The sequence below is a fragment of the Burkholderia latens genome, assembly GCF_902499045.1.
In the GTDB taxonomy this organism is placed as follows: domain Bacteria; phylum Pseudomonadota; class Gammaproteobacteria; order Burkholderiales; family Burkholderiaceae; genus Burkholderia; species Burkholderia latens.
Window position 1 is genome coordinate 55,059 of sequence record NZ_CABVPL010000011.1, and the last position, 83,167, is coordinate 138,225.

General features: G+C 63.9%; 75 protein-coding genes, 1 tRNA gene and 4 pseudogenes. 36 read left to right on the plus strand and 44 right to left on the minus strand.

Annotated elements, in window-relative coordinates:
• Positions 1-184 precede the first annotated feature (184 nt).
• A complete protein-coding gene (locus BSE24067_RS10790) occupies positions 185-1,114 on the plus strand; it encodes a Rossmann-like and DUF2520 domain-containing protein (protein WP_151063324.1) in 930 nt (309 codons plus the stop codon).
• Between the two features lie 76 nt (positions 1,115-1,190).
• Positions 1,191-1,754 (plus strand): YggT family protein, encoded by a 564-nt coding sequence (locus BSE24067_RS10795; protein ID WP_151063323.1) that lies wholly within the window; start codon positions 1,191-1,193, stop codon positions 1,752-1,754.
• 12 nt (positions 1,755-1,766) lie between these two features.
• Here BSE24067_RS10795 and BSE24067_RS10800 read toward each other — a convergent pair whose 3' ends face one another.
• The 3 genes from BSE24067_RS10800 to BSE24067_RS10810 form a co-directional block, all read right to left on the minus strand.
• Entirely contained in the window at positions 1,767-2,117 is a 351-nt protein-coding gene (locus BSE24067_RS10800; RefSeq protein WP_151063322.1) for a DUF190 domain-containing protein, read from the minus strand.
• A gap of 24 nt (positions 2,118-2,141) precedes the next feature.
• A complete protein-coding gene (gene crcB / locus BSE24067_RS10805; protein WP_151063321.1) occupies positions 2,142-2,528 on the minus strand; it encodes a fluoride efflux transporter CrcB in 387 nt (128 codons plus the stop codon).
• A gap of 104 nt (positions 2,529-2,632) precedes the next feature.
• Positions 2,633-3,517, minus strand: a complete 885-nt coding sequence (locus BSE24067_RS10810; RefSeq protein ID WP_151063320.1) for an SIR2 family NAD-dependent protein deacylase — start codon at positions 3,515-3,517, stop codon at positions 2,633-2,635.
• A gap of 247 nt (positions 3,518-3,764) precedes the next feature.
• On the opposite strand from BSE24067_RS10810, the gene BSE24067_RS10815 reads away from it, so the two are divergent.
• Together BSE24067_RS10815 and BSE24067_RS10820 are read left to right on the plus strand one after the other, a co-directional pair.
• Positions 3,765-4,373 carry a chromate transporter gene (locus BSE24067_RS10815; RefSeq protein ID WP_151063319.1) on the plus strand — a complete coding sequence of 203 codons (609 nt, stop codon included), beginning with the start codon at positions 3,765-3,767 and terminating at the stop codon, positions 4,371-4,373.
• On the plus strand, positions 4,370-4,906 hold the full coding sequence (locus tag BSE24067_RS10820; RefSeq protein ID WP_151063318.1) for a chromate transporter: 537 nt from the start codon (positions 4,370-4,372) through the stop codon (positions 4,904-4,906). The genes BSE24067_RS10815 and BSE24067_RS10820 overlap by 4 nt, the downstream gene beginning before the upstream one ends.
• Positions 4,907-4,940: 34 nt before the next feature.
• On the opposite strand, the gene BSE24067_RS10825 is transcribed toward BSE24067_RS10820, so the two are convergent.
• Positions 4,941-6,101 carry an enolase C-terminal domain-like protein gene (locus BSE24067_RS10825; protein WP_151063317.1) on the minus strand — a complete coding sequence of 387 codons (1,161 nt, stop codon included), beginning with the start codon at positions 6,099-6,101 and terminating at the stop codon, positions 4,941-4,943.
• 463 nt (positions 6,102-6,564) lie between these two features.
• On the opposite strand from BSE24067_RS10825, the gene BSE24067_RS10830 reads away from it, so the two are divergent.
• Genes BSE24067_RS10830 through BSE24067_RS10845 form a run of 4 tightly spaced genes read left to right on the plus strand, consistent with a single transcriptional unit; the run spans position 6,565 to position 7,570 of the window.
• Positions 6,565-6,849 carry a hypothetical protein gene (locus tag BSE24067_RS10830; RefSeq protein ID WP_151063316.1) on the plus strand — a complete coding sequence of 95 codons (285 nt, stop codon included), beginning with the start codon at positions 6,565-6,567 and terminating at the stop codon, positions 6,847-6,849.
• A 48-nt stretch (positions 6,850-6,897) separates the two neighbouring features.
• Positions 6,898-7,107 carry a hypothetical protein gene (locus tag BSE24067_RS32965; protein ID WP_151063315.1) on the plus strand — a complete coding sequence of 70 codons (210 nt, stop codon included), beginning with the start codon at positions 6,898-6,900 and terminating at the stop codon, positions 7,105-7,107.
• Between the two features lie 34 nt (positions 7,108-7,141).
• On the plus strand, positions 7,142-7,354 hold the full coding sequence (gene rpsU, locus BSE24067_RS10840) for a 30S ribosomal protein S21 (protein WP_151063314.1): 213 nt from the start codon (positions 7,142-7,144) through the stop codon (positions 7,352-7,354).
• A 9-nt stretch (positions 7,355-7,363) separates the two neighbouring features.
• Complete coding sequence (locus tag BSE24067_RS10845; RefSeq protein WP_151063313.1) at positions 7,364-7,570, plus strand: hypothetical protein; 207 nt, start codon at positions 7,364-7,366, stop codon at positions 7,568-7,570.
• A gap of 46 nt (positions 7,571-7,616) precedes the next feature.
• Here the strand turns inward: BSE24067_RS10845 and BSE24067_RS10850 are convergent, their stop codons facing one another.
• Both BSE24067_RS10850 and BSE24067_RS10855 read right to left on the minus strand, forming a co-directional pair.
• Positions 7,617-7,961 (minus strand): cupin domain-containing protein, encoded by a 345-nt coding sequence (locus BSE24067_RS10850; protein ID WP_059466993.1) that lies wholly within the window; start codon positions 7,959-7,961, stop codon positions 7,617-7,619.
• A gap of 261 nt (positions 7,962-8,222) precedes the next feature.
• On the minus strand, positions 8,223-9,335 hold the full coding sequence (locus tag BSE24067_RS10855) for an Imm71 family immunity protein (protein WP_244130428.1): 1,113 nt from the start codon (positions 9,333-9,335) through the stop codon (positions 8,223-8,225).
• 136 nt (positions 9,336-9,471) lie between these two features.
• Between BSE24067_RS10855 and BSE24067_RS10860 the strand changes: the two genes are divergently transcribed.
• Together BSE24067_RS10860 and BSE24067_RS10865 are read left to right on the plus strand one after the other, a co-directional pair.
• Positions 9,472-10,311, plus strand: a complete 840-nt coding sequence (locus tag BSE24067_RS10860; protein WP_151063311.1) for a hypothetical protein — start codon at positions 9,472-9,474, stop codon at positions 10,309-10,311.
• The gene (locus BSE24067_RS10865; protein ID WP_151063310.1) at positions 10,301-11,785 is read left to right on the plus strand and encodes a helix-hairpin-helix domain-containing protein; all 1,485 of its coding nucleotides are present in this window, start codon (positions 10,301-10,303) and stop codon (positions 11,783-11,785) included. Before BSE24067_RS10860 ends, BSE24067_RS10865 begins: the two co-directional genes overlap by 11 nt.
• Positions 11,786-11,888: 103 nt before the next feature.
• Here BSE24067_RS10865 and BSE24067_RS32485 read toward each other — a convergent pair.
• Positions 11,889-12,071, minus strand: a pseudogene (locus BSE24067_RS32485) (hypothetical protein); the annotation flags it as partial.
• Between the two features lie 34 nt (positions 12,072-12,105).
• On the opposite strand from BSE24067_RS32485, the pseudogene BSE24067_RS10870 reads away from it, so the two are divergent.
• A pseudogene (locus BSE24067_RS10870) lies at positions 12,106-12,705 on the plus strand (site-specific integrase); the annotation flags it as partial.
• A 196-nt stretch (positions 12,706-12,901) separates the two neighbouring features.
• On the opposite strand, the gene BSE24067_RS10875 reads toward BSE24067_RS10870, so the two are convergent.
• Both BSE24067_RS10875 and BSE24067_RS10880 read right to left on the minus strand, forming a co-directional pair.
• Complete coding sequence (locus tag BSE24067_RS10875; RefSeq protein ID WP_151063308.1) at positions 12,902-13,525, minus strand: hypothetical protein; 624 nt, start codon at positions 13,523-13,525, stop codon at positions 12,902-12,904.
• Between the two features lie 484 nt (positions 13,526-14,009).
• Positions 14,010-14,297 carry a hypothetical protein gene (locus tag BSE24067_RS10880; protein ID WP_244130429.1) on the minus strand — a complete coding sequence of 96 codons (288 nt, stop codon included), beginning with the start codon at positions 14,295-14,297 and terminating at the stop codon, positions 14,010-14,012.
• A 35-nt stretch (positions 14,298-14,332) separates the two neighbouring features.
• Here BSE24067_RS10880 and BSE24067_RS10885 point away from each other — a divergent pair.
• Positions 14,333-14,934 (plus strand): annotated as a pseudogene (locus tag BSE24067_RS10885) (IS3 family transposase); the annotation flags it as partial.
• Between the two features lie 139 nt (positions 14,935-15,073).
• Here the strand turns inward: BSE24067_RS10885 and BSE24067_RS10890 are convergent.
• On the minus strand, positions 15,074-17,347 hold the full coding sequence (locus BSE24067_RS10890) for an NACHT domain-containing protein (protein ID WP_151063306.1): 2,274 nt from the start codon (positions 17,345-17,347) through the stop codon (positions 15,074-15,076).
• Positions 17,348-18,347: 1,000 nt separating this feature from the next.
• On the opposite strand from BSE24067_RS10890, the gene BSE24067_RS10895 reads away from it, so the two are divergent.
• Both BSE24067_RS10895 and trmB read left to right on the plus strand, forming a co-directional pair.
• Positions 18,348-18,422, plus strand: a tRNA-Gly gene (locus BSE24067_RS10895).
• 130 nt (positions 18,423-18,552) lie between these two features.
• Positions 18,553-19,320, plus strand: coding sequence for a tRNA (guanosine(46)-N7)-methyltransferase TrmB (gene trmB / locus BSE24067_RS10900; protein ID WP_151063305.1), 768 nt, complete (start codon positions 18,553-18,555; stop codon positions 19,318-19,320).
• 93 nt (positions 19,321-19,413) lie between these two features.
• Here the strand turns inward: trmB and BSE24067_RS10905 are convergent, their stop codons facing one another.
• The 3 genes from BSE24067_RS10905 to BSE24067_RS10915 all read right to left on the minus strand — a co-directional run bounded on the left by BSE24067_RS10905 (position 19,414) and on the right by BSE24067_RS10915 (position 21,363).
• On the minus strand, positions 19,414-20,244 hold the full coding sequence (locus BSE24067_RS10905) for an undecaprenyl-diphosphate phosphatase (RefSeq protein WP_151063304.1): 831 nt from the start codon (positions 20,242-20,244) through the stop codon (positions 19,414-19,416).
• A gap of 78 nt (positions 20,245-20,322) precedes the next feature.
• Positions 20,323-20,904: a DUF1439 domain-containing protein gene (locus BSE24067_RS10910; protein ID WP_151063303.1), complete on the minus strand. Its 582-nt coding sequence runs from the start codon at positions 20,902-20,904 to the stop codon at positions 20,323-20,325.
• Positions 20,905-21,039: 135 nt separating this feature from the next.
• Positions 21,040-21,363 (minus strand): YkgJ family cysteine cluster protein, encoded by a 324-nt coding sequence (locus BSE24067_RS10915; protein ID WP_151063353.1) that lies wholly within the window; start codon positions 21,361-21,363, stop codon positions 21,040-21,042.
• Between the two features lie 174 nt (positions 21,364-21,537).
• Here BSE24067_RS10915 and hemN point away from each other — a divergent pair, with 174 nt between their 5' ends.
• The 16 genes from hemN to ureG all read left to right on the plus strand — a co-directional run bounded on the left by hemN (position 21,538) and on the right by ureG (position 36,307).
• Entirely contained in the window at positions 21,538-22,929 is a 1,392-nt protein-coding gene (gene hemN / locus BSE24067_RS10920; protein ID WP_151063302.1) for an oxygen-independent coproporphyrinogen III oxidase, read from the plus strand.
• 72 nt (positions 22,930-23,001) lie between these two features.
• Positions 23,002-23,259: a hypothetical protein gene (locus tag BSE24067_RS10925; protein WP_151063301.1), complete on the plus strand. Its 258-nt coding sequence runs from the start codon at positions 23,002-23,004 to the stop codon at positions 23,257-23,259.
• Positions 23,260-23,363: 104 nt separating this feature from the next.
• Complete coding sequence (locus BSE24067_RS10930; RefSeq protein ID WP_151063300.1) at positions 23,364-24,020, plus strand: protein-L-isoaspartate O-methyltransferase family protein; 657 nt, start codon at positions 23,364-23,366, stop codon at positions 24,018-24,020.
• An 11-nt stretch (positions 24,021-24,031) separates the two neighbouring features.
• A complete protein-coding gene (locus tag BSE24067_RS10935) occupies positions 24,032-24,355 on the plus strand; it encodes a rhodanese-like domain-containing protein (RefSeq protein WP_006758748.1) in 324 nt (107 codons plus the stop codon).
• Positions 24,356-24,788: 433 nt separating this feature from the next.
• Positions 24,789-26,096 (plus strand): urea ABC transporter substrate-binding protein, encoded by a 1,308-nt coding sequence (gene urtA, locus BSE24067_RS10940; protein ID WP_151063299.1) that lies wholly within the window; start codon positions 24,789-24,791, stop codon positions 26,094-26,096.
• 169 nt (positions 26,097-26,265) lie between these two features.
• Positions 26,266-27,885: an urea ABC transporter permease subunit UrtB gene (urtB, locus tag BSE24067_RS10945; RefSeq protein WP_151063298.1), complete on the plus strand. Its 1,620-nt coding sequence runs from the start codon at positions 26,266-26,268 to the stop codon at positions 27,883-27,885.
• 1 nt (position 27,886) lies between these two features.
• Positions 27,887-29,077, plus strand: coding sequence for an urea ABC transporter permease subunit UrtC (gene urtC / locus BSE24067_RS10950; protein WP_151063297.1), 1,191 nt, complete (start codon positions 27,887-27,889; stop codon positions 29,075-29,077).
• Complete coding sequence (gene urtD, locus BSE24067_RS10955; RefSeq protein ID WP_151063296.1) at positions 29,074-29,931, plus strand: urea ABC transporter ATP-binding protein UrtD; 858 nt, start codon at positions 29,074-29,076, stop codon at positions 29,929-29,931. Before urtC ends, urtD begins: the two co-directional genes overlap by 4 nt.
• A 4-nt stretch (positions 29,932-29,935) precedes the next feature.
• Positions 29,936-30,628, plus strand: coding sequence for an urea ABC transporter ATP-binding subunit UrtE (gene urtE / locus BSE24067_RS10960; protein ID WP_151063295.1), 693 nt, complete (start codon positions 29,936-29,938; stop codon positions 30,626-30,628).
• A gap of 222 nt (positions 30,629-30,850) precedes the next feature.
• Positions 30,851-31,726 (plus strand): urease accessory protein UreD, encoded by an 876-nt coding sequence (locus BSE24067_RS10965; RefSeq protein WP_151063294.1) that lies wholly within the window; start codon positions 30,851-30,853, stop codon positions 31,724-31,726.
• Positions 31,727-31,963: 237 nt separating this feature from the next.
• Positions 31,964-32,266 (plus strand): urease subunit gamma, encoded by a 303-nt coding sequence (gene ureA, locus BSE24067_RS10970; protein WP_006406310.1) that lies wholly within the window; start codon positions 31,964-31,966, stop codon positions 32,264-32,266.
• Positions 32,267-32,280: 14 nt separating this feature from the next.
• Positions 32,281-32,586, plus strand: a complete 306-nt coding sequence (locus tag BSE24067_RS10975) for an urease subunit beta (RefSeq protein WP_059499866.1) — start codon at positions 32,281-32,283, stop codon at positions 32,584-32,586.
• 28 nt (positions 32,587-32,614) lie between these two features.
• Positions 32,615-34,321: an urease subunit alpha gene (gene ureC, locus BSE24067_RS10980; RefSeq protein ID WP_151063293.1), complete on the plus strand. Its 1,707-nt coding sequence runs from the start codon at positions 32,615-32,617 to the stop codon at positions 34,319-34,321.
• Between the two features lie 18 nt (positions 34,322-34,339).
• On the plus strand, positions 34,340-34,978 hold the full coding sequence (gene ureE, locus BSE24067_RS10985; RefSeq protein ID WP_151063292.1) for an urease accessory protein UreE: 639 nt from the start codon (positions 34,340-34,342) through the stop codon (positions 34,976-34,978).
• On the plus strand, positions 34,965-35,645 hold the full coding sequence (locus BSE24067_RS10990; RefSeq protein ID WP_151063291.1) for an urease accessory protein UreF: 681 nt from the start codon (positions 34,965-34,967) through the stop codon (positions 35,643-35,645). The genes ureE and BSE24067_RS10990 overlap by 14 nt, the downstream gene beginning before the upstream one ends.
• A 14-nt stretch (positions 35,646-35,659) precedes the next feature.
• Complete coding sequence (ureG, locus tag BSE24067_RS10995) at positions 35,660-36,307, plus strand: urease accessory protein UreG (protein WP_151063290.1); 648 nt, start codon at positions 35,660-35,662, stop codon at positions 36,305-36,307.
• 64 nt (positions 36,308-36,371) lie between these two features.
• On the opposite strand, the gene waaA is transcribed toward ureG, so the two are convergent.
• The 4 genes from waaA to BSE24067_RS11015 form a co-directional block, all read right to left on the minus strand.
• Positions 36,372-37,721, minus strand: a complete 1,350-nt coding sequence (waaA, locus tag BSE24067_RS11000; protein ID WP_151063289.1) for a lipid IV(A) 3-deoxy-D-manno-octulosonic acid transferase — start codon at positions 37,719-37,721, stop codon at positions 36,372-36,374.
• A 37-nt stretch (positions 37,722-37,758) separates the two neighbouring features.
• Positions 37,759-38,643: a Kdo hydroxylase KdoO gene (locus tag BSE24067_RS11005; RefSeq protein ID WP_151063288.1), complete on the minus strand. Its 885-nt coding sequence runs from the start codon at positions 38,641-38,643 to the stop codon at positions 37,759-37,761.
• 61 nt (positions 38,644-38,704) lie between these two features.
• Complete coding sequence (gene waaC / locus BSE24067_RS11010; RefSeq protein ID WP_151063287.1) at positions 38,705-39,700, minus strand: lipopolysaccharide heptosyltransferase I; 996 nt, start codon at positions 39,698-39,700, stop codon at positions 38,705-38,707.
• Positions 39,701-39,875: 175 nt separating this feature from the next.
• Positions 39,876-41,270, minus strand: a complete 1,395-nt coding sequence (locus BSE24067_RS11015; RefSeq protein ID WP_151063286.1) for a phosphomannomutase/phosphoglucomutase — start codon at positions 41,268-41,270, stop codon at positions 39,876-39,878.
• Between the two features lie 240 nt (positions 41,271-41,510).
• Here BSE24067_RS11015 and BSE24067_RS11020 point away from each other — a divergent pair, with 240 nt between their 5' ends.
• The 5 genes from BSE24067_RS11020 to BSE24067_RS11040 are packed head-to-tail and all read left to right on the plus strand — an operon-like array spanning position 41,511 to position 46,939.
• Positions 41,511-42,767, plus strand: coding sequence for a lipopolysaccharide biosynthesis protein (locus BSE24067_RS11020; RefSeq protein ID WP_151063285.1), 1,257 nt, complete (start codon positions 41,511-41,513; stop codon positions 42,765-42,767).
• On the plus strand, positions 42,764-43,588 hold the full coding sequence (locus tag BSE24067_RS11025; protein ID WP_151063284.1) for a glycosyltransferase: 825 nt from the start codon (positions 42,764-42,766) through the stop codon (positions 43,586-43,588). Before BSE24067_RS11020 ends, BSE24067_RS11025 begins: the two co-directional genes overlap by 4 nt.
• A gap of 43 nt (positions 43,589-43,631) precedes the next feature.
• The gene (locus tag BSE24067_RS11030) at positions 43,632-44,768 is read left to right on the plus strand and encodes a glycosyltransferase family 4 protein (RefSeq protein ID WP_151063283.1); all 1,137 of its coding nucleotides are present in this window, start codon (positions 43,632-43,634) and stop codon (positions 44,766-44,768) included.
• A 14-nt stretch (positions 44,769-44,782) separates the two neighbouring features.
• The gene (galE, locus tag BSE24067_RS11035) at positions 44,783-45,805 is read left to right on the plus strand and encodes a UDP-glucose 4-epimerase GalE (RefSeq protein ID WP_151063282.1); all 1,023 of its coding nucleotides are present in this window, start codon (positions 44,783-44,785) and stop codon (positions 45,803-45,805) included.
• Between the two features lie 27 nt (positions 45,806-45,832).
• The gene (locus tag BSE24067_RS11040; protein ID WP_151063281.1) at positions 45,833-46,939 is read left to right on the plus strand and encodes an MraY family glycosyltransferase; all 1,107 of its coding nucleotides are present in this window, start codon (positions 45,833-45,835) and stop codon (positions 46,937-46,939) included.
• 93 nt (positions 46,940-47,032) lie between these two features.
• Here BSE24067_RS11040 and BSE24067_RS11045 read toward each other — a convergent pair whose 3' ends face one another.
• From BSE24067_RS11045 to rfbB, 20 genes and pseudogenes are all read right to left on the minus strand, one after another.
• Complete coding sequence (locus tag BSE24067_RS11045; protein ID WP_151063280.1) at positions 47,033-49,405, minus strand: protease pro-enzyme activation domain-containing protein; 2,373 nt, start codon at positions 49,403-49,405, stop codon at positions 47,033-47,035.
• A gap of 509 nt (positions 49,406-49,914) precedes the next feature.
• On the minus strand, positions 49,915-51,936 hold the full coding sequence (locus BSE24067_RS11050; protein WP_151063279.1) for a tail fiber domain-containing protein: 2,022 nt from the start codon (positions 51,934-51,936) through the stop codon (positions 49,915-49,917).
• 273 nt (positions 51,937-52,209) lie between these two features.
• A pseudogene (locus tag BSE24067_RS11055) lies at positions 52,210-54,093 on the minus strand (polysaccharide biosynthesis protein).
• Between the two features lie 12 nt (positions 54,094-54,105).
• Positions 54,106-55,122, minus strand: a complete 1,017-nt coding sequence (locus BSE24067_RS11060; RefSeq protein ID WP_244130430.1) for an MraY family glycosyltransferase — start codon at positions 55,120-55,122, stop codon at positions 54,106-54,108.
• Between the two features lie 5 nt (positions 55,123-55,127).
• Positions 55,128-56,096 carry a UDP-glucose 4-epimerase family protein gene (locus tag BSE24067_RS11065; protein ID WP_151063277.1) on the minus strand — a complete coding sequence of 323 codons (969 nt, stop codon included), beginning with the start codon at positions 56,094-56,096 and terminating at the stop codon, positions 55,128-55,130.
• A 440-nt stretch (positions 56,097-56,536) separates the two neighbouring features.
• A complete protein-coding gene (locus tag BSE24067_RS11070; RefSeq protein WP_151063276.1) occupies positions 56,537-57,727 on the minus strand; it encodes a glycosyltransferase in 1,191 nt (396 codons plus the stop codon).
• Complete coding sequence (locus BSE24067_RS11075; RefSeq protein ID WP_244130431.1) at positions 57,724-58,788, minus strand: glycosyltransferase family 4 protein; 1,065 nt, start codon at positions 58,786-58,788, stop codon at positions 57,724-57,726. Before BSE24067_RS11075 ends, BSE24067_RS11070 begins: the two co-directional genes overlap by 4 nt.
• Before the next feature lie 37 nt (positions 58,789-58,825).
• A complete protein-coding gene (locus BSE24067_RS11080) occupies positions 58,826-59,977 on the minus strand; it encodes a glycosyltransferase family 4 protein (RefSeq protein WP_151063274.1) in 1,152 nt (383 codons plus the stop codon).
• Complete coding sequence (locus BSE24067_RS11085) at positions 59,974-60,891, minus strand: NAD-dependent epimerase/dehydratase family protein (RefSeq protein WP_151063273.1); 918 nt, start codon at positions 60,889-60,891, stop codon at positions 59,974-59,976. Before BSE24067_RS11085 ends, BSE24067_RS11080 begins: the two co-directional genes overlap by 4 nt.
• Positions 60,869-61,903, minus strand: coding sequence for a GDP-mannose 4,6-dehydratase (gene gmd, locus BSE24067_RS11090; protein ID WP_151063352.1), 1,035 nt, complete (start codon positions 61,901-61,903; stop codon positions 60,869-60,871). Before gmd ends, BSE24067_RS11085 begins: the two co-directional genes overlap by 23 nt.
• Positions 61,904-61,963: 60 nt before the next feature.
• A complete protein-coding gene (locus BSE24067_RS11095; protein WP_151063272.1) occupies positions 61,964-65,620 on the minus strand; it encodes a glycosyltransferase in 3,657 nt (1,218 codons plus the stop codon).
• Positions 65,621-65,839: 219 nt separating this feature from the next.
• Positions 65,840-67,276, minus strand: a complete 1,437-nt coding sequence (locus tag BSE24067_RS11100) for a PfkB family carbohydrate kinase (protein WP_151063271.1) — start codon at positions 67,274-67,276, stop codon at positions 65,840-65,842.
• A 94-nt stretch (positions 67,277-67,370) separates the two neighbouring features.
• Positions 67,371-68,795: a class I SAM-dependent methyltransferase gene (locus BSE24067_RS11105; protein ID WP_244130433.1), complete on the minus strand. Its 1,425-nt coding sequence runs from the start codon at positions 68,793-68,795 to the stop codon at positions 67,371-67,373.
• Positions 68,762-69,982, minus strand: coding sequence for an ABC transporter ATP-binding protein (locus BSE24067_RS11110; protein WP_151063270.1), 1,221 nt, complete (start codon positions 69,980-69,982; stop codon positions 68,762-68,764). The genes BSE24067_RS11105 and BSE24067_RS11110 overlap by 34 nt, the downstream gene beginning before the upstream one ends.
• On the minus strand, positions 69,982-70,776 hold the full coding sequence (locus tag BSE24067_RS11115) for an ABC transporter permease (protein ID WP_151063269.1): 795 nt from the start codon (positions 70,774-70,776) through the stop codon (positions 69,982-69,984). The genes BSE24067_RS11110 and BSE24067_RS11115 overlap by 1 nt, the downstream gene beginning before the upstream one ends.
• Positions 70,776-72,221 carry a mannose-1-phosphate guanylyltransferase/mannose-6-phosphate isomerase gene (locus tag BSE24067_RS11120; protein WP_151063350.1) on the minus strand — a complete coding sequence of 482 codons (1,446 nt, stop codon included), beginning with the start codon at positions 72,219-72,221 and terminating at the stop codon, positions 70,776-70,778. Before BSE24067_RS11120 ends, BSE24067_RS11115 begins: the two co-directional genes overlap by 1 nt.
• 142 nt (positions 72,222-72,363) lie before the next feature.
• Positions 72,364-73,266 carry a dTDP-4-dehydrorhamnose reductase gene (rfbD, locus tag BSE24067_RS11125; RefSeq protein WP_151063268.1) on the minus strand — a complete coding sequence of 301 codons (903 nt, stop codon included), beginning with the start codon at positions 73,264-73,266 and terminating at the stop codon, positions 72,364-72,366.
• Positions 73,259-73,810, minus strand: a complete 552-nt coding sequence (gene rfbC, locus BSE24067_RS11130; RefSeq protein ID WP_151063267.1) for a dTDP-4-dehydrorhamnose 3,5-epimerase — start codon at positions 73,808-73,810, stop codon at positions 73,259-73,261. The genes rfbD and rfbC overlap by 8 nt, the downstream gene beginning before the upstream one ends.
• The gene (rfbA, locus tag BSE24067_RS11135) at positions 73,795-74,688 is read right to left on the minus strand and encodes a glucose-1-phosphate thymidylyltransferase RfbA (protein WP_151063349.1); all 894 of its coding nucleotides are present in this window, start codon (positions 74,686-74,688) and stop codon (positions 73,795-73,797) included. The genes rfbC and rfbA overlap by 16 nt, the downstream gene beginning before the upstream one ends.
• Before the next feature lie 11 nt (positions 74,689-74,699).
• Positions 74,700-75,761: a dTDP-glucose 4,6-dehydratase gene (gene rfbB / locus BSE24067_RS11140; RefSeq protein ID WP_151063266.1), complete on the minus strand. Its 1,062-nt coding sequence runs from the start codon at positions 75,759-75,761 to the stop codon at positions 74,700-74,702.
• 340 nt (positions 75,762-76,101) lie between these two features.
• On the opposite strand from rfbB, the gene BSE24067_RS11145 reads away from it, so the two are divergent.
• On the plus strand, positions 76,102-76,941 hold the full coding sequence (locus BSE24067_RS11145; protein ID WP_151063265.1) for a symmetrical bis(5'-nucleosyl)-tetraphosphatase: 840 nt from the start codon (positions 76,102-76,104) through the stop codon (positions 76,939-76,941).
• A 33-nt stretch (positions 76,942-76,974) separates the two neighbouring features.
• Here the strand turns inward: BSE24067_RS11145 and BSE24067_RS11150 are convergent, their stop codons facing one another.
• The 7 genes from BSE24067_RS11150 to BSE24067_RS11180 all read right to left on the minus strand — a co-directional run.
• Positions 76,975-77,832 (minus strand): lysophospholipid acyltransferase family protein, encoded by an 858-nt coding sequence (locus BSE24067_RS11150; protein WP_151063264.1) that lies wholly within the window; start codon positions 77,830-77,832, stop codon positions 76,975-76,977.
• A 19-nt stretch (positions 77,833-77,851) separates the two neighbouring features.
• On the minus strand, positions 77,852-79,138 hold the full coding sequence (locus tag BSE24067_RS11155; protein WP_151063263.1) for a dihydroorotase: 1,287 nt from the start codon (positions 79,136-79,138) through the stop codon (positions 77,852-77,854).
• Positions 79,139-79,211: 73 nt separating this feature from the next.
• Complete coding sequence (locus tag BSE24067_RS11160) at positions 79,212-80,243, minus strand: aspartate carbamoyltransferase catalytic subunit (protein ID WP_006751103.1); 1,032 nt, start codon at positions 80,241-80,243, stop codon at positions 79,212-79,214.
• Positions 80,244-80,317: 74 nt separating this feature from the next.
• Complete coding sequence (gene pyrR / locus BSE24067_RS11165) at positions 80,318-80,833, minus strand: bifunctional pyr operon transcriptional regulator/uracil phosphoribosyltransferase PyrR (RefSeq protein ID WP_151063262.1); 516 nt, start codon at positions 80,831-80,833, stop codon at positions 80,318-80,320.
• Positions 80,820-81,269 (minus strand): Holliday junction resolvase RuvX, encoded by a 450-nt coding sequence (ruvX, locus tag BSE24067_RS11170; protein WP_151063261.1) that lies wholly within the window; start codon positions 81,267-81,269, stop codon positions 80,820-80,822. The genes pyrR and ruvX overlap by 14 nt, the downstream gene beginning before the upstream one ends.
• A complete protein-coding gene (locus BSE24067_RS11175; RefSeq protein WP_151063260.1) occupies positions 81,266-81,844 on the minus strand; it encodes a YqgE/AlgH family protein in 579 nt (192 codons plus the stop codon). Before BSE24067_RS11175 ends, ruvX begins: the two co-directional genes overlap by 4 nt.
• A 182-nt stretch (positions 81,845-82,026) precedes the next feature.
• Positions 82,027-83,167, minus strand: a 1,141-nt coding sequence (locus tag BSE24067_RS11180) for a FimL-related protein (protein WP_174904749.1), incomplete at its 5' end; no start/stop codon positions are given.

Sequence of the window (83,167 nt, forward strand, 5' to 3'; positions counted from 1 at the left end):
ATTCAACGGCGCCCGAGGTGATCTGCCGGCGCGCGCCGCGTTCGGGACACACGCCGCAGCCGCTCGTACCCGTGGCGCGCCCCGTCAGCCGCCGCCGTCCGCGCCGGGATCGAAACAACCTTTCGCGACCGCCGCGTCATTCCTGCGATACTGGCGACTGCCCTTTCTCGCGTGATCCCCGATCATGGCCCTTCCCGCCACTCCCCGCCTCGGCTTCATCGGCGCCGGCCGCCTCGCGCGCTGCGTCGCGCAGCGTTTTGCGACCGCCGGCTTTCCGGTCGTCGCGATCGCGAGCCGCACCGACGCATCGGCCGCGGCACTCGCCGCGCGCATCGACGGCTGCCGCGTGGTCGGCACGCCGCAGGAGGTCGTCGATGCCGCCGACCTCATCTTCGTGACCGTGCCCGACGATCACCTGGCGTCGACGGCCGCCGCGCTGCGGTTCGATCCGTCGCGCGCGGCGGACCAGGCGCTCGTCCACTGCAGCGGCGCGTCGGCGGTCGCGCTGCTGGACCCGGCCAAACGGCAGGGCGCGGCCACCGGCGGCTTCCATCCGCTCTACCTGTTCGGCGGCACGGACGCGGATCTCGCGCGCATCGACGGCTGCTCGGTCACGCTCGAGGCCGACGGCGCGCTGCACGCGACGCTGCTGCGGCTGACTGCCGCACTCGGCTGCCATCCGCTGTCGATTCCGGCCGGCGGCCGGATGCTCTATCACGCGGCCGCGCATTACGCGGCGAGCTTCGCGCTGTGCGGTCTGTCGGAAGCGGTCGAGCTGTGGCGCGGCCTCGGCTTCGACGAGGAAGCGGCGCTGCGCGCGCTGCTGCCGATGCTTGCCGGCACGATCGAGACCGCGCGCGACAAGGGCCTCGCGAACGCGCTTGCGGGCCCGGTGTCGCGCGGCGACACCGGCATCGTCGAACGCCAGCTCGCACTGCTCGAAGCGCGCGGCGGCGATCACGCGACGCTGTATGCGTTGATGACACGCCGCGCCGTCGCGCTCGCGGCGAAGCGCGCCGCACCGCCGGCCGCGCTGCCGGCGCTCGCGCAGGCCGTCGAAACGTCGCTCGCGCGCACCGCCGGGTCGGCCTCCCCGTCGCGAGACGAGGCGTGATAAGGTGTCGGCCGATGCGCCGCCATCCGGCGTTGGCGGCCGCACGCTACCCGACTGTATAAAAAGGATGCCAACGATGTTCGGCGAGATCGCCCGTTTTCTGCTCAATACCGTCTTTACCCTGTTCGGCGCCGCGCTGATTTTGCGCGTCTGGATGCAAGCCGTCCGCGTGCCGCCGTACAACCCCGTCACGCAGGCCGTGCTGCAGGCGACCAACTGGCTCGTGCTGCCGCTGCGCCGCGTGATCGCGGGCGTGCGCGGCATCGACTGGGCGAGCGTCGTCGCGGCGCTCCTGACCGCACTCGTCTATGTGGTGCTGATGGTGCTGATGGCCGGCTTCGACCCGGCCGCGGTGATCGCGACGCTCGTCGTGGTCGCGCTGCTCACCGTCGTGAAGTGGGCGCTCAATCTCGTGATCTGGATGACGATCCTGATGGCGCTGCTGTCGTGGCTCAATCCGCGCTCGCCGGCGATGCCGATCCTCTACCAGCTCACCGCGCCGTTCCTGAACCCGCTGCGCCGCGTGATCCCGAATCTCGGCGGCATCGACCTGTCGCCGATCCTGCTGTTCGTGATCGTGCAGGTGCTGCTGATGGTCGTCACGCGTGCGGCCGTCGCGCTGACGATGTTCGGCATCTGACGCGTCGCCGCGCTACGCTGCCGGCCCCTGCGCCGGCGGCGCGCCGAGCGTGTCGATCACGCCGAAGCGGGCCGGAATCATCGCGTAGCACACGCGCACCTTTTCCTGCGACAACCGCTCGAGCAACTGCTGCGCCTCGTCCTCGGTGACGACGAATTCGACCTCGATCGCGAGCGAGCCCTGCAGTTCGAAGAAACGGTCTTCGTGCAGCACGCGATGCCGGCCGAAGCCCGCGATCGCGCGGAACGCGGAGCCGCCCGCGACGCCCATCCGGTTCCCTTCCTCCATCAACCACTCCCACAGCGGCTTCCAGTGCAGCCGGTGCTGCTCGTGCACGTAGAAGCGCAAGAAGACCCTGTCCATCGCGCCCTCCCGGTGTCGGCGCGCTCAGGCCGCCGCGAACCACGCGCGCGCGGTCCACATGCCGAGCGCCGTCAGCGTGAACGATCCAGTCAAGTGTAGGGCAGCCACCGCAAACGCCCATCCCAATTCGCCCTGCATCGCGTGCGTCATTACTTCGACCGAATACGTCGAGAACGTCGTGAGACCGCCGAGGAAGCCCGTGATCACGAACAGCCGCCACTCGGGCGGCAGCCCGACGCGGGTGGTGAATACGACGGCGGCGACGCCGATCACGTAGCCGCCGATCAGGTTCGCGGCGAGCGTGCCGAGCGGCACCGCCGGAAAGAATGCGTTGAGCGCGAGGCTCAGGAACCAGCGCAGCAGCGCGCCGAGCCCGGCGCCGACGAAAATCGCGACGATCGAATAGAACAAGGAAACTCCTCGCTGGCGACGCCGCGTGGCGGATGCGGCCTACGCCGAACTGTATGCGCAATCGCGCCGCGGCCGCAATGGCGCCGGGCGACATCCCGCCGCGCTCAACCGCCGTGCCATGCGCGGTCGAGCGCGACGAGCGTCGCGAGCGCGCCGCCTTTCAGCCCGATCACGTCAGCACGCCGCGCGTGCGCTTCGCGCGCGTTGATGCGGATCACATGCGCGCCGAGCTTTTCGCTCAGCAGCCGCACGGTCGGAATCGCGGTGCCCGCGCCGATCTCGACGACCGTCACCCGGCCGGCCTGCGCGAGCCATGCGTCGAGTGCCCGCTGCTGCGCGTCGTAGCGGTCGCCGAGCCAGCCGCGGTCGCCGAACATCAGGATGTTCGGCCGCGCGAGGCCGCCGCAACGCGGACAACGCGGCAACGCGCCGATCAGCCGGCACGCGGCCGGGTCGACATCCGGTATGAACGGCGCGGCATCCCACGTGTCGTCGGAGCACGGCCGCAGGCACTGCATCGCATGAATCGAACCGTGGATCTCGGCGATTCGCGCCGGATCGAAGCCGGCCTTCTGGAACTGGCCGTCGACGTTGCTCGTCAGCACGAAACCGCCGTTCGGCATCGCGTCCATCCAGCGCCGCAGGATCGCGAAGCCCGCGTGCGGCGCCGTCCGCCGGTAGAGTTCGAGCCGATGCCCGTAGAAGCCCCACGCGAGTTGCGGATGCGCACGGAACGCCTGCGGCGATGCGATCTCGTGAAATTCGAAACGCTCGTGACGCAGTGCGGGATACGCACGCCAGAAACCGTCCGTGCCGCGGAAATCGGGCAGGCCCGAATCGACGCCGATACCGGCGCCGGCCGTCACGAGCAGCGCATCGGCGCGCGCGAGCGCGTCGACGGCCGATGCGACCCGTTCGGCCGGCAGCGGCGCACCGGCGGCATCGGAATCGAGGGAGTCGGGCGAGTCGGGCGAGTCGGAAAGCGGCATGATGGAGCAGCGGTAACGTCTAACGGTGCGCGAGTCGCGTCGCGCGATGATACGCCGGTTCCAGCGCCGCGCCACCGCGTGGTGCGGCCGCGGCTTGCCCGCGCGCGGGTTCGTGCAGCGCGACGTCAACTTCCGCGCGACGGTCTTCGTCGTCGCACCGACCACATCGCCCGCCCGATGTCAGCGTGCCGACAGGCCGGGCTTGCTACCATGGCCGGCCGCCCACCCGCCGTGTCGAGTTCCGCCGATGTCTTCCGCCTCCCCGATCGAACGCGTGCCACCCAATGGCGACGCGCCGCCGCCCGGCGTCCTCGCGCTGTTCATCGCGTTCGCGCAAATCGGCCTGACCAGTTTCGGCGGCGGGTTGAGCGGGCGCATGCTGCGCGACTTCGTGCACGAGCGGCGCTGGCTCGACGAAGAGGCATTCCTCAACGGCCTTGCGCTGTCGCAGGCGCTGCCCGGCGTCAACGTGAAGAACCTCGCGATCTGGATCGGCTACCGGCTCGCCGGATGGCGCGGCGCAGTAGCCGGCTTCACCGGCATCATCGCGCCGCCGGCCGTGCTGATCGTGCTGTTCGGCGTCGCGTTCTCGACGCTCACGCGGTTCACGCTCACGCACGTCGCGCTCGCGGGTGCGGCCGCCGCGGCGATCGGATTGTCGGTCTCGATGGCGATTACCGCGGTGCGGCGCTTGCCGCGCCGTGCGCTGCCGTTCGCAACGATGGCGCTCACGTTCGTATCGGTGGCGGTGCTGCACTGGCCACTCGTGCGGACCGTGCTGATCGGCGGCGCGCTGAGCGTCGCGCTCGAATACCGCCGCGCGGGCGCCTCGACCGACGGGAGCGACGACCGATGACCGCTTCATCGCGTTACGCCGCGCTGTTCGGCTTGTTCGCGCCGCTGTCGATCGCGACGATCGGCGGCGGTCAGACGATCATCGCCGACATCCAGCGGCAGGTCGTCGACGTACATCACTGGATGACGGCCACGCAGTTCGTGAACGACTTCGCGATCGCGCGGATGGCGCCCGGCCCCGGCTCGCTGCTCGCGACGCTGATCGGCTGGCAGGTGGCGGGCTTCTGGGGCGCGGTGATCGCGACGCTCGCGCTGTTCGGGCCCACCGCATTCCTGATCTACGGCGTCGCGCATCTGTGGCGCCGGCATCAGCGCGCACGCTGGCAGATCGCGCTCGAGGCGGGCCTGCGGCCGGTCGCGGCCGGCATGATCGTCGCGTCGGTGTGGGTGCTGCTGCAGGCGCTCGACGGCGGCTGGCCCGCGCGCGCGATCGCCGTTGTATCGACCGTGTTCGTGATGACGACGCGCATTCATGCGCTGCTGCTGATCGTCGTCGGGGCGTTGGTGCTGGTCGGCGTGCACGCGATCGGCTGAAGGCGGCACGGCATGCTGACGTGGGCCCCGGCGTTCAGCGATCTGCCAAAGCGCGAAACGCGCGATACGCATCGGCATGCAGCTCGAAGCCGATGCCCGGCGCCTGCGGCACGGCCGCGTAACCGGCGTCGATCGACTGACCGTCGGCGAGCCCGCTGAACGGCTGGAACGCGAACGGACTGACTTCCGCACCGCCGAGCCCGAGCGCAGCCACGACGTGCAGCGAAAACAGATGACCGCCGTGCGGCCAGAACGCGTCGCGCCGCCAGCCGCTCGACACGAAATGGTCGACGATCTGCAGGTAGCCCGGCAGACCGTAGCAATGCACCGGGTCGAACACGAGGACGTCGCGATCGGCCCGCAGGCCGCCGTAGCGATCCAGCAGCTTCGCTTCCGCGAGCGAGAACAGCGCTTCGCCCGCCGCCACCGGCGGCGCGTACTGCGCGGTCAGATCCGCATGCAGCGGCAGGTCGAGCGGATCGCACAGATCCTCGAACCACCAGAGCCCGAACGGCGCCAGCATCGCCGCGGCGGCGCGGCCGCTCGTCGCGTCGTACGTGTTCATCGCATCGACCGCGAGATGCGAGCTGCCGGCGAGCCGCGCGGCGGCCACTTCGATGCGCCTTTTGTCCTGGTCGAGATCCGGCCCGCCGATCTTGATCTTCGCATGCGTGTAGCCGAGCTCGACGATCCGGCGCATCTCGTCCGACAGACGCGCGAGATCGTCGTGCGGATAGCGGTAGCCGCCGCCCGCGTACACGCGCACACGCGGCGCCGCACTGCGCGCGGGCCGGCCGGCGATGAAGCAATGGAGCGGCAGGCCCGCGATCTTCGCGGCGGCATCCCAGATCGCCATGTCGAGCACGCCGACCGCCACGCAGCGTTCGCCATGCCCGCCAGGCTTCTCGCCCGCCATCATCGCGCGCCATGCGCGAAGCGGATCGAGATTCGTGCCGGCGTCGTCGGCGATCGCGTCAGCAGCCGCCAGCAGCCGAGGCGCGAATCGTTCGCGAATCAGCCCGCCTTGCGCATAACGGCCGACCGACGCGTAGCCGTAACCCGTCACCGGGCGCCCATCGCGCACGGCGTCGGTGATCACCGCGACGATGCTCGTCGTCAGCCCGCCCGATGGGATGGCCGGATCGGCGTAGCGGGAAACCGGGATCGCTTGCTCGCGGATGTCGGTGATGCGCATGGTCGGGTTCCGGGAAGGCGTTCGATGTTCGCGCCCATGCACGCATGCGTGGTGCGGCGCGGTTGACGGATCGCTGCATCATAGGCGCTTGCGCGATGTCTTGCAGGCCGCGACGACGCGGCGGCGTCCGCATCGTTCCGTACTGCCGAAGCGCGCGCCGGTATCAGCGTGCGATCGGCTGTTGCGTGATACGCGGTGCGCGTCGTATACGTTGAAGCCGCGCATTACGCACCGTCGGCCCCGCCGAGAATTAGATGGACATCCGGCATGAAGCGCGTATGATGAATTTGTCCGAGCACGCGTCTTTGTCTAATTGCTCGCCCCGCCGTCCGCCCTCTTGCGTCGCGCCTTCATCCGCACGCATTGCTGCCCTTTTCACCCCACCCGTCGCGCCGCATCGCGGTGATACCGGTCGGATGCGTTCGTCCGCGCGCTTTGTCGCGACCGAACCGAGGAGTTCGTCATGAGCATGCATCTCTATCGCGGGTTCGAAATCTACCCGCTGATTTATCCGCACATTCCGTCGCGGAACGGCAATCCGCACAACTACGACGGCGGCTTCGACGCGGCCGTGAAGATTTGCCTGCGCGGCACCGCCGACACGCTGACCCGCAGCGAAACGTTCCGGCTGCTCGAACATGCACCGTTCGAATCGGCGGGCGAAGCGCGTCGGGCATCCGTTCGCTATGCAGAGGAAATCATCGACGGCGATCGCGGCGAGCAGCCGCTCTTCGCCGACGTGCATTGATGCGCGCTGTCGCGGCGGCGACGCTCACCGTTCGATTCGGAGCACGAAATGATCATTGACGAATTCATCGACCTGATCGCGCGGCGCGAGGTATCCCGGATCGACGCCGTGCCGCACGACGGCCTCGCCAGTTCCGCGTTGCGCCATCAACCGGAGCTGCAGATGTTCGCAGCCGTCCGCGCACTGTCGCTCAGCGCCGGCTATTCCGAATTCGAGTCCGACAAGATAGCGAGCGCCGTCATGACGCGGCTCGGCTAGTTTTCCCTCACGTAATTTTTCAAACAGGATCTGCATGACGACGATCATCCTCAAGCCCGACGAACCCGTTGATGTCGCGCTCCGGCGCTTCCGGCGAAACATCGAGAAGACGGGCCTGATCCGCGAGTTGCGCAGTCGCACCGGCTATGAAAAGCCGACGACCGAGCGCAAGCGCAAGAAGGCCAGCGCGGTTGCGAGACAGCGGTTGCGCGCGAAACGCATGCTGCCGCCTCGCAAGCTGTACTAGGAGAACGCCGTGTACCAGCCGCCCGTCGAAGGCCCTGCATTCTTTCCGTTGACGAAATGTAAAGTCGATTTCGATCGACAGAACGATGCGATCACGCTTCTGCCGAGCTTCTACGCGTTCGGCTGCGAGTACACCAGCCGCGGCCTGTTGATCGGCCGCGACGATGCGTTCAAATTGATTGCCGCGATCGAGAAGGCGCTCAGCGTCGAGACGTGACGTTCTTCGTGAAGCGGTCGGCGTGCGTGCGCTGTTCTTGACCTGGTCAGGCGAACACGAAGTACTTGCGCACCGTCTCCACGACTTCCCACGTGCCTTTCATGCCCGGTTCGATCACGAACACGTCGCCGGCCTTCAGGTGCACCGGCTCCTCGCCCTCCGGCGTGATGATGCAGTAGCCGTCGAGGAAGTGGCAGTATTCCCACTTCTCGTAGTTCACCTCGAACTTGCCGGGCGTGCAGATCCACGTGCCCATGATCTTGCTGCCATCCTTCGACAGGTACGCGTTGAGGTTCACGGTGTGCGGATCGCCGCCGATGCGCTTCCACTTGGTCGCATCCACGACGGGCGTCGGGCAGGTCTTGCGCAGAACGGTGATGAAATCGGACATGTCGGCTCCAGACTAACGATCGGATAAGAGGTCTGTCACGTTAGAGCGAAAGCTTCGTCGCGGCTTGTTTCGTTCCGACACCGACTCGTCTAATTTCGACACTGGGGTGCAGGTGGAGGCGGCGCGAGCGCGTTTCGTGCAGCCATTTCCCATGAACAACGGACAGTGACCCTCGTGGCGATGGAGGGAGAGGGAAACAGCCCGGCAGCCGCTTCGTGGCCGAGTCGCGAAGCGCCGTCACCTCATTGGCTCAGCAGCTATTCAATTGTCCGGTTGAGGATCTGCGTAATGCCAAATGACCATCCCCCATGCTGTGCGCTGCGGCCCCGGCATAGCCGCTCCGGCCTCGACATACACCGAATCTTTCACGGCCGGGCTTTGCCAGTAACCGGCGCACGGACAAGGCTCTCCGAGCAGGGCGCGTAGCCTCGGTTGCGCAATAGGCTTGGGTAAGTAAGTTTGTTCCTCGGCCGGAATGCTGCCATCCCTGTAACGCTCGTCTTCCCACAACAACCGCCAGCGCACCACATATTCGTCGTTGGTACACTCCAGCAGATACTTGTGGGCAATACTGTCTTTAAGGAAGCAGCTCGGACAACCGACCTTGCCGCCCGGAAACCACGGCTCCCAGATTCCCTCAACAGGGATCTCTTGATCGCTGTAAATCTCGCCGCTTCCCGATTCGTTTTTAGGCGGACAGGAAGGAAGCGATGCAGGATAGGTACGACCGGGCGGCCAATACCGCCACGCAGGAAGGGGGGCATCTTCGAACATAGATTCATAGGTCCAGTGCTCGAAAACACGAATTCCTCCATCCGCGCGTGTTCCGTACGCAAGCATCCCGGTAAAACCGAATCCGACCGTGCACTTGAGCGCGTAGCAAATCAATCTCTCGATCCACACTCCCTCCGCGAACCCAGTGGCGTACACCGGATCCGCGAAGTTGGTATCTCTCAGTCCCAGCGAATGAAAGAAGGGATCGTACTTACGACCGATTTCCAGCGCGCTCCGCCCAAACAACAGATCGCCACCTTGCTGGCTTCCTACAATCAGCGCGTCGTATGCCGCTCTTTTGTCCAGCCCTCGGCGCAATGCATCGATGCCCGAATCCATTTGTACAAGCGCACCCAAGAAATCATGTACGTAAGCTTCCTCGAGCTCCACCTGATTTGGGCTCGGTGTGTCGAGTTGTTTTGCGTACGCGCCGAGAAAGTCGCGGTACAGTCCAACGGCGTAGTCCAGGAACGTGAAACTCGTCCATTTCTTGAGCAGATAAAACGCCTTCGCTCGTGCTTCGTGTTCCTGCTCGGGGGGCCCTAGCGACACATCTCCAGCCGTCAGCCGTGATAGGCTCGGCCTGTCGTCCGAGGACACCAGTTCCTGCGACCGCGTCCTCGGTATAGGCGCTTGTTCACAACTTGCACCTTCAACTGCGGCCATGCAATCGTCAAACGGGATCACTACCGCTATCATAACGATCAACTAGAAACGCGGGGGCGGAGTTGATCGAATGGAAGCATTAAGGGAGCTCTGCAGTTGTTCGCCGTGCACCACACGAATTGGCGCGGTCCAGAACATACTGGGGAAAGATGTCGTCCGTTACGGCGAAGCGGTAGCGGCGATGATGGCACCGGACGCCACTCAGGATACGATAAGGTTGTATGGATGCTTCGCTGCGAGAAAGCTGTTGGAAGCCGGCTGCATATCGGTCCTCTGCAGACTGGACCCCGGACGCCTCCTAATTCTTAGAGAATTTCAGCTCAAGGGAGACTACCCGCTGGGAGAGCGTCACTCCGCTTCCATAGACTGGAAAACGGACGTCATCTCAGAGAAGAAGGCAGTCTGGACAGACACGATTTCCCCGGACAAATTTATCCGATCGCTTCTGGGCGGTCACCTAGCCGAAGTGACGTGGGTGCATGCGATACAAAGCCTGTCGACCCTCACTGACCGAATCCCGAATCTCAGCACATCGAGATGGATCAATGATCTCGTGAATCAATACGAGGCTCGTCGGTCTGCCGCCCCGAGAAGGGCAGAGGGACACGAGGATGCGGAAACCAACGGCTCCTCAACGCAAGCAGAGCTCGGCGTTCTGGCTGGCTTCCGAACGGCGGCACAGCAATCCTTCTCCACCCTTTCGAAAGGCGTGCATTTGGAATTCGTTGTGGATCAAGACGCGTTATTTGACCTCGTCACGGTACGACAGAGTATGTTGCGAGCGGTAAAGGTCCTTACACAACTTGCCTTTACATCACACTTAATCGATTCAGCTTTCACGACGTTGAATCCCGAGAAAGCCTTTGATCTTGTGGTTGCAATTGAAGCGGAGATAGAACGTGACGCTTGACGTATTAGATGAAAACTCCCTCTTTCTCGCAGCGGAAGATTGCGACCCTAGCGAGTTTGAAAAAATACACAAGTTTTCGAGCTTTGAGCGAAAAATTATTCGAAGCTTGATTGCACATGGCCCACTGCTTTTACGAGGCGGCCGAGGCAGCGGGAAAAGTGCATTGCTGATCGAAGCGGATCGACAGATTAAGGCAGAATGGTCGAATGTTTTAAGCGTCTATGTTTCGCTTCGACATCTGCCCCTATTGCGCAGCGAAGGAAAAGTTTACGAGTCCATTTTCTGCGAACTTCTCTTGACCGCGCTCAACGACGAGCTAGAACGTCTCGATTTACCGTGCGTCGACAATCGCCCATCGGACGCCGGCCAGCTTCGTCAAATGCTAGTTTCGCTTGGCGGTCGCATTAATCGTCGAGTCGTTCTGATTTTTGACGATGCCGCACACATCGGCCGAGAAAATGCTCTGACCGAATTTTTCGATATTTTTAGGACAATTTCCAGCAACGTTGTATCGTGCAAAGCCGCAATTTATCCAGGGGTGACTCGCTTTGGAATCCGTTTCGATGTATTCAATGATGCAACCGTAATCGACGTTGCGCGCGATGAGCGATCGGGGGAATTTTCTTCATTCTTTGCTGAGGTGATGCAAGCCCGCTTTCCTACTCTTTCGAAAAAACTTGAAAAAAGCCGCGGCCGCAGTTTGGGACTTGAAACAACGGCCTCTCTCATTGGACGCACAGTCGTTGGTAACATGCGGGCCTTTGTGTTTGCTTGCTCTTGGTTGAGCGCATCAGCAAAAATTGGCCTCCCTGACGTTAAAGACATTCTGCTTCGCCTCGCATCCGATTATTATTGGCCGCTTTTGGACGAAGTCGCCCCAAAATTGGGTCCGTACGAGGTTCTCATTGAACCGTGCAGGAATGTTGCCGAGGTTATTTTCAGGCACGCGGCATCAACTGACAGCGGCTCCGCAATTGTCCATCGCGAGATTGTTCAGAAACTAGGAAAGCTTTTTGAGATTTTAGAGTATGTCGGATTCATATCTCGACGCGAGGCGTCCAGATCAATGAAATCGGGTGGAAGAGGCCCCCGCTACAGCCTAAATCTTGCTAACTTGCTAGAGACAAGACCCAAAGCACAGTTAACGTTCGATTTGGTAGATATTTGGCTAAATACGTCCGTTGACTCGGTTGAATTTCATGCAAGCGGCAATCAAATTCCGTTGAACTTGCCTGAAATCGACCCGACACAGGAGCTAGCCGTTTTTAATTTGCCGATACAATCACTTGCAAAGGGAAAGACATACGTTTATGGCCTAACCACAAGACAAATTAACCTGCTTCTGGAAAATGGGTACAAAACAATCAAGGATGTAGCAAACGAATCCGACGAAAATCTTCACGACCTGGAAGGAATTGGAGATAAAACACTCCTTCGAATTCGCAACGTCATCAGCCAAGCCATTTGGATGTGATTTTGGGTCGCCATTATCCACGGCGGAGTCGATCGTAAGCCAGCACCGCGATAAATGAGGGCCCCAATAGGGGCCTTCATTGAGCTACATGTCAGCCGAACAATCACTTCTTGCTCATCGGCTCGTGCTTGTCTTTGATCAGCTGATAGTAGGTGCTTGCACCAGCCTTCGTCAGTTTCACTTCGGCGATGAACTTCTCGACGATGTCCTTCCGAGTCACGTCCTTAACGGTCCGCATCCGCTTGTAGATTTCAGTTGCCAGGTCAATCTTCGTCGGCGTAGCCGCTACCACGTTCGTTGCAGTATCGTTTCGGCGTTAATTGCGCGAGCTCGATCCGGAGCGGCTTAGAGCGAGTTTAAATGCGTCTAAACCGCTAACACGCGAAATGACACGGAATATGCAGGATAACTACGACATTACGGTTTTCCTGCTCGATACGCGGTGTCGCTACTCCGAGGTAGCGAACATTCCGTAGTCGGCGATCAACATCGATGCCTGCACGATCAGCCTCTATCGCAGCAAGGTGCGGAACGAGAATGTCCTGCACATGACCTCGCGGCTGGAAGCGATCGTCCGTCGCCGGTGGGAAGAACGCCGGACCGGACAGCGATACGTCTTCGAAGACCGCACCGGCAACGAGCGAGGCTACAGCACGAAGTCGATCAAGAAGGCGATCGAGCGCGCCGGCCTCAACGACCCGGTTCTTGTCAAGGAGCGCGGTGGGCGCGTCACGCTGCATACGCTCCGGCACACGTTCGCGAGCAAGCTCGTCACGGCGGGCGTAAGTCTCTATGAAGTATCGGTCCTGCTTGGCCACAGCGATCCGAAAATGACGCAGCGCTATGCTCACCTTAGCCCGAACGACGCGAGCCGAAAGGCCGTCAAAGTCATCGACTCTCTGCTGCTCAATCCTGCGTGAATCGTGGGTTTCTCGACGATGCCCCGTTGTGAATTTGGGGCACTTTGTATGTTTTATTGAAGGCGTACAAAACCGGAACTCGTGGGGCGGAGAATCCCAGACGAACATTCGCCCCACTCAACGCCATGCATTATCGACCACAAAAATCAGAACGAAGAACGATCTAACTTCTTTATAGTTCAACTGCATGCAGTTGTTAGGAGAAGTATTTCGCCAAAAATGGAAACTCCAATACGCAAGCCGCTTTTATGCTCGATGCAATGCTTTCGTCACCGGCTGTGTGCGACCAGATGCCCAGGTAGTAGTTTCCTATATCTTCTTTCGCAAACACGACCCACTCGCCCGTGAGCTTCCCCTGACCGCCTCGCTCCTCCATTGATTCAAATGCGATTCGATGAGACAGCTCCTCGATCATTTCCCGCGTCACAATTGGGCTCTTACTTGGATCGAGAACTTCTTCAACAATCTGTCTCGTTCCGTTTTTTCCTAGGTAGTTCACGATATTATGAGCCATCACGCTTGGCAACGCGGGCATGAAGTGTTTATGCCACAACCCTTTCAGATGAGGGCCTTTGAACTGAGATGCCGGTTTGGTTTGGAGAGATGGCCGCATACCCTCCAAGAACCTCAACTCTTCAATTACGTGGAGAGTATCGATTCCATTGATTTTTTCCAAAATCATCAGGTTTAGAACGAACAGGGAACTGTAGCGCCCTGCAGCAATTCTGTCCAACCCACACATGAGCGCATAGTCGCGAAGTTCTTGGGGCGTTACCTTCCGGATACCTACACCCTCGTGCACATTGAATGTGATCTCCACTCGCCAATTCCCATAAAGAATTTTACCTGCTGAATATACAGGAAAAATTGACCGATACGAAATTTTATGGAGACGACTTTCCCCTGCAAGGCATTTACAGTTTCGAGTTACGACCAAATCCAAAATCATTTGTGCCCGTTCCACTCGGGATCGGGATCATCTTCCCATGCTGGTGCCCATTCCCGGTTTGCCCATCGGGGGTGCGTCAGATCGAACGGTTGGCCGAGCCCGCGACGGGGTAACTGTCGGTTGTAGATGAACCCCGACACGCCCGCCTCGAACAGCCACTTTTCCATCTCACGAAACTGCGCCGTGCAGTAGCGCGGGCCATGCTGCAAGAACTCCGCACCTTCGAGCGGCGAGCCCGGCGTCCATATCTTCCAGACGTATTTGTACCAGCGCGGATTCGGATACAGGGAGGTTCCGAAGAACGCAAACCCGGTCCCGCTCCATCGTTGAAAGTCTTCCCTCGTCGGTCGAAGAATTATCGGTCGCCGTCCCGCTGGAGGCCGCGAATGTTGCCAGAAATCAACTCGCGGAGGCGCCGGGCATAACGTATCTCGTCAGCCGCATCGACATACCAAAACTCGTAGTGACGAAGCTCACTGTTTTCGATCTCGGCGCGCACGAGGACTTCAATGCAAGACTTTCCGTCTTCGCGCTCGCACATGCGACCGAGCAACCCTGCCTTGCCGTCCCTCGACTTAGCAATGAGATAGCCGCATTCTTCGGCAACAAGCACCCATTGCCGGCCGAGCGAGTCGACCGACATGATGCCGACTCGCTCCGTCGTCGCAGGCCACGGCTTATCGTGAAGCTGGGCTGGCCGTGCGACGCCGTCGTCGGCGCCACGGCGTCATGATTGAACGCGAGCAGTTGGCTTTGCCGAGCGGGCCCAACCAGGTTTGGTCAATTGATTTCGTGATGGTGCACTGTCGAACGGGCGGTGTCTGAAGTGCCTGACTATCGTCGACGATTTCACCAAGGAGGCTGCCGATATCGTCGTGGACCACGGCATCTCCGGCTTGTACGTCGCGCGAGCGTTGGACCGAGCAGCACGTTTCCGGGGCTATCCCGAAGCGCTGCGAACCGACCAGGGACCGGAATTTACGAGCCGGGCGCTCGACCAATGGGCGTATGCGAACGGCGTGACGTTGAAATTGATTCAACCGGGCAAGCCGATGCAGAATGCGTACATCGAATCGTTCAACGGCAAGTTTCGCGATGAATGCCTTAACGAGCACTGATTCACGAGCCACGCGCATGCGCGTGTCGTCATCGCGGCGTGGCGCCAGGACTACAACGAGGAACGGCCGCACAGCGCTCTGAATTACCTTTCGCCAGCAGAATTCGCGGCGAAACATCGGGCAACAGCGGATGCTCCTGCCGCTTTCCAGGAGCTGGTTTAAAAGGACTTTGCTAGAAGCCGGTTGGCCCTACCGAAGGGGGCAGGTCAGGGGTGCAACACAGGACTACCAACCGTGCGTCAATTGTATGTCCATTCAGGAGAAGTTTCATCGCCCCCCCTCTACGGCTCCATCGTTGGGCCTAGTGCTGTTTGAGCGCGGCAACGAACCGATTAAATTGGCCTTGAGACTGCTCAAGCGCGTCCCCAATGTCCGACATCGGCCTAACCAGCTTGAAACGCCTTTGCACGCCCTGCCCGCGCCAAGTAGCCTCTTCGAGGACCTTCTCGGACAGCAATACCGGAAGAATCCCATCAAAGAACGTTGATGCGAATCCCTTGCCGAGCCTTATTCGGATTGCTTCCTCGTCAACATGCGTGTGTCGAAGGAATACGCGAAGAAACCGCTCAATCAGCTTCAGCTTGTCGTCAGTGACTCGCGGCACGACAGGTGCGGCATCGCACTCATCAATCGTTGCATCAAAGCTTCGAAGCGTCGCTACAATCAACGCAGGGTCGTAGGAGTGCTCCTCACCAGGCCCGGACACCAAGGAGTCCACTTGGCAATTCCCAAACGAACAACCGGCCAATGATTCGCCAGAGGTAATTTCAAGGCGTTCAAAATTGCAGTCCACGAAGGCAACATCCGTGAGTGAGCTTTTTGCGATATGCGTCGGCTGAAAATGGCACTCCTCAAAGCGAACGTGCTTCAATGCTCGTCCTCCAAGGGCTCCTGCCGGAAAGAACATGCTTCGTAGAAGCAGACCAGATTGTCCCTCGGGCATGCATTCCACCAAGCGAATTGCGAGCGCCCCACAATTCTCCTTACAGAAGGAATAGCCTGCCTCGGAGCGGTTGATCGTTATGACGTTATCCAGAACACCTCTCAGGTCGAATTGGTGCCTGACGAGATACTGTATGGCTTGTTCAATCGTTGCTGTCGGCACGATGTTCACGGAAAGAAATGCCTGTATCCCGGTCGTCGCCTTTTCGGAGAGGATGAGGCCCAGTCCTTCACCGAGAAAGAAATTCTGGAAGTCTTCGTGATCAAAGCCAATACCTTGCCCTCGTGACGTATCGGCCGAAAGTAGCGAGTGCTGCTTGATCCGTTCCTTCACTTGTCGAATCACCGCACCGCTCTTTTTTAGTCCATCACAAAATATATCGACGATGAGATCAAGGACATCATAGCGTAGAGATGTCGATGACGACTGCCACATCTCAACGGCAATTTGAGACAGAATCTGATGATGCTCATTTTGCTGAAGCAATGGCTCCATGACATCGCCCGAGCCTCTAGCAAGCCACTTCTCGGACGCTTCGCGCTTCACGATTGCATCCACAAATGTGAAGAAGTAGTCATGAGGATTGGCACCAAGCAAGTCGACTAGCTCTGTCTGGTCCGCCCCGTCCAGTACGTCGAATAATCTTCGAACAAGTACTGCCCTCGTCAAAAGCGGGTGGTCGGCGCCAAGCCGTGTTGCAACGGTCTCGTACACCGCCTCCGGCGCATCCACACTTCGAAGTTGGCCATATTCGCAAAACTGCTCCCGGCTCCACCGCGAAAGAGCCAGACGCATAAACGCGGCGGATCGGTCACCGATCGCGTCAAGAAGTCTCGCTTGAGTTCGGAAACTCAGGTACTCGAAAAACGCCTTTCTCGCGGCAATAAAAACTGTTCCAGACGACTCTAGGCGTTGGACTAGCGTTCCCAATGCAGAGATAGCCTCGCCCTTTGCCCCTTCAACAAGCATCTCCTCATATCCGTCGAACGCGGGAATGACGACACCCATTCGTACCAACTCGATGAATGCGTCAAAATATAGATAGTTGAAGCGCAATTTGTTTACCAACGCCGCAATCACGGCGTCGTCGAACGTCAAGAAGGCTCGACCACTCAATGGAATCGGAACGACCAGCGACGTAGCTTTCTTTTCCTTATAGCGTTGCGCCTGGACTAGCGATGCCCGATTGATTACCGTCGTCTTACCTTCACCAGCGTCCGACGTTACATACAAGACAGAGGTGGCACCCGGCACAGGCGCTGACGCCCGTCCAAGTAGCGACTCAACAACATTAGCAACCGGAAGGTCTTCTACGCTGCCAGCGCTCAAGTCGGCCGACATTCGGCCAGATGGCACGACGAACGGTAATTTTGAGTTCGTTGCTGTCGCAGCGATGATTCTATCGGCGAGCTGGGGAACACGCGCTACACGGTTAATAAGCCATGACCGCGCAGAGTATTCTTGGCCGTTTTCTACCACCCGTAGATGTCGATCGTCCGTTTCGGAATAGTGGACAGTTGCCTCGACTACCTCGTCCCGAACCTGCGCAACGATACGGCCAAGCCGGATGTCGACGTCGGACGGTTCATCAGCGAACGCAGTCAATATTCTTCTAAGATCGTTGATATCCATTGCCGGATCCTAAACGCTAAGCTGAGTATAGTGAGGAGCAGTTGCAGGGCCCAGTGTGCCAACCAAATGTCGCTGCGTCCTCCAGCCGGCCCGCGTATGAATATGAACAACGTTGCACCCTGCTCCGACAGCGAGCAGAACGCCAGGCCACATGTCCGTATCCGAGGTCACCACAACAACGTCCGTTGCCTTAACTGCAAGCGCCTGATGTACGAGGTCGGCAACTAAAAGTGTATCCACCATCTTTTGCTCATCGCGAACCAAAACATGGCTCAAACGACTTGTGCAACCAGGAGCGCCGCACTGTGTCGCGTGCGAAAGAGCTGCGTGCATGTTCATGCCGCAGTTGCTCCCGGGACTGGAGCACTCTGACCAGTGAGGACGTGCCCGGAATTTACGAAGGTCTCTATCTCGCACCAGAGTTTCTTGAAGCACCGTTGCCGTTCCGACAGGCCCCTCCGCCAACTCTACCGTCAATCGAATCGGTGGCCCGGGATTTGGGCTCGGTCTACCAACGACCGTAGGAGACCCAGCTCTGATATCGGGAACCAGCCGTTGAGCGCTGGTCGTCAGCGTGCCCTGTGAACGCCATCCGCCATAAAGGCGCACTAGCACCAAGGTATGCCGAGCAAGTACTGGATCCGGGATCAACGGCACCAAGGCTTTCGCCATATTCATGGGTCCGGCCCGTGTCAGGCTTAAATCCACGTTGTCGAAGTCGACCAACACCACCAAGTTGGACACACGAACTCCTCGCACTTATGCTCTTTTGTAAGAGCATAACGGAAACACTGCACTGGCATGGCAATTTTCAAGCGAGTTGCGCGTCCTCGCGACGGCGACATGCTGCTCGGCTCGTACACCCCGTGTAGAAGCCTTTGCACCAGCGTACCCCAGCGACGCCACCGCTCCAGCATCGAGCGATGCCAGTTTCGATGCCACCGCCACAAACCTCCCCGCTTGCCATCCCCACCCAAACCCCTGTAGAATTGCGCGTTCTGCGGGCGTCGTATAATGGCCATTACCTCAGCTTCCCAAGCTGATGACGTGGGTTCGATTCCCATCGCCCGCTCCACTTTCTGCTGCATTGCAGCCTGCGCGTGAGCCGCCTCGTCGAAGGCGGCTTTTTTGTACCATGTGCCCGATCATCCGGCGCACTGCCACGCGCAACGGGCCCTCGCCTGCAACCAAGCCTTTCTGTACCAATGATGCACGACGATCCGAACGAAGCCGGCCTGCCGCCGGACGACGCCGCCCTTCCCGACGAAGCCGCCGACGGCGCCGATGAAGTCAATCCGCTGCACCGCCGCCGCATCCGCAGCTTCGTCACACGCGCCGGTCGCGTGTCGACCGGCCAGCGCCGCGCGCTCGACGAACTCGGCCCGCGCTTCGTCGTCCCGTACGCGCCGGAAATCCCCGACTGGAACGCCGTGTTCGGCCGCAGTGCACCGCGCATCCTGGAGATCGGCTTCGGGATGGGCGCGTCGACCGCCGAAATCGCCGCGCACCGCCCCGGCGACGACTTCCTCGGCGTCGAGGTGCACGAGCCGGGCGTCGGCGCGCTGCTGAAGCTGATCGGCGAACAGGACCTGACGAACATCCGCATCATCCAGCACGACGCGGTCGAAGTGCTCGAGCACATGCTCGCGCCGCAAAGCCTGGACGGCGTGCACATCTTCTTCCCCGATCCGTGGCACAAGGCGCGCCACCACAAGCGCCGGCTGATCCAGCCGCCGCTCGTCGCGCATCTCGCGTCGCGCCTGAAGCCGGGCGCGTACCTGCATTGCGCGACCGACTGGCAAAACTATGCGGAACAGATGCTGGAAGTGCTCGGCGCCGAACCGACGCTCGAGAACACGGCCGCCGACTACGCGCCGCGCCCCGACTACCGCCCCGTCACGAAATTCGAACGGCGCGGGCTGAGGCTCGGCCACGGCGTGTGGGATCTGGTGTTCCGCAAGCGCGCCGGCTGACCGCAACACTCAGCCGCGCCACGCAAAACGGCCCAACCGGCATCTGCCGATTGGGCCGTTCGTCATTGGAGGCGCCGCCGCCCTACCCGCGCGTCACGCCCAGTTCAGCCACCCGCTGTAACCGACGAGCAGCACGAACAGCCCGAACGCGATCCGGTACCACGCGAACACGGTGAAGTCGTGCGTCGCGACGAAGCGCAGCAGCCAGCGCACGCACACGAACGCGCTGACGAACGCGGCGACGAGCCCGAGCGCGAACAGCCCGAGCGAATCGACGGTGAACGCCTGCCAGTCCTTGACGGTTTCATAGAGCGTCGCGCCGAAGATGATCGGAATCGCGAGAAAGAACGAGAATTCGGTCGCGACGCGCCGGTCGAGGCCGAACAGCATCCCGCCGATGATCGTCGAGCCCGAGCGCGACATGCCCGGCACCAGCGCGAAACATTGCGCGATGCCGACCTTCAGCGCATCGAGCGGCGTGAGCGCATCGACCGACTGCACGCGCGGCGGCTCGCGGTGCTCACGCTGCCGCGCCTCGGCCCACAGGATGATCGCGCCGCCGACGACGAGCGCAAATGCGACCGGCACCGGCGAGAACAGCACAGCCTTGATCTTCTTCTCGAACAGCAGCCCGAGCGCGATCGCGGGAACCGTCGCGATCGCGACGTTCAGCGTGAAGCGCTGCGCGTCGGGCCGGCTCGGTAGCCCGGTGACGACGGACACGATCCGCTGCCGGTATTCCCAGCAGACCGCGAGGATCGCGCCGAACTGGATCACGACGTCGAAGGTCTTCGCGTGCGCGTCGTTGAAATCCAGAAAACTGCCGGCGACGATCAGGTGGCCGGTGCTCGACACCGGGAGGAATTCCGTCAGCCCCTCGACGACGCCGAGGATCAATGCCTTGCAGATCAGGATCCAGTCCATCCGTGGCCCAACTCCGAAGTGGTCGAAAGAAAGGGCCACGTTACCGCCGCGGCCCGCCCGGCCGCGCGCGGTGCGCCGTCACTTTTCGACGATCGCCACGCGTATGCCGTTTGTAAGAATCGTAATTGTACCGGGTTCGTAGTTGACCCCGGCAAATTGCAGTTGCTCGGGCTTGAACGTGTAGATCGGATAGTTGGTCAGCACCTGCGTCGCGAGCAGGCCCGCGGCCGCGCCAACCTGCTGCGCGTACATCTGCGCGTCGCCGTCGAGCACGAGGCTGTCGACGGCCGGCGCCTTCAGCACGACCGAACGGCTCGGCGCATCGTACGCGAGCTGGCCCGACACGGTGAACTTGCCGCTCACCGGTGCGCGCACGAACGGGCTCGCGAAATGCGCGTCGAGCTGGACGGCAACGCGGTTCTGGTCGGGCAGCAGGCTCACGGCCGGATTCGCGAGCGACACGTCGACGACCTGCGCGACCGTGCGCTGATACGGGAACTTGCGGGCGACGGCTTTCTGCACGTCGCCGCGCGAGAACGTGTAGTGATCGGGGATGAACGGGAACGTCGACGCGCACGCGGCGAGCGACAGCGACACGCCGATGGCGCCGGCGCAGGCGGCGAGGAAGCGGCGCCGGCCGGGCGTGCAAGATGCGGTCATGCTGGACAATCTCCTTCCTGTATCGGGTGAAGCGGCCGGGCGAGCGGCCTCGGCCCATGTGGCGCCCGGGAACCGACGTTAGTGCTGCGGCGCATGCCGCCGGTTCCGGGTGGGCACCGCCGCAAACCGGCGAGATCAGCGAATCGGCGAGCCGCCAGCGCCCGGAGACGGCTGCGTCGCGACCTCGAGGCGCGTGAGCCACGCGAGTGCGTCGTCACGCGACGCACCGCACATCTCGACCGAAGGCTGCAGCCCCGAACAGCACGCGGGACGCTCCGGCCGGCCGAAAATCCGGCAGCGCAGGTCGTCGCCGAGCTGCGCGCAGCGCATGCCGGCCGGCTTGCCGCCGGGCATCCCCGGAATCGGCGAAGAAATCGACGGCGCGATGCAGCAGGCACCGCACCCTTCGCGGCACGCGTGCGGCGGCGGCACATCGGCAGGCGCCGGACGGACAGGCATTTCGACAGACACTGGACTCTCTCGACAAACGACAAAAACACGATGCGGCAACCGGGCGCAGCAGCGCGGCAGCCCACTGCGCATTGTGCCACCGACGGCTGCGACGTTATTACACAAGGCAGCCGAAACGCGCGTTCATATACTCGAAAGCATCTGATAATGCGCGAAACCATCATGACTTCCGGTGCTGCCGACACACTGTTCCGTCCCGATTTGCTCGCGAAGTACGGCGCGAACGGGCCGCGCTATACGTCCTACCCCACAGCGCTGCAGTTCCGCGACGATTTCGATCCGGCCGACTACGTGCGCGCCGCGCGCGATCCCGGCGCGTCGTCGAGCGACCTGTCGCTGTACTTCCATATCCCATTCTGCAACACGGCCTGCTTCTACTGCGGCTGCAACAAGATCGCGACCAACAACCGCCGCCGCGCACGCCCGTATCTCGACCAACTGAAACGCGAGCTGGCGCTGCAGGCCGCGCTGTTCGATCCAGCGCGTACGGTCACGCAGTTGCATTGGGGCGGCGGCACGCCGACCTTCCTGTCCGACGCCGAAACGGCCGAGCTGATGGCGGCGACGCGCGAACACTTCACGCTCGCGCCGGACGCCGACGCCGAGTTCTCGATCGAGATCGACCCGCGCACGGTCACGCCGGCAACGCTCGTGCACCTGCGCAACATCGGCTTCAACCGGCTGAGCCTGGGCGTGCAGGATTTCGATCCGGTCGTGCAGCAGGCGATCAACCGGATCCAGCCGCTCGCAATGACGGCCGACCTGCTGTCCGCCGCGCGCGCGACGGGCTTCCATTCGGTCAGCGTCGACCTGATCTACGGGCTGCCGCACCAGACGGTGGCCGTGTTCGCGCGCACGCTCGAGACGATCATCGAACTCGCGCCGGACCGGCTGTCGGTGTTCGGCTACGCGCACATGCCGCACCTGTTCAAGATGCAGCGGCAGATCGACGATGCGGCGCTGCCGCCGCCGGAAACGCGCATCGCGCTGCTCGGCCTTGCGATCGAGATGCTGACGTCGGCCGGCTACGTATACATCGGGATGGACCACTTCGCGCGGCCGTCCGACGAATTGGTGCGCGCGCAGCGAAACGGCACGCTGCAGCGCAATTTCCAGGGCTACAGCACGCGCGCGGATACCGACCTGGTCGGCTTCGGCGTGTCGTCGATCGGCAAGGTCGGCGACGTCTACGCGCAGAACGCGAAGGATCTGCCGGCCTACACCGCGGCGCTCGACGCCGGCCGGTTGCCGATTGCGCGCGGCGTGCGGCTCACCGCCGACGACCGGCTGCGCCGCGACGTGATCACGCAGCTGATGTGCAACCTCGACCTGCCGTTCTCGCACATCGAGGCCGCGCACGGGATCCGCTTCGCCGACCACTTCGCGCGCGAGCTCGACGCGCTGCGCGGCTTCGAGCAGGACGGGCTGCTGACCATCGCCGCCGACCGCCTGACGATCCATCCGGCGGGACGGATGGTCGTGCGCAACATCGCGATGGCGTTCGACGCGTACCTCGGCCGGACGCCGCGCCAGCACTACTCGCGCACCGTCTGACACGGCATGGGCGCGGGCGTGCGGCCGGTTTGATAAAGTAAGGGGCTCCACGCCCCTGCAAGAATCCGCACGATGCGCACCACCAAAGCAACCAACGCGGTCGAACGCCTGAAGGCCCGTTCCGGCAACCCGCAGTTCGCGGCCGTCGCGATGGCCGGCGGCCTGTTCTACCTGGTCGACCGCTCGGGCGGCACCGCCGAAAAACGCAGCGAACCGCTGCCGCTCGACGAATTCGTCCGATTCGTCGACGACTTCGGCCCCAAAAAGCCGCGCAAGGTCAGCAAGCTCGACCTCGCGTTCGAGGCGCAGATCAAGAAGAGCAAGGAGTAAAGGTCTGTTGCAGGCCGCCTGAAGGCTTCCCGGCCGTCCCGTTTGGTACAATCACGAAGTTTCTCTACCCCCGCTGATGGCCGACCTGGCTGCGTGACCACACCATGAATATCGAAAACGCGCGTTTCAACATGATCGAACAACAGATCCGGCCGTGGGACGTGCTGGATCTCGACGTCCTGGGCCTGTTGTCAATCGTCAAGCGTGAAAAATACGTGTCGCCCGAGCATCGCGATCTCGCGTTCGCCGACCTCGAGCTGCCGCTGCCCGGCGGCCGCGGCAAGATGCTGTTCCCGCGCGTCGAAGCGCGCGTGCTGCAGGAACTGGCGGTGAAGAAGCACGAGAACGTGCTCGTGATCGGCGCCGGCTCCGGCTACCTCACCGCGCTGTTCGCGCATCGCGCGCTGCACGTGACGGCCGTCGAGATCGACCCGGCCATCGCGAAGTTCGCGGCGGATAACCTGCGCAACGACGGCGTGACGAACGCGGAAGTCGTGCTCGGCGACGGCTCGCTCGGCTGGCCCGACAAGGCGCCGTACGACGTGATCTGCGTCGCGGGCGGCCTGCCGCTCGTGCCGCAGCAGATGCTCGAGCAGCTGAAGATCGGCGGCCGCCTGTCGGCGTTCGTCGGCGGCCGTCCGGTGATGAAGGCGCAGATCATCACGCGCATCGACGACAAGCAGTACCGTGTCGCGGACGTGTTCGAAACCTACGTCGATCACCTCGTCAACGCGATCGAGCCGTCGCGTTTCAAGTTCTGAGCGGCGGCCCCATGCAGATCCTGACACCGGCGATGCTCGCCGAATGGCTGCGCGACCCGGCGCGCCCCGCGCCGGTCGTCCTCGACGTGCGCGAACCGTGGGAAATCTCGACCGCGCAGATCGCCGGCAGCGTGTCGATCCCGATGCAGCAGATCCCCGCGCGCAGCGAGGAGCTCGACGACGAAGCGGAAATCGTCTGCGTGTGCCATCACGGAATGCGCAGCGCGCAGGTGGCGATGTTCCTCGAATCGCGCGGCTTCACGAAGCTGTACAACCTGCAAGGCGGCATCGACGCGTGGTCGCGCGACGTCGATCCGTCCGTGCCGCGTTACTGAGCTTCCAACCTTTGCGGCGGTGTGCGTTCGCGCGCCGCCAGGTCGGCCGGCGCATCGCCGCCGGTCGCACTGATCCGCCGAACGGGTGCGCATTGCGCGCCCGTTTCCATTTCGGCTGCCGGTTCCGTGCTCGTCGCGGAACGTGACGACCACGTCGCGCATGCTCGATGCCGCCGGCACGTCAGGCATTAAACACCCCTTCAGCCGCCGACGCGGCGCGCGAAACCGCGCATGCACCATTTGCGCTCGTGCGAACGCACCGCAACGGATCGCGCGTGCTGCACGACGCATCATCCGCACCGCGCCGGTACTTCGCCGGATCCCGCGCAGGCACGCCGGACGTGCACTTGCGCGACTGGCACATGCCTTGCGTTATCCCCGTTTGCCGACGCCGCCACGGCGCACGCACAACCAACACGTCAAGGGGATCCCGATGAAACGTCGCAGTCTGCTGAAGTTCGGTTCGATGGCTGGTGCACTCGCGCTGGCGGGCAAGAGTCCGTTCGCGCACGCAGCCGATGCGGGCACCGGCCCGATCAAGGTCGGCATCCTGCATTCGCTGTCGGGCACGATGGCGATCTCCGAAACGTCGCTGAAGGACACGGCGCTGATGACGATCGCCGACATCAACAAGAGCGGCGGCGTGATGGGCCGCAAGATCGAGCCGGTGGTCGTCGACCCGGCATCGAACTGGCCGCTGTTCGCCGAGAAGGCGCGCCAGTTGCTCACGCAGGACAAGGTCGCGTGCGTGTTCGGCTGCTGGACGTCGGTGTCGCGCAAGTCGGTGCTGCCGGTGTTCGAGGAACTGAACGGCCTGCTCTACTATCCGGTCCAGTACGAAGGCGAGGAAATGTCGCGCAACGTGTTCTACACGGGCGCCGCACCGAACCAGCAGGCGATTCCGGCGGTCGAGTACCTGATGAGCGCCGAAGGCGGCAGCGCGAAGCGCTTCTTCCTGCTCGGCACCGACTACGTGTATCCGCGCACGACCAACAAGATCCTGCGCGCGTTCCTGAAATCTAAGGGCGTGAAGGACGCCGACATTCAGGAGGTCTACACGCCGTTCGGCCACAGCGATTACCAGACGATCGTCGCGAACATCAAGACCTTCGCGCAGGGCGGCAAGACGACCGTGATCTCGACGATCAACGGCGATTCGAACGTGCCGTTCTACAAGGAACTCGGCAACCAGGGGATCAAGGCGACCGACGTGCCGGTGGTCGCGTTCTCGGTCGGCGAGGAGGAGCTGCGCGGGATCGACACGAAGCCGCTCGTCGGCCACCTCGCCGCATGGAACTACTTCATGTCGGTGAAGAACCCGAACAACACGAAGTTCAAGGACCAGTTCGCCGCATGGGTGAAGGCGAACAACCTGCCGGGCGGCGCGAAGCGCGTGACCAACGATCCGATGGAAGCGACCTATGTCGGCATCCACATGTGGAAGCAGGCGGTCGAAAAAGCGAAGAGCACCGACGTCGACAAGGTGCGCGTCGCGATGATCGGCCAGACGGTTGCCGCACCGTCGGGCTTCACGCTCGCGATGGACGGCAACCACCACCTGCACAAGCCGGTGATGATCGGCGAGATCCGCGGCGACGGGCAGTTCAACGTCGTATGGAAGACGAAGACGGCCGTGCGCGCGCAGCCGTGGAGCCCGTTCATCGCGGGCAACCAGGGCAAGCCGGACGTCGTCAGCTCGATTCCGGCGTTCCTGCGGCGGCAGCGCGCGGCGCTGGCCTGATGCGATGCGCGGGGCGTTGCGCACACGTGCAACGTCCCGGCCATGCGCGGCGGCAAAGCGTCGAAACCGGCATGTCGGTGCGACGCCAGCGGGCGCCGTCGCGATTGCCGAAGCCGCAGCCGCCCTGCCGCTGCATGAGCGCGCCTCTCCACGCCTGACAGGAATTCCGATGCCGATACGCTTTCACCGGACCGTCGCTGCGATCGTCGCGTGCGCTGCGCTCGCGTGCGCGCTGCCGCGCGCCGCCTATGCGCTGACGCCCGCCGATACCGCCGCGCTCGCCGGCGACGACTTCGATGCCAAAACGGCCGCGATCGAACATCTTGCCGCCGATACCGATCCGCGCGCGGTCGCGCTGCTCAATGCGCTGTCGAGCGGCGACGCGCTCGCGACCGGCGACGGCCGCCTGCTGATCCAGACCGGCGACACCGCGCACGACGCGCTGACGCAGGCCGCGACACCGGCCGGCGACGCGCAGCCCGTGATGCTGAACAACCTGCTGCGCACGAAGATCGCCGCCGCACTGTCCGGGCTCGCGCTCGCGTCGCCCGACATCGCCGCGCGCCGCGACGCGATCGATGCGCTGCTGAAGTCGCCCGACCCGGCGCTCAAGCCGATGATCGACCGCGCACGCGCAAAGGAAACCGATCCCGCGTTGAAGCGCCGCCTCGACGCGCTGTGGGCGATCGCCGCGCTGCACGACGCCGATCCGGCGAAGCGCCTCGAAGCCGTGCAAGTGGTGGCCGCGCGCCAGGATCTCGACATGATCGAACAGCTGCGTCCGCTCGTCGCGAAGAACGCGGACGGCAGCTACGCGGAACCCGACGCGCGTGTGCGCGACGCTGCGCAACAGGGGCTCGATACGCTGCACGCGCTGCAACGCCGCGGCGAGATCGCGGGCACCGTGTTCGCGGGCCTGTCGCTCGGCAGCGTGCTGCTGCTCGCCGCGCTCGGCCTTGCAATCACGTACGGGCTGATCGGCGTGATCAACATGGCGCACGGCGAATTCCTGATGATCGGTGCGTACGCAACCTATGTCGTGCAGACGCTGATCCAGCGCTATGCGCCGGCCGCATTCGACTGGTATCCGCTCGTCGCGGTGCCCGTGTCGTTCGCGGCGGCCGCGCTCGTCGGCATCGTGCTCGAACGGCTCGTGCTGCGGCACCTGTACGGCCGCCCGCTCGAAACGCTGCTCGCGACGTTCGGCGTGAGCCTGATCCTGATTCAGGCGACACGCATGCTGTTCGGCGCGCAGAACGTGCAGGTCGTGAACCCGTCGTGGATGAGCGGCGGCGTGATCGTGATGCAGAACCTGATCCTCCCGTACAACCGGCTCGCGATCCTCGCGTTCGCGCTCGCGGTGGTGTTCGTCGCGTGGGCGGTGCTGACGAAGACGCGGCTCGGCCTGTTCGTGCGCGCGGTCACGCAGAACCGCCGGATGGCCGCATGCGTCGGCGTGAAAACCGCGCGCGTCGATGCGTATGCGTTCGCGTTCGGCGCGGGCATCGCGGGCCTGGGCGGCTGCGCGCTGTCGCAGATCGGCAACGTGGGCCCCGATCTCGGGCAGAACTACATCATCGATTCGTTCATGGCGGTCGTGCTCGGCGGCGTCGGCCAGATCGCCGGCACGGTGCTCGGCGGCTTCGGGCTCGGCCTCGTCAGCAAGGCGATCGAGCCGTTCTGGGGCGCCGTGCTCGCGAAGATCGCGGTGCTCGTGATGATCGTGCTGTTCATCCAGAAGCGTCCGCAGGGGATGTTCGCCCCGAAGGGACGCAGCGCGGAGGCGTGACGTGACTTCAATCACCGATTCGTTGTCGAACCCGGTCGCCGATGCGCCGAAGCCTGCCGCCGCCGGCGCGCGCGCGGACGAACGCTTCGCGCTCGGCCTGCCGCCGCGCCCCGCGCTGCTGTCGCGCCGCGCGTGGCTCGCGCTCGTCGCGCTGTGCATCGCGATCGGCATCGGCGTGCCGCTCGCCGCGCTGGTCGCGCCCGAGTCGAGCGCATTCCATCTGTCCGCGTATGCGATGACGCTTGCCGGCAAGCTGATGTGCTACGCGATCGCCGCGCTCGCGCTCGATCTCGTGTGGGGTTACTGCGGCATCCTGAGCCTCGGCCACGGCCTGTTCTTCGCGCTCGGCGGCTATGCGATCGGCATGTACCTGATGCGCGAGATCGGCCGCGACGGGAAGTACGGCAGCGACCTGCCCGACTTCATGGTGTTCCTCGACTGGCATCAGTTGCCGTGGTACTGGAGCGGCACGCAGCATCTCGCATGGGCGCTCGCGCTGGTCGTGCTCGTGCCGGCCGTGCTCGCGTGGGTGTTCGGCTTCTTCACGTTCCGCTCGCGCGTGAAGGGCGTGTACCTGTCGATCATCACGCAGGCGCTGACGTTCGCCGCGATGCTGCTGTTCTTTCGCAACGAGACGGGCTTCGGCGGCAACAACGGCTTCACCGACTTCAAGCGCATCGCGGGCTTTTCGATCACGTCGCCCGGCACGCGCACCGTGCTGTTGCTGCTGACCTTCGCGACGCTCGTGCTCGCGTTCATCGTCGCGCGTGCGGTCGTCACCAGCAAGCTCGGGCGCGTCGTGACCGCGGTACGCGACGGCGAGACGCGGCTGATGTTCCTCGGCTACAGCCCGCTCGCGTACAAGCTGTTCGTGTGGACGCTGTCGGCCGTGCTGTGCGGAATCGCCGGCGCGCTGTACGTGCCGCAAGTCGGCATCATCAATCCCGGCGAGATGTCGCCGGGCAATTCGATCGAAATGGCGATCTGGGTCGCGGTCGGCGGCCGCGGCACGCTGATCGGGCCGATCGTCGGCGCGTTCGCGGTGAATGGCGCGAAGAGTTTCTTCACCGCGTATTTCGCCGAATACTGGCTGTTCTGTCTCGGCCTGATCTTCGTGCTCGTGCCGCTCTTGCTGCCGCGCGGGATCATGGGCCTCGTCGACACGCTGCTCGCGAAGGGGAAACGCGGATGAACGGCACGGCCCTCTACCAGTTCACGCCGCCGCCCGAAGACGAGCTGCTGGCAGTCAGCGGCAGCGCATCGATGGGCCGCGTCGTGCCGGACGGCATCGACACGTCGCACGGCACGATCCTCTACCTCGAGGACATCGAGGTCAGCTTCGACGGCTTTCGCGCATTGAACAAGCTGTCGCTCGCGATCGACGCGGGCGAGCTGCGCTGCGTGATCGGCCCGAACGGCGCGGGCAAGACGACGATGATGGACGTGATCACCGGCAAGACGCGCCCCGATGCGGGCAAGGTGTTTCTCGGCCAGACGATCGACCTCGCGCGGATGAACGAACCCGAGATCGCGCGCGCGGGCATCGGCCGCAAGTTCCAGAAGCCGACCGTGTTCGAACAACATCCGGTATGGGAAAACCTCGAACTGGCGATGCAGACCGACAAGGGCTGGCTCGCGTCGCTGCGCGCGCGGCTCGACCGCACCGCGCAGACGAAGATCGAGGAAACGCTTGAACTGATCGGCCTCGAAAGCGATGCGTATCGCGCGGCCGGCGAGCTGTCGCACGGCCAGAAACAGCGGCTCGAGATCGGCATGCTGCTGATGCAGCGCCCGGCGCTGCTGCTGCTCGACGAACCGGCGGCCGGGATGACCGACCACGAGACGATGGAGCTCGCGAAGCTGCTGAACACGCTGCGCGGCACGTGCTCGATGATGGTCGTCGAGCACGACATGGAGTTCGTCGCGGCGCTCGCGGGCGAGTCGGGCCGCGTGACGGTCATGGCCGAAGGCGCGGTGCTCGCGCAAGGCACGCTCGACCAGGTCAAGCGCGACGACGCGGTGATCGAGTCTTACCTCGGACGATGACGCAATGCTGAAGATCGATGCACTGAACCAGTACTACGGCGGCAGCCATATCCTGCGCAACGTGACGCTCGCGGCCGACGACGGCAAGCTGACCGTGCTGCTCGGCCGCAACGGCGTCGGCAAGAGCACGCTGCTGCGCTGCCTGATGGGCGTCGTCGCCGCGAAGAGCGGCAGCGTGTCGTGGCGCGGCACGTCGCTCGGCGCGTTGCCGCCGTATGCGCGCGTCGCGGCCGGGCTCGCGTATGTGCCGCAAGGACGCGACATCTTTCCGCGGCTCACCGTCGAGGAAAACCTGCTCGTCGGCGCGGCGAGCCGCAAGGCGCCGTCGAAGGTGCCCGATCGCATCTACGACCTGTTCCCGGTGCTGAAGGACATGCGCGCGCGACGCGGCGGCGATCTGTCGGGCGGCCAGCAGCAGCAGCTCGCGATCGGCCGCGCGCTGATGAGCGAGCCGCAGTTGCTGATCCTCGACGAGCCGACCGAAGGCATCCAGCCGTCGATCATCCAGGACATCGGCCGCACGCTGCGCCAGCTCGTCGACGAATCGAAGATGACCGTGCTGCTCGTCGAACAGTATTACGATTTCGCGCGCTCGATCGCGGACCGCTACTGGGTGATGAGCCGCGGCGAAGTCATCGCGGGCGGCGACGCGCGCGACATGGAGACGAACGGCGTGCGGGAATTGATCGCGGTGTAGCGGGCGATGCGGCTCGGAGGGCACGATGCCGGTTGGCGGTTGGCGGTTGGCCGCTGGCGGTCGGGTGCTCGGCGCACGGCGAATGCCCGGCAATCATCCGCACGGGCCGTGTACACGCCCCAGCGCCCTCGGCGCGCTCGGCGCGCTCGGCAACGCATCTGCTCACGCGTATATTGTTGCGTTAGCATCTTCGTTTCCGCGCCCGACCCCAGCTTCCCGCCGATGTCCGCCTCCGACTCCCACGCCCCGCTGTCCCGCCCCGCCGTCGCCAAGTCCTGGCACGGCCGCCTCGAACTGGGCTTCGAACGGAACGGTGCGCGCACGACGCTCGTTCACCGGCTGCACGACGGCCCGCTGCGCGTGCAGCGGCCGCTGTATCCGGAAGGCGACGCGATCTGCCACGCGGTGATCGTTCATCCGCCGGGCGGCGTCGCGGGCGGCGACCGGCTGGACGTCGACATCGCGCTCGGCGACGGCACGCACGCCGCGCTGACGACGCCCGGCGCGACCAAGTGGTACAAGTCGAACGGACTCGACGCGACGCAGCGTATCGGCATCACGGTCGGCGCGCACGCGAAGCTCGACTGGCTGCCGCAGAACAACCTGTTCTTCGATGCCGCGCACGCAGCGCTCGACTTCACGGTGACGCTCGGCGCCGGCGCGAGCGCGATCGGCTGGGATGCGACGCAGCTCGGCCGGCAGGCGGCCGGCGAAACGTGGTCGTCGGGCCGCATCGCGGCGCGCTCGGCACTCGTCGACGCCGACGGTCGGCCGCTGTGGACCGAGCGCGCGCTGCTCGATGCGCACGATCCATTGCGCGGCGCGCTGCAGGGCCTCGCCGGTTTTCCGGTGTACGGCACGCTGTGGGCGGCCGGCCCCGCGTGCGATGCGGCACTTGCCGAAGCGCTCGCCGCGCGCATGCCGTTCGGCGAAACGCTGCGCACGGGCGCAACATGTGTAACGCCGGGCGTCGTGCTGGTGCGCGCACTGTCGACGTCGATGGAAGCGCTGCAGCGTCACTTCACCGACTGCTGGCTTTATCTGCGGCCGATCGTGCACGGCGTCGACGCACGGCCGCTGCGTCTCTGGCAAACCTGACCCGTGCCGAACCTGCGACGCACCGTTTCGGCGCAGCGTCGCCGCCGAGGCCGCCCGCAATCGATGCATCGCGCACCACGAACGCGCACATCCGCACATTTCATCGGCATGGCACGGCCCTTGCTGTTTACATAACCGATACACGACGCGCGTGAAACGGCGCGGTGCTACGATGAGCCGCGCGCTGCACACCGGCGCACACCGATAAAAATTACGTTTTCCTGAACGACTGCCTTCATGAAACTGACTCCCCGAGAAAAGGACAAGCTGCTGATCTTCACGGCGGCGCTGCTGGCCGAGCGCCGTCGCGCGCGCGGGCTGAAGCTCAACTATCCGGAGGCGGTCGCGTTCATCACCGCCGCGCTGATGGAAGCCGCACGCGACGGCAAGACCGTCGCCGAGGTGATGCACTACGGCACGACGCTGCTCACGCGCGACGACGTAATGGACGGCGTGCCGGAGATGATCCCCGACATCCAGGTCGAGGCAACCTTCCCCGACGGCACCAAGCTCGTCACCGTCCACCACCCGATTCCGTGACCGAGGCCCCGCGCATGATTCCCGGCGAAATCCTCACCGACGACGGCGAGCACGAACTCAACGCAGGCCGCGCGACGCTGTCGCTCGTCGTCGCGAACACCGGCGACCGCCCGGTGCAGGTCGGCTCGCATTACCACTTCTTCGAAGTCAACGACGCGCTGTCGTTCGATCGCGCGGCCGCGCGCGGCTTCCGCCTCAACATCGCGGCCGGCACCGCGGTGCGCTTCGAGCCCGGCCAGACCCGCACCGTCGAACTGGTCGAGCTGGCGGGCGATCGCGCCGTCTACGGTTTTCAGGGCAAGGTGATGGGGCCGCTGTAAGCCGCGCCCCGCTCTTCAGGAACAGCACATGACACTACGCTTGAGCCGCCGCGCGTACGCGGAAATGTTCGGGCCGACGACGGGCGACCGCGTGCGGCTCGCCGATACCGACCTGCTGATCGAAATCGAACGCGACTTCACCACGTACGGCGAGGAAGTGAAATTCGGCGGCGGGAAGGTGATCCGCGACGGGATGGGCCAATCGCAGCGCGTAGCCGCCGACGTGCCCGACACGGTGATCACGAACGCGGTGATCCTCGATCACTGGGGCATCGTGAAGGCCGACATCGCGATCAAGCACGGCCGCATCGCCGCGATCGGCAAGGCCGGCAATCCGGACATCCAGCCCGGCGTGACGATCGCGATCGGCGCCGCGACCGAAGTGATCGCCGGCGAAGGGCTGATCGTGACGGCCGGCGGCATCGACACGCACATCCATTTCATCAGCCCGCAGCAGATCGACGAGGCGCTCGCATCGGGCGTCACGACGATGCTCGGCGGCGGCACGGGGCCGGCCACCGGCACCAACGCGACGACCTGCACGCCGGGGCCGTGGCACATGGAGCGGATGCTGCAGGCGGCCGACGGCTGGCCGATCAACCTCGGCTTTCTCGGCAAGGGCAACGCGAGCCTGCCGCAGCCGCTCGTCGAGCAGATCGCGGCCGGCGCGATCGGGCTGAAGCTTCACGAAGACTGGGGCACGACGCCCGCCGCGATCGACAACTGCCTGTCGGTGGCCGACGACACCGACACGCAGGTCGCGATCCACACCGACACGCTGAACGAAGGCGGCTTCGTCGAATCGACGGTCGCCGCGTTCAAGGGCCGCACGATCCACACGTACCACACCGAAGGCGCGGGCGGCGGCCATGCACCCGACATCCTCAAGGTGTGCGGCGAGGCGAACGTGCTGCCGTCGTCGACCAATCCGACGCGCCCGTACACGATCAACACGCTCGACGAGCATCTCGACATGCTGATGGTGTGCCATCACCTCGATCCGTCGATCGCCGAGGATCTCGCGTTCGCCGAATCGCGCATTCGCCGCGAGACGATCGCGGCCGAGGACATCCTGCACGATCTCGGCGCGCTGTCGATGCTGTCGTCCGACTCGCAGGCGATGGGCCGCGTCGGCGAAGTGATCATCCGCACGTGGCAGACCGCGCACAAGATGAAGGTGCAGCGCGGCGCGCTGCCGGAAGACAACGCGCGCAACGACAACTTCCGCGCGAAGCGCTACGTCGCGAAGTACACGATCAACCCGGCGCTCACGCACGGCATCGCGCACGAAGTCGGGTCGATCGAGCCCGGCAAGTGGGCCGACCTGGTGCTGTGGGAACCTGCATTCTTCGGAATCAAGCCGTCGATGATCCTCAAGGGCGGGATGATCGCGCTCGCGCAGATGGGCGATCCGAACGCGTCGATTCCGACGCCGCAGCCGGTTCACTACCGCGAGATGTTCGCGACGCGCGGCGGCGCGCTCGCGCGCACGTCGCTGACGTTCGTGTCGCAGATGGCCGCCGACGCGGGCATCGCCGAACGCTACGGGCTCGCGAAGCAGGTCGTGCCGGTGCGCAACTGCCGCAACGTGACGAAGGCCGACATGATCCACAACGCGTGGCGGCCGTCGATCAGCGTCGATCCCGAAACCTACGACGTGATCGCCGACGGCCAGCTGCTCACCTGCGAGCCGGCGACGGTGCTGCCGATGGCGCAGCGCTATTTCCTGTTCTGATTTCCGGTTTTTCGTTCCATGCGCACCCTCGACAAACGCATTGCCCCGAACGTGAAGCTCGCCGCGTCGCTCGTCGCGCGCGCGCCGACGCTCACGCTCGCGTACGACGCCCGCTGCAAGAGCCGCCTCGCGGCGACGCTCGACACCGGCGAGGACGTCGCGGTCCTGCTGCCGCGCGGCACCGTGCTGCGCGACGGCGACGTGCTCGTCGCCGACGACGGCGCGCTCGTGCGCGTCGCCGCTGCCGCCGAAACCGTGCTGCTCGTGCGCGCCGCCGATCCGCTCATGCTGATGCGCGCCGCGTATCACCTCGGCAATCGTCACACGCCCGTCGAGATCGGCGACGGCTATCTGAAACTCGAAGCCGATCCGGTGCTCGCGGACATGCTGCGCCGGCTCGGCACGCAGGTCGAGGAAACGAGCGCACCGTTCCAGCCGGAAGCCGGCGCGTACGGCGGCGGCCACAAGCACGGGCACGACGCGACGTTCGCCGAGGACTACGCGCTCGCGCAGCAGGTGTTCGGCGAACACCACGGGCACTCGCACTCGCACTCGCACTCGCACGATCACGATCACGATCACGATCACGATCACGATCACGATCATCAGCATGGTCCCGGCTGCACGCACGGCCACCACGGTCATGACCACCACTGAACTCGTCGCGCTGCTGCATCTCGCGTCGCCCGCACTGCCGATCGGCGCGTTCAGCTATTCGCAGGGCTTCGAAGCCGCGCTCGACGCGAACCTGATCCGCGACGCCGACACCGCGCGCGACTGGATCGCGAGCGGGCTCACCGACGTGCTCGCGCACGGCGAGCTGCCGTTTCTCGCGCACCAGCTCTCGCGCTGGCACGCGCATGACGCGGACGCGCTGGCCCGCGAGAACGCGTGGTTCGTCGCGAGCCGCGAATCGGCCGAATTGCGCCGCGAGACCGAACAGATGGGCTGGTCGCTCGCGCAGCTGTGCGCATCGCTCGAATGGGGCGACGCCGCACGCCGCGCGACGCTTGCATCGCTCACGCCGATCGCGCTGCCGACCGCATTCGCATACGCGGCCGCCGCGCACGATGCCGGCGCCGACGCGACGCTCGCCGCGTACGCATTCGGCTGGGTCGAGAACCAGACGTCGGCCGCGCTGAAAGCGGTACCGCTCGGCCAGCTTGCCGGCCAGCGCATCATCGTCGCGCTGCGCGGCGCGATCGACGCGGCCGTGCGCCGTGCGCTCGCGACGCCGCCCGACGCCGTCAACACGTTCGCGCCGCAGCTCGGCATCCTGTCCGCGCGGCACGAGACCCAGTATTCGCGGTTGTTCCGCTCCTGAACCCGATCCACGCCATGAACGCACCCGCTCCGTCCTCCGCCCGCCGCACGAAGAAACTGCCGCCGCTGCGCGTCGGCATCGGCGGCCCCGTCGGCTCCGGCAAGACCACGCTGCTCGAAATGCTGTGCAAGGCGATGCGCGACAAATACGACCTCGTCGCCATCACGAACGACATCTATACGAAGGAAGATCAGCGCTTGCTGACGGTCGCGGGCGCGCTGCCCGAGGAACGCATCATGGGTGTGGAGACCGGCGGCTGCCCGCATACGGCGATTCGCGAGGACGCGTCGATCAACCTCGAGGCCGTCGACCGGATGCTGTCGCGCTTTCCGGATGCCGACATCGTGTTCATCGAATCGGGTGGCGACAACCTGGCGGCGACGTTCAGCCCCGAGTTGTCGGACCTGACGATCTACGTGATCGACGTCGCGGGCGGCGAAAAGATTCCGCGCAAGGGCGGGCCGGGCATCACGAAGTCCGACCTCCTCGTGATCAACAAGACCGATCTTGCGCCGCTCGTCGGCGCGAACCTCGACGTGATGGCGTCCGACACGAAGAAGATGCGCGGCGAGCGGCCTTACGTGATGACGAATCTGAAGGCCCTCGAAGGCGTCGCGGACGTCGTCGCGTTCATCGAGAAGAAGGGATTGCTGACGGTGTGAACGGCGGCGCGGCGGCCCGCCGCCGCCTCGCCTGCCTCGGGGCGGCCTTGCACCGCTCGCCCGCTCAATCGTCGGATGCGTCCTGCAACGATTGCGCACCGCGCTCGACCGGCGGCAGCAGCGCCGCGAGCACGTCGACCGAGCGCGCGGTCGCACCGCGATGACGCGACGCGAACGCCGCACCGGCCGCGCCCATCGCGACGCGCCGCGGATGATCGGCGAACAACGCATCGAGCACGTGCGCGAGATCGAGCGGATCCGCGACCTGCAGCGCGGCACCGGCCGCAACCGCATCGGCGGTCGCCTGCGTGAAATTGAACACGTGCGGGCCGATCAGCACCGGCACGCCGACCGCGCATGCCTCGATCAGGTTCTGCCCGCCGAGCGGCAGCAGGCTGCCGCCGATGAACGCGACGTCGGCGGCCGCATAGTACGCACCGAGCTCGCCCATCGAATCGCCGAGCAACACGGTCACGTCCGCCGGCAGCGGTTCCGCCGCGGCGGGCCGGCCGGCCGCGAGCGCCGCCGCATCCGCCCCCCATACCGAACGCCGCACGCACGTGAAGCCGTTGCGCGCGACCAGCGCGTCGACTTCGGCGAAGCGCTGCGGATGACGCGGCACGAGAATCAGCAGCGCGCCGGGCGTTTTCATCGCGGCGAACGCCTGCAGCACCAGCGCCTCTTCGTTCTCGCGCGTGCTGGCCGCGACCCACACCGGCCGCGGGCCGATCGCGTCGCGCCACGCGTGGCCGCGCGCAGCCAACTCCGGCGGCGTCGTCATGTCGAACTTCAGGTTGCCGAGCACCGTCACGTTGCGCGCGCCGAGCGACGTCAGCCGCTCCGCGTCGGCCGGGCTCTGCGCGAGCACGCGCGAGAAGCCGCCGAACACGTCGCGCGTTGCCGCGCCGAACTTCGCCGCGCGCCGATGCGAGCGCGCGGACATCCGCGCGTTGGTCAGCACGAGCGGCACGTCGGCGCGCCGGCACTCGTCGATCAGCGTCGGCCACACCTCGGTTTCCATCACGAGGCCGAGCGTCGGCCGCCATGCGCGCAGGAAGCGCCGCACCGCGCCGGGCATGTCGTACGGCAGATAGCAGCGCAGCACGCGATCGCCGAAGATCTGCTCGCCGGTCGCGCGGCCGCTCGGCGTCATGTGCGTGAGCAGGATGCGCGCGTCGGGACGCGCACGCATCAGCGCGTCGATCAGCGGCTGCGCGGCGCGCGTCTCGCCGACCGACACCGCGTGCACCCAGATCAGCGGCGCGCGATCGTCCGGCGAACGGCCCGCGACATGGCCGAAGCGTTCGCCGATGTGCTCGCGATAGCCGCGCTCCTTGCGCGAGCGCACGAGCAGCCGGATCACCGCGATCGGCGCGACGAGCCACCACAGCGCGCGATAGATCGCCCTCAGCATGCGGCCGCCCCCGTGTTGCGTCGAAACCGGTGCGCGCTCAAACCAGCGTCCTGCCGGTCAGGCGCTCGAGAATCCCGAGCGGCGCGCATTCGCGGCGCACCATCGCGTCGACCGGCAGGAAGAAGGTCTGCTCGAGCATGAACTGGCCGGACATCACAGCGTGCGAAGTCTGATCGGAGAAACATATCCACACGCTGCCCGGCGGAAACGGCATCGTCTGCTGCGGACAAGTCTTCTGGTAGTCGAGATCGGCCTTCATCCCGTCGTGCAGGTTCAGCATCAGGTGGTCGTACGCGCTGCGCGGCGACTTCGTCACGTGCAGCAGGTTCAGCAGCCACGCCCAGCCCGGCAACTGCGGCCGGATCTTCGGCAGGAAGCGCTTCGCGACGTCCTCGAACGGCTCGCCGACACGCCACACGCGCGGCTGCCCGGCCGGGTTCACGTTCGTGAACACGCGCAGGATCCGCTCGCCGTAGTTCGGCCGCGACGGGAACGCGTCGACGTGCAGCCGGCTGTCGTCCTTGCGCCACGACGTCTGGCGCGTCTCGACCTGCATCAGCCGCAGGCTCGTCGGCGCGACGCGCAGCTTGCCGCGGTATTCCGGGAACAGGCCGTCGACGAGCGTGCCGGCCTGCTGCTGGAAGCGCGCGACGAGCGCGCGCACGGCCGACTGCGTGACGCTGTCGCCGAGCACGCCGGCGAGCGCGCCGCCGTTCGGCGCGAGACTGATGTTCTTGCGTTTCGGATCGGCGAGCGCCGGATCGAGCAGCGCTTCCTCGCCGCCTTCGATCGCGAAGCGCAGGTGCGGGAAATACAGCACCTTGCCCTCCTCGACCGCGGCCAGCAGCTGCTCGCGCGGCGCCGACAGGTTGTGTCCGCTCCAGTCGGCGGACGAGACTTCGATGATCTGGGATTCGCTCATGATCGGTTCGCGTGCATGACAGGCGGCAAAGGCAGGACGGGCATGGCGGACACGGCAGGCATCACAGCAGGCCGAAGCCTGCGAGCGCCGCCTTCACCTGCGCGATCGACGGCGGCTGTCCCGCCGTGCCGAGATTGACGACGTTCGGCGACCAGTAGCCGCCGGTGCGCCACGCCGTCGCGAAATTGTACAGTTCGACCGTCGGACGCTTCAGCGCGGCCGCGATGTGAACCAGACCTGTATCAACCCCGACCGTCGCGGCCGCGCCGTCGATCAGGCCGACCACGGCCGGCAGCGACAGCTTCGGCGGCACGATCGCGGCCGCGCCGAACTCCTTCGCGAGCCGCTCGCTGGTCGCGCGCTCCGCTTCGTTGCCCCACGGCAGCACGAGCGACGCGCCGCGCCGCACGAGCGCCTGGCCGAGCTCGATCCACGCGGCGTCCGGCCACTGCTTGTCCGCGCGCGACGTCGCGTGCACGAACACCACGTACGGCACCGGCAGGTTCAGCCCGAGCGCCGCGACCGCGAGCGCCGCCGCGCGCGTATCGAGGCCGAAGTCGACCGGATCGGCCGGCGTCGGCTCGGGATCGCCGAGCGCGGCCGCGACGAGCTGGCGCGAGCGCTCGACCACGTGCGTGCGCGGCGCGATCGGCACGCGCTTGCGATAAAAGAAGCGCACCGGCCATTCGTAGCCCGCGCCGTCGGTGCGGTTGCCGAGGCCGGCGAGCGGGCCGTGCGCCCAGCTCGCGACCCAGGCCGTCTTGATCAGGCCCTGGCAGTCGATCACGAGGTCGTACCGCTCGGCCGCGAGGCGCTTGCGGAACGCGCGGATCTCGCGCCACGTCGCGCCCGAGAACGGCTTCTTGCGCCAGCGGCGCAGCGAGAACGGCAGCACGTCGCGCACGCCGTCGACGAGCCGCACGAGGTCGACGAAGCTCTCCTCGACGAGCCAGTCGATCTGCGCGTCGGGGTGGCGGCGCCGGATATCGGCGACCACCGGCATGTTGTGCACGACGTCGCCCAGCGACGACACGCGCACGATCAGGATCTTTTGCACGCTGAAAAAACGCCGGCGGACGGCCGGCGACAGGCATAAAGACGCGATTTTATCGCGCCCGGACAGTCAGACAGACAAAAAGCGGCCGCATGCCGCTGGCATGCGCCGCTTTTCGGGGATGGCGCGACGAATCGTTCGACCGCCGCGCCGGTGGCGGCCCGCAGGCCGCCCAGGTTCAGAACGGCAGCTTGACGTCCGGCTTCGCGGCCGTCAGCACACGGCGGAAATCGGCCTGGATACGCTCGAGGCCTGCCTGCGTCTCCGATTCGAAACGCAGGACGACCACCGGCGTCGTGTTCGACGAACGCGCGAGGCCGAAGCCGTCCGGGTATTCGACGCGCAGCCCGTCGATCGTCACGACTTCGTCGGCGCCGTCGAACTTCGCTTCCTTCTGCAGCTTGTCGATCAGTTGGAAGTTCTCGCCTTCCTCGAGCTTGAGCTGCAGCTCCGGCGTGCTCATCGCATCCGGCAGCGCATTGAGCACCGCGCTCGGGTCGGCCGTCTTCGCGAGAATCTCCAGCAGGCGCGCGCCCGTGTACAGACCATCGTCGAAGCCGTACCAGCGATCCTTGAAGAACACGTGGCCGCTCATCTCGCCCGCGAGCGGTGCGCCCGTCTCGCGCAGCTTCGCCTTCACGAGCGAATGGCCCGTCTTCCACATCAGCGGCTCGCCGCCCTTCTCCTTCACCCACTGTGCGAGATGGCGCGTGCACTTCACGTCGTAGATGATCTGCGCGCCCGGGTTGCGCGACAGCACTTCTTCCGCGAACAGCATCAGCTGACGGTCCGGATAGATGATCTGGCCGTCCTTCGTGACGACGCCGAGGCGGTCGCCGTCGCCGTCGAACGCGAAGCCGAGTTCGGCATCGGTGTCCTTCAACGCCTGGATCACATCCTGCAGGTTTTCCGGATGGGCGGGATCGGGGTGGTGGTTCGGGAACGTGCCGTCGATGTCGGTGAAGCGCTCGACGAGCTCGCAGCCGAGCGCCTTGAACAGGCGCGTCGCGAGCGGGCCCGCGACGCCGTTGCCGGCATCCACCACGATCTTCAGCGGGCGCGCGAGCTTCACGTCGCCGGCGATGCGCGCAATGTACTGGTCCGCGACGTCGAACTGCTCGAACGAGCCGCTGCCCGTTTCATAGCGCTCGTCGACGATGCGGCGGTACAGCGCCTGGATCTGCTCGCCGTAGATCGCCGCGCCGCGCAGCACCATCTTGAAACCGTTGTAGTCCGGCGGGTTGTGGCTGCCCGTGACGACGATGCACGAATCGACGCGACGCTCGCCGCCCTTCAGCGCAAGCGGCACGCTCGCCGCGAAATAGCCGACCGGCGTGGGCACCATGCCGACGTCGACGACGTCGACCCCTGCCGCACGCAGGCCGTCGGCGAGGGCGCCGACGAGCTCGGGCCCCGACAGGCGCCCGTCGCGCGCGACGACGACCGCATCGCCGCCCTGCGCGCGCACTTCGCTGCCGAATGCGCGGCCGATCGCGCGCGCCGTGTCGGCGTCGAGCGTCTTGCCGATCACACCGCGAATGTCATATGCCTTGAAGATGGATTGGGAGATCATCGGTTCTCTCTCGGTTCGTGCATGGAAAATAATCTGGCCGCCTTTCGCGCATGCCCGGCATCATACATGCGGCTTCGCGCCATCAGGAACGGGACGGCTGGAGCGCCCCCGATCCCACTTATAATCGCGGGTTTTGATGACGCGGATTCCGTCCATTTTAATGCCTAGCCGTTCCGCCGCCGCCCACCTGCCGCCTCCCGGCGCCCTGCCGGCCGCCTCGCGTGCGTGCGGCTGCCCCGCATGCTGAAGCGATTCGGCAACCCGGACGTCGCGAAGGCCGTCGCGAACCTCGTCTGGCTGGGGCTCGAACGGCTCACGCAGATCGGCGTCGCGATCGCGGTCAGCGGCCTTCTGGCCCGATATTTCGGGCCGGACGTGTTCGGCAAATGGCAGTATGCGAATACGCTTCTCCTCGTACTGGCGCCGCTCACCTGGGTGTGCGGCGCCGAAATCCTGGTTCCGACCATCGTCCAGCGTCCGCCCGCGCAACTCGGCGCGGTGCTCGGCAGCGCGTTCGCGCTGCGCATCGGCGTGTCCGCCGCCGCGCTCGTCGCGACGTGGATCGCGATCGCGGCCGGCGCGTTCGATCCGCTCGTCGGCGCGATGCTCGCGGGCCTCGCGGTCACGATGGTGTTTCGCGAGCCGTTCGTCGGCGTGATCAACGCGTGGCTGCAGAGCATGACCTACAGCAAGCCGCAGCTCGTGACCAGCATGTTCACCGCGCTGGTCAAGGCGCTGCTCGTCTGGCTGCTGGTGCGCGCGGCCGCCGGCCCGGCGCGCTTCGCATGGCTGTGGGCGCTGGAGGCCGCGGCGATCGGCTTCGCGCTGCTGCTCTACTACCGCCATCGTAACGGCGGCACGCTCGGCTGGACGTTCGACAAGCCGCTGTTCAGGCACTTCGCGACCGCCGGCACCGTGTTCTGGCTCGGCCTGATCTGCATGTACCTGTTTCTGAAGCTCGACCGCCTGATGCTCGAGCGTCACGTGTCGTTCGCCGACCTCGGCCGCTACGCGGCGGCCCAGCAGCTCAACGAGAACTGGATCACGCTCGCGCTGATGCTCGCGCAGACCATCGCCCCCGCGTTCGTGTACCGCGTGCAGGACGTCGCGCGGCTGCGCCGCAACATCGTCCGGCTGATCGCGATGACGGCCGGCGTGATGACGGCCGGCGCGCTCGTGCTGGACGCGGCCGCGCCGCTCATCGTCGGCAAGGTGTTCGGCCGCGGCTACGAGGCGTCGGTCGACATCTTCCGCTGGGCCGTCTGGCTGTCCGTGCCGGCCGGCATCGAGGCGATAGGCAATCTTATCGTTCTCAAATATCAAGCAAAATTCGTGTTGCTGGCGAAATGGGTGCTCGCGCTCGCGATCGCCGCGCTCGTCAACGTGTTCGCGATCCCGCAGCTCGGCCTGTACGGCGCGCTCGTCGGGCTCGCGGCCGGCTATGTGGCCGCCGCCGCCGTTAATTTTTATTACATTCGTTTCAAGCTGCGCCCATGACGTCTTCCGCTTGCCCGCCCGTGCTCGACGACGTGGCCGTGCTGATGCCTGCCTACAACGGCCACGACGACGTCGTGCGCACCCTCGCGTCGTTTCGCGAGGACGCGCCGGTGCACGTGCTGATCGTCGACGACGGCAGCACGCCGCCGATCGTCGCGCCCGACCTGCCCGGCCTCGCGATCGAGGTGCTGCGCATGCCGAAGAACGGCGGTATCGAGCGCGCGCTCGAGGCCGGCATCGATGCGCTCGCCGCGCGCGGCTTCCGCTATGCGGCGCGGATCGACGCCGGCGATCTCGCCGTGCCGCAGCGTCTCGCGAAGGAGCGAGCGTATCTCGACGCGCACCCGCGCGTGGCCTGCGTCGGCATGTGGACCCAGGTCGTGTCGCGCGCCGGCGAGCCGCGCTTCATGCTGACGCCGCCGGCCGATCCGCGCACGCTGCGCCGCACGCGCTTCCTGCGCTCGCCGCTCGTGCATCCGTCGGTGATGCTGCGCATCGACGCCGTGCGCGAAGTCGGCAATTACCGCGCGAAATACCGTGCGGCCGAGGATCTCGATCTTTTTTTACGGTTAATGGAACGCTACGATTGCGCGAACCTGCCCGAGCTCGGCCTCTACTACGAGCTCAACGAGGGCGGGATCAGCGCGACCAAGCGCCGCCGCCAGCTGATGTCGACGCTGTCGCTGCTGCTGCGTCACTTCAACGTGCTGAACCCGTACGACTGGGCCGGCCTCGCCAAGAACCTGCTGCATTTCGTGATGCCGTACCGTACGCTGCAGCGGATCAAGCAGACGCTGTTCGCAGCGCGGCCGTCCGCGTAGTCCGCATCCGGCATTTTCGGCGCTTTATTTTTTTCTTTTTTTCATGTCCGCTAACTCCTCGCTGCGCATCGCGCTCGTCTGCAACACGGCCTGGGCGATCTACACGTACCGCCACGGACTGATCCGTGCGCTCGTCGCGCGCGGCGCCGAGGTCGTCGTGATCGCGCCGCACGACCGCACCGTGCCGCTGCTCGAGCAGATGGGTTGCCGCTACGTCGCGCTCGCCGTCGCGTCGAAAGGCACGAGCCCGCGCGAGGATCTCGGCACGCTCGCCGCGCTCGTGCGTCACTACCGCGCGCTGAAGCCCGATCTCGTGTTCCATTACACGATCAAGCCGAACATCTACGGCTCGATCGCCGCGTGGCTCGCGCGCGTGCCGTCGATCGCGGTCACGACCGGGCTCGGCTACGTGTTCATCCAGAAAAGCCGCGCGGCCAGCGTCGCGAAACGCCTGTACCGGTTCGCGTTCCGATTCCCGCGTGAAGTGTGGTTCCTGAACCGCGACGATCTCGCGACCTTCACCGACGAGCAGTTGCTCGCGCATCCCGAGCGCGCGCGGCTGCTGCACGGCGAAGGCGTCGATCTCGAGCAGTTCGCGCCGGTGCCGCTGCCGGCCGGACACGGCCCGGTGTTCATCCTGATCGGCCGGCTGCTGTGGGACAAGGGCGTGCGCGAGTACGTCGAGGCCGCGCGCACCGTGCGCGCCCGTTATCCGGACGCGCGCTTCCAGCTGCTCGGGCCGCTCGGTGTCGACAACCCGAGCGCGATCGGCCGCGCGGACGTCGATGCGTGGGTCGGCGAAGGCGTCGTCGAGTATCTCGGCGAGGCGCACGACGTGCGCCCGCACATCGCGGCGGCCGACTGCGTCGTGCTGCCATCGTACCGCGAGGGCGTGCCGCGCACGCTGATGGAAGCGTCCGCGATGGGCAGGCCGATCGTCGCGACCGACGTGCCGGGCTGCCGCGACGTCGTCGCCGACAGCGAAACCGGCTTCCTGTGCCGCGTGCGCGACAGCGCGAGCCTCGCGGAGCAGCTGATCCGCATGATCGAGCTGGGAACCGCCGGACGCGACGCGATGGGTGCGCGCGGGCGCCGCAAGGTGGCCGCGGAATTCGACGAGCAGCAGGTCGTCGAACGCTACCGGCAGACCATTCATACATTGACCGGCATCACCCTCTGAAGGAGCACATCAGAATGACCGCTAAAGGCACCATCCTCGTGACCGGCGGTGCGGGCTACATCGGCTCGCACACCGCCGTCGAGCTGCTCGACAACGGCTACGATGTCGTGATCGTCGACAACCTCGTCAACAGCAAGGCCGAAGCCGTTCGCCGGATCGAGCGCATCACCGGCAAGACGCCGGCATTCCATCAGATCGACGTGTGTGACGAAGCCGCGCTCGCGAAGGTGTTCGATGCGCATCCGATCACCGGCACGATCCATTTCGCGGCACTCAAGGCCGTCGGCGAATCGGTCGCGAAGCCGCTCGAGTACTACCAGAACAACCTCGGCGGCCTGCTGTCCGTGCTCAAGATCATGCGCGAGCGCAACGTGCGGCAGTTCGTGTTCAGTTCGTCGGCGACCGTGTACGGCGTGCCGGAGCGCTCGCCGATCGACGAATCGTTCCCGCTGTCCGCGACCAACCCGTACGGCCAGTCGAAGCTGATCGCCGAGCAGATCCTGCGCGATCTCGAGGTATCGGATCCGTCGTGGCGCATCGCGACGCTGCGCTACTTCAACCCGGTGGGCGCGCATGCGAGCGGGCTGATCGGCGAGGATCCGGCCGGCATCCCGAACAACCTGATGCCGTACGTCGCGCAGGTCGCGGTCGGCAAGCTCGAGAAGCTGCGCGTGTTCGGCTCCGACTACCCGACGCCCGACGGCACCGGCGTGCGCGACTACATCCACGTGGTCGATCTCGCGAAGGGGCACATCGCCGCGCTCGACGCGCTCGCGAAGCGCGATGCGAGCTTCGTCGTGAACCTCGGCACGGGCCAGGGCTACAGCGTGCTCGAAGTCGTGCGCGCGTTCGAGAAGGCGTCGGGCCGGCCCGTGCCGTACGAACTCGTCGCGCGCCGCCCGGGCGACATCGCCGAGTGCTATGCGAATCCGCAGGCCGCCGCCGAGATCATCGGCTGGCGCGCGACGCTCGGGATCGAAGAGATGTGTGCCGACCACTGGAGATGGCAGGAGGGGAACCCGCGCGGTTTTGTATAATCCGCTGTCCATTTTTCGAGCGATCCCATGCTCAGCTTCGCGTCCGGCTTCATCGTCTCCCTGCTCGTCACCTTGTTCATCGTGCGCTATGCGCATCTGCACGAGAAATTCTCGGTCGACAGCGACCTCGCCGGCGTGCAGAAATTCCATGTGCGGCCGGTACCGCGCGTCGGGGGCATCGGGATCCTCGCCGGAGTCGTCATTGCCGCGTTGATTTTGTCCCGGCGCTACCCGACGATCGCCGGCAGCATACTGGGAATCGCCGCATGCGGGCTGCCGGCGTTCCTGTCCGGGCTCGTCGAAGACCTGACCAAGCGCGTATCGCCGCGCGCGCGGCTGCTGTGCACGATGGGCGCGGCCGCGCTCGCGTTCTGGCTGCTGGGTATCGCGGTCAAGCGCATCAGCGTGCCGCCGCTCGATTTCCTGCTCGGCTACGTGGCCATTTCGGCATTCATCACGGTGCTCGCGGTCGCGGCGCTCGCCAACGCGATCAACATCATCGACGGCTTCAACGGGCTCGCGTCGATGGTCAGTTTCATGATGTTCGCGTCGCTCGCGTATGTGGCCTTCCACGTGGGCGACCCGGTCGTGATGTCCGCGTCGATCATCATGATGGGCGCCGTGCTCGGTTTTTTCCTGTGGAATTTTCCGGCCGGGCTGATCTTTCTCGGCGACGGCGGCGCGTATTTCATCGGCTTCATGCTCGCCGAGCTCGCGATCATGCTCGTGATGCGCAATCGCGAAGTGTCGGCGTGGTATCCGGTGCTGCTGTTCATGTATCCGATCTTCGAGACGTGCTTCTCGATCTACCGGAAGAAGTTCATCCGCGGGATGTCGCCGGGGATTCCGGACGGTGTGCATCTGCACATGCTGGTGTACAAGCGGCTGATGCGCTGGGCTGTCGGAACGAAGCATGCGCATGATCTGACGCGGCGCAATTCGCTCACGTCACCGTATCTGTGGCTGCTGTGCCTGGTCGCGGTGATTCCGGCGACGCTGTTCTGGCGGCATACCGTGCATCTGTTCGTGTTCGTCGTGCTGTTCGCGCTGACTTATGTGTGGCTTTATCTCAGCATCGTCAGGTTCAGGGTGCCGCGGTGGATGGTGGTGAGGAAGGAAAGGCGTGGGCATTGACGGGTGCGACGGGCAGCCGGTGTGCTGCCGGTTGTACGGCTCGTCGTTGCCGACGAGCCGTGACCTCTCAACCTTGATTCGACGAGCGGAATACTAGATCCCGGCGGTATTCGAGCTCCAGCGCGGCAGCTGCGAATAGATCACGACGTTACCGTCGTCCTGAACGTAAGTGGCCGCGCCGGGATAGCCGTTGGTGCCGGAATACCAGAGCGGGACGCCCGACGGGCTGTACACGACCAGATTGCCATCCGCTTGCATCGCCGCGAATGCGCCCGGATGACTATAGGTACCCGAGCTCCACTGCGCAACGCCCTGGCGAAGCAGCACCAGATTTCCGTCCCCCTGCATCAACAAAACGTTCGCGCCGTTTCCGGAGGTAAAACTCTGACCGCTACCGAGTATGACGCCGCCCTTCCAGACCGCCGGACCGCTCGAGGAATTTGTATATACGCTAGCGGCGGTCGATGTGGCGAATACCGGGACGGACGATGCGTAGACCACCATGTTGCCATCGTCCTGCACGGCCAGATACTGGCCGAAAGACGAGTTGCTGGTCCCCGAGTTCCACAGCGCGTTGCCGCTGGGGCCGTACACCACGAAATTGCCATCGGTCTGGAAGACTGCATACGCGCCGGCATTTCCTGACGTGCCGGAATTCCACACGGGGACACCGTTCGTCGTGTTGTAAAGCACGAGGTTGCCGTCATTCTGCATGGCCAGCTCATGGCTTTTGGAACCCGAATACACGATTTGCCCGGGCCTGAGTGTCGTCCCTGCGTTGATCACCCCACCGTAGATCGGAGCCGTCGGTCCGCATATCGCAGAATACAGAACGCTGATGTTCGGTGTGCCCCAGCCGGTCACGAAGTCCCATCCAGCACCGGCACTGTATGCGCCGTTCGATCCATTGGTGATATCGCGAAAGGCCGACGGAACCGTGGCTTGAGCGCTGTACAGCATGGGCGCCGCGAAACCGGGATTCGTCGCGCAAGCACCGGATATCATGCGGGCCCAGGTCGCGGCAAACAGCGGTGCAGACAGGCTCGTACCGCCCACGAGCTCAAGTTGTCCACCAACGACGACGACTGCGCCGCTGTTCGGATCAGCGTCGAATGCGATGTCGGGCATACCGCGGAAAGCGCGCCCCCTGAGCGCCGGAACGTTCGACTGCCACGACGGAATCGGCTCGATACCACTGATGCCGCCGCCGCTGCCGTCCCAGGCCGTCTCGCCCGCGTAGCTGCCGTTCCCGTTCGTATAGAGCGTCGTACCGCCCACTGCCACTACATATGGGGATGTCGCGGGATATTGCACCGACGTGCCCGTGCAGCCGTATGCCACGCTACCTGAATCTCCGGAACTGACCGAGAATGTCTGCCCTTGTGCGACGGCGAGCTGGAATAGCGTGTCCATGGACGCCGTCGGCGCCCAGTTCTCGCAACCGCCGATCGACATGTTGATAACCCGGGCGGTGTTGTCGCTCACGGCACGGTTGATTGCAACGGCGATATCGCTCCAGGCAAACGATCGTGCAACATAGAAATTGAGCTGCTTGAGACCGCCGGACATCCCGACGATTGTCTGGCTATCGAGTGACCATTCGAGATTCGCACTGGTGTCCGAGCTTGACGACCCGGCATGGATCACCGAAACCGGCACTGCAGGCAGCTGGTTGTTGCTTTCAAACGTCGCCAAGTCGATGACGGGTTGCGTCACGTCACCCACTGCAATGATGCCAACCGTGGTGTTGGCGGCGGTCGGGGTGCTGCCGACGGAATAGATGGCGGGGAATTGCGTCGGACCGTGCCCGACCGTGACCGCGGAGGTGGTCGGCGACGCATTTGCCGTCGGCGCGACTGCAGTACGGGAGGCACGCACGAAATTCGGACGCAGGCGCGTTGCGGTATCGAGTCCGAGAACGCCCTGAACGATCCCGCGGATCGCATCGGGGACCGTCTCCGGGGCGGTGTTGATATGCGTGCTGGTGCCATCCGCCATCGCGACCGGTACGAGCGTGGTCTGGAATACACCGGATACCACGCCGGCCGGGGCATCGGCTTCAACGATCACGTTGTTGTCGGCGGCCTTGATATTCGTGAAGCCCTTACCTGCCAAATAGGTCTTCACAGCGGCAACCTGGCCGGCGGTGGGTGCGTACTGCGCGGCAATCTGCGCTGAGGTCAGCACAGCGCCGAAGTTGGGGCTGCCGGGCGTTCGCGCGTCCTGCACGAAGCGATTCAGCCCTGCCTCGTCGTTCAGCTTGAGCACGAGCGCGACATGGACCGGCGCCGTTGCGCTCATCGGCGCCGCGCTCACGGCGTTGCCCGTGGCTCGCAAAGCCGACAGTTTGCCGGCCTGCGCCGTAGTCGTTACGGTCGCCGTCGGACTTTCGTCGCCGCCACACCCCGATAGCACGAGCACCATGAGTGCCGCGCTCATTCCCCTTGCAATATGTTCCGCTTTCATCGGATTGGTATCGAACGTATAGCTCGTATCTGGCTTTTCACCTTTGTTATTTACGGCAATCGCACGGCTACCTTGAGGGAAACATAGGAAAGAATTGGCGTGCAGTCAAATGACCAGAGGCGGTCGCCATGGGGGGAGACGAACAAAACGATCCGTGCGTCGATATGAACGATGGGGCCGCGTGTATCTCGCCGTCGATATGCGATCACGAAGCGAGCAAGCACCGACCTTCATACGACTCGTGATATGTCGCGTGTAGCCAGACCGAATGGCAAACCTCTGCGCGATTCCTGAGGCGAGGTGGTGGCGCGGGAGGACATCTGATTACGTTCCTGCACTTTTCTGCGTTCACGTGGGCAAGGTCGAAGTTCGATAGTGTGACTCGGATTACCGAGGAGGGCCATGCGCAAACCCCGGCCCATGGACTCAGCGCGTGTGTCCTGCGCGATCCCGCGGCATACGCGTCAGGTCAAAATACGGATATCGCGCCCCCTCAGCATAACGAAACGTCACGAACGCATTCCGGTACCCCTACGACGTTCAAGCGCCTCTCTCAGTACCGCGAGCTGATCATAGTCCAGGCCATGAATGAACCGGCCTGTCCTTTGCCCGTCCTCGACGATCTCGTCCCTGACCCAAAGCGAATACAGTGCGGGATCCGCCCCCCGCTCTCGCAATGCCCGCTCGAGATCCTGAGCCCGATAGCCTACACGCCAGCGAATATCATCGCCTGCTTTCCAACGAAACTGGACCGGCTTGATCGATGCGAATGCGTCCAGCAATACGTCGTCAATTTCTCGAAAATCGGTCTTGTATACCTCATCGGAATTATTGATTACTCCGTTGGCCACATAAACCGATAACCATGGATTTTTTTGACTGCCGCAATTGTAGGCGCCACCGATCGCCGGGTAGAGATGTCCGTCATGATCGAGCACAAGACGATCAATCATTGCACCTGCACGAAATCCAGAAAAAACCAGATCAGATGCCTCATTGCCAGCTGTACCGCTTACCAATCTCGCCTGAACGCTCGCATAAATACCGGTATATGTCGAGTACGGCCCGCTCCATTGGTACGCAGGTCCAACGCCGGGAGCAACGCCAGCTTGGCTGACGATATTGAAATCAGATAAGACTTGGCTCGGATTCGCCGAACCAGCTCCGCCATAAAAAGTCGGCGCAACGACACTGACAATCTTTTTGATCGCATCCGACGAAAAATCCCATGGAGTTCCCACGCCATTATTGAAATAGGGCGTACTTAGCGAACTCCCTTGCAGCGTCCCCGCTCCAAATGCAACCCCAACGGAGCCACTATGGAAACTGTCGTTCACAGACCGCAACTGACCGGAGCTCACACTAATACATGGGCCAATGCAGTTGTAGTTTCCATTGACGGACCTGACCTCCGGCCAGTTCGCTCCAGCCCCCCCAATCGGGGCGATATTAATAGCAACAGCCGTCTGATAACTGTTGACCATACACCCTTCCATATGGGTATATGTGCTGGCGCCTATGATATTGAACGCCGTTTGCATACCGACATTGGGCCCATCGGCCTGACAGGCGAGGAATTCGATATTTGCGGTTGAGGAACACTGGTAAGCGACCCCATATCCATACGAAAAACAGCTCACCAGTTGAGTCCAGTCATCTACATTCTCAAGAGAAAATGCGACGCCCGCACGCGACAGGTTAGCACCTGACACACCGGAAGCATGAACGGTCAGGAACGGCCAACAGTGCACGCTATAGAGCCGGCACAAGTCGTACGCACCGTTGATGTACACACCGTACTTGCTATCGATGCGCACGTTGCTCATGTAAAAGCGACCTTGCGTATTACTCTGATTTGCCAGGACGTTGATCGCTTGGCCATGGCCGAGCAGCATCGTATTCGTGATAGAACAACCCGCGTCGGCCACCGAGACGCCGACCCCGGCCATCTGGCCGACCACCACCGTCGCCTGCGTATCATTCGTTACTGGCAGCGATAGTCCATCACGAATGATCAGCAGCTTGTCCAATGACGCGCCCCGAGCCAGGTTGATGACTCCATTCGACCGAAGCCTTATTTGCGAGCCCCATGCGTAATAATTCTGAGCGCTACCACTGAGCGTCTGCTCCGGGTTCTGCAATTCTCCCGCGAGACAACAATTTTGTGGAACATTGATAGTTGAGACGTTGTAGATCCTGGCAGCGACCGCTGTCCCTCCGGATAACCCGAACGAAGCCAGACAACGATTTATTGCGTCCGTGTCGTCCGCGGCTCCATCACCCTTTGCTCCGAATTGCTCAACAGCGACGAATCCACCGATGATTTGCAATTTCCATCGAGCTCCATCGTTCGCAACGATAACAGTCCCCCCATTATCGGACGAAGTGGTATCAGTGGCATCGTAGTGATATAGACCACCACCCCCATCCAGCACCGAGTAGTACCCTTGAACACAGACACTCCCGAACTGGGTATGGTCGATGTTCCGAAGTGCAGATAAATTGGGCACAGCGACGACATTAATTGTCATAACTCGATCCCCACCGGGTTGATATCCATTTCATTTAATCACAAACCCTTGGCAGCGAACAAATTTTTTCAATACCTAGCTATTACCCACCCCCTCTCGACCCATTAGCACAATTTTTCGATTTCTATTGAAGATGCCTCCCCGCCCCTCAAATAGTCCCACCGCTAAATCGTGAAGTGCATCGTATTCCACGGGGCACCACAAATAAAAAAGCGCCTCGAGGGCGCTTTTTTATTTGCGGCGCGCGTCCGACACGCCACGCTGCAGTGATTCTCATTTGTTCGACGCGGCCCGTACGTCCGGCACACTCTGCAGCACAGGTACAGCCGTCGACTGGTATTCCGGCACCCAGCGCCGCAGATCGCGTCGGACTTCGTCGTCGCTGAGCACACGATTCTGCATTAGCCACGGCAGCAATTCGTCGAGCAAGTGATCGGGCACTTCGCGCGCACGCGCGATCCGCAGCTTCGGGTGCGGCGTGCGTGTTGTTGTCTCGTCGTCGGCGAGCAGTTCCTCGTAGAGCTTTTCGCCAGGCCGCAACCCCGTGAACTCGATCCGGATCTGCCCCTCCGAGAAACCGTACAGACGAATCAGGTCGCGCGCGAGATCGACGATCTTGACCGGCTCGCCCATATCGAGAATGAAGATCTCGCCACCGTGCCCCATGCTCGACGCTTACAGCACGAGTTGCGACGCTTCCGGAATTGTCATGAAGAAGCGCGTGATCTCGGGATGCGTGACCGTCACCGGGCCGCCCTTCGCGATCTGCTGCTGAAACTTCGGAATCACGCTGCCGGCACTGCCGAGCACGTTACCGAAGCGCACCGTCTCGAACTGCGTGCCGTTGCTCGTCTGCTGCAATGCCTGACAGGCCATCTCGGCGAGCCGTTTGCTCGCGCCCATCACGTTGGTCGGATTGACGGCCTTATCGGTCGAAATCAGCACGAAATGGCGGACGCCGTGGCGAATCGCCGCGCGCGCGACACGATATGTACCGAGCACGTTGTTGCGGAGCGCCTGCCATGCATTGTGCTCCTCCATCAACGGCACGTGCTTGTATGCGGCCGCATGGAACACAATGTGCGGCGCATAGCGCGACATCACCTGGTCGAGCAGCAGTGAATCCTTCGCGTCGCCAATGAGAGGCACCACGGGCTGGTCGGGGAAACGCTCACGCAACTCCTCGGCGAGCCGGTACATCGCGTATTCGGAGAGGTCGAACGCGACCAGTTGCGCCGGTTTGAAACGGAGGATTTGCCGGCACAGCTCGGAACCGATCGAACCGCCCGCCCCTGTTACCATCACGACGCGGCCGCGCAGCAGCGCCTCGACGTGCGGTGTATCGATCGTCACCGCATCGCGCCCCAACAAGTCTTCGAGGTCGATGCTCCGCACCTGCGACAGGAACCCCTGCCCCGGCATCAACGCGGTCAGTGATGGCAGCACCATCGCCTTGATGCCAGCGCGCACGCAGAGCGTCGCGACACGGCGCTGCGTTTCGACCGATGCCGACGGAATCGCGATGATCGCGTATTCGACCTTCATCGCATCGGTCCAGTGCTTCAGGTCGTTGAACGAGCCGAGCACCTTGTAGCCGTAAATCTCGCGCCCATGTTTGGTGACGTCGTCGTCGAGCAAGCCGACGAGGCGCCATTCGCCCGAACGCGACAACTCGCGAGCGAGACTGGCACCCGCCGTGCCTGCCCCGAGAACCAGCACGGGCTTGCCTTGGCCGACGAGGCCGCCGTACAGGTAGAACTCCTTCGTCGCCCGGTAGAGCGCGCGGGCACCGCCCATCAGCAGGAACAGCATCAGCGGCGATACGAGCAGCACCGAACGCGGAATGATCGGCGATGGCTGGAACATCACGGCCCCGATCATCACAATCACGCCGCCGCCAGCCACCGCCTTCGAGATCCGCATCAGGTCTGGAAGACTTGCGAACACCCACAGGCCGCGGTACAGGCCGAACACATGGAACATCAGCGCGTAGACTGGCAACGTCCAGATGAGAGCGGTCATCGCGCCGCTCAGAAAATCTGACGGAACACTACCGTTGAAACGAACGAGATAGGCGAACAACCACGAGGCGACAACCGCCGTCAGGTCGAACAGGAAAGCACTCAGCGAAAGCCACGAGGCTTTGGATCGCAACATCGGCAGGAAACCTCAAGAGTTGTTTTCGGTGGCCGACTGAAACCGGCGCCAGCGCACGTCGATTCCCAGTCCGATACATGCGAGAACGCCATACCATGCGAAAAACAACAGCCATTGCTGCTGTTCAGGGCGGCCCTTTGCCCACACGGCGACGATTATGCCGCCGAGCATGATGAGGTACCAATAAAACGCGGTCCGTCGGTGACCCACTCCGGAGCGGACCATCCTCTGATAATAGTGCTCCCGGTGCGCTTGCCAGAACTTTTCGCCGCGTAACAAACGTCGCAAAAGTGTTACAGATGCGTCTGCGATAAAGGGCGCAAACACGAGCGCTGGGAACCAGATCGGCCACGCATCTGCACGCCACCCCCAGTAACCGGCCGCCCCGGCCAGGAACCCCAGCGGAATCGAGCCTGCGTCGCCGAGAAACAGGCGCGCCGGATGAAAGTTGAGCAACAGGAAGCCAAACGCCGCACCGGCCACGGCCGCGCCGGCCACGACGAGATCGGGCGACGGGTTCGCTCCGGTCAGCGCCGCGATTGCGTACGCACCGAAGCCAAATAGCGCCATGCCGCCCGCAAGGCCGTCGGCACCATCCATGAAGTTGTACAGGTTCGTCAGCCACACCATCACGAATCCCACACCGACGAGCAGCCACCATGGCGCATCGGCTGGATAGATGACGATCAGTGCAACCACTGCCACGAGGTGAGCGGAGAACCGCACACGGGCCGGCAGCCCGCGCCGGTCGTCGATCTGCGACATCGCGGCCAGTCCCGCGGCGGCGGCGGCAATCACCCACAACGCTGGCGCAAGTGCGAGCAGCGCGACAACGCAAACCGGCACGACGCCCCAACCGCCAACGCGCGGCGTCGGCAGCGTATGGAGCGAACGGTCGTTCGGTATATCGGTAGCAAGGCGCCACGCAAGGCCGGTCGCCAGCAGTATACGCAGGATCGCCGTGGACGCGATGGCGGCGGCCAGCGCCACCACGACCGCGGAAGACCATGTGGTGATCGGGAAATGCATGTCAACTATTGTTGTTGTGTATCGCGCGAACGATACCATGCGGCTGTCGCTTCGAGGCCCTGTCGGGTCGTATAGGGCGGATGCCAGCCGAGCACGGACCTGATCCGGCCGGTGTCGAGTTGCAGGCTGCCGGTGAGACGATCGACGACCGCACGGCGGCCAGTCAACGTCCCGATCGCACGCAGCAGCATCGGCGGCACCGCGATCAGCCGTGTCGGCTTGCCGAGCGCGTCGCCGATGAGACGCAGCAGCCCCGCAACCGACGGCGCATCGTCGTCAGCGACATGAAAGCACTCGCCTGCCGCGCGGGGATCGGTCGCACAATGCAGCAGCGCATCCGCGAGGTTTTCGACGTAGACGAGGCTGCGGCGCGCCGAGACGGCACCGAGCGGCAACGGTATCCCTCGCGCGACCGCGTCCATCATCCTCAGGAAGTTGGCGCGGACCGCCGGGCCATACACGAGCGGGGGACGAACGACGACGATATCCAGCCCCGCCGACGCGCCGAACTGAGCGAGTTCTCGCTCCGCCTGCAGCTTCGAGCGACCGTATGCATCCTGGGGACGGGGTTCGAATGCTTCCGACAGCGGCACACCGTCATCGCCTTCGCCGATCGCCTTGACGCTGCTTGCGAACACGATACGGCGGACGCCGTGTCTGCGCGCTGCGTCGGCGAGACGCATGGTGCCGGCGACATTGGTCGCATTGAACGCGGCGTCGGGATCGGGCGACTCGTCGCGCATCACATGCACGCGGGCGGCGAGATGAACCACGCAATCGGCGGCCAGCTCGCGCGGCCATACCTCGTCCAGGCCATCGAAATCGGTGGCGCCGTGCACCCATTCACGCACACCGTCGACGCAGCCGCCCCGTCGTCGCACCAGTGCGGTAACGGTATGCCCGGCCTGCAGCGCGCGACGGCAAAACGCTCGGCCGACGAAACCGTTCGCGCCGGTGACGACGAGATGGCTCATTGCGCTCTCCGGTCTTGTCGGTCGACGATTCGGCGAGACGGTGCGCGCGCGCCCGTCGCGCAGGCGCACAGCGTGGGCCGACGCACACCGGACCGCGACCGGCACTTGAGTACGGAAAGGAGGGTAGACACGAACACTTCAGGATCTCGGAAACGGAAAGCACGTCGGTCACCGGCACCGGTTTCAATCAGCGCTACGCGACACGCATCCAGCGGCGCATCAAAGCGTGCATTGCCGGATGCAACCAGATGGAAAGACAAGATGATGTTCGGGTTCCGAATCGGATGAAAGCGCCGGAGACCATTGGCAGCGTGTACCGATGGCGGCCGACAGTACCGCATCGATGCGCGGACATTGTAACCTTACAAACCGGCAGCAACCAAGCCGTGCGCCCCCGCATCCGTGACCACTGAGGCTACACGGGGAGGACGCCCCGGCGCTCAGGCCAGCAACGTACCAACCTTACCGACGAGCGGGGCGAGCACCCGTTCCCACCCGTGCTCGTGCTCGACGAAGGCTCTCGCGCGCGCCGTCATCTCGATCGCCGCGGACTCGTCGCCAACGAGTTGCTCGATGCGGGCGACGAATTCCTCAGGCGTATCCGCGATCAGCAAATCGCGGCCACGTTCGGCACCCAGGCCCTCGTGGCCCAGCGACGTAGTGACCACCGGAAGCCCAAGCGCCATGTATTCGAGAATCTTGTTCTGCACGCCTGCGCCGATGCGCATCGGGCAGACACCGATCGCGCCGTCGGACGCGGCTTGCGCAACCGACTCGACCCGGCCGGTCACGTCGACGCCGTCATACGCGCGAAATCTTTCCGCCAACCCAGGCGCGATGGATCCGACGATCCGGAAGCGATAGTCAGCGCGCTGGCGCAGCAACGGCAGTACGGCCTCCGCGAAATAGTGGCACATGTCCTGGTTCTGGACCGTGCGCATGTCACCGATGAAAACCAGTATTCGGCTCGCCATGCTGCGTGGCGTGTACGGCAAGCTCGACAAGTCCACGCCGTTGGAGCACACCATCACGTTCTTGCCTGACTTGCCCGGAAACAGGTAGTCGCGATCGGTACGCGACACCAGCACCGACAGGTCGAAATCGTCGACGATCGTGCGCTCGTAATCGAGCAGGCGCTTCGCCTCGATGCCAAACACGCGCGACTTCAGTCCGCGCGCGTTCTTCAACTGCTTCACCCGGCCGTAGTTGAGCGAGATCGCGTCCGTCATCTCCAGGATGCGTGGCTTGTCGGACTTGCGGACATACTCGGCACAACGTACGAGATGCACGAAGGCGCCGTCGTGGGACGGCAGCAATCGTGCCACCGCCTCGGCAAACGCACGGCTCCGGTAGTACGCGACCTGCAGCGGCGTGCGCGTCGGCAATGCGAGCAGCGTATTCAGGTACGATCGCCGTCGAGACAGAAAGACCCGTTCGACCCGGTCGAATACACCATCGTCCGGCAACGCGGCGTGCATCTCCTCGTCGGTCTCGCACATGCTCAGCAGCGTCAGCGAGTAATGACGAGACAGCACACGACAAAGATGGTAAATCCGCAGCTTGTCGCCGCCGATCACCGGATACGGAAACCGCGGCGTCAGCACCAGCAGCTTCTTCTTGTCCTGGTTCATGGCAGTTGCGCCCAGAAGTCCTGAATCAACGGACGCACGGCCGATTCCGAGAACGAGCGTGCGCGGGCCACCCCGGCGCCGATCGCAACGTCGAAGCGCGCGCCGTCATTCCATACCCTGCGAATCTGCTCCGCCATGTCATCCACCGAAAAAGGATCGAACTGCAGGCCGCAGTCGCCGACCACCTCGGGCATCGACGTCGTATTGCTGCACGCAACAGGGGTACCCGACGCCATCGCCTCCAGCAGCGGAATGCCGAACCCTTCGAATAACGAAGCAAAGATGAACGCGCGCGCGTGCCGGTACTGCTCGCGCAGTTCGTCTCGAGACACGTAGCCGAGCAACTCGACCGCACCTGCGAGCCCAACCGCTGCTGCCCTCCCGAGGAAATGCGCGTGATGTTCCGATTTGATCCCCGCGATTCTGAGCGTTGCATCATCGCCGAGCGCCGGGCGCGCGACCGCGAACGCCTGCAGGAGGCGATCGACGTTCTTGCTCGGCACTTCGCCCGCGACCGTGAACAGGTACGGCCGGCGCGCTGCCGCACTCACCGGAGCGTCGAACCAGTCATCCGAAATCATGCATGGAATGACGTGCACGTCAGACTCTCTCAGCCCGAACGTCTCGACCAGTTCCCGCTGGGTAAACCGTGAGATGGTAAGTACGATCTCAGCTCGGCGCGCCAGCCGCGGCACCACTTGGCGACGGTACACGCGCCCGGCGGTCTGATACAGCGACCTCGCCGGCGGCAGCACGCTCCACGGCTGCATGTAGATCAGATCGTAGATGACCGCGATCAGCGGCGTGTTGTCGGTGGCGCGCAGTGGGCCGGTGTTGTACGGGCACAGCAGATAGTCCGGCTTATGCTCGCGGCACAACCGCGGCAGTTCGACCTGCTCCCACCACGGGAAGAAACCGTGCCCTTCACTGACGCACGGCCATTCGTCGGTGCTCACGCCGCGGGGCGCGAAGCCGAGCACCGATTCACCGATCGGCGCCACCAGTTGACGGGCGAAGCGCCCCATGCCGCGGTAGTTGCCCACCATCCAGGTGATGTCCACCCCCAACTTCACGCGGTGCTCCTCGAAGCGAATTGATTCATTGACGGCATGTTCCGCCGAGGACGGCTTCGTAGACGGCCAACGTCTTCTCCGCGCAAGCCGGCCAGTTCAGCGCGCGCGCCCGTGCCAGTCCTGCCTCGCGAAGCGTGTCGGCTCGGCCGGGCTGTTCGACGATCATTCTCATGCCGTGAGCAATATCGTCGGTACGGGAAGGATCGACCAGGATCGCCGCGTCGCCCGCGACTTCCGGTACGGACGTCGTGCTGGACGCCACGACAGGCAGCCCCGATGCAAAAGCCTCCACGACGGGCAATCCGAAGCCCTCGCACAGCGACGCAAACACGAGCGCAGTTGCCGACTGAAGCAACGCGCGCACGTCATGGTCAGGCAGATACTCGAGCCAGCGAACGCAACCGCTCTCGTCCGCGCGCAAGCGCGCAACGAGTGCCTCGCAGCCCCACCCTGCCCGGCCAACGATCACCAGCGGGATATCGCGGCGCATGTCGGCCGGCAAGCTCGCATGGGCGTCGACCACTCGCTCGAGATTCTTCCGCGGCTGCAGGGTTCCGACGCACAGAAAGAATTGCGCCGGCAAGCCGAGGCGCTTCAATACCGCATCGCGCTCGGCCTGGTCGATCCGTTCGAAGAATCGGGGGTGGACACCCAGCGGAACCACCGAAATCCGCTCCGGCGCGATGCCGAAATGCTCGACGATTTCCAGTTTGGAATAGTCGGAGATCGTGATCACATGGTCGGCCCACGCGCCCGAGCGACGCAGCAGCCAACGCCGCAGCGCCGCTAGTCGGATCGTCGTCCATTCCGGATGCGACAGCGGGATCGCGTCCATCAGCGTCGCGATGACCGGTGTCGAGGACAGCTTCGGAATCAGGTGATCCGTCGCATGAAATACGTCTACGCGTTCCGCGCGCAGCGCCTTCTCGTCGATAGACGCCCACGGTGTCACGGCCCCTAGCACCGCCGCGATCTCATGCCGACCCAGATTCACCGGCGGCCGGGCGCCCGGAAAGACGTCGTCGCCGACGATCGCGCCAAAACCAGCGGGAACGAGACCGATTCCGCCGCGCGCGATCAGCGCCTGTCCCAATTCGCGCGTATACGAACCGATCCCGTCGACGCCACCGTGCGCACGGCTCCGTGCGAGGGCCGTCGTGCCGAAACCAACCTTCACTCACGCCCTCCGCCAAACATCCAGCGCAGCGTGCTTTCCAGCGGAATGTCATCGAGCGGACCAATGGCCGCCTGCAGGCGCGTACCGTCACCCTGCAACCGGCGCACTTCGTTCGCCCGCACAAAAGCCGGATTGACGCGTACTTCGATCGTGTAACCGGCAATCCGCTCCATCATCGCGATCACCGCCTTCAGCGACACCGCGCGGCCGGAGCACACGTTGAACACCCCGCCAGCCGGTGCGAGTTGCAGCAGGCGCCGATAGGCGTCAACGACGCGACGCACGTCGGAGAAATCGCGCTCGACTTCGATGTTGCCGAGTTCGATCACGCGTTCGCCGCGCTGAAAATGACTGACGATCTTCGGCAGCAGGAACTGCGACGACTGCCCGACGCCCGTATAGTTGAACGGGCGCGCGACGATGATCGGCAACTTGTCGCACCACAGACGCGCCATGTATTCCATCGCCAGCTTGCTCACCGCGTAGTCATTCGCGGGGTTGGGCTCGACCGACTCGTCGATGACTTCGACCGCCGCGTTTCCGTAGATGTTGGCGCTGCTCGCCAGCAGAACGGCCTTCGGACGACGCTCCCGGCTCGCGAGCGCGTCGAGCAGATTGCGCGTGCCGACCACGTTGGTGCGATAGATCGCATCGGCGTCACCGTGCGCGACGAACGCAATCGCGGCAAGATGCGCGACCACGTCCGGCCGTACGTCGGCGACGACCTGCGCGAGCGCCGCGCGGTCGCACAGGTCCACGCGATACATATCGGGCCCCGTCGTTTCGGAACCGTGCGTCGTACCGAACACGCGATACCCGGCCGCCCGCAACGACTGCGCTAGAAAGTCGCCGGTGAAGCCGCCAAGCCCCGTTATCAAGGCCCGCGGCGCGTCAGAACGAGAAGCCGAGTTCATTGCGACGCAGATCTGCTTCGACCATCATTGCGCACAGTTGCTCGAGCGTCGTCGCCGGCTTCCAGCCGAGCTTCTGCTTCGCCTTCTCCGGGTTGCCGATCAGCAGGTCGACTTCGGCCGGGCGATGGAACTTCGGATTGACGCGCACCACCGTCTTGCCGGTCGCGACATCGATACCGACTTCATCCACGTCGCTACCCTTGAACTCGAGGTCGATACCGGTCGCCTTGAATGCCATGCGGACGAAATCACGGACGGTTTCCGTGCGATTCGTTGCGAGCACGTACGTATCCGGCTCGTCGACCTGCAGCATGCGCCACATCCCTTCCACATATTCCTTCGCGAAACCCCAATCGCGCTTCGCGTCCATGTTGCCCAGTTCGAGCACGTCGAGCTGACCCAGCTTGATCTTCGCGACGGAATCCGTGATCTTGCGCGTGACGAATTCGCGGCCGCGAAGCGGCGATTCATGATTGAACAGAATCCCGCTGCAGCCGAAAATATCGTAGCTTTCGCGGTAGTTCACCGTAATCCAGTGCGCATACAGCTTGGCGACGCCATACGGGCTGCGCGGATAAAACGGCGTCGATTCGATCTGCGGAATCGCCTGCACCTTGCCGAACATTTCGGACGTGCTCGCCTGGTAGAAACGGATCTTCGGATTGACGATGCGAATCGCCTCGAGCAGATTCAGCGGGCCAATGCCGGTGATTTCCGCCGTCGTGACCGGCTGCTCGAACGACACGCCGACAAAGCTTTGCGCGGCGAGGTTGTAAACCTCCGTCGCGCCCGTCGTCTGCAGCAAACGAATGCTTGCCGACAGGTCAGTGAGGTCGTATTCGACCAGATGCAGATTCGGGTGCTTGGCGATGCCAAGCTCTTCGATACGCCAGAAGTTCACCGAGCTGGTGCGGCGATAGGTGCCATAGACCTGATAGCCCTTATCGAGCAGGAGCTGGGCGAGATAGGCACCGTCCTGGCCAGTGATGCCGGTAATGATGGAAACTTTCATAGTTTGAGAATTCATCGTAAGTTCTCTTGCAAAATCTTTATCGGTTGATTAACGGCAGTGTCACTCGGCCTCCGCGGAAACTTCCATGCGGGTGACGACATTCATGGGCTGTCGCGCGGGCAATACGCTGTCCAGCAATTGCCGGACGGACGCCTCCCAGGTAAGCGTCGGCATTCCCTCGGACTTCGGGTGCGCGCCTTGGCGATACAGCGTGAGCCAGTGCGTCACCGCCTGCGCCAACGCTTCGCCGCTGGTGCCATGAAAATAATGCGCATGGTCCTGCGCTACCTCACGGAACACCGGCAAATCTCGAGCCAGTATGGGCAGATGCTTGCGACCCGCCTCGATCAGCGGCAATCCGAAACCCTCTCCTTCCGAAGCCGCGAGCAAACAGCAACATGCGCCATAGACCTGCTCCAGGTATTCGTCGCTGATACTCTCCAGCCAGAATAGCCGCTTTCCGAACTCGGGATGTGCTCGCAAACGTGTGACCAGCTTTTCGACTAGCCACCCGGACTTGCCGACGATGACCAGATTGACTGCAGTACCTGCTTGCCAAAGTTGCTCGAAAGCCGCCAGCGCCTGGGCATGTCCTTTTCGTGGCTCAACCGTCCCCACCATCAAAAAGCTGGGAATCGCGCGCAGTGCCTTGAGTATACGAGGCGCGTCGCTCGGCATGCCAGTGCTCGGGTGCGAGTTCTGCACATCCGCGCCGTAATGGAACCAGCCCACCTCAAGCGCTCCCTGACGCTGAGGCTGATGCTCCTGCAACCACTGCATGAATTCATTCGCCACCGTCCGGGATCCGCAGACGACACCGTCATAACGGGAAATCGTATTCAGCCATCTCGCGAACAATTCCTCGCTCCCCGGCGCGAAGTAGTTGGGCATCTGAACGCACAGGAGGTCGTACACCACGAACTGGATGCGAACACCCTGACGCGACATTTCGTCAAGGAACGCTTGCTGAACGCCGATTCCGTACGGGTTCAGATCCAGCCCCAAAAAGACGTCGCCCGCCTGAAAGTCGATGGGATCTTCCTGCGCCGTGCCGGGGTCACCCTGCCCCATGAAGCGGGACCGCAAGCGTTTCGCATAAAAGTAACCCGTTCGCTCATGCGTCGCGTAAACAGGCCATACCTCGAAGTCCTTCGGCGGGTCCTTGAGCAGTTCGCTCAGAATACTCCGGACGACCCGTTGAATTCCGGTCCGGGCGTCATGGGTGACCAACTCCGATACGTCGACGAACAGCGCACGGCGCGTTCGCGTGGGTAAGCTGAGCGCTATGCCCTGCGCGACTTGACTCAGTTCCTCTTCGTTGCATTGACGCACCAACGGCGCGAGGGCCTGGAACAGCTTCTTGCGCGTCGACTTGATGCTCGGACGCGATTGTGTCGTCGGCAGCGCCGCGCCGTTCCGGGCAAGCAGTTCCCGGCAGCGGGCATACACCTCGTCCACCGTGATGTCGTCGAGACAGAAAAAGTTGTGCGGGCAATCGCGCCGCGCGGGAATGTGACAGGGCGAACACGCTGCCTCGTTATGCAAGACATAGCTGTTGCCGAACACCGGCGCCCATTCGTGGGCGGTTTCCAGACCGCCATAGACCCCGAGCGCCGTCACGCCAAGATAGGCCGCCATGTGCGCGCCGCCGGAATTGTTGGCGACACACAGCTCATGGCCGGCGAGATGCTGCATCAGTTCGGGGATGCTTAGCCCCGCTTGAACCACCACTTTTTCAAGACCATCGAAACTGAAACGCTGGGCTTCCTTTTCGCTGGCAAAGAATACGGTGACGCATTCCACCGTGGAATCCGCCGCCAGCCGGCGTGCCAGTTCGTGGAATCGCGCAATCGGCCATTCCTTCGCATCGCCCCCTGCGTAAGGAAACAGCGCAACCGCGCAAGCATGCTGTCGCGAAGGGGCCGCGAGCGGCGGCAAAACCACATAGTCGGACGGATGCGCCGGAAGTGCATCGACCAGAGCCAGCATCTGCTCGCTGATCGAAATGCGATTCAGCGGCGTTTCCACGAACGGCAGATCCTGATGCGTGGGCAATGCGATGTCGAGCTTGGCATCGATGGCCGGATTGAGGCTGCCGTAGCCAACCTTGAGCCCGGCCTCGACTTGTGCCAGGACGAACCGCGTATCGGGCTGTCGCCTCAAATCGATGGCCAGGTCGTAAAAACCCAACTGCTTCACGAATTCAACCAACGAACCGTCGGACAGTTCTGCCTGCAACGACGATTTGCGCTTGAAGTAGTCGAGCGTCAACACCCGGTCGAAGAACGGCAGAGTTTGAGCCAATGCCTGATTCCAGCTACCCACCACCACGTCGATGCTGGCCTTCGGGTAGCGTGCGCGCAGACGGGAAATAGCGGGCACCGCCAGCAACAAATCACCCATGTGATCCAGTTTGAGCAGCAGGATTCTGTTGATCTTCGGCTCGAACAGCGTAGTGCGCTCGAAGGTCACGGCTCGCGCTGTCCTCGACTCACGGGTCCGCTCGAAGGGAGCGACGGCCTGCAACACGAGCTTGGCGCTGCGATCCCACGAGAATGCCTGCGCCTGAGTCCTGGCGTTCTCCAGCAACCGCGTACGGAGGCCGTCGTCAGTCAGCGCCTGATGCATCTTGGCGCTGATGGCGGCGACCGAATGCGGATCAAAGAGCGCCTCGGGGCTTCCCATGACTTCCGGAAGGCTAGCGGCGTCGGCGGCGATCACCACAGCGCCGCATGCCATCGCTTCAAGCGGCGGCAAGCCAAATCCTTCGTGCAGAGAAGGGAAGACAAACAGCTGACACGTGCTGAATAACGCCAGCAACTCTTCGTCGGTGATGTAATCGCTGAACAACAACTCGTCGGCACGGAGACCGACGCGTTGTGCATGGGCGCGAAGCGCGCTCACTTCCGACTGCGGCATACGGCCGACAAACAGCAGTTGATGGTGGTGGCGCGACGTATCGGGCAGATCGGCGAACGCCTCGATCAGCCGCGGGAGGTTCTTGCGTGCATCTGCTCCGCCGGTGTACATGATGAAAGGCCTGGTCACCCCCAGGCGTTTCTTCAGGACCGCCAACTGGTCTGCATCGGGTACGACCCGAGTGAACATTTCGTCGCAGGCGCCCGATACATTGGTCACCTTCTCGGGCGAAAAAGGTAATGCGCCCAACGCCTCCTGCCGAGCGCTCTCCGAGATCGCAAGAAGGTGTCGTGCCCGCTTCAGGTTTTCAATGCGGTCTGCATAGTAACCACGATAAATTGGGTTCGTCCGGTATTGCTCGTCCGGGTTGATCAGCGGAATCAGATCGTAAAGTATGACCGCGGTCGGTAGCGGTTCGCCCAATGCCCCGATACTGACGACTGCATCGTCCCCCAGCCCTTCGAACAGACTGGTAACCAGCACGATATCGGGATCGAGCGTTTCCAGAAACGCTTCGCGCACCCGTTCGGCAACGGCGCGACGGGACGCATTTTGCGGGTCGACCCAGCGCATCGGCCCCGGCGCCTGCCAGACACGAATTCGCTCCTGCGGCACCAGCCCTCGAAATGCCTGACGTATCGGCCCGATGGTCTCGGGGAACAGTCCACTTAGGGCGAGGTAGATTTCATGGCGTCCCGCATTGCGGGCAATGGCAAGCGCCAAGGAAAGGGAATAGCGCCCGATGCCACGGAAGCGGCTTTCGGTTTGCGCTCCCTGCATGTCAATAACGATTCGCATGATTGTCCTACTTTACTTGACCTATCGACGCCCACGAGGCCGTCGTGCCCCTGGAACAATCCGCCGCAACAGCGCATCGGCGCGCTGACGGAAAAGCCCCATCAAAAGGGCAGCCTCGAACGGTAGCAGCGGTGCCGCGCCGTGCTCCAGCCTCACGTCGCGACATGCCCGCTTCGCATGACCGGTGCCGGCTCCACTCGTTTTCAACCACAAACAGGGTCATTGATCACGCACCGCACTGATCTTCGGAACAACACGCGCGCTCGGGTAGCCGCTATGGAATGCGAGCGCGGCCACGCGGCCTCCCCGAGCGCTTACCACGTCATTACCCACGATGTCATGCACCTGGTAATCGCCGCCCTTCACGAGAACGTCGGGTTCAAGAAATTCGATCAGTTTCACCGGCGTCGGCGCGTCGAATCCGACCACATAATCCACTGCCGCCAAGCCAGCCAGCACTTCGGCACGATCGCCAAAGGAATGGACCGGGTGCCCGATCCCTTCAAGCTCGCGCATCGAAGCATCGGAATTAAGCCCCACGACAAGAATGTCGCCCTGCGCACGCGCTTCGTCGAGAAAGCGGACATGGCCAGGGTGCAGTGTGTCGAAGCAGCCGTTGGTGAACACGACGACTTCCCCCCGCTGCCGATGCGCAAGCAGCAGCTTCCCGAGTGTTGCCGCGTCCACCAGCTTGGGGGCACGCTGGCGCGACGGATACAACTGATTGCGAACCTCGTCCGCCGAGACGACGTAGGTGCCAGGATGAGAGACCGCGATACCTGCCGCCACATTGGCGACATGCACGGCCTCGGATACCGGCGTACCGCGGGCCAGCGCCAGTGCCAGCGCAGAAAGTACCGTATCGCCGGCCCCCGACACGTCGAAGACGTCACGTGCGTGCGTCGGGATGCTGCCCTGATGGCCATCCTTGCTCACATACACCATGCCTTTCGCACCGCGAGTCACGACGAGATGTCGCAAACCCAGTTCGTTCAATGCGCGATGCGCACGCTCGAGCAGTTCGTCCTCGGACGTGTAGTCGCCGAATAGTCCGACGAACTCGGAATTGTTCGGTTTGAGCAATGTTGCGCCGCGATAGAAGGCGGAATCGGTCCGTTTGGGATCGACCAGCGTGGGAACGTTCAAGCTCGCTGCCATAGCGAGAAACTCCGGCAGGTGGTCAAGCGTGCCCTTTGCATAGTCCGAAAACACGATCAGGTCGTGATCGGATGCGACTCGCCTGAATTCCTCGAGCAGTAACGCCTGAGTACGCGCGGTCGGCCGCACGTCACGATCGACGCGAGCGATTTGTTGCGCACCCGCCATCAAACGGGTCTTTTGCGTCGTGCCTCCCTCGGGATCGGACACGAACATCGTCTGTACGCCGTACCCCTGCAGACACTTCTGAAGCTCGATTGACGCGCTGTCGTGGCCAACGACCGCCAGCAGCGTTGCATCCCCTCCCATGGCGCTGATATTGGCCGCGACGTTTGCAGCACCGCCTGGCCGATTCTCTTCGCGACCGACAGCTAGAACCGGAACCGGGGCCTCAGGAGAAATGCGAGAAACGCCACCAATGACGTAGCGGTCAAGCATGATATCGCCAACCACCAGGATTCGAGGTCTGATCGCGTTAGCGGGCTGGGGTTTATGCATGGGGAATATTCTTTCCAAAGCAGCACTTAGCATTGTTGCCGACACACTATTCTTCGCATGCGCGGTGTTTCCATCTATTCGATGACGAGCGTCGTCACCGGGATTCGGACGCGCGCACGGCGGCCCGGAGTTCGTCGAGCACCTCTCGGACCGACCCCGGCAAATCTCGTTGAGACAAGGGGGAACTGACTACAGTATTCGCCGAAGGCGCGACAACGGCGCGCAATCGACGGTCGAGGGCCGGACTCATCCTCACCAGCCGGAGGGCCGCACGCTTCAATGCCGGTCGCTTCGCCAGTTCCGCCGCTCCGAGTCTGAGCGCGCCCTTGATTCGTGTCCTGATTCCTGACATCAACCTGCGTTCGCGGATCGCTGACGTCAATCTGCGCAGCGGAACGCCAACCATGCGTACCGGCTTCGACACACGCCAGGACGTGCTGTGCAGTACGGCATGCAACACTTCATTTGCATGCCGGGCCTGCGCTTCAGCTTGTTGAGCCCGCGCCTCCACTGCGCCGAGCTGGTTCTCCGCATGCTGACGCAACTCCTCCGCATGCCGACACCGCTCCTCTGCCAGCTTGAGCCGGTCTTCGATCACCTGCCGTTGCCCGGCGTCCAGATCGGCTTCAACGGACTGAAGCTGCTCCTGGGCCATATGCAGTTGCCCGCTGATCATACGAACCTGTTGTCCCAATTGCTCGACGCTCGTTTCGGCCTTTTCCATCCGCAGCCGTACGGAATTGGTTTGTACATCGTAACGGCCCGCCAGTTGCTCCAGCGACAAACCATATTCGGCAGCGAACGCCGGAGCGAACTTCTCCCTGATTTCCGGATCGGCCGCCTTCTGGGCGACGACAGCGTAGTCGGGACTCGCACCCTGTATCACGTCCAGCAGAGACACCGCGTGATCGGTATTACGCAATGCCGGCGACTCCTGCAATCGCAACGTCTTCACCGTCTCGAATCCCCCATGCTCGACCACGAAGGACAGCAGCAGCGACGGGATCGGCTTCTGATGAGTAGGATCCAGATGGAAGTTGTTGGTCGCGACGGCGATATTTTCCGGATTCGGTGTTTCGAGAATCAGCAAGCCACCAGGCCGCAATACCCGCAACGCCTCCGAGACAACGATCTGCAACTGCTCGAAGGTAATGTGTTCGACGACATGAAATGCCGAAACGAGGACTTGACTGTCGGATTCCAGCGTCTTCAGATAGGCGACCGCATCGCCCTGCGTCGCAGGCAGGCCACGTTCCTCGCAGGCCTGCAGCATGCCGGCGTCCAGGTCCACGCCGAAAGGCGTCAACCCTTGTTCAGACATCAGCTCGAGCCACTCGCCGCGGCCACAGCCCAGGTCGAATGTGCCGCCCCCCGGATAGATCGCGGCCAGCGGTTCGACGAATGGCAAATACTGCTTGCGGATGCTTTTGATGAGATCCCGGGGTGCGTAATAGCGCTCTTCAAACGCCCGGTAGAAATTGTCGCTCACGACACCACCTTCGCTTGTGTCGGCATCCATGTCATTCCGACGAATTCACTCACGTTGCCGTTCACCATGTTGAATGTAAGGGCGTGATCCCTCCACTCGAAATTGTTCCGCATGTGCGTGCTGCCGGTATGCAGCGCCACTGCGACCGAATAACTGCCCGGCCCGATATTCGCAGGGAATTCGAAATCGACGGTCGCCTTCGCGCCGGCAACCACGCCTCCGACGTCGGACTTTAGATTATGCGTATTGGTGCCAAAGACGGTCTGGCCCAGCCTGTCCTTGATCATGAAGCCCACGACCAGATCCTGGACGGACTCACGACATTCGGCAGATATCCGCAGCGTGACCGGCTGCCCAACATGAGCAACTTCAATCGGCCTGCCCTCGCGATTCAGCAATGCAACCTTGTCGATCGTGACTTCGCCCGTACCGGAAATCGTCTGGACCTTGCCACTGTCGAGCACCTCCTGACGAACCTCCTGGTCCTGATGGTCCGCCAGCATCGCGTTGTAGTAATCCATAACCGCTTCGGGCGTCCCTTCCATCTCCAGCCGCCCGGCATTCAGCAGGATCGCGCGATCGCAGATGGCCTGAATCGCAGCCTTGTCGTGCGCAACGATTAACAACGTCGTACCCTGCTTGCGAAACTCCCGGATACGATCAAAGCTCTTGTGCTGAAAATACGCATCGCCGACAGACAGCGCCTCGTCGACGATCAGGATGTCCGGACGGCGGGCCGTTGCGACACTGAACGCGAGACGCACCTGCATCCCGCTCGAATACACGCGCACCGGCTGGTCGATGTAGTCGCCGATTTCGGCGAATGCCTCGATTTCGGGCATCAGCGCGATAATTTCCTCGACGCTGTAACCGAGCAGCTGGCCCGCCATCATGACGTTCTGGCGCCCGGTGAAGTCCGGATGGAACCCCATGCCCAGTTCAAGCAACGCAGCGATCTGGCCCGTCCGCGTTACGCTACCGACGGTCGGCTGCGTGGTGCCAACGATCATTTTCAATAGCGTGCTTTTGCCTGCACCGTTGATGCCGACAATCCCGAGTGCCTCCCCGGAACGAACGGAGAAATTCACATCACGCTGCACCCAGTGCAGCGTGTGATGCGGCTTGCCGCGCGGATCTAGCCACTCGAGAAGACGCGACCACCGCGTTGGATACTGTTTGTATGCCTTGCCAAGATTGGTAACGGTAATGGTGCCCATCAGAGTTCATCCACCATTTCACCCGCGTGCTTGCGGAACAGATTGAAGCCGGCGAGACACAGTCCGATGCTCAATACGAGCGGATACAACAACGCCAACCAATCCGGCCAGACGTGTTGCACCATCATGACCTGGAACGCTTCGATCACGGGCGCCATCGGGTTGAAGCGCAATAGCTCCTGTGCAGACGGGGACAAAATATTCGCCGCATACACGACCGGCGTCAGCCAGAACCAGAAATTCAGCACGATCCCGAAGAACTGCCCGACGTCGCGAAAGAACACATTCAACACGCCAAGCGTGATGCCCAGTCCGATGGCAAACAACGTCATCAGGGTCAAGACAGGAATGACGGCGAAATAGGACAAACCGGGGAAGTTGCCCGTGACGACGAGGAACACCGTAAACAGCCCGAACACGATCGCGAAATTGACCAACGCATTGATCACCACGATGATCGGCAAACACAACCGCGGAAAGCTCAGCTTCTTGAGCAGATTCCCGTTGTTGACGAAGGTGTTCTGGCCATTGCTGACGATTTCGACGAACATGCCCCACGGCAGCACACCTGCACACAAGTGAATGCTGTACGCGAACGTGCTGTCGACCCCGGGCAAGCGCGCATGCATAACGCGCGAAAAGATCACCGTGTACACGACGATCATCGCGAGCGGATTGAGCACCGTCCATGCCGCGCCCAGCAGGGAATTGCGGTACTTGGACTGGAATTCCCGCTTGACGCTGCCCAGGATGAAGCCTCGATAGGCCCAAAGGACTTTGAACATCCCCAGCATCACGCCCGCCCGTAAACGTCCTGGAAGCGAACGATATCGTCTTCCCCGAGATACTCGCCGCTTTGTACCTCGATCATCACGAGATCCAGCACGCCCGGGTTCTCGAGCCGATGCTTGTGGCCCGCCGGAATGTAAGTCGACTCGTTGGTACGCACGAAGATTTCCTGATCTCCGTTCACGACCTTGGCCATGCCCGACACGACAATCCAGTGCTCGCTCCGGTGGTGGTGCATCTGGAGACTGAGGCTGGCGCCCGGCTTGACTTCGATACGCTTGATCTTGAAGCGCGGCCCCTCTTCCAGCACCGTGTAAGTTCCCCATGGACGGCTGACGGTGCGATGCAACTTGTACGCTTCATGGTTCTGCTTCTTGAGGCGAGCTACGACCCGCTTCACGTCCTGCGCGCAATCGGGATGCGCGACCAGCAGCGCATCCGGCGTATCGATGATCATCAGGTCAGCCACACCAACGGCCGCGACCACGCGGTCCTGGCTCTGGACATAGGTGTTGCGGCTATCGATGAAGATTGCTTCGCCAATCGCGCGGTTACTATCCGCGTCAGGCGAAACCAGATCGCGAACCGCACCCCACGATCCGATATCGCTCCAACCGAAACTGGCCGGCACGACCGACACGTTCGTCGAACGCTCCATCACCGCATAGTCGATAGAGATGTCGGGCATCTTTGCGAAAGACTCCGACGGAATTTCGAGCATCTGCGCCGACGTGTTGTTCGCCTTCAGCGACGACCAGCATGCCTCGGCTGCCTTCGCGACGTCCGGTGCATGAGCCGCCATTTCCCCCAGAATGACGCCCGCCTTGAAGCAGAACATCCCGGAATTCCACAGATAGTTGCCCGCAGCAACATATTCGGCCGCCTTGTCGGCATCAGGCTTCTCGACGAACCGCACCGCGGCCCGACCTGCGCCGATCGTGTCCCCCGCCTCGATGTAACCGAAGCCCGTGTCCGGACGCGTCGGCACAATCCCGAACGTCACCAGCTTGTCTTGGTTCGCCAGTTCGACGGCACTCGAGACCGCTGCGGCAAAGCCGTGTTGATCCTGAACCAGGTGGTCGGCCGCAAGAATCAGCATCAGTGCGTCGCGCCCGTACTTTTCCGCTACATGATGAGCCGCCATTGCGACTGCAGGTGCAGTGTTGCGACCGGCAGGTTCGAGCATGAATGCGCCGGGCAGAGATTCGCCGAGCTTCGCGCCTGCGAATTCGTCCTTGCTCATGAAGTAATAGTCGCGGTTGGTGACCGTCAGGATTTCCCGGTGCTGTGTCCCCGCGTCGCTGCCAACCACGGCAGCCGCCCTGCGATAGGTTTTCGAGAGCAAGCTCTCGCCGTCCGCAAGCTTCATGAACGGTTTGGGGTGCCCTTCACGAGAGACCGGCCAAAGTCGGGTGCCTGCGCCGCCGGACAGGATGACGGGGATCAATATCACTTTCACTCCAGATTTGATTTTCCAACCGCGAAAGGAAGGCTTTTCCAGCGCCTTTCGCCTTTTGATTCAACAGTCTGTCGGCAAAAAATATCAGCCAGTTAGGCCAACTTAGTTGGGACAGAATTATAGCCGACGCTCCCTACTCGCCCAGGCAGAGCCGCAGTGCGTCGTCCCATGCAGGCATCCTGATGCCGAACGTCCGCGCAAGCTTTTCAAGTGCCATCCGAGAATTTGGGGGTCGCTTCGCGGGAACCGGATATTCGCTCGCCGGAATCGGCGATACCTTCGGCGCCAGGTCCCCCATCGACGTCCGCAAAATGGCTTCCGCGAAGCCATGCCACGACGTCTCGCCGGAGGACGTCATGTGATAAATGCCGGAGCGCTTCTCCCACCACTCGCCGACATCATCCGCCACCGCCTGTTGCGCGACGATATGCGATGTCGCGACAGCGATCATCCGCGCCCACGTCGGCGCGCCGATCTGATCCGCGACGACCCGCAACTCCGACCGCTCGCTGGCGAGCCTCAGCATCGTCAGCAGAAAGTTCTTGCCGCGCCGCCCGTAGACCCAGCTCGTCCGCAGAATCAGATGCGCGCACTCCGTCGCCGCAACTGCCTGCTCGCCCTCCAGCTTCGTCGCACCGTACGCGTTGACGGGATTCGTCGCGTCGGTTTCCGTATACGCTGCCGGCTTCGTGCCATCGAACACGTAATCGGTGGAATAGTGAATCAGCGCACCACCGCTACGCGCCGTTTCCTCGGCCAGGATGCGCGGCACATCTGCATTCAGCCGCCGCGCCGCGGCGACATCGGTCTCTGCTTTGTCCACTGCCGTATAGGCGGCTGCGTTCACGATCAGCGATGGCTTCACGTCCCGCACAAACGCGCGCACACGGTCTAGATCGGTCAGATCCAGCATCGATCTGTCACACGGAACCACACGGCCGAACCCCTGCAATGCACGCAGCAATTCGAACCCGACCTGGCCATTCACGCCGGTCACGAGGATCGTCGGTTCCGGAGGCACGCCACCCTCACGCATAAACTTCTGCCTCGCTCAGACGCTTGCCGGCAGCATCCTTCGCCGCCAATACTGGTGCCGCATCGATCGGCCACTCGATCCCGATTTCGGGATCGTCCCACACGATACAGCGCTCATGTTCGGGGTACCAGTAATCGGTCGTCTTGTACAAGAACTGCGCGGCCTCCGACAGCACAACGAAACCGTGCGCAAAACCCGGCGGCACCCACAACTGCCGATGGTTGTCCGCCGACAACATCACGCCCGCCCACTTGCCGAAGTTCGGCGAACTGCGCCGGATGTCGACCGCAACGTCGAATACCTCACCTTCGACCACTCGCACGAGCTTGCCCTGCGCATGCTGCACTTGATAGTGCAGCCCGCGCAGCACACCCTTGGTCGAGCGCGAATGGTTGTCCTGAACGAATTCAATGCCGGGCTCCACGAGGTCCGCGAATTCCCGCCCGTTGAAGCTCTCGTAAAAATACCCTCGCGCATCGCCGAACACTTTCGGCTCGATAAGCTTGACCTCGGGTAGCGCCGTTGCGGTTACTTGGATAGCCATGCGACCTGATTCGTGAGAAGGTTCCTGAGGTACTGCCCGTAAGCGTTTTTCGACAGCGGTTGCGCCAGCTTGAGCACCTGCTCCTCGTCGATCCAGCCCCGACGATATGCAATCTCTTCGGGGCATGCAACGACCAGCCCCTGCCGCTTCTGCAGCGTTGCGATAAAGCTTGCGGCTTCAATCAGCGAATCGTGGGTACCCGTATCGAGCCACGCATACCCCCGCCCCATGATCTCGACGTTCAGCGCATCGTCGGCGAGATAACGCGAATTGACGTCGGTGATCTCTAGCTCCCCGCGCGCCGACGGCTTGATGTCGGCCGCGATATCGCACACGCGGTTGTCGTAGAAATACAAACCCGTGACCGCATAATTCGAACGTGGCTTCTCCGGTTTCTCTTCGATCGACAACACACGGAACCCGGGGTCGAACTCGACGACGCCGTAGCGCTCCGGATCATGCACGTGATACGCAAACACCGTCGCGCCGCTTTCCTGCGCATGCGCCCGCTCGAGCTGCTTCGCCAGATCGTGACCATAAAAGATGTTGTCGCCGAGAATCAGCGCCGACGGATCGTTGCCGACGAATTCCTTGCCGATGATGAACGCCTGGGCGAGGCCGTCAGGCGATGGCTGCACCGCGTACTGGATGTTCATGCCCCACTGGCTGCCATCGCCGAGCATCGACTCGAAGCGCGGCGTGTCCTGCGGCGTCGAGATGATCAGCACATCGCGAATACCGGAGACCATCAGCGTCGACAGCGGGTAGTAGATCATCGGCTTGTCGTACACGGGCAGCAGCTGCTTCGAGACGACGTGTGTAATCGGGTACAGCCGCGTGCCCGAACCACCCGCGAGAATGATGCCTTTACGTACCATCGCGTGTCTCCTCAAGCGCGCTTTGCGTAGTTGGTTTCGACCCACTTGCGGTACTCGCCCGACGCGACATCGTCGACCCAAACCTGGTTGTCCAGATACCAGTCGACGGTTTTCGCGAGCCCCGTCTCGAACGTTTCGGCTGGCTTCCAGCCCAGCTCGCGCTCGAGCTTGCGCGCGTCGATCGCGTAGCGGCGATCATGGCCCGGGCGGTCCTTCACGTAGGTAATCTGGTCGCGATACGAACCGGCCGCCTTCGGGCGCGCCTTGTCGAGCAGGTCGCACAGCGTATGCACGACTTCGAGGTTCTTCTTTTCGTTCCAACCGCCGACGTTGTACGTCTCGCCCGGCACACCGCGCGCCAGCACTTCGCGGATTGCGCTACAGTGGTCGCCGACATACAACCAGTCGCGCACGTTCTGGCCGTCCCCGTACACGGGCAGCGGCTTGCCGGCGAGCGCGTTCGCGATCATCAATGGGATCAGCTTTTCGGGGAACTGGTACGGGCCGTAGTTGTTCGAACAGTTCGTCGTCAGCGTCGGCAAACCGTACGTGTGATGGTAAGCACGCACGAGATGGTCCGAGCCGGCCTTGGTCGCGGAATACGGGCTGTTCGGTGCGTACGGCGTCGTCTCCGAGAATTGCGGATCCGTCGCGGACAGGGAGCCGAAAACTTCGTCGGTCGACACGTGCAGGAAGCGGAACGCCGCCTTGTCGGCATCGCCCAAGCCGTTCCAGTATTGGCGAGCGGCTTCCAGCAACGTGAACGTACCGACGACGTTGGTCTGCACGAAATCGGCCGGACCATGGATCGAGCGGTCGACGTGGCTTTCGGCGGCGAAATGGAGCACCGCGCGCGGCTTGTACTCGGCGAACAGCGCGTCGAGCGCGGTACGATCGCAAATGTCGACACGTACAAATACGTGCTTCGGATCGCCGTCCAGCGATTGCAGCGTACGGAGGTTGCCCGCGTAAGTCAGCTTGTCGACATTGAGTACCGCTTCGTCGGCATCGCGCAGCCAGTCGAGTACGAAGTTCGCACCGATAAACCCTGCGCCGCCCGTGACCAGAATCATGAGACTCCTCGGTAGTAATGCGCGGCGGGCGCCTTTCGGCGACCGCCGCGTCAAAATTCGAAGCACTTGGCGATGGTCGCCACATCAGACCGCGGATTCTAACCGGTCGGCATGACCGCCAAAGTCATGAAATGCTAATTTTGTTCGGGAAAACGACAATTATAGGGAGCCGCGCCGCGCAAATGCCATGTTGCTAACAACTTGATACAGCGCTCCCCACCCTTGCCGCGAAAGAAATCTGCTTTCAAATCAACAGTCTTATAGAGAACCGCCATCCCAAAATGTTGCTGTATGACGAGTACTCTTCTTTTGTCCAGGAAACCCGAAGGATTTGCCTTTCATGACGCACACCCCCATCGCCATCGGCGACATCCAAGGCTGTCATGCAGCTTTCCAGTCATTGCTCGGCAAGCTTTCCGCCCCCGCCGGCACCCCATTATGGATCGCCGGCGACATCGTCAACCGCGGCCCCGGCTCGCTCGCCGCGCTGCGAGCGCTCGTGGATCTCGGCCCCCGCGTGACCGCGGTCCTCGGCAATCATGATCTCCACCTGCTCGCGGTCTCGGCCGGCATCCGCACCGAGCGCCCCGGCGACACGATCGGCGAGATCCTCGACGCCCCGGACGCCGACGCCCTGCTCGACTGGGTCCGCCATCGCCCGTTCGCGCACTTCGAAGACGGAAAGCTGCTCGTCCACGCGGGCGTGCTGCCGCAATGGGACACCACGCTCGCACTCGAACTCGCCGACGAACTCGAACGCGCACTACGCGCGCCCGACTGGCGCGACACGCTTCAAGGCCTGTACGGCAACGAACCGAACCAATGGAGCCCGAACCTGAAAAAACGCGACCGGATGCGGGTCGCGTTCAACGCGTTCACGCGCCTGCGCTTCTGCACGCCCGACGGCGCGATGGAGTTCAAGACCAACGGCGGCCCCGACAGCGCGCCGCCCGGCTACCTGCCATGGTTCGACGCACCGGCGCGCGGCACGGAAAACGTGACCGTCGTGTTCGGTCACTGGGCCGCGCTCGGCCTGATGCTGCGCGACAACATCGTCGCGCTCGATTCGGGATGCGTATGGGGAAATCAGCTGTCGGCGGTGCGTCTGACGGCCGATCCGTCGCAGCGCACGGTCACGCAGGAGCAGTGCGAAGCGTGCCGCACGCCAGGCGGCGAATAGTCCGCACGCGCGACGCGCGGGCGGAGTGAAGCCTCACCCGTCCCGCCCCGGCACCGGTTCCTCGGCCGCCGCCTCGCCCGCCGCCCCGGTGCCCACTTCGGTCGCCGGATACGCGTGCTTCTCGAGTTCAGCCAGCGCTTCGGGCGACGGCTTGCCGACCTTCGCCTGCATCGCTTCGAGCGCGGCCGCGATCGCGTCGCGCGCGGCCGCCGACGTCGTGCGGCGATCGCCGCCGGGCGCGATGGGTTCGCACACGTAAAGGTGCGCGACGAGCGGGCCGCCGCGCAGCACCATGTCGAGCGACTTCCCGAGCGACAGCTCGCCCGTGTAGGCCGGCGCCACGGACTGCCGCCCTTGTGCGTCCTCGTACATCAGACACACGGGCTGCACCGCGCAGCCGGCCGACACCGCGGCCTGGAACAGGTTCGCGTGAAACGGCAGCAGCGCCTGCCCGTCCGACGTCGTGCCTTCCGGAAACACGCACATCACGCCGCCGCTGCGCAGCCGCTCGGCCATCTCGTGCATGATCCGCATCGCCTCGGTGCGCTTCTCGCGCTGCAGGAACACGGTATCGAGCTTCTCGGCGAGCCAGCCGACGACCGGCCACTGCCGCACCTCGGCCTTCGACACGAACGGCGTCGGCCGCCACGCGTTGATCGCGTAGATGTCGAGCCACGACACGTGATTGCCGACCACGAGCGCGCTCGCGTCGAGCCGCGCGCCGTCGTTGTGCACGACGAGGCGCATCCCGCAGATCCGCAGCATCTTGAGCGACCAGCGGCGCGTGAGCTCGGCGCGGTGCGCGGGCGTGACATGCGAAAAGCGCAGCGCGACGATCGCCATGCCGCGCAACAGGTGAAAGACGAGACGCAGCTTGCGAAGAGCGGTCATGGCGAGGATCCGGCGTGGTTCAGTGACGCTCGAACGCGACCTGCCCGGCCACGAGCGTCGCACGCACGCAAGCCGGCAGTTCGTAGCCGAGGAACGGCGAGTTGTGGCCCTGGCTCTTCAGCGCGCGCGGCTCGACGCGCCAGTGCGCACGCGGATCGAACACGCACAGGTCGGCCGCGCCGCCTTCTGCCAGACGACCGGCCGGCATCTGCAGCACGTCGGCCGGCGCGGCGGTGATGCGGCGCAGCGCCTGCGCGAGCGGCGTGTTCGTTTCGTCGGCCCACTTCACCGTCAGCGACAGCAGCAGCTCGAGCCCCGTCGCACCCGGCGTCGCTTCGGCGAACGGCAGCAGCTTCTCGTCGTCGTCGACCGGCGTGTGATCGGAGCAGATCGCATCGATCGTGCCGTCGGCGAGCGCCGCGCGGATCGCTTCGCGGTCGCGTTCGCCGCGCAGCGGCGGATCGAGCCGGAACTGCGAATCGAAGTAGCCGATGTCGACGTCGATCAGGTGCAGGTGGTTCGCGCTGACGTCGCACGTGACCGGCAGCCCTTCGGCCTTCGCCGCGCGCACGAGCGCGAGCCCGGCCGCCGACGACAGGCGAGCGAGGTGCACGCGCGCGCCCGTGACGCGCATCAGCTCGAAGATCGTGTGCAGCGCGATCGTCTCGGCCGCGACCGGCACGCCCGACAATCCAAGCCGCGACGCGAGCGCGCCGCTCGCGGCAACGCCGCCGCGGCCGATGAACGCGTCGAGCGGACGCAGCCACGTCGTGTAGCCGTAGGTGCTCGCGTACTGCAGCGCGCGCAGCAGCACCTGCGTGTCGCGCACGGGCACGTTCGCATGCGTGAACCCGACGCAGCCCGACTCGGTCAGCGCGACCATCTCGGTGATCACTTCACCCTTCAGGCCGACGGTCAGCGCGCCGAGCGGATGCACGTTCGCCTGCTTCAGGTTGCGGGCGCGGAACTTGAGCATCTCGACGAGGCCCGGCTCGTCGAGCACGGGGTCGGTGTCCGGCGGGCACACGAGGGTCGTGACGCCGCCCGCGACGGCCGCGGCCATCTCGGACGCGAGCGTCGCCTTGTGCTCGTAGCCCGGCTCGCGCAGGCGCGCGCACAGGTCGACGAGGCCGGGCGCGACGATCAGGCCCGCGGCGTCGATCGTCTTGTCCGCGTTGAAACCGGCCGGCGCCGAACCGGCCGGCGCGAATGCGGCGATCTTGCCGTCCGCGACGAATACGTCGGCCTGCCGCTCGGTGCCGCCGGCCGGATCGATCAGCGTGCCGCCTTTGATATGAATCTTCATGCGCTGTCTGTGAATGCGTTGATTGCGTTGAGTGCCTGGATCAGGATGCGCGGAAACGGGTTCAGTAGCGGGCTCAGTCGCTATTGCCGGCGACGATGCCCATCACCGCCATCCGCACGGCGATGCCGAACGTGACCTGGTTGAGGATCACCGACTGTGGACCGTCGGCGACCTGCGAATCGATCTCGACGCCGCGATTCATCGGCCCCGGGTGCATCACGATCGCGTCGGGCGCGGCGAGCGCGAGGCGCTCGGGCGTCAGGCCCCACGTCTTGAAGTACTCCTGCGCGGACGGCAGCAGCGCGCCGCTCATCCGCTCGTTCTGCAGCCGCAGCATGATGATCACGTCGACGCCTTTCAGCCCTTCGTCGAGGTTGTTGAACACCTTCACGCCCATCTGCTCGAGGCCGCCCGGCAGCAGCGTGCGCGGGCCGATCGCGCGCACTTCCGGCACGCCGAGCGTGGTGAGCGCGTGGATGTCGGAGCGCGCGACGCGCGAGTGCAGGATGTCGCCGACGATCGCCACGCGCAGCTTCGTGAAGTCGCGCTTGTAGTGGCGGATCGTGTACATGTCGAGCAGGCCCTGCGTCGGATGCGCGTGGCGGCCATCGCCGGCGTTGATCACGTGCACGTGCGGCGCGCAATGCTCGGCGATCAGGTACGGCGCGCCGCTTGACGCATGGCGCACGACGAACAGGTCCGCATGCATCGCCGACAGGTTGTTGATCGTGTCGAGCAGCGACTCGCCCTTGCTCGTCGACGACGCATTGATGTTCAGGTTCAGCACGTCGGCCGACAGGCGCGTCGCGGCAATCTCGAACGTCGTGCGCGTGCGCGTCGAGTTCTCGAAGAACAGGTTGAACACCGACTTGCCGCGCAGCAGCGGCACCTTCTTCACCTCGCGGTCCGTCACGCTGACGAACTGCTCGGCGGTATCGAGGATGTGGTTGACGATCGAGCGCGGCAGGCCCTCGATCGACAGCAGATGTTTGAGCTCGCCGTTTTTCGTGAGCTGCGGATTGCCCTTCAGGAAACCGTAGCGGAACCGCTCGGGGCTCGCGGCAGCAGCGGGATTGCCGGTGCGGCCAGTGGTGTCGGTGGTCATGGTGTGCGTGATTCCAACTATGCAAACGGGCCGCGGCGCGAACCGGCGGCCCGGGATACGGTTTCGCGGTGCGTTCAGCCGCCGTGCGCCTCGACGCGCAGCGTGAACTGCGCGGCGTCGTCGCGCGTCAGCACGAGCGTCGCACCGGCCGGCACGTCGACGGTGCCGCCCGAGAAGCGCGCGGCGACGGGCAGCTCGCGGCCGCCGCGATCGGCGAGCACCGCGAGCTCGACCGCGGCCGGACGGCCGTAGTCGAACAGCTCGTTGAGCGCGGCGCGCACGGTGCGGCCGGTGTACAGCACGTCGTCGACGAGCACGATGCGCGCGCCGTCGACGTCGAACGGCAGCGACGTCGGGCTCGCCTGGCTGTGCAGCCCCTTCTTCGCGTAGTCGTCGCGATGCAGCGCGACGTTCACGACGCCGAACGCGGGCGCGCCGAGATCGTGCGCGAGGCGCTCGGCGAGCCACGCGCCGCCGCTGTGAATGCCGGCGAGCCGCGGGCCGCCCGGCTCGGCGAACGCCGTGCCGTACGCATCGCGGATCTGGTCGAGCAGGACGCGGTAGAGCGCGTCGGCGTCAATGGTGCTCATGGTCGGACAATTGATCGAGATACTGTTGAAGGATCACGCGCGCGGCCTCGGCATCGAGCATGTCGGTGCGCGCGCGGCCGCGCACGTTGCGCTCGCGCAGCCCGGCCTCGGCTTCGACCGACGAATAGCGTTCGTCGACCCACGTGACGGGCAACCCGAAGCGGCCGTTCAGCTGGTTGCCGAAGCGCTTTGCCTGCTGCGTCATCTCGTGCGGCGTGCCGTCCGGATGCATCGGCAGGCCGACGACGAGCGCGTCCGGCCGCCATTCGGCCAGCAGCTCGCCGACCGCGTTGAAGCGGTGCTCGCGGTTCAGGTTGGGAATCACGACGAGCGCGCGGGCCGAGCGCGTCAGCGCGTTGCCGATCGCGACCCCGATCCGTTTCTCGCCGTAGTCGAACGCCAGGAGCGTCGCATCGCGCGCGCTCGCGCCACTCATGCGTGCCCTGCTTCGCCGGACAGCATCGACGAGCTGACGCCGAGCAGGCCCAGCGCGGCTTCGAAGCGCTCTTCGGCCGGCGTGTCGAACACGATGCGCGGATCGGCGGCGACCGTCAGCCAGCCGTTGCGGGCAATCTCTTCTTCGAGCTGCCCGGCACCCCAGCCCGCATGGCCGAGCGTCAGCAGGAAGCGCTTCGGGCCGGTGCCCGTCGCGACCGCCTCGAGCACGTCCTTCGACGTCGTCATCTCGAGCCCGCCCTCGACCGACATCGACGAGTTGTAGTTCGCGCCCTCGACCGGCTCGTGCAGCACGAAGCCGCGCTCGGTCTGCACCGGGCCGCCGAAGTACACTGGGATGTGCAGCAGCGGCTCGATGTCGAGCTTCAGGTCGATGCGGTTGAACAGCGATTCGAGATCGATGTCGGTGGGACGATTGATGACGAGGCCGAGCGCACCGCGCTCGCTGTGATCGCAAAGATAGACCACCGTTCCCGAGAACGTCGGATCCGCCATGTTCGGCATGGCGATCAGGAACTGGTTGGTGAGATTGATGCGATCGGAAGGCTTTGACATGGTTTGAATTTTAGCAAAGACGCCGCGACCTGACCGGGCCGCGATCAACAAGCAACGCCGCGCGACGCTGGCAACGACGCGCGCGGATTACACGGCACTCTAACACGCGCGCGGGGGCTGTCGGGAGCGTGTTGCAGGCCCGTGCGGCAAGGGCTGCCGCCGCGGTCGCGCCCCGTTGCGCGTCAGGTCCGGCCGAGCGCCGCACCGAGCGCTTCGGACGCCGCGGTCAGGTCCGGCGGCGCCACGCCCGCGGCGATCTTCAGCAGCGCGGCGCGCAGCATGTCCGACGCGCGGCGGTGCGCGTCGAGGCCGCCGTCGGCGAGCGGCACGCCATGCGCGGCACGCCGCCACGCGAGCCCCAGCGTATCGGCAAGCAGCGCCGCGTGGCCGAGCCCGAGCGCGCAGGCGGCCGTGCCGACGCGATAGGCGGCCGCGGACGCACGCCACGCGGCCCCTGCATCGGCCGCGGCCGGATCGGTCGCGAGATCGGCCATCGACGCGTCGGCCGTCTGCAGGAAATCCTCATACGCGTGCGCATTCACGGTCACGACGCCGAGCATGCGCGTGGGTGCCGCCGCGACCGCGTCGTGCTCGGCGCGTGCGGCGCCGGCTTCCCACAGCGCTTCCGACGCAGGCGTGCCGGCAACGTGCCAGTCCGCGGTCAGCCCGTAGTCGTGCAGCACGTCGACGAGCGCGACGTCCTCGGCGGCCGCGCCGAACAGCGCGAAATCGCGCCACAGCAACGCAACCGTCTCGCGCACGAGTTCGGGCGGCGCCTGGCGGCGGCCCTGCGCGTGCTCGCCGAGCAGCAAGTTCGTGCGCGCGAGAAACCGTTTCAGCTCCGGCGCGGCGGTGGCGCGCAGCGCGCGCACGCAGGCGGCGGCGAGCCGCCAGAAGTCGTACGGCGTACCGTCTGCGAGCGCGATCAGGGTCGTATCGAGTTCGTCGAGCGCCGCGTCCTGCGTACCGTTCGCCGCGCGCAGCACGCCGAGCAGCGCCTGCTCGTAGCGGGCGCGCGCCCGGCTCGCGAACCCGTCGGGCAATGCGCGCAGCGTCGCCGGCGGCATTGCGCGGCCGACGAGCGCCAGCGCGTCGAGCGGCACGCTCGCGCGCACGTCCGCCGCGCTTTGCGCGCGCAGTGCACGAAAATGGTCGAAGAGCACCGGCGAGCAGGCCAGCTCGCGCAGATTGTGACGGCCGACTGCCGCACGGAAGTCGTCCAGCGCGATGCGCCAGGTCGCGACGGCCGGCTCCGCGGCGGCGAGCGGCGCGGAGGCCGCCAGTTGCGCCGCGAAGCGGGCGGCCGGCAGCCAGCCGGCTTCC

Excerpts from the sequence above, each read along its gene's own strand:
- BSE24067_RS11105 (WP_244130433.1), bottom strand. The coding sequence starts at position 68,795 with ATGGATGCCGACACAAGCGAAGGTGGTGTCGTGAGCGACAATTTCTAC.
- urtA (WP_151063299.1), top strand. The coding sequence starts at position 24,789 with ATGAAACGTCGCAGTCTGCTGAAGTTCGGTTCGATGGCTGGTGCACTC.
- BSE24067_RS11085 (WP_151063273.1), bottom strand. The coding sequence starts at position 60,891 with ATGAACTCGGCTTCTCGTTCTGACGCGCCGCGGGCCTTGATAACGGGG.
- BSE24067_RS11115 (WP_151063269.1), bottom strand. The coding sequence starts at position 70,776 with ATGCTGGGGATGTTCAAAGTCCTTTGGGCCTATCGAGGCTTCATCCTG.
- ureE (WP_151063292.1), top strand. The coding sequence starts at position 34,340 with ATGCGCACCCTCGACAAACGCATTGCCCCGAACGTGAAGCTCGCCGCG.
- BSE24067_RS11065 (WP_151063277.1), bottom strand. The coding sequence starts at position 56,096 with ATGAGCCATCTCGTCGTCACCGGCGCGAACGGTTTCGTCGGCCGAGCG.
- BSE24067_RS10810 (WP_151063320.1), bottom strand. The coding sequence starts at position 3,517 with ATGCCGCTTTCCGACTCGCCCGACTCGCCCGACTCCCTCGATTCCGAT.
- BSE24067_RS11070 (WP_151063276.1), bottom strand. The coding sequence starts at position 57,727 with ATGAACCAGGACAAGAAGAAGCTGCTGGTGCTGACGCCGCGGTTTCCG.
- BSE24067_RS10935 (WP_006758748.1), top strand. The coding sequence starts at position 24,032 with ATGCAGATCCTGACACCGGCGATGCTCGCCGAATGGCTGCGCGACCCG.
- BSE24067_RS10830 (WP_151063316.1), top strand. The coding sequence starts at position 6,565 with ATGAGCATGCATCTCTATCGCGGGTTCGAAATCTACCCGCTGATTTAT.
- BSE24067_RS10800 (WP_151063322.1), bottom strand. The coding sequence starts at position 2,117 with ATGGACAGGGTCTTCTTGCGCTTCTACGTGCACGAGCAGCACCGGCTG.
- BSE24067_RS11155 (WP_151063263.1), bottom strand. The coding sequence starts at position 79,138 with ATGAAGATTCATATCAAAGGCGGCACGCTGATCGATCCGGCCGGCGGC.
- BSE24067_RS11100 (WP_151063271.1), bottom strand. The coding sequence starts at position 67,276 with ATGCATAAACCCCAGCCCGCTAACGCGATCAGACCTCGAATCCTGGTG.
- rfbC (WP_151063267.1), bottom strand. The coding sequence starts at position 73,810 with ATGGCTATCCAAGTAACCGCAACGGCGCTACCCGAGGTCAAGCTTATC.
- BSE24067_RS10975 (WP_059499866.1), top strand. The coding sequence starts at position 32,281 with ATGATTCCCGGCGAAATCCTCACCGACGACGGCGAGCACGAACTCAAC.
- BSE24067_RS11045 (WP_151063280.1), bottom strand. The coding sequence starts at position 49,405 with ATGAAAGCGGAACATATTGCAAGGGGAATGAGCGCGGCACTCATGGTG.
- BSE24067_RS10795 (WP_151063323.1), top strand. The coding sequence starts at position 1,191 with ATGTTCGGCGAGATCGCCCGTTTTCTGCTCAATACCGTCTTTACCCTG.
- BSE24067_RS11030 (WP_151063283.1), top strand. The coding sequence starts at position 43,632 with ATGTCCGCTAACTCCTCGCTGCGCATCGCGCTCGTCTGCAACACGGCC.
- ureA (WP_006406310.1), top strand. The coding sequence starts at position 31,964 with ATGAAACTGACTCCCCGAGAAAAGGACAAGCTGCTGATCTTCACGGCG.
- BSE24067_RS10825 (WP_151063317.1), bottom strand. The coding sequence starts at position 6,101 with ATGCGCATCACCGACATCCGCGAGCAAGCGATCCCGGTTTCCCGCTAC.
- ruvX (WP_151063261.1), bottom strand. The coding sequence starts at position 81,269 with ATGAGTGGCGCGAGCGCGCGCGATGCGACGCTCCTGGCGTTCGACTAC.
- BSE24067_RS10890 (WP_151063306.1), bottom strand. The coding sequence starts at position 17,347 with ATGGATATCAACGATCTTAGAAGAATATTGACTGCGTTCGCTGATGAA.
- hemN (WP_151063302.1), top strand. The coding sequence starts at position 21,538 with ATGACTTCCGGTGCTGCCGACACACTGTTCCGTCCCGATTTGCTCGCG.
- BSE24067_RS11145 (WP_151063265.1), top strand. The coding sequence starts at position 76,102 with ATGACGCACACCCCCATCGCCATCGGCGACATCCAAGGCTGTCATGCA.
- BSE24067_RS10905 (WP_151063304.1), bottom strand. The coding sequence starts at position 20,244 with ATGGACTGGATCCTGATCTGCAAGGCATTGATCCTCGGCGTCGTCGAG.
- BSE24067_RS32965 (WP_151063315.1), top strand. The coding sequence starts at position 6,898 with ATGATCATTGACGAATTCATCGACCTGATCGCGCGGCGCGAGGTATCC.
- BSE24067_RS10925 (WP_151063301.1), top strand. The coding sequence starts at position 23,002 with ATGCGCACCACCAAAGCAACCAACGCGGTCGAACGCCTGAAGGCCCGT.
- BSE24067_RS10860 (WP_151063311.1), top strand. The coding sequence starts at position 9,472 with ATGGAAGCATTAAGGGAGCTCTGCAGTTGTTCGCCGTGCACCACACGA.
- BSE24067_RS11005 (WP_151063288.1), bottom strand. The coding sequence starts at position 38,643 with ATGAGCGAATCCCAGATCATCGAAGTCTCGTCCGCCGACTGGAGCGGA.
- BSE24067_RS11110 (WP_151063270.1), bottom strand. The coding sequence starts at position 69,982 with ATGGGCACCATTACCGTTACCAATCTTGGCAAGGCATACAAACAGTAT.
- BSE24067_RS10930 (WP_151063300.1), top strand. The coding sequence starts at position 23,364 with ATGAATATCGAAAACGCGCGTTTCAACATGATCGAACAACAGATCCGG.
- BSE24067_RS10850 (WP_059466993.1), bottom strand. The coding sequence starts at position 7,961 with ATGTCCGATTTCATCACCGTTCTGCGCAAGACCTGCCCGACGCCCGTC.
- urtB (WP_151063298.1), top strand. The coding sequence starts at position 26,266 with ATGCCGATACGCTTTCACCGGACCGTCGCTGCGATCGTCGCGTGCGCT.
- BSE24067_RS11025 (WP_151063284.1), top strand. The coding sequence starts at position 42,764 with ATGACGTCTTCCGCTTGCCCGCCCGTGCTCGACGACGTGGCCGTGCTG.
- galE (WP_151063282.1), top strand. The coding sequence starts at position 44,783 with ATGACCGCTAAAGGCACCATCCTCGTGACCGGCGGTGCGGGCTACATC.
- gmd (WP_151063352.1), bottom strand. The coding sequence starts at position 61,903 with ATGAAAGTTTCCATCATTACCGGCATCACTGGCCAGGACGGTGCCTAT.
- rfbB (WP_151063266.1), bottom strand. The coding sequence starts at position 75,761 with ATGATTCTGGTCACGGGCGGCGCAGGGTTTATCGGTGCGAACTTCGTA.
- BSE24067_RS11020 (WP_151063285.1), top strand. The coding sequence starts at position 41,511 with ATGCTGAAGCGATTCGGCAACCCGGACGTCGCGAAGGCCGTCGCGAAC.
- BSE24067_RS11095 (WP_151063272.1), bottom strand. The coding sequence starts at position 65,620 with ATGCGAATCGTTATTGACATGCAGGGAGCGCAAACCGAAAGCCGCTTC.
- ureG (WP_151063290.1), top strand. The coding sequence starts at position 35,660 with ATGAACGCACCCGCTCCGTCCTCCGCCCGCCGCACGAAGAAACTGCCG.
- urtE (WP_151063295.1), top strand. The coding sequence starts at position 29,936 with ATGCTGAAGATCGATGCACTGAACCAGTACTACGGCGGCAGCCATATC.
- pyrR (WP_151063262.1), bottom strand. The coding sequence starts at position 80,833 with ATGAGCACCATTGACGCCGACGCGCTCTACCGCGTCCTGCTCGACCAG.
- trmB (WP_151063305.1), top strand. The coding sequence starts at position 18,553 with ATGATGCACGACGATCCGAACGAAGCCGGCCTGCCGCCGGACGACGCC.
- BSE24067_RS11175 (WP_151063260.1), bottom strand. The coding sequence starts at position 81,844 with ATGTCAAAGCCTTCCGATCGCATCAATCTCACCAACCAGTTCCTGATC.
- BSE24067_RS11060 (WP_244130430.1), bottom strand. The coding sequence starts at position 55,122 with ATGCATTTCCCGATCACCACATGGTCTTCCGCGGTCGTGGTGGCGCTG.
- waaA (WP_151063289.1), bottom strand. The coding sequence starts at position 37,721 with ATGCTGAGGGCGATCTATCGCGCGCTGTGGTGGCTCGTCGCGCCGATC.
- urtD (WP_151063296.1), top strand. The coding sequence starts at position 29,074 with ATGAACGGCACGGCCCTCTACCAGTTCACGCCGCCGCCCGAAGACGAG.
- rfbD (WP_151063268.1), bottom strand. The coding sequence starts at position 73,266 with ATGCGTGAGGGTGGCGTGCCTCCGGAACCGACGATCCTCGTGACCGGC.
- BSE24067_RS11015 (WP_151063286.1), bottom strand. The coding sequence starts at position 41,270 with ATGATCTCCCAATCCATCTTCAAGGCATATGACATTCGCGGTGTGATC.
- BSE24067_RS10815 (WP_151063319.1), top strand. The coding sequence starts at position 3,765 with ATGTCTTCCGCCTCCCCGATCGAACGCGTGCCACCCAATGGCGACGCG.
- rfbA (WP_151063349.1), bottom strand. The coding sequence starts at position 74,688 with ATGGTACGTAAAGGCATCATTCTCGCGGGTGGTTCGGGCACGCGGCTG.
- BSE24067_RS10790 (WP_151063324.1), top strand. The coding sequence starts at position 185 with ATGGCCCTTCCCGCCACTCCCCGCCTCGGCTTCATCGGCGCCGGCCGC.
- BSE24067_RS10910 (WP_151063303.1), bottom strand. The coding sequence starts at position 20,904 with ATGACCGCATCTTGCACGCCCGGCCGGCGCCGCTTCCTCGCCGCCTGC.
- BSE24067_RS10820 (WP_151063318.1), top strand. The coding sequence starts at position 4,370 with ATGACCGCTTCATCGCGTTACGCCGCGCTGTTCGGCTTGTTCGCGCCG.
- BSE24067_RS10990 (WP_151063291.1), top strand. The coding sequence starts at position 34,965 with ATGACCACCACTGAACTCGTCGCGCTGCTGCATCTCGCGTCGCCCGCA.
- rpsU (WP_151063314.1), top strand. The coding sequence starts at position 7,142 with ATGACGACGATCATCCTCAAGCCCGACGAACCCGTTGATGTCGCGCTC.
- BSE24067_RS10915 (WP_151063353.1), bottom strand. The coding sequence starts at position 21,363 with ATGCCTGTCCGTCCGGCGCCTGCCGATGTGCCGCCGCCGCACGCGTGC.
- BSE24067_RS11040 (WP_151063281.1), top strand. The coding sequence starts at position 45,833 with ATGCTCAGCTTCGCGTCCGGCTTCATCGTCTCCCTGCTCGTCACCTTG.
- BSE24067_RS11050 (WP_151063279.1), bottom strand. The coding sequence starts at position 51,936 with ATGACAATTAATGTCGTCGCTGTGCCCAATTTATCTGCACTTCGGAAC.
- BSE24067_RS11160 (WP_006751103.1), bottom strand. The coding sequence starts at position 80,243 with ATGACCACCGACACCACTGGCCGCACCGGCAATCCCGCTGCTGCCGCG.
- BSE24067_RS10965 (WP_151063294.1), top strand. The coding sequence starts at position 30,851 with ATGTCCGCCTCCGACTCCCACGCCCCGCTGTCCCGCCCCGCCGTCGCC.
- BSE24067_RS10880 (WP_244130429.1), bottom strand. The coding sequence starts at position 14,297 with ATGTCGGTCGACTCGCTCGGCCGGCAATGGGTGCTTGTTGCCGAAGAA.
- ureC (WP_151063293.1), top strand. The coding sequence starts at position 32,615 with ATGACACTACGCTTGAGCCGCCGCGCGTACGCGGAAATGTTCGGGCCG.
- BSE24067_RS11150 (WP_151063264.1), bottom strand. The coding sequence starts at position 77,832 with ATGACCGCTCTTCGCAAGCTGCGTCTCGTCTTTCACCTGTTGCGCGGC.